Here is a 113,322-nt window from a genome sequence, read left to right as displayed (position 1 = left end):
GGATGAACTTCCAGGCGTTGTCCTTGTTCTCCGAGCTGTCGTTCACGCCGAGCGCCCAGGAGGGGATGTTGTACGGCTTCGATCCGGCCGGACCCGCCGGGAAGGCGGCGAAGCCGACGGTGTCGACGACCTTGGACTTGGTCGGGTCGGTGGCGTTCTTGTAGAGCGAGTTGGCCTCGGTGTAGAAGGCGGCCTTGCCCTGCGTGAAGATGGCCATGGCCTCGGACCAGCTCATGTCGGTGCTGATGTTCTCCGGGCCGTGGTCGCGCAGCAGCCCGCCGTAGTAGGCGTACGCCTGCTTGGCCTGTTCGGTGTTGACGGTGGCCTTGCCGCTGCCGTCGACGAAGTCGCCGCCGAAGCTGAAGAGGAAGCTGGAGAACTGCGTGACGGCGGCGGCCTTGCCGGTCCGGGCGACGAAGCCGGCGACGCCGGGGTTGTCGGCCTCGACCTTCGCCGCCTGCGCCTTGAGCTCGTCGAGGGTCTTCGGCGGCGCGGTGAAGCCGGACTTCGTCAGCAGGTCCTTGCGGTAGTAGAGGACCTCCTGCTCGGTGATGATCGGCACCCCGACCACCTTGTCCTCATAGGTCGTCGCCTGCATCGGCCCGGCCTGGAAGTCACCGAGCTCGAAGGCGCTGTCCGACTTGGCATTCTTGCCCAGGTCGGCGAGGTACTTGTTCTTGCCGAACAGCTTCCCCTCCTGCAACGGCCGGTACATCATCACGTCGAGGTCGGTGGAGCCGGCGTTGAGCTTGACGTTGTACTGGTCGGAGAGCTGGTCCTCGCCGAGCTGGGTGACCTCGACAGTGAGCCCGGTCTGCTTCTCGAACTCCGGCAGGGCCTTCTTGATGTTCTCGGTCCAGACGTGGTTGACCAGTGTCACGCGAACGGTCTTCGAGCCCTCGCCGCCGTCGTCGCCGCCACAGGCGGTCAGGCCCATGGCTGCGACCACGGCCAGAGAAGTGCCGATTATCGATCGACGTCGCACGCTTGTCTCGCCTTCTGTCGTGGTCACCGCCCCTAAGGGAGCCGCTACCTCGGTGTTACATCCGCTTAACATCGGGATGCTAGGCGCAAAAAGCAGACTATTTCAAGGGGTACATCTAACTGATACGATCTTTGCGTGGAACCGTCCTCACTAGAGGTTGCCGTCGTCCCTGCCGAGTCAGGGCTGCACGCCCGCGTCCTCGACCACCTCGGCACCGCGATCTGCGGCGGTGAGCTGGCACCCGGGGCGGTCCTCAACATCGACGAGCTGGTCGACAGGTACGCCGTCTCCCGCTCCGTCGTCCGCGAGGTGCTGCGGGTCCTGGCGTCCATCGGCTTCATCGAGGCCCGCCGCCGCGTCGGCGTGATGATCCTGCCGGCGAGCGCGTGGAACGTCTTCGACCCGCAGGTGATCCGGTGGCGTCTCGCGTCGGCCGGCCGGATGGCTCAGCTCCGGTCGATCACCGAGCTACGCACCGCCGTCGAGCCGCACGCGGCCCAACTGGCCGCGACGCGGATCGGCCACGACGAGGCGAGCGATCTGGTCGGGCTCGCCGCCAAGATGTGGGCGGCCGGCGAGGCCGGCGACGAGGAGCGCTTCCTCCACCTCGACATCGAGTTCCACCGGCGGGTGTTGCTCGCCTCCGGCAACGAGATGTTCGTACGGCTTCAGGATCTGGTCGCGGAGGTGCTGACCGGCCGACACAAACACCACCTCATGCCGCACCACCCGCACCAGCAAGCCCTCCAGATGCACGCGGACGTCGCCCAGGCGATCCAGCGGCGCGACGGCGACCGCGCCCGCCAGGCGATGGTGCGGTTGATGGAGCAGGCGTTCGACGAGATGAAGTCACTGTGGGAGCAGACCGTCGCCCCCGACGTCGACCTTGGCCGCGACCAGGCGCCTTGATCACCCCTGACGAGGACGGTCACCCGGAAACAGGGCACCGGCCCCTCCACGGATCCGATCTGGTGATCGATGCGTGGAGGGGCCGGTGCCCTTGTTCGGTGGATTCAGCGCCGCCGTTGGGCGACCGGATGGTCAGCCGAAGCAGTTCTCCACCGGAGGCGCGCTGGGCGTGCAGTTGGTGGGCCGGTTCTCGCTGACGACCGACTTCTCGTCCACTGTGACCTGGCCGCCCTCGTTGAAGATCCCGCCCGGCGCCAGGGCCGAGAGGTTCTCCGTGACCTTCGACTCGGTGATGGTGACAGTGCCGTTGTTGAAGATGCCGCCCGCCCGCGACTCCGGGCCCACGGCCTTGTTGCGGTTGACGTGCACCTTCCGCAGCACGACCTCACCGCTGCCGTTGTAGATGCCGCCGCCGTTCTCCACCGAGCTCCCGGTGCTGGCGGCGTTCTGGCTGATCTCGCTGTTCTCGACCACGACCCGGCCGATCTGGTTGAAGATCCCGCCGCCGCGCTGGCCGGCGTCGTTGCGGCTGATCTTGCTGTGCGTCAGGTGGAGGATGCCGTCGGTGAAGATCCCGCCGCCCTCACTGCGGGTGGTGTTCTCGGTGACCTCGATGTTCTGCGCCGTGGTGGTGGCGTTGATGCCGGTGCGGATACCACCGCCGCGGAAGCCCGCGCTGTTGTGGTGGACGCGGACGTTGTCGAGCGTGGCGACGCTGGAGTTCGACAGCCCGCCGCCCGCGCCGCCGATCGGCAGGATGATGACGGTGCCGATCGTGTGGTTGTCGTTGAGAGTGGTGTTCTTGACGGTGAGGTTGCCGTTGTTGAAGACACCCCCACCATCGAAGAGCGCGCTGTTGTCGCTGATCCGGCTCTCGCCGTACTCCCGCTTGTCCTGGCCCTTGCCGTCCTGGCCCTTGCCGTCGCGGCCCTTGCCCGCCTCGTGCTCGCCGCGGCCGACGATCCTGGTGTTGCCGAAGTTGGCGATCCCGCCGCCCGGCCCGTTGGTCTGGTTGTAGACCACGCTGGTGTCCTCGATGGTGGCCTGACCCCCGACGTCGATCCGGATGCCACCACCGCCGCCACCGAGCCCACTGGTGTCGTGGCCTCCCTTGATGGTGACGTCGCGGATCTTCAGGTCGCCGCCCGCTCCGACCTCGAGGATGCGGAACGGTGTGGCGCTGGCGGCGCGGACGATAGTGGCGCCGTTCCCGTCGATCGTGACCCGCTGAGTGATGATCGGCAGACCGACGGGGCCGAAGGGTACGGGTGGCGGTGGCGCCGACCGGGTGAGCGTGTAGGTGCACTTCTTGGCGAGCCGGAGCGTTGCCCCGTCGCCGGCGTTCGCCCGGACGATCGCTGCGATCAGCTCGTCGGCGCTACAGGGCACGTCCTTGGCGTCGCGTCCGCCGTCCCACTGGTCGCCCTTGTCGTGGTCCTTGCCGTCACGACCGTCCGAGTGCTGGCCTCGGTCGTCGTCGGCCAGGCGGGTGTTGCCGGTCAGGACCCGCTCTCCGGCAGCAAGCAGACCACTGCCGCCGAGCGCTCCCGGGGCGCTGACGGCCAGGCCAGCCACCCCGGTCAGCCCTGCCACTCCGGCGACGAACCAGCGAGCCCGCCGCTTCTTCGGCGGGCGTGGTTGGTCGACCGCCACGTCATCCACGTCCGGGTGTCGATGGTTGGACATCGAGCTACCTCGCTCTTCTCCGTACCCCGTGTCTCTGCACGCCAGAATCAGTGCAGAAAGCGACAAATCGGTTGCCGCACCCAGGGGGAACGTAGTCGAGCAACACTCGCGTTACGCCTTCTTATGCGAATAACTCCTACATTCGGTGCAGCGTTCCGCAAACGCCCCGATCAGCGGCAGCACGCTCCATCCTCGCTGACTGCCGGTCCGCCGCATCGAGACGCCTCGGCACTCACCGTGGCGAAAGCGTCGGCGTCGGCCTTGACGGTGTAGACCTCCCAGGGCTCACTGCCGGGGCCGCGCACCCACACCTTGCCCTGAAGGGCGTAGCAACATTCGGTGTCGCCCTCCCGCGTTGACGTCGTCGGTGGAGAACACCTCCACACCCAGGTGGTCCATGACCGTGGGCTGCCCGGCCTCACCCTCGATGAGGACGAGCTTCACTGGCGGGTGCTTTACGGCGAAGTTGGCGTAGCTGGGTCGACGCTTGGCCGGCTCGACGTCGAACAGGTTCGAGTAGAAGGCGACCGAACCTTCGAGGTCGGAGACGCGAAGGGCGAGCTGGACGCGGGACATGGGCTACCTCCTGTTGGCGGACGCTTCATCTCTGTCTAGATGGATTTCGAAGCAGCCTCACCGTCGCACCCTGTTGTGAAACAAGATGTGCCGCTCGCCTGCTGCACTCCGCTGGCGGTCCGCCCGAGGCTCAACCGGGACACCGCCGAGACCAGCGACGACATCCATGCCGGGTTCACGGCTCTCGTCGCCGCACTGGATGGACAGCCAACCGCGTAGGCCTCGCCGACGGCCGGGAGTGGTCGAGGTCGTGACTCGTTTACGGCATCAGGTCCATGGGACCCTCATGCGATGCCCGCTGCTGCCGGATCAGCCGATGATCAAGTGATGAAAAGTAGCTCAGCGAGTGCCCTAGAAGCTATTTTTCAACACTTGATCATGGGAACGTCAGGTCCCCGCGCTAGCGGCGGCAGGTTCTCGCCCTAGCGGCGGGAGTCGCCCCGGCGGCCCGGGCCGGCGCTGGAGGGGCGGTGGCCGATGCGGGGGGCCCGCACCGCCGACGAGGTGCCCGCACCCGGCCGGAAGTCCCGGGCGGCAGCGGCCACCATGTCGTCGGGATCGCGGGTGAGTGCCTCCCGGACATGCGGCGGGACGACCTCGGAGGTCGCCATCGCCAGTCGGACCTGCACCGCGCGGTCGTCGACCAGGCGTTCCAGGTCCGCCTCGTCCAACTCGAGGGTGCGGACCAGTGCGGCCCGGACGTCGACCACCGGGTCCGCGGCGAGCGCGCTGCGCTGGTCGGCGGTGGTCCGCGGGTTGCGGGCGAGCCCCTTGCGTACGCGGGCGGTGCGATCGGCCAGCAGGGCGGTGATCACATCGGGGTCGTGGGTGTGGGTGGCGAGCCGTTCGCGTACCTCGGGTGAGGCGTCGTCGATCAGCCGCGCGGCCAACTCGGGCTCCAGCTCGCGGCTCTCGGCGAGGAGTCCGCGTAGTTCCTTGTCCGAGGCCTCCGACATCACCCGTCGGATCGACTCGTCACAGGCCGGGTTGCCGGCCACCGCCCACCGGACCCACCGGTCGTCGTCCTTGACGAGGCGCATGAGGTTGCCGACCGAGGAGGACGGGTTCCTCGCCACCGCCTCGCGGACCTGACGATCGTGGTCCCTGGTCAGCGGTCGCAGAGCCTGCGCGGGGGCGTCGGGCCGAGCGGCGACCGTCTTACGGACCACTGCCGACGGGTCGGACGCCAGGTCGATCAGGGTCATCTGCGGCGTGGTGGGGTCCTGCGCGAGGGCGAGCCGAGCGTCAGCGTCGCCACCGATCGGACGGTGGTCGGTGGTGCCGGACGCGCTGTGCTGGTCGGCCGCGCCGACGTCCTGCTGTTTGCCCATCGCGCAATCATGTCACGCACCCGATCTGCCTCCGGCGGGCGCGGGTAGGCGCAGGCCGGACATGCCGCCGTCCACCGCCAGCGACGTGCCGGTCACCGAACCGGTTGCGGGCGACGCGAGGTAGACGACGGCGGCGGCGACCTCGTCGGCGGTCACCAGGCGGCCGGTCGGCTGGCGGGCGGCCAGTTGCCGCTTCTCCGCCGTCGGGTCGGCCGCCCCGGCGAGCAGGCGGGCCACCCACGGGGTGTCGACGGTGCCGGGGGCGACGCAGTTGACCCGGACTCCCTCGGTGACCAGGTCGGCGGCCATGGCGAGGGTGAGGGCGTGCACGGCGCCCTTCGACGCCGAATACAACGCGCGTCGGGGCAGGCCGACGGTCGCCGCGATCGAGGAGATGTTGACGATCGCGGCGGACGACGACCGGCGCAGGTACGGCAGGGCGACGGCGCTGGTGCGGGCCACGCCGGAGACGTTGACGTCGAGCACAGTGCTCCACTGCTCGTCGTCGTCCTCCTCCACGGTGCCCACCGCCGAGATGCCGGCGTTGTTCACCAGGATGTCGACGCCCCCGAACGCCTCGGCGACCGAGGCGACGGCCGCGCGCAGCGAGGACCGGTCGGCCACGTCGGCCCGTACGCCGTGGACGCGAGGGTCCTCGGGCAGGGCCGACACGTCCAGGTCGAGGACACCGACCCGGGCGCCGGCGGCTAGGAACGCCCGTACGCAGGCGTCTCCGATTCCCGAGCCACCGCCGGTCACCACCGCCACGAGGCCGTCACACCGCATGCTTCTCTCCCCTGCCATCAGGCGTTCGCGAGCGGGCTGCGCTGCCGGCCGAGGCCCTCGATCTCGACCTCCATCACGTCGGCGGCGGCCAGGTACGGGAACCGGCCGGAGAGCGCCACCCCCTCCGGGGTGCCGGTGTTGATGACGTCGCCCGGGTCCAGGACTGTGTACTGGGACAGGTGCCAGACCAGGTGAGCCACGTCGAAGATCATGTCTTTGGTGCTGGAATCCTGCCGGGGCTCGCCGTTGACCCAGGAGCGCAGCCGAAGCGCCTGCGGGTCGTCGATCTCGTCGGCGGTGACCAGCCAGGGCCCCAGCGGTTGGAACGTCTCGCAGGACTTACCCTTCGACCACTGGCCACCGGAGACGGCGAGTTGGAAGTCGCGCTCGGACACGTCGTTGGAGAGCGCGTACCCGGCGATGTGGTCGAGGGCGTCGGCCGGTGAGGCGAGGTAGCGGGCCCGACGCCCGATCACCACCGCCAGCTCCACCTCCCAGTCGGTCTTCGTGGAACCGCGCGGGATCAGGACCTCGTCATACGGCCCGACGACCGTGTTGGGTGCCTTGTAGAAGATGATCGGCGCGGTCGGTGGCTCGGCGCCAGACTCGGCGGCGTGCGCGGCGTAGTTCTGCCCGACGCAGAGCACCACCCCGGGCCGGGCGAGCGGCGCGCCGACCCGCTGGCCGGTCACATCGATCTCCGGCAGGTCGGTGGCCGCACGGACCCGTTGGACGCCGTCGCCGGCGAGGAACTCCCCGTCGATGTCGTCGGTGACCGATGAGAGGTCGAAGTGTCGACCGTCGACGTACAGCACGGGACGCTCCTGCCCGACGGGCCCGACGCGCATGAACTTCACGAACCAACCTCCAGAGCAGGTGCGCCTATTTCCTATAGGATGCTGCCTGTGCTGGTGTACCGGCTCACACGAGCGCAGTCAAGGGGTTGTTGAGGAGACGAGATGGCCCAGCAGGAAACTCGCGAGGGCCGACTCCGTCCCGCCCGTCGGCTCACCCTCGCCGATGACGTCTACGAGTCGATAAAGACCCTGGTCATGGACCACATCCTGCCACCGGGTGAGCGGGTCAACATCGACGCTCTCGCCCGGGAGCTGGACGTCTCCCCCACCCCGGTACGCGAGGCGCTCGCCCGGTTGGAAGCCGACGGACTGGTCCGCAAACGCCCGCTGTCCGGCTACACCACCACGCCGCTGCTGACCCGCGCCGAGTTCGACGACCTGTTCGAGGTCCGACTGCTGTTGGAGTGCGCCACCGCCGGCCGGGCCGCCGACCACGCCTCCGCCGAGGAGCGGCAGCGGATCAGCACCGAGGCGGCGGCCAGCATCGACGTGGAGGCCGGCGACGGATACCGCCGACACGCCGCGTTCACCGCGCTGGACGCCACGTTCCACGACCTGATCGCCGAGGTCGCCGGGAGTCCGCTGCTGCGCGACAGCATCACGCGGCTGCACTCCCACCTGCACCTGCACCGGCTGTACTTCCCGGTCACCGGCGCGCCGGACACCAACACCGAGCACCAGCGCATCGCCGCCGCCATCGCCGCCGGTGACTCCGACGCCGCCACCGAGGCGATGCGGGCCCACCTGATCGCCGCCCGGGAGCGCCACCTGCCCGCCTTCGACCAGCTTCCCGCACCCGGAGCACCGCGCGACCCGGCGTGAACCACCCCCGACCCGTCCGAGGAGCCGCCGTGCGCATAGCCCTCTTCATCACCTGCATCAACGACCTCGCGTACCCGGCCACCGGCATCGCGGTCACCCGCATCCTGCGGCGGCTCGGCCACACCGTCGAGTTCCCCGACCGGCAGACCTGTTGCGGGCAGATGCACGCCAACACCGGTTACCGGGCCGAGGCGATGCCGATGGTGCGCAACTACGTCGACGTCTTCGACGGCTACGACGCCGTCGTCGCGCCGTCCGGGTCGTGCACCGCGATGATCCGCGACCAGTACCCTCGCCTGCACCCGCCCGCCGCGTCGGTGGCCGCCCGCACCTACGAGCTGTCCGAACTGCTCGTCGACGTCCTCGGCGTCACCGACGTCGGTGCGGAGTTCCCGGAGACTGTCACCTACCACCCCACCTGCCACGGCCTGCGCATGCTGCGGTTGGGCGACCGGCCGCTGAAACTGCTGCGCCAGGTGCGCGGGATCGACCTCGTGGAGCTGGGTGACGCGGAGGAGTGCTGCGGCTTCGGCGGCACGTTCGCGGTGAAGAACCCGGACGTCTCCACCGCGATGCTCACCGACAAGTGCGCCCGGGTCGGTGAGACCGGAGCACGGGTGCTCGCCGCCGCCGACAACTCCTGCCTGGCCCACATCGGAGGCGGCCTGGACCGCCACCGCTCCGGCGTACGGGCCATGCACTACGCGGAGATCCTCGCCTCGACGGGGGCCACTCCGTGAACCCTCCGATCGCACCGGCCACCGGCAGCGGACGCATCCGCACGCCACTGCCCTTCCCCACCGCGGCCAGACCGGCCGTCGCCGACACACAACTGCGCGCCAACCTGCACCGGGCCACCCGCACCATCCGCGCCAAGCGCGCCCGCGTGGTGGACGAGGTACCCGACTGGGCGGCCCTGCGCGACGCCGGCTCCGCGATCAAGGCGGACGTCCAACGCCGGTTACCGGAGCTGCTGGAGCAGTTCGAGGCGTCCGCCACCGCCGCCGGTGCCACAGTGCACTGGGCCCGGGACGCGGCCGAGGCCTGCCGGATCGTGGTCGAGCTGACCCGGGCCGCCGGGGCCGACGAGGTCGTGAAGGTCAAGTCGATGGCGACCCAGGAGATCGAGCTGAACGAGGCCCTGGAGGCGGCCGGGATCGCCGCGTACGAGACCGACCTGGCAGAGCTGATCGTGCAGCTCGGCGACGACACCCCCTCGCACATCCTGGTGCCGGCGATCCACTACAACCGGACACAGATCCGGGAGATCTTCCAGCGTCGGATGCCGGACGTCCCGGCCGACCTGACCGACGAGCCTTCCGCGCTGGCCGAGGCGGCTCGCGTTCACCTGCGGCGACGTTTCCTCTCGGCCCGGGTCGCCGTGTCCGGCGCCAACTTCGCCATCGCCGACACCGGCACGCTCGTCGTGGTGGAGTCCGAGGGCAACGGGCGGATGTGCCTCACCCTCCCGGAGACGCTGATCAGCGTCGTCGGCGTCGAGAAGCTGCTGCCGACCTTCAGTGACCTGGAGGTCTTCCTGCAACTGCTGCCGCGATCCTCGACCGGCGAGCGGATGAACCCGTACACCTCGATGTGGACCGGCGTCACCCCCGGCGACGGTCCGCAGGACGTGCACGTCGTGCTCGTCGACAATGGCCGGTCCGCGGTGCTGGCCGACCCGGTCGGGCGGCCGGCGTTGTCCTGCATCCGCTGCTCCGCCTGCCTCAACGTGTGCCCGGTGTACGAGCGGGCCGGCGGGCACGCGTACGGTTCGGTGTACCCGGGGCCGATCGGCGCGATCCTGTCGCCGCAGCTGACCGGCGTGGCCGACAACGCCTCCCTGCCGTACGCGTCGACGCTCTGCGGCGCCTGCTACGACGTGTGCCCAGTGAAGATCAACATTCCGGAGATCCTGGTCCACCTCCGGCAGGAGGCACCGCACCCACCCGCGGAACGGGCCGCGATGCGCGTCCTGTCCTGGTTGATGCGCAGCCCTCGCCGCTGGGCCGCCGCCCTGCGTCTGGCCCGGACCGGCGCGGGACCGCTCGGCGCGTACCGCGAGCGTCGCACCGGTGCCCGTACGCTGCGTAAACTGCCCTGGCCCGCCTCGGCCTGGACCCGGTCACGGGACGTGCCGCTGCCCGCGCCGCAGACCTTCCGTGAATGGTGGAACCAGCAGTGACCGCACGCGACGAGATCCTGGCGCGACTGCGCACGGCCCTGGCCGACGACCCGCCGGCGGTGCCGGTGCCCCGCGGCTACCGGCGCGTCGACGACCGCTCCGACCTGGTCGCCGTCCTCGTGGACCGGTTGGAGGACTACCGGGCGGCCGTCCACCACGGCATCGACGCCCTGCCCGGGCTGCTGGCAACTGTGGACCGACTCGCCGTCCCCGCCGACGTTCCTCCGGAGTGGCTGGCCGGCTACGCCGGGCAGGTGTGCCGAGACGCTCCCCCGCTGTCACCTGCGGAGCTGGACGCGACGGACGCGGTCCTGACCGGCTGCGCCGTGGCGATCGCCGATACCGGCACCATCGTCCTCGACGCCGGCCCGGCGCAGGGCCGGCGGGCGCTCACCCTGGTGCCCGACCGGCACATCTGCGTCGTCCGCGCCGACCAGGTCGTCGGGTTGCTGCCGGAGGCGTTGACCCGGCTGGACGCGCGTTCGCCGCTCACCTGGATCTCCGGCCCGTCCGCTACCAGCGACATCGAACTCGACCGGGTCGAGGGCGTGCACGGCCCACGCCGGCTGGAGGTCGTGCTGGTCGGCTCAGGAGCCTGACGGCACCTGCTCGTCGTCGCAGGTCTCGCCCGGTGCGGCCGTCTCCCGCAGCGGGACGCCGCGCAGGTTGAGCAGCATCACGATGGCCACACCGACCACCAGCGCGATGTCGGCGACGTTGCCGACGAAGAACCCGGCGTAGTCGATGAAGTCCACCACGTGCCCGCGAGCGAAGCCCGGCTCGCGGAAGAGCCGGTCCAGCAGGTGCGTCGTCGCACCGCCGAGCACCAGCCCCAACGCCACGGCCCACGGACGCGACGTGACCCGCCGCGCCACGACCGTCACCGCGACCACGGCCGCCGCCGCGAAGACCGCGAAGATCCAGGTGTACGCGGACCCGATCGAGAAGGCGGCGCCCGGGTTGTAGACGAGCCGCAGGGACAGCAGGTCACCCACGATGGAGATGGTCTGCCCGTCCGACAACGCGGACTCGGCCCAGTACTTCGTGGCCTGATCCGAGGCGAGCACCACAGCAGCGATCAACACGACGGCGCGAAACACAGCGGAACCCTAGCCGGTCAACGGCGACCGCCACCACCGGCGGATGATCCGTCCGCCGTCGCTCAGGTCATGGTGACGAGGTGGATCGCGGCGACCGTGACGACGCCCGCGCCGAACAGCGTGATGCCGCTGGCGGCGAGGACGGGCGCCACCCGGGTGGCCAGGCCGAGAATCGCGCGGGACTGTGCTCCCCGGGTGACCAGTGAGCTACCGGCGACCGCGAGGACCCCGACGCCGAAGAGCACGACGGCCATGCCGAGGCCGAACGTCAGGACCAGCAGCAGGGCGAAGCCGGCCCGACCTATGAACAGCCCGGTCGCCAGCACGAGGAACGCGGCCGGGGACGGGGTCAGCCCGCCGGAGATACCCAGCAGGAACAGACCAGGGCGCTTCCCGTGCTCGTGGGTGTGGCTGTGGCTGTGGCTGTGGGCGTGATCGTGGCTGTGGCCGGCGGCGTGCAGGTGCCGGCGCACCATCCACAGACCGGTGGCCAGGACGATCAGACCGGCACCGAGTTGCAGCCAGCTCGTGAGTTCCTGCATCCGGATCACCTCGGACAGGGACAGGAACGTCCAGGCCACGCCGATCACCAGGACCGACAGCGTGTGCATGACCGCCACCGAACCGCCCAGCCAGGCGGCGTCCCGGATCCGGCCACGCGAGCCGGCGAGGTAGGCGGCAGCCAGGCTCTTACCGTGCCCGGGGGCCACCGCGTGCCCCGCACCGGCGGCGAAGGCCAGCACGAACGCGAGCGGGGGTACGCCCGGCGAGTGGACGATGTCCTGCAAGCGGTCCGAGAGGGATGCGGAGAGGACTGCGGTCGCGGTCATGCCACGGCTCGCCGTCGCCGCACCCGCCGGGACACGAGCAGCGCCCCGACCGCAACCAGCAGCGCACCACCGACGACGGCGGCGAGCTGGACGGCGGCGCTGCGGCCACGGCTGGGGCTGCCGACGGTCGGCGCGCCACCGGTGAGGGTCCAGTCGTGGGAGTCCTCGCCGGAGCCGTACACGGCGCGTTGCCCGCCGGGGCCGGTCGCCATCGCTCGGTAGGCGGGGTTGAGGTCGGTGAGCATCCGCACCGCGACGGTGACAGTGCCGACCGGCCCCGGGCAGGTGTAGTCGACGGTCGCGCCCGCCCGCGCCAGCGCCTTCAGTGGCGCGACAGCGCCGACGCACTGCCGCGCCCCGTCTGCCACGGTGATCTGCTTGAGCAGGTACGCGGGGAACTGCTCGGACGACGCGAGCACGGCGGGATCGGTCATCCGGTAGTCGACAGCGCCGTCGAGCAGCACGCGATCGGCCGGCAGCAGGCCGAGCGAGACGCCGAGCAGTGTCAGGTCGTCGGGCCCGCCGACGCGCCACCGCACCCGCACGATGTCGGGCCGCTGCTCGTCGGGCGTGATGGACACGGTCTGCGGGTCACCGAACGGGTGCGCCGCCGCCGGGGACGGCAGGGCCAGGACGGCCGCGGCGACGGCCAGCGCGAGGACGGTCACCGCGCTTCGTCGATGACGTCGGGGCACTGACAAGAAACGCTCCGGGCTTGGGGTTGCAGGATTCCTGGCCACCCTGCTGAGCACGCGCAAACGTGCAGGTGCAGGCGGGTGTTCGGCACCGGACCACGACGTGAACATTCCGTTGATCTTCACGCTGGACGCGAACCGCTGGTCTAGTTATTGCCCAGAGTTTGCAATAGCCTAAGGTTTGCGGGTGATCATGGGATGGTGCCGAACAAGGAGCAAGTCATGAAGCAGGGGGACGAGCGGCAAGGAGTGCGCACCGAGTCGCACGACGCCGAATTTCCGGAGGCGTTCCTGACGTTCATGCGGACCGGCTGGCGTGACGAGCCGCTCGACGTGCAGCGCCGACCGGAGGCCGGCCATCATGCGCGCCGCCGGGCGGCACTGTCAGAGGCGTTTCCCGGGGAGACGCTGGTGATCCCCACCGGTTCGCAGAAGGTGCGGGCGAACGACACGAGGTTCCCGTTCCGCCCTGGCAGCGACTTCGCCTACCTGACGGGTGACCACGACCCCGACGGTGTGCTGATCCTGTGGCCCAGTGGCGGCGGGCACGACGCCGTCCTCTACACACGGGCGCGTACGTCCCGGGAGAGCGACGAGTTCTTCCGCAGCCGCGACGGTGAGCTGTGGGTCGGCCGGCGGCAGTCGCACACCGAGAAGTCGACCGAACTGGGCATCGAGACTGCCGACCTCGCCGACCTGGATACCGCACTCGCCGCCTGCGCACCTGGCCGCACGCGGGTGCTGCGCGGGCTGGACCGGGGAGTCGACCACGCCGTGCGGCCGTACGAGCCGGAGCGGGCCGGCGCACGCGACCGGGAACTGGCCGCAGTGATATCGGAGGCCAAACTGGTCAAGGACGAGTGGGAGATCGCTCAACTCCACGACGCCGTCGACGCCACCGTCCGCGGATTCGAAGACGTCGCCCGGGTTCTACCAGCCGACCGCGGCGTCTCTGAACGGCTCATCGAAGGGGTCTTCGGCCTGCGCGCCCGGCACGACGGCAATCACGTCGGATACGGCTCCATCGTGTGCGCCGGCCCCAACGCCACCGTCCTGTGCTGGAAACACCACACCGGCACCACAGTGCCGGGCGAGCTGCTGCTGATGGACATGGGCGTGGAGAACCGGCACCTCTACACCGCCGACGTGACCCGCACCGTCCCGATCTCCGGCACCTTCACCCCGCTCCAGCGGCAGGTGTACGACATCGTGTACGCCGCGCAGCAGGCCGGCATCGACCTGATCAAGCCTGGAGTCAGGTTCGCTGAGGTCTCCGAGGTCTGCATGCGGACGCTTACCGAGGGCCTGGCGGCGCTGGGCGTGCTGCCGGTGAGCGTCGACGAGGCCATGGACAGCCGCTCCACCATCCACCGCCGATGGACGCTGCACGACTTCGGCCACATGCTCGGCATCGACGTCCACGACTGCGCCTCGGCTCGGCCCGAAAAATACCGCGACGGGGAGCTCGACGAGGGCTACGTGCTCACTGTGGAACCGGGCCTCTATTTCCAGCCCGACGACGACCTGGTCCCCGCCGAACTGCGTGGTCTCGGCATCCGCATCGAGGACGACATCCTGGTCACCGCCGGCGGCGCGGTGAATCTGTCGACGGGCTTGCCCAGCACGGCCGACGACGTCGAAACCTGGCTCGCCGTCCAGCGCGAAGCCGGCCCGCGGCTGCCCTGAGATGAGCGACACCGACGAGGTCGACCTGCTGTGCGCAGTGCTGTCCCACCTGACCGAGATCCACCACACCTACCGCAGGAGCGTTCTGTGACCCGGATCCGTCCGACCTTCCGACGCCTCGTGGCGTCGACCGTAGCGGCCGGGATGCTCGTCCTCGCCGGCTGCTCGGCCCCAACCAACCCCGACAGTGCAGCCGGCGGCGCGACACTGGTCGTGGCCACCTCCGACGAGCCCGACGCACTGAACCCGGTGCTCAACTTCGGCGTCGACGGCGCCGCGCTGATCTTCGACGGGCTCGTCTCCCGCGACGCTGACAACCGCCTCGTCCCCGGTCTTGCCGCGGCCCTGCCGACGGTGTCGCCCGACGGGCGCACCGTGACCGCCAAGCTGCGTGACGGCGTGCAGTTCCACGACGGCACCACACTGAGCGCACCGGACGTCGTCTTCACGTACCAGGCGGTGCTGGACCCGACTGTGGACTCCACGCTGCGCTCCGACCTCGACATGGTGGAGTCGGTGACCGCGCCCGACGCGTCCACGGTCGTGTTCGCGCTGCGCTACCCGTACGCGCCGTTCCTGCAGCGACTCACCCTCGGCATCGTGCCGTCGAAGCTGCTCAACGGTCAGGACATCAACACCACCGGGTTCAACCGGAAGCCGGTCGGCACCGGGCCGTACAGGGTCGAGTCCTGGACGCCTGGTGACCGGCTGGTGCTCACCGCCAACGAGCGCTACTTCGGTGGCCGGCCGGCGAACAACCGGATCGTGGTGGCGTTCGTCGCCGACGACAACGTCCGCGCCCAGCGGATGCGGGCCGGCGAGTTCGACGCCGCCGAGTTGCCACCGAAGCTCGCCAGCGGGTTCGACACCGACACCGCGTACCGGGTGCAGCGGGTGCCGACCGCCGACTACCGCGGCGTGATGCTGCCGATGGGCAACCCGGTCCTCGCCGACCCGGCGGTCCGCCGGGCGCTCAGTGTCGCCGTCGACCGTGCCGCGATGGTGTCCGGCATCCTCGGCGGCGCCGGCGAGCCGGCGTTCGGGCCGGTCCCCCCGACCTCCGAGTTCGCCGAGCCCTCGACCGTCGGCGCACCCACCGCCGACCCGACGGCGGCGGGCGCGCTGCTCGACGCGGCCGGCTGGAAGCCCGGCGCGGGTGGAGTACGGGCCAAGGACGGCCGCCCCGCCCGGTTCACGCTGATGTACCCGGCGACCGACACCCTGCGCAAGGACCTGGCCCTGGCGGTCACCGCCGACGCGAAGAAGATCGGCATCGAGGTCACCCCGGCCGGGCTCACCTGGGACGCCATCGACCCGCGGATGAAGTCCGACGCCCTGCTGATGGGCTACGGCACGCCGTACGACCCGGACTTCGTCTCGTACAAGCTTTTCGGCTCCCAGTTCGCGGGGCAGGGCTACTTCAACCCCGGTTCGTACCGCTCGGAGACCGTGGACCGCGCCCTGCAGGAGGGCCGCGACCAGATCGACCCGACCCGCCGCAAGGCCGCGTACGCGCAGTTCCAGAAGCAGCTCGCCGCTGACGCGCCGTGGCTGTTCCTCACCTACCTGCGGCACACCTACGTGTTGAAGTCCTCCGTGCAGGGCGTGACCCCCCGGGTCGAGGCGCACGAGCACGGGGTGGCGAACAGCATCTGGTGGAACATCGACACCTGGAAGCGCTCATGACCCGCCCGGGTCGACTGGCCGGGGCGGGGGCGGTGGTCCGACGCCGGCTCCTGGTCGCCGTTCCGGTACTCGCCGCGACCAGCATCGGAATGTTCGCCCTCGGCGCCGCCTCCCCGGTGGACCCGGCCAAGCAGTACGCCGGCGCGGCGGCCTTCACCGCCAGCGAGGAGAACCTGGCGCAGATCCGCGCCAACTGGGGTGTCGACGACCCGCTGCCGGTGCAGTACCTGCGCTGGATCGGCAACCTGGTCCAGGGCGACCTGGGCTGGTCGACGAGTCGACACGAACCGGTCGCCTCGGTGCTCTCCGCCCGGGCCGGCTGGACGCTGCTGCTGATCGGCGTGACCCTCGCCCTGGTCCTGGTCGGCAGTCTGCTGCTGGGTGCGCTGGCCGCGTACCGCCGGGGTGGGTTGTTCGACAGGGGTCTGCGGGCCGCCGCCTACGCGGTCGAGTCGATGCCGGTGTTCTGGCTGGGCCTGGCCGCGATCGCCGTGTTCGCGCTGGTGCTCGGGTGGTTGCCGGCCGGCGGGCTCACCGACGTCACCGCGACCAGCACGTCCTGGGCCGACGTGGCGCACCACCTGATCCTGCCGGTCGGAGTGCTGGCCGTGTCGCAGGCGCCGTGGTTCGTGCTGTTCGTCCGGGACGCGGTCGCGGAGAGCATGCGCGACGACCACGTGCTCGCCGCGCGGGCCCGGGGGTTGCCGGGGCGGACGGTGCTGTTCGGGCACGCGCTGCGGACCGCGCTGCTGCCGTTCCTCACGTTGGTCGGCACCCACCTGCCGGAGCTGGTCGGCGGTGCGGTGCTGGTCGAGACGGTCTTCTCACTGCCGGGTCTCGGCGCCGTCACGGTGGCTGCCGCGCTGGGCAGCGACTTCCCGCTGCTGGCGGCGATCACGCTGGTCACCACAGCTGTGGTGCTGGCCGCGAACCTCACGACCGACCTCGCGTACGCCGCCGCCGACCCGAGGGTGCGACTCGATGGCTGACCTTGCTACCCGACCGCCACTGCTCCGCGTGGCCCGGTCCCGACTGCGGCTGCGACCCGGCCAGACCGGTGTCGTCGTCGCCGGCCTCGTCCTCGTCGTCGCTGTCGTCGGTTCGCTCCTGGCCCCGCTCGTCTGGCCGCTCGACCAGAGCGCGGTGGCCCTCGACCAGACCCGGTTGGCGCCGTCCTGGACCCACCTCGCCGGCACCGACGACCTCGGCCGGGACGTGGCGCACCGTGCCGTCTACGGGCTGCGGGTGTCGCTGCTCGTCGGCGCGGTCGCCGCGCTCGTCGCCACCGTCCTCGGCGGCGTCATCGGCGGTATCGCCGGCACGCTCGGCGGCCCTGTGGACCGGATCCTGATGCGGATCGTGGACACCATCGCCGCGATGCCGCACCTGCTGCTGGGCATCTTCATCGTCGCCATGCTGCGTCCCAGCCTCGGCGCGGTGATCGCCTCCGTCGGGCTCACCCACTGGCTCTCCACAGCGCGCATCGTCCGGTCCGAGTTGCTCAGCCTTCGTACCCGGCCGTTCGTCGACGCCGCCATCAGCGGAGGGGCCGGCCGGGGTCGGGTCCTGACCCGACACCTGCTGCCCCACGTGCTGCCCCGGCTGGCGCTGGCCACCACCCTGATGATCCCGCACGCGGTGTGGCACGAGACGGCGCTGTCCTTCCTCGGTCTCGGCCTGCCGCCGCACCTCGCCTCACTCGGCAACATGATCAACGATGGTCAGGGGTCACTGCTGACCGGCGCCTGGTGGGCCAGCCTGGCACCGGGTGCGGTCATCGTCGTCGTCACCCTCGCCATCGCGGTCCTCGCCGCACGGTGGCGTGACCGCCTCGATCCCCGGATCCGAGCGGAGCTGCACCTGTGACCACCACCGAACACGCCGCTGCCGAGGCACCCGACCGCACCGCCGCGGGCCGCCCGCTGCTCGCCGTGGAGGGCCTCGGCGTCGAGTTCCGGCTGCGCGACACGACAGTGCGCGCCGTCACCGACCTCAACCTGACCGTACGGACCGGTGAACTGCTGGCCGTCGTCGGCGAGTCCGGCTGCGGCAAGTCCGTCCTGGCCCACGCGCTACTCGGCCTGTTGCCGGGCAACGCCACGATCACCGGCCACGCCGTCCTGCACCACCCGGACAGCGACCCGGTCGACCTGGTCACCTGCGGTCAGCGTCACCTGGCCCGCCGGGTACGCGGCCGTCGGGTCGGACTGGTCCCGCAGAGCCCAGCCACCGCGCTGAACCCGGTCCGCACCGGACGGCGACTGCTCACCGAGACGCTCCGGGCACACGGTCGGGACCGGGCGGACGCCGAGCAGCTCGCCCTCGACGTCGGGCTCGACCCGGCCGACCTGGACCGCTACCCGCACGAACTCTCCGGCGGCATGGCCCAACGGCTGGTCACCGCGCTCGCACTGGCACCGGACCCGTCGCTGCTCATCGCCGACGAGCCCACCACCGGCCTCGACCGGCCGCTGGTGGACCACACCCTCGACCTGCTACGCCGCCGCTGCGACAACGGCTCGGCCGTCGTCCTCATCACGCACGACCTGGCCGCCGCGCAACGGGTCGCCGACACCGTCGCCGTCATGTACGCCAGCCGGATCGTGGAACACACCGACGCCGACGATCTCTTCGCCGCGCCCACCCACCCGTACGCCGCGGCGCTCCTCGACGCCCTGCCGGACCGCGCCTTCCGGCCGGTGCCGGGCGAACCGCCGATGCTCACCGCACTGCCTCCGGGCTGCGCGTTCGCGCCCCGCTGCCCACACCGCACCGACACCTGCGCGAGCCAGCCGCCGCCGACGCCGATCGCCGGTGACGGCACTGTCGCCTGCCACCACCCGATCCGCACCGGAGCCGTCACGTGACCAGCCCGCAGCACCTGCTCGCCGACGAGGTCACCGTCGGGTACGGCCGTCGGGTCGTGCTCGACGGCGTCACAGTGCGGGTCGGTCGAAACGAGACGGTCGGACTCCGCGGCCCGTCCGGGTGTGGCAAGTCCACACTGGTCCGGGTTTTGGCCCTCCTGCACCGCCCGGACCACGGCCAGGTCAGCATCGACGGCACGCCGGTCCACGGAGTGCGGTACGCCGTGCCGGTCGACCTGCGGACCCGCGTCGCCGTGCTGTTCCAGAGCCCGCGCGCCGCCGCTGATCCCCGGCTGAGCCTGGACGACCTGATCGCCGAACCGCTCCGTGCCGTCCGAACGCCCGAGTCGACGGTCCGGGAACGGGTGGCCGAACTCGCCGACCTCGTCGGCCTCACCGCCGACCTGCGCGGCCGACGGCCACACGCGGTGTCCGACGGGCAACTACAACGCGCCTGCCTCGCTCGCGCCCTCGTACACCGGCCGGACTACCTGCTCTGCGACGAGGCCACGGCGATGCTGGACGCCTCGACCCAGGCGCACGTCGCCGCCGTCATCCGCGACTACCAGCGGACCCGGCGGGCCGGCGTCCTGGTCATCAGCCACGACCAGACCCTGATGGACCGCTGGACCGACCGGATCGTCGACCTGGACAGCAGGGCACCGGCGCGGACCTGACGTACCGGCCGGTCAGTCGGCGACGTCCACCACGACCTTGCCCTCGGCGATGCCGTCGGCGACCAGACGGTGGGCGTCCATGATGGTGTCGAGCGTGAAGCGACGCCGGTCCAGTCGCGGGCGCAGCGCGCCGCCATCGGCCAGCGTCGCGATCTCGCGCAGGATGTCGCCGTGGTGTTCGCGGCCCCGGCCGGTGAGCATCGGCAGCAGCGTGAAAACGCCGGAGTAGGTAGCGCCACGAAACGACAGCGGGGCGAGCGAGTGGGTGCCCCAGCCGAGCGCGCTGACGACGTGTCCGTGATAGGTGCGTACCGCCGCGAACGACGCGTCGAGCGTCGCGCCACCGACGTTGTCGACGACGATGTCGAACCCCTCGCCACCGGTGTGCCTCTCGACGTACTCCTCCACGCTCGTCGAGGTGTAGTCGATGGCCACGGCGCCCAGGCTCTCGATCACCCGTACGCTCGCCGGGCCTCCGGTGGCGTACACCTCGGCACCCTTTGCCTGGGCGAGTTGCAGGCCCACGTGACCGACACCGCCGGCACCGCCGTGCACCAGCACCTTCTGCCCGGCGCGGACCCCCGCGCGGTCGACAAGCCCCTCCCAGGAGGTGATCGCCGCCAGTGGCAACGCGGCGGCCTCGCGCATCGAGAGGCCGCCGGGCTTGCGGGCCAGTAACCGGGCGTCCACGGCGGCGTATCCGGCCAGCGAACCCTGTAGCCCACCCACTCCCCCGCACAGCCCGTACACCTCGTCTCCCGGTGCGAACCCCGTCACCTCCGCGCCGACCGCCGCGACGACCCCGGCAAGATCCAGTCCGAGCACCGCGGGCGGCTGGACCCGCGCGTGCGCGGCCTGTCCGGCCTGGATCTTCGTGTCGAGTGGATTGACCCCGCTGGCGACGATCCGCACCAGCACCTGCCCCGCCCCGGGAGCGGGCTGATCGATCTCCTCGACCGTCAGCGGACTGTCGAACTCCCGCAGCACCGCTGCACGCATGACGATTCACACCCTCCGTGATCGAGACATCACGTGGACGCTATCCAACTGGCTTGCCGCCCGGGCTACATCCGGGGTGACAGCCAGGACGACGATCCGGCGAGATACGCGCTGCACGTGGCGACGGACAGCCCGAACGCCCTCAGCCCTCGTCGACGCCGTCGAGCAGCGCCCGTCGCAGGGCCAACCGGTGCTCGCGGCGGATCTCCGCCTCGCGGTAGCGCCTCCGGTCGCCGTCGGTCTCGGGTAGCAACGGCGGCACCGTCCTCGGCTGGCCGTCGTCGTCGATGGCGACCATGACCAGGTGGGCCGTGGCCACGTCGGTGGGCGGCACGGCCCGGTCCCACCGGTCAGCGGTGACCTTGACCGCGACCTCCATCGAGCTGCGTCCGGCCCAGGTGATCCGGGCGTCGACGTGCACGACGTCGCCGACCCGCACCGCGCGCAGGAACGCGGTCTCGTCGATCGCGGCGGTCACCGCCGGCCCGTCGGAGTGCCGGGCGGCGACGACTCCGGCCACCGAGTCGATGAGGTTGAGGATCCGGCCGCCGTGCACCGTACCCATCAGGTTCGTGTGGTGCTGGTCCATGATCTGCGACAGGGTCAGGTGCGACGCCGACGGCGCTCGGCCGACGATCGTGGTGGTGTCGTGCACAGCGGTAGTCCGTCCCTCGGGAAACCACACCGCCGATACGCGGACACGCTGACGAGCACGCGCCGACGGACGGCACGTCACCCGCTCAGCCCACCCGCGAGGCCGACGGCGGCGCACACGGTCGTGTGCGCAGCGCAGGCAGGTCTTCGGACTCGCGGGCCTGACCGGTCGCGCCGGTCTCCTACCGGCCGTCGCTTCCCAGGCCGACGGCCCAGTGCTGATGACGGCGTTCGTTCCCACTCACCGCTGCGGGGCAGTCCCGGACTTCCACCGGGTTCCCTCTTACGACACCCCGACGGTCACGACGGGGCGAACCAGCGCCGCCCGCAGCATAGCTGGCCAGGGAAGTCGCGGCACCGGGGGCACAGCGCGGAGACCGCACCGCCCGTCGTCAGCTTTTGCCATGTGAGGAAAAAGATCGCCAGCTCTTGAAAAAAGCCTCACTCCGGTCAGGATATTCAGATGCGTCGTCTCCCACAGACTCCGGGGCGGGTGCTCTCGGGTGTCCTCGCGCTCCTCCTCGCCTCGGCGGTCGCCCTCCTCGCGTCCGCCCAACCCGCCTCGGCTCACGGGACTCTCGCCATGTCCACGCCAGCGAGTGGGGCCACGGTGAGCGAGCCGTTGACGGCGGTGCAGCTGTTCTTCACCGAGAAGGCCGCGCCCAACGCGTTCTTCACTGTCACCGCCCCGGGCGGCATCCGGGTCGACAACAGCTGGTCGTACGGGGAGCCGAAGCCGCTGGACAAGCCGGTACGGGAGTACTTCCTGGTCAACGGGCAGTTCGAGCCACGGGAGTACACGACCGGGTTCCCCGCGACGGTGGCCGTCACCCACCTGCCGGCCAAGGGCCAGTATTCGGTGAGCTACCTGTCGGTCGCCTCGGACGGCGACACCGTGCGGGGCACGCTGACGTTCCGCTACAACGGGCCGGTGACGGCGGCACCCAAGGGGTGGAGCCCGCCGACGACGCAGCCGGACCCGGCACTGGTGGCCGCCACCGAGCAGCACGGGTCATCCGGGCAGGCGTCGGCGGTGCCGACCGCCTCGGCCCAGCCGGTGACCCCGCCGTCGGGGGCTGCGGCGGTCCCGCCGACCGGGCCGGCCGAGGAGAGCGGTTCGGGAGCGCTGGCCTGGGCCGGATGGGCGGCGGCGATCGCGGCGGCCGTCGCGGCGGCCGGACTTGTCGTCTGGCGTCGCCGGACGGCGTCCACCGGCAAACCCACCGGCCGGGGCCGTACCGCACCGGGGACCTCAGGTCGACGCGGCGGCGGTGCCCGTACCACGAGCCGGCCCTCCGCCGGCAAGACCAGCGGAGGCAGGGCCGCCGCTGGAAAGACGGCCGCTGCCAAGTCCTCCGCGGGCAAGGCCGGCGCGGTGAGCGGTGTCGGTGCGCAGCCCACTGGTGGTAAGCGGCGACCGGCCACAGTGCCGGCAGCGCGTACCGGCGACGCGGTCGTCACGGCCCGCACGGGCGTCGCTGTCGACCCGACGCCCACCAACCAGCAGGCGAAGGCCCTCGCCACCGCCGACCATGAGGCGAAGGCCCTCGCCAGCACCGACGACGAGTCGACAGTCGAGGCCGGACCCCGGCCGGACACGGACCTCGCCGCCGTGACGCCCGGGTCCCGGCTGAGCAACGGCCACCTGGCGCTGCTCGTCGGCGGGCTGGTGATCGCCCTGCTGGCCGGGTTCGGGCTGGCTCGCATCGGCCCCGGCGACCAGAGCCCGGCGGGCAACACCCGGCAGCCGGCAGGCGGTCCACCCGCCTCCGGGCAGGCGATGTCCGCGACCGACGGGCACCAACACCCGGCGGGCACCGGCCCGCACACGCACCGGGGTGACGGCGCGACGGGCGAGACGCTGGCGACCGGAACGACGGTCAGCGCCGGCGGGTTCACCCTGCAACCGCTGGAGCGGTCCCAACCCGCCGGGGTACGCGCCGACTACCGCTTCCGGATCGTCGGGACCGACCGGCAGCCGGCGACCCGCTTCGCTGTCGTCCACGACAAGCCGTTGCACATGATCGTGGTGGGCCGTGACCTGACCGGCTACCAGCACGTACACCCGACGATGGCCCCCGACGGCACCTGGAGCGTCCCCCTCACGCTGGCCCAACCCGGCGGTTACCGCGTCTACGCCGACTTCTCCGTGACCGCTACCAACGGCGCGCAGGTGCCTCTCGTGCTGGGCGTCGACCACACGGTGCCGGGGGCGCACACCCCCGCCGCGCTGCCGCCGGCGCAGGCACAGGCGACGGCCGGGCCGTACGCGGTGGCGATGAGCGGCACCCCGACGGTGGGGGTGACGGCGCCGATGCAGTTCCAGGTCCAGCGCGCCGAGGCGGCCGCGCCCGTGCAGTTGGAGCGTTACCTGGGCGCATACGGGCACCTGGTGGTCGTCCGCGAGGGTGATCTCGGCTACGTGCACGTCCACCCGGAGCAGGAGCTGGTCGACGGCACTGTCCAGTTCTGGCTGACCGCGCCCAGCTCGGGCCGGTACCGGGCCTTCTTCGACTTCCAGGTGGAAGGGAAGGTGCACACCGCCGAGTACACGATCAACGTGCCCTGAGCCCGGAACTTTCTCCCAGCTGCGGCCGACCATCCAGCCAGCAGCAACCATCGGAGGAAGAACACATGCTCAGCACCAGCCCGCTCGGTCCGCGCCGCCGCTCGGCCGCCGTCCTCGCCGCCGCCGTCCTGGCGGTGGGCGCCGCCGGATGCGGATCGTCCGACTCCCCGTCGACCGGGCAGGCGAGTCCGTCCGCGTCGACCTCGGCCAACCCGGACGCCGGGGTGCTCGGCATTCGTGACCCGTGGGTGAAGGCCGCCGACAAGGGGATGACGGCGGCCTTCGGGACCCTGGTCAACGACGGCGACAGCGATGTCACGGTGACCGGCGCCGCGACCTCGGTGTCGCCGATGGAGCTGCACGAGATGACCATGAAGGACGGCAAGATGGTCATGCAGGCCAAGCAGGGCGGCGTCGTGATCAAGGCGAAGAGCACGCACGCGCTGGAACCCGGCGGTGACCACCTGATGCTGATGAACCTCGCCAAGCCCGTGCAGGCCGGCGACGAGTTGACGTTCACCCTGACGTTCGCCGACGGTAGGATCCAGCAGTTCACGGCCGTGGCCAAGCCGTTCACCGGCGCGCAGGAGAGCTACGCCCCAGGGCACGGCCAGCCGATGCCCGGGATGAGCGCCACGCCGGAGATGAGCATGAGCCCCGCATCGTGACCGACTCGCCACCCGCCCGACCGGTGAGCAGGCGCGGCCTGCTCACCGGCGGGGCCCTGGCCGCCGGCGGAGCCCTCGCCGGCGGTGCGGCCATCGCTGCGACCCGTACCAAAAGCGGGCAGTCACCAGCCGCTGCCGACACCACGCCGGTGGCGAGCGTCGGCGCTCTGGTCGAGCCGTTCCACGGCGCGCGACAGGCCGGCGTGACCACCGAACCGCAGGCGCACGCGGCATTCGTAGCGTTCACGCTGCGGGCCGGCACCGACCGGGCCGCGCTGGGTCGGATGCTGCGGCTGCTCACCGACGACGCCGCCCGCCTCACCCAGGGCAAGCCGGCGCTGGCCGACACCGAGGCCGAACTGGGGCTCCTGCCCGCCCGGCTGACAGTGACCTTCGGCTTCGGACCCGCCCTGTACCGGGCGGCGGGCGTCGACGACCGCCGGCCGGCCTCGGTCGCCGACCTGCCGCCGTTCCGCGTCGACCGGCTCCAGCCGGCCTGGACGGGCGGCGACCTGCTGCTGCAGATCTGCGCGGACGACCCGATCAGCGTCGCCCACGCCCAACGGGTGCTGATCAAGGACAGCCGGCCGTTCGCCACCGTCCGGTGGGTGCAGCAGGGCTTCCGGCGCAGCCCCGGCGTCGAGCCGGGCGGCCACACCCAACGCAACCTGTTCGGTCAGCTCGACGGCACCGCCAACCCCCGACCCGGGGTGCCGATGGACTCCGCCGTCTGGGTGCCGGACGGTCCGGCGTGGCTGCGCGACAGCACCACTCTCGTCGTACGGCGGATCAGCATGAACATGGAGACCTGGGACCTGCTCGGCCGCACCGACCGGGAACTCGCCGTCGGCCGGAGGCTCGACACCGGCGCCCCGCTCACCGGCAACGCCGAACACGACGAGCCCGACTTCGCCGCCACCGGCCCGGACGGGCTCACCGTCATCCCCGACTTCTCCCACCTGACCCGCGCGCACGTCACGGACGACCGGCTGAAGATCCTGCGCCGGCCCTACAACTACGACGGTGTGCCGACCGCCGAGGGCCACGCCGACAGCGGGTTGGTCTTCACCTCGTACCAGGCGGACGTCGCCCGACAGTTCGTGCCAATCCAACGCCGGCTGGCCGACCGGGACCTGCTCAACGAGTGGACCACCCCGATCGGTTCCGCCGTCTTCGCCATCCCACCCGGCTGCCAACCGGGCGGGTGGATCGGCGAGCAGGTGCTCGGATGAACCGGAGCCTCCGCATGCCCGTACCGCCGCTGCGTCGCAACGCCGTCCGTCTCGGCGCGGCGGCGCTCGCCGTCCTCGTCGCGCTGCTCGTTCCGGCCGGCCCGGCCTGGGCCCACAACTCGCTGCGGGCGGCCACGCCGGTGCAGCAGTCGACGGTGACCAGCGCACCAACGGAGATCGTGCTCGAATTCATGTCTCGGCTCGACCCCACGTTCACCACCATCGTGCTCACCGACGCCGCCAAGCGGAAGGTCGTCACGGGCGAGCCGGTGGTCGCCGGGGCGAAGAGCACGGTCCAGCTGACCGACACCCTGCCGAACGGCACGTACACGGTCGCCTACCGGGTCGTCTCCGCCGACGGGCACCCGGTGCAGGGGTCGTACCCCTTCACCGTGGCCGACCCCACGTCCAGCGCCGCGCCGGTCGTCGAGGCCGCCGTGTCGACCACGCCGTCCGCCGTCGCGGCGGTGCAGACCGACGAAGGCCGGGGTGCCGGCGTCCTCGTGGCGGGCGTGGCGCTCGTGGTCCTCGTCGCTGTGGCGGCGGTGCTGCTGTGGCGGCGGGCGTCCCGCCGCTGAACCGATCGGCTCGCAGGCCGAGCATCAGTGGGAACCAATCGGTCCGGCTGTCCGACTACCACGTCAGGGCCGGAACCGACGCGACACCACCACCGGGCGACCACGTCAGTACGGGAGACACCCTCGGGGGTATCCCGACTATCCCGATCGGATCACCATGTCTCTCACCGAGTTGTCCGGCGCGGCGACGCCGGAACCCTCCACCAGCGCCGAACCCCCGGCCCGACCGGCCCGGCGCGCGTCGCCGTTCGGCGCGCTGCTGCTGCGGCTGCACTTCTACGCCGGCATCCTTGTCGCACCGTTCCTGGTGACAGCCGCGCTGACCGGGCTGGCCTTCACCATCACCCCGCAGCTCGACCAGGTCCTCTACGGCGACCAGTTGACCGTCGCGCAGGTGGGTGACCGTCCCGTGTCCCTGGCCGAACAGGTCGGAGCCGCGCGCAACGCGCACCCCGAGGGCAGCATCACCGCCGTGCAGCCCGGCGAGGGTGACCAGACCACCCGGGTGACGTTCTCCCTGCCGGAACTCGGCGAGAACCAGCACACCGTCTACATCAACCCGTACACGGCCGAGTCGCAGGGGCAGCTCACCACCTGGTTCGGCTCCACCCCGGCCACCACCTGGCTCGACGACCTGCACCGCCACCTGCACCTCGGTGCGGTGGGCGAGAACTACTCCGAGCTGGCCGCGAGCTGGCTCTGGGTGCTCGCGCTCGGCGGGGTCGTCCTCTGGTGGCGCCGCCGCAGCGCCGCCCGCGCCACCGCCCGCCACCTGCTCGTGCCGGACCTGTCCGCCGGCAAGGGTGTGCGCCGCACCCGGGGATGGCACGCCACCACCGGCATCTGGCTCACCGTCGGCCTGCTCTTCCTCTCCGCCACCGGCCTGACCTGGTCCCGCTACGCCGGGGCGAACTTCAGCGCCGGCCTGGACGCGCTCAACGCCCGTACCCCGGTCATCTCCACCAGCCTCCTCGCCGATCCCGTCGTCCCCGACGAGACCGGCGGCGGCCACCACGGCGCTCCCGGGGCGGGCGGGGTGGTCGAGTCGGCAGCCTTCGACCGGGTGGCGACGGCTGCCCGTGGGGCCGGCCTCTCCGGCCCGGTCGAGATCGCCCCGGCCGCCGAGCCGGGCTCGGCGTGGACCGTCACGCAGGTCGACAACACCTGGCCGGTCGCCAAGGACCGGGTCGCCGTCGACCCGTCCGGCGGTGAGGTGACAGCCCGCAGCGACTTCGCCGACTGGCCCCTGCTGGCAAAACTCAGCGGCCTCGGCATCCAGGCCCACATGGGGATCCTCTTCGGACCGATCAACCAGATCCTGCTCGCCGCGATCACCCTCGGGCTGCTCTGCGTGATCGTCTGGGGTTACCGCATGTGGTGGCAACGCCGCCCCACCCGCACCGACCGACGGGCCCTCGCCGGCACCCCACCGGCCCGTGGTGGCGTCCGTGGTCTGCCGCACTGGGCACTGCTCATCGGTGTACCGGTGGTGCTTACGGTCGGCTGGGCGCTGCCGCTGTTCGGGCTCACCCTGCTTGCCTTCCTCGTCATCGACGTCGTCGTCGGCGCGGTGTCCCGACGCCGACGACCTGCCGAGGCGCCCACGTCTCCGGCGCCCGCCGGTTCCTGATCCACCGGTCCGGCCGCCCGTCCGACGACGGGCGGCCGGATGCCGTACCCGACCAGGCCGTCAGGGCCGGACGGGCGCTCGCGGTGACGGCCACGCGAGAGCCGGTCACCGTGGTCAGATCACCGTTTGCTTGGTAGCCGGCAGCGCGTCGACGATGGACTTTTGCACGTTGATCGTGTCCGCGATGACCTCGTGGGGCGTGTTGGCCATCCACTGCATCACCGAGATGTCCTCGAAGCGCGGGTGCCGGAACATCTCCAGGAAAACCAACGGCTCGTCGCCGGTGTTCTCGATGTAGTGGCCGTACGCGAAGGGCACGTAACCCACGTCGCCGGCCTGGAAGTCGAACGTCCGAGCGGCGGCCTGCGACGCGAAGACACCCATCCGTCCGGTGCCGGAGATGTAGTACTGCCACTCGTCGGTGGTGGGATGCCAGTGCAACTCGCGCATCCCGCCCGGCTCGACCTCCACCAGGGCGGCGGCGGTGGTCACCGACGCGGCGAAGTTGGTCGAGTCGGTGACCCGTACCGTCCCACCCCGGAAACGTTGCGGGGTCTGCGCGAGCATCCGGTGCTTGAAGCTTCGCGGGATGTCGCCGGTGGGGCTGACCACCCGGTCCTGTTGCAGCGGCGGCGGAACGTCGCCCTGGAAGATGTACTTCTCCCGTTCGGGCAGGTTCTCCATCTGCTCGGTCGTCCAGCCGAAGTTCTTGGCCAGCACGTGCCGGGGCGTGTGGGCGAAGAAGTCACTGAGCAGGAACGTGTTGTTCTCCGAGAACGCGCCGTCGTCGAAGACCAGCAGGAACTGGCAGCCGTCCGCCAGCGCCTGGATGTTGTGCGGGATGCCCTGCGGAAAGAACCACAGGTCACCCTCCTTGACGTCCTCGATGAAGTTGCGTCCCTCCTGGTCGACAGCGCTGATCCGGCAACTGCCGCTGAGCACGTACGCCCACTCCGACTGCTGATGCCAGTGGATCTCCCGGTACGCGCCCGGTTCCAGACCGAACTGGACACCGGACAGCTGGCTGGCGATCGGCAGGTCGCGGTTGGTGACCTCCCGGGTCCAGCCGCCCTTCTCCACCCGGGTGTGCGCCTGGGAGAACGAGAACTTCAGATTGGGCACCAACCGGCTGTCGGTCGTCGGTGGCACCAACAGGTCGGGGTTCTGCCGTTCGAGTTCGACGTTGCGGCCTGCGAAGGGAGGCGCGCCCTGGTCGCCGCGCCGCGGCTGGGGATCGCTGTTCGCCATGATCGCTGACTCCTCACTCGGGTTGGATCGGACGGGGCGCGGGAACGGATCCACCCCGCAGCCGTAGCCGGGACGACAGCCCCAGCAGGGCACGCACCCCGGCCCGGCCGTACTGGACAGCGATCGCGACCGGAATCGCCGCCGCGGTCGCCACCAGCACCAGGCGTGTCCACAGCGGGGCGTGGCCACCGGCCCCGGTGCTGGCGAGAAGAACGAACATCAGGAGTACGACGCGGAGCCGGTGCAGGCCGGGAAGTTCGGTCGAGTGCGCCATGCCTTCGATGATCGGCGGCCGGACGATGTCGTCGCATCACGTGATCGCGCCATTGCGGCACGGCGGATCCCGGACGCCGTGGGCGAATCGGCGCACTCCCGCCGCTTCGTCGATCTGGGCGCCCGCCCCTGCCATCGTGGCTAGGCTCGGTCGCAGGACGGCAATTCGACGCGCCGGGTAACAACCGGGGAGAACGCCATTGTCCGGATCATCCTTCGACGCCGGCACCTTCCCGGCCGACCACGACGACGCCGAGCGACGACGCCAGCGGGTGTCGGCCACGGCGGACCATCTGCGACGTGCCGGACGTGGGACGGCGGCACTCGCCGTCCTGGCGGCGGAGATCGCCGCGAACCGGCACGGCGAGCGCCACCGTACGCACCTGCTCGGTCACCTCACGCGGATCGCCGCACTGGAACAGCCCACTGTCGCCCTCGTCGGTCTGCGCACGGCGCTCGACCAGCGGCTGGACGCCCGCAGCCGAAGCGCTCTGCTCGCGCTGGTCGCCGGGACCGCCGCCCGCGTGGGTCATCCGGACACCGACGCGCTGCTCCGCGACGCGGGCATCGCGCACGCCGCGTCGGGGGACCATGCGTCCGCCCGTCACCTCGCCCTCGGCCGGGCCGCCCGCTCGCTGTCGCACGGCGACCTGCCGGGTGCTCACGCCGTGCTGGCGGCCCTGGACCCGGGTTCCCCGGCGGCACGAGCCGACGCTTCGTCCATCCGGGCCGAACAAATCCTCGTGCAGCTCGGCTTGGGCCAGCACCAGGACGCGCGGACCGCGACCCGCCCGACCTCGAACGAAACCGATCCCCTGTTCAGCAGCGCGCTGACCGCGCTGGACTGCCTGCGGATGGTCGCCGTGGGCGAACTACCCGAGGCCGCCGCCCTCGCGGTCACGACGCTCACCTCCAGCCCGGTGGACCTCAGCCCGGAGGTGCGTGCCCTGTTCGTCGCGGTGATCGGCGAGGTCCGCTACCGCCGTGGCGACCACGACGACGCGCGCGCGGTCCTCCGCCCGTGCCTCGCGGAGGTTCGCTGGCCCGACAGCACGTTGTTCACGCCCGCCTTCTGCGTCGCCGTTCGCGACAGTGCCCTCAGCGTGCCCGCGAACCTGCTCACCCGGGTCGTCGCCGACCTGCACCGATCGGTGCGGCCGCTCCTGCCCGTCCCGCAGTTCGGCCCCCGGCTGGTACGCGCCGCGATGGCCGCCGGTGACACCCCGGCCGCCCGCCGGGTCACCGAACTGGTCGAGTCGGTGGCCACGCGCACCCCTGTTCCGCTGTGGCGCGCGCTGGCCGACCAGACCAGGGGCCTGCGCGACAGCGACCCGGACGCGCTCCGGTCGGCGGTCGACGGTCTGCGTACCACCGCCGCGCGGCCGGCGCTCGCCGACGCGTTGCTCGACCTGGCGAACAGCCCGGGGGTGCGGCCCGTGCGGGCACGCGACGCCGCCCACGAGGCCGCTGCCCTCTACGCCCGGATCGGGGCCCCTGGCGACCAGGCGACTGCGGACCGTCGGTGCGCCGAGCTCGCCATCACACCGCGCCACCGGCCGGCGAGCGACGGGCCGGCGCGTACGGGCATCGAGGCGCTCACCCCGGCCGAGGAGCGGGTGGCCGAGATGCTCGCCTCGGGCGCCACGAAGAAGGAGGCGGCGAGGAGCCTCTTCGTCTCCTTCCACACCGTCGACACCCAGCTCCGGTCGATCTACCACAAGCTGGGGATCCACAACCGGATGCAGCTGGTGCGGGCCTGGGACAGCGCCAGACGATGATCAGTCGAGTTCACCGGCCGGTCGCTGTCACTTCTCGCTGTCGAGGAGGGACATCATCGGGGTCGCGTACCGCTGGCCGGAGGCCGCGCCGGCCGGTACGGCACGCTCGATCTCGTCCAACGTGTCCCGGTCCAGCACCACGTCGACAGCGCCCAGCGACTCGGTGAGCCGATCACGCCGCCGTGCCCCGACCAGCGGCACGATCTGCTCGCCCTGCGCCGCCACCCAGGCGATCGCGACCTGACCGGTGGTGGCCCCCAGTCGCTGCGCGACCCGGCCGAGCGCGTCGACCAGGCGCAGGTTCGCGCTCAGGTGCTCACCCTGGAACCGGGGACTGTTCGCCCGGAAGTCCGTGCCGGTCAACTCACGCTCGGCCGACCAGTGCCCGCTGAGCAGCCCTCGGGACAGCACCCCGTAGGCGGTCAACCCGATGCCCAACTCGCGCAGCGTCGGCAGGATCGTGGCCTCGGGGCCACGGGACAGCAGCGAGTACTCGATCTGGAGGTCGCTGATCGGTGCCACCGCCGCCGCTCGGCGGATGGTGTCCGCGCCCATCTCGGAGAGCCCGATGTGCCGGATGTAGCCGGCCTCCCGCATCTCGAGCAGCGCGCCCACGGTCTCCTCGATCGGCACCTGCGGGTTGAGCCGGGACGGCCGGTAGATGTCGATGTAGTCGGTGCCCAACCGGCGCAGCGAGTACGCCAGGCGGTCCTTCACCGCCGCCGCCGACACGTCGTACGGTGCCGCCTGGAAACCGCCGTCCGGTGTCCGGCGGGCGCCGAACTTCACGCTGAGCACCACCTCGTCGCGGCGACGTTCCCGCAGCACCCGGCCGATCAGCATCTCGTTGTGACCCGACCCGTAGAAGTCCGCTGTGTCGACGAGGTTCACACCGGCGTCGATGGCCGCGTGCAGTGTCGCGACGCTCTCCGCCTCGTCGGCCGGCCCGTACAGGTCCGACATGCCCATCGCGCCGAGCCCGATGATCGACACCTCCGGACCGGAGGCACCCAACTGTCGCCGTCGTAGACCCGCCATGTCGCTCGTCTCCTTCGGTTGTCGCCACACTGTGTACGCCGTGTCCATATAACCACCACGAAGACACCCTGTCCATATAATCGGACGCCCCTGAAGGGCGCGGCAGGCCACCCTGACTGCTTCCGTGGGCGCGTGACCGCTTCCGCGCCACCCCGACCGAGTAAGGGTGGCGCATTGACTGACAGGCACGGCAAGTCGAGTGAGACCATCGCTACCATCCGTCACTGGGCGGACACAGAACGTTGCCTAGCGGATGGTTTCGCCTGTTATGCCTGACCTGGATGAATCATCAACGCGGCCGTCGCTGGCGTGCCTCCTGTTGGCCTGCGCGGCGTTCGGTCCCTACCTGGCTGCTGGTGTGCGGACCGAGCAGGTGGCTGTGTATGGGATCGCACTACTGGTGCTGCTGTCGATGGCGTGGGTCACCCAACTACCACAGGCCACCGGCGCAGCCAAGTCCATCATGTCGTTGATGGTGGTGCAGGCTGCGGCGCTCGGCGTGGGGATGATCGGCGCCAGCCAGGTGCAGTACGTCAGAGCGCCGGGTTCCGCCGCCTCCGGGTTCGACAACCTGCTGCTGCCGTTCGCGGTGATCTTCACCGTCGTCACGCTCGTCAGTCCGGCGCGGCGACACGCGACACTGAACGCGGTGTGCACAGTCGTGGTGTTCGCGGCCTGCGCGAACGCGACGCTGGCGTGGTTGTCCACGACTACCGACGCGTCGGCGTGGCTCTCGCTGTGGTGGTCGCACGACGGCGGTCTCACTGACGGTGTCTGGGCGGAGCAGGTCGAGACGGGCCGGTACACCGGTGTGTTCGTGCAGCCAGCCGAGGCCGGTGAGTTCTACAGCGTCGCCGCCCTCGCCGCCGTGTACCGACTGCGTCACCGGCCGGTGCTCCTGATCGCCGCGATGGCCGCCATCACCGTTGGTGGACTGCTCAGCGTCTCGAAAGTGTTCCTGTTCGTTGGCATGCCCGTCGCGGTCATCCAGTTCTTCGTGATGCCGGGCCGTCGCGCCACCCGCTATTCGATCATGGTCGTCGTCTGCTACCTCGCGGCGGTCGCCGCGACGTGGGGGCACCTGGGCCGGCTGGGTATCACCCTGCCGACCCAGTTTGCCGGAGGCGGCGACCTCAACCTGTTCACGGGTGGCCGGTTCGGTGGTGCCGGTCCGGCGACCGTCGTCACCGGGTGGGAGCTGGTCATCACCTACTCACCGATCGTGGGATTCGGGGCTGCCGGGCTCTCGATTCCCTACGACAACGGCTGGTTGGAGGCCGCCGTCACCGGCGGGCTGATCGGGGTTATCGCCTACACGGCAGTGTTCGCCGCGTTGATCGCCGGCTGCTCGCGGCTGCGGCGAGCGGGAAATGCCGCCGACCTTGCCCTGGCCTACGGGTTGATCGCGGTCGCGCTCGGCACGTCCTTTGGTCTGCCCGGCACAACCGCCAACCGGGTTGCTACCGTGCTGTGGCTGCCGCTCGCGCTGCTGCTGTTCGTTCCCGCCGATCCCGCCCAGCGCAGTGCACCGCCGGGCCGCCACCGCCACGACGCCGCACAGACGCACCTGACCGTCTCCGTGCCGGCCCCGGGCAACCGAGGGCGGTGCGGTGGCCGCCCGGGTGACGAGCAAGCCAGAGGGAAGAGGGATGGTGATGCAGGACCCGCGACCGCACCGGTGGCGCATGCACGCAGGCAGGCAGGTTCGACCACCTGACTAACGAGCAGTCGTGGGTGGACTTAGGGGCGGCGTGGTGGCTGCCAGACCGACTGCGCAGACCATAATCACACGAGTGAGGTTGTGGCGATGGAGTGGAGAGGTCGAGCCCCTGGGCGCGCACCCGTCGGGCGACATCGGCGGGGACGCGCAGGCCAGCGACGCATGGAGTCGCCGGTTCGTCCTGCCGACGGGCGAGGACGCGCGGCTGATGCCCGACCGGCTCCCCCGGCCGGGGCTGGGTGACTGGACCGGGTGGCGGGCGCACGGGCGCGAGGCACTGACGTGAGCGCCCGTCTCGGCGGCGGAGCGGTATCACATAACGAGCGGCCGGACGCGCGAGAGCTTCGACGGATACAGGCCTCGCGAGTACGGATGGAAGTGCACCTGCGACGACCGCTCGGAGGACCAGTGGCCCAGCTCACCCCGGACCCCCACACGTCACCCCGCCGGGGCCGTGGTCGCCGGCCCGCCGACCAGGTGCGGGCCGAGATCCTCACGGCCGCGGGTGGTCTCCTGCTGGCCGAGGGCATGGCGGGCTTCACCATCGAGAAGGTCGCGGCGCTCGCCGGGGCCAGCCGGATGACGATCTACAAGTGGTGGCCCTCCAAGGGCGCGCTCGCCCTGGACGGCTACTTCACCGTCGTCGCACCCACGTTGGCGTTCCCGGACACCGGCGACATCGTGGCCGACCTGACCGACCAGCTCGTCGCCTTCGTCCACCTCGTCCGGGACACCTCCGCCGGGCGGGTCATCAGTCAACTCATCGGGCAGGCGCAGACCGACCCGGAGTTGGCCGCCGCCTACCGGGAGCGCTACTCCGGGCCCCGGCGGGCCCTGGCCGTCGACACCCTCACCCGGGCCATGACCCGTGGGCAGCTACGGGCCGACATCGACCCGGAATCCGTTGTGGACCAGCTCTGGGGCGCCTGCTACCACCGGCTGCTCATCGCCGACCTCCCGCTCACCGAGGACTTCGCGCGCACCCTGGTCGACAACCTCGTCCGTGGGCTGCGCTGACGCAGCCAACAGTCCGGCCATCCTCACTCGGGCAGCTTGGCCCCCGACTGTTCGCTGACCATGTACGTCGCGTACCAGTCGGGCCAGTTCTCATCCCGCTGGCCGGTGCGCTCCTCGTGCTCGCCGTGCGCGGCGGCCGCACGCCGCAGGGCACTCGCCAGGTCGCTCGCCGAGCCGAACGACGTCAGCCCACCCTCGATGCGCCCGGGCAGCCTGGTCGTGATCTCCTGCATGAGCCAGGTGTTGCCGTCCGGGTCGCGGAACGTGGCGCGCGAGACGTAGCTGCGCCGCTCCGGGTCCAGCCCGTCGACCGGGCCGTCCGGGCTGACGTGGAAGAGCCCGCCCACCTCGACACCGGCGGCGACCAGGGCGTTGCGGGCCGCCTCGACGTCGGACACGACCAGGTACGCCATGGCCGAACCGGGCGCCGCCGGGGTGAGCCCCGGACCGAACTGGACGGAGCATCCGGAGCCGTGCGGCGTCAACTGGACAATGCCGGGCGGCGTCTGGTCGAGCCGCCACCCGAGGCGCACGTAGAACTCCTTCGCGCGGTCGACATCCGACACCGGGATGACGATCACCTCGAGTTTGACGTCGACACTCTCGATGCTCGCGTCGCTCTGGGCGCCCTTCGGGCTCATCGCGTTCCCCTCCCGATCGCTGTGTTGCTGGTTAGGTGGTCCTCGTGGCTCGGCGCACCCCGAACAGGGCGACCAGGGCGAGCAGGATGACGGCGACGGAGTACTCGTCGGCGGTCTGCGGCAGGCCGCCCGCGTACACGACGAGGAAGCCGGCAATCACCGTCGGGAGGCCGAACCCGACGTAGCAGACGATGTAGAGCAGTGACAGCACGCTGGCGCGTTCGTGTGCCTCCACCAGTGGTGTGATCGTCTTGAGGCTGCCCTGGAATCCCCCGCCGAAGCCGACGCCGCCGAGCGCGAGGCCGACGAAGAACCCCGGGACGGACTCCGCCATGACCGACACCAACGTGACGATCATGCCCAGGACGAGGGCGACGATCCCGATCAGGATCACGGTCCGGGCGGCGCTGTTGCGCATCAGCAGGACGGCGATCGACCCGAAGAGGGCGAAGACGAAGAGGACCAGGCCGCCAACCACGATCGACGTGTTCATGAGGCTGCGTACCAGCGCCGGGCCGAGCGCCCCGAAGAAGCCGGCCAACGCCCAGACCGCGAACAGCACCGGGACGACGACCAGCAGCGGTTCGCGTACGGCGCGTGGCAGTTTGATCTCGGGTCGCAGGCTGCGTCGCGCTCCCGCCATCGGCGTGACCGTCTCCGGCATCAGCGCGATACCGACGAGCTGGATCAGGAGGACCACGAAGAGGACGACGTACACCAGCCGCGTCGGCGCGGGCAGGAAGTCGATGAGCAGCGCCGAGAGCAGGGCCCCACTCCCGGTGCCGATGCCGGGGGCGATGGAGTTCGCGAGCGTGCCGCGGGCGCGGTCGATGTCGAGCATCCCGGCCCCGACGGCACCGGTGGCGGCACCGGCGGCGAGCCCCTGGAGCAGGCGGGCGACCAGCAGTGTGGGTACGCCGTTGGCGAAGATGAAGACGACGAGCGAGAGCATCTGCACCACGATCGCCACCGCCAGGACCGGTCGGCGACCCACGTGGTCCGACAACTTGCCGAACGTGAGCAGCGACGCCAGCACCGCGAGCGCGTAGACGGCGAACACCACGGTGGTCGTGACCGGTGAGAAGTGCCAACGCTCCTGGTAGGTGCCGTAGAGCGGGGTCGGGGCGGCCGACGCGGCCAGGAACGACACGAGGATCGACGCCAGGAGCAGCAGGGAGACTCTCGGCGAGAGTCGGGCCCTCCCGGCGATCGGCATGTCGGTGCTCCTCGGGCTGCGCTGACGGCGGTGGAACCCGGAGGTCCCGCTGGTGAGCGACGGCCGGGTACCCGCTCTGCGCCGTCACATGCGGGCGAGGCGGGCCACCCCCGTCTCAGCCCTCGGTGTCGTGACCGGTTGCCGGGAGGGCCGCCACGCCACGGCCCAGTGCGCCCCGGAAGGTCTGGTACTGCTCGGCACCGAGTGTGTCGGAGAGTTTCTGCTCGATCTGGTCGACGATGCCGTCGGTGAGTTCCATGAATTCGCGACCCCGGTCCGTCGGCACGATCAGCTTCGCCCGGCGGTCGGCCGGGTCGGGCGTACGCCGGACGTAGCCCAGCCGTTCCAGCTCGTCGAGGATCGCTCCCATCGTCTGTTTGTTGCGTCCGGCCAGCCGGGCCAGTTCGCCGGGGCGGGTGCCCTCGACGTCCAGGTAGGCGAGGACCGCCCCGTGTCGGGGCCGTACGTCGCCGAACCCGTGCTCCGCCGACCGTCGGAAGATCTCCCGCTGAACACGCGCGGAGAGCTGCACGGCCAGGATGCCGAGGTCCGGGTCCTGCTCCTTGAGTGTGCTGCGCTTCATAAAGTAGTCCAATCATTGGACGGTACAAGTTTTGGACTATAACGTGGCGGGCGTCGACCAGCGGCCAGCCCGACCGCTGTCCACCCGACCGGAGGACAACAATGACCATTCTGATCACCGGAGCCAACGGCACCGTGTCGAGGGAGGTGCTGCGCGAACTCGCCGGTCAGCAGTCGGTGCGCGCCCTCGTGCGGGACGCCGCACGCGCCCCCCAGCTCGACGGCGTCGACGTCGTCGTCGGCGACCTCGACCGCCCCCGCACCCTCACCCCGGCGTTCGAGGGCGTGACGACGCTCTGGCTGCTGACCCCGATGGGCCCGACGGCGCCGAGCCAGAGCATGAACGCGGTGTGGGCCGCCCGGCAGGCCGGGGTACGGCACATCGTCCGGCTCTCGGCGATCGGCGCCGCGCACGACGCGCCCACCCGCAACGGCCGCCTGCACGCGCTCTCCGACGCCGAGGTGCAGGAGTCCGGCATCCGCTGGACGATCCTGCGCCCGAGTCACTTCATGCAGAACCTGCTCGCCGCCAAGGCCGGTGAACACCTCTACGGGCTCTTCGGCGAGGCCAAGGTCGGTCTGATCGACGCCCGGGACATCGCCGCGGCCGGGGCGGCGATCCTCGCCGCACCCGAGCGGCACGAGGGCAGGATCTACACGCCCACCGGTCCGGAGAGCATCACCCTGCACCAGGCCGCCGAGGACATCGCCCGCGCGACCCAGAAGCCGGTGCGGTACGCGCCGCAGAGCCCGGACGAGGTACGCGACAGCCTGCTCCAGGCGGGCCTCGACGAGTGGTCAGCGGAGGTCCTCGCCGAGTACCGGGCGGCCTACGGCTCCGGCTGGGGCGACTTCACCAACGACCACGTCGAGCAGGTCGTCGGCCGGGCACCGCGGAGCTTCGCCGAGTTCGCCAACGACCACCGCGAGCACTTCGCCAACCTCTGACGGGTGGCGTTCGGGGAAGGGCCCCCGTCAGGGCCCTTCCCCGTACCGGCTACCGCCGCACCGACCTCATCTCGGCCTGGCCGGAACCCGGCCGTTCCGCCGCCCCTCGTACGGGAGGGGACCGACGTCCGAGTGGCGACCGGGGCGCATCGCCGCGTGCCGCTGCCCGGGCCCGGCGCCGTCGCGGGCGGCGAGCGCGTCGGCCACCGCTCCGGTGGCGAACGCGTAGATGGACTTGTGCAGCACGTCGATGGCGAGTTCCGAGCGGGGCCAGGTCAGTGGGGGCGCCCCCACCCCCGTGGCGTTCTCCAGGATCTGGTCGTTGGCCAGTCGGAGCGCCGTGAACACGCTGGAGGCCCAGACGTCCCGCAGCCCGGCCTGGGCCATGACACTGCGCAGCACGCCGACCACCGCGCCCTGACCGTAGTGCATCGCCAGGTTCTGCCAGCGGGGCTGCTGCCCGGAGGACTCCGGCAGGCCGGCCAGCCGTGCCAGCACCTGGGCCGGCACGTACGAGTCGGGCCGGCGGGTCACCCGTTGCTCCACCTTCTCCGCGGCCGTCATCACCGCCGCCCCGACCAGCCCCGCCGCCAACCCCTGCCACACCGCTCGTTTCAGCATGGTGGGGCCGTACCCCTCGGGCCGGCACCCATTCCCGGGCCCGTCACCCAACGACCTGGTTTGCGGCAGTCTGCGGCGGGTAGGGTGACTCGCCGTCCGGCAGCGGCGCAGTGACCGCCGGCGGTCGCGGTAGCTTGCACTTCATGGCCACGAGCGTCGCCGTCCGGCGAGATCTCGCCAGCCTCGCCGACCCACGTCGCGCCGAGGCGTCGAGCCGGTTCCTGCAGATGGTCCCCGGAGGCTACGGCGAGGGCGACCGGGCCATCGGCGTCTCCGTGCCCGACCAGCGCCGGGTTGCCGCCCGGTACTGGCGCGACCTCTCCCTGGTGGAGACGACGGACCTGTTGCACGGCGAGGTGCACGAGGAGCGGCTGACATCGTTGCTCATCCTGGTGCGGAAGTTCGCCAAGGGCGACGAGCAGGAACGGGGCGAGATCTACCGCCTCGTCCTGGCCAACACCGGCCGGCTCAACAACTGGGACCTGGTGGACTCGTCCGCGCCGTACATCGTCGGCCCCTGGCTCGTCGACAAGGAGCGCGGCGTCCTGGATCGGCTGGCCGGGTCTGACCTGGTGTGGGACCGGCGCATCGCCGTCATGGCGACCTTCGCCTTCATCAGGGCCGACGACTTCCACTGGACCTTCCGACTTAGCGACAAGCTCCTGCGCGACCCGCACGACCTCGTCCGCAAGGCGGTGGGCTGGATGCTGCGCGAGGTGGGCAACCGTGACCGAGCGGCGGAGGAGGAGTTCCTGCTCCGCCGCTACCGCGTCATGCCCCGGGTGATGCTGCGGTACGCGATCGAGAAGTTCGAACCGCAGCGACGTCGGGACTACCTGTCGGGCATGCTCTAGCCGGCCGGGGGGATCGGGAAGTTCCGGTTGAAGACGTTGTCCGGGTCGTAGGTGGCCTTGATGGCGCGCAGTCGGCTCAGCGTGGGCTCGGGCCAGGCATCCAGGAGTCGCGCCGGGTCGGTGTCGGACTCGAAGCTGAGATACAGGCCGTCGAGGTGCGGGTACAGCTCGGCCCACAGCTTGTCGAGCTGGCGCCTCCGGTCCTCGACCGTGGCGGCGAGCACCGAGAAGTTCTGGTCCCGGTGCGGGTACGCGGTCGCGTCGCGTGCCACGTCGTTGACCGCCGCGCCGACGGACCGGAACTGCATGATCATCACGTCGCCGGAGTTGATCATGTTTGCCATCAGGTCGGCCGCCTCCGGGGTGATGTGGTGCGCCAGGCCGCTGCGGGTGTCGCGCAGTCCCTGACCTCGATGCTGGTTGCCGGGCGGGGCGACGATCGCCGGGTACGGCGCGAGCTGCGCCTGTTGATCGAGGATCGGTCCGATCTCCAGGAACGGGCTCAGGGCGGACTGGGCCGCCTCGACGTCGTCACCGGCGTAGACCAGGGTGACCTGAGCCATCGGCGGATTGCCCCGACGGCCCGGGAAGAGAGACAGGAAACTCGTCAGCTCCCGGGGCGCGTCCTCGACGAGTTGACCCCAGCGGCGGAGCAGCTGGGCGGCGTCGGTCGCGTCGACGACGAGTTGAGCGAAGACCACCCTGTCGACCTCGTACGCCTCCAGTTCGAGGGCGGTGACGACGCCGAAGTTGCCGCCGGCGCCACGGATGGCCCAGAACAGGTCGGGGTGATGCTCGTCGTCCACGCGGAGCAGGCGACCGTCCGCGGTGACGATCTCGGCGGCGACGACGTGGTCGATGGTCAGACCGTGCTTACGCACCAGATATCCGACGCCCGCGGTGGTGGCGAGTCCACCGACGCCCACGTCGCCGTAGTCACCCGAGCTCATCGCCAGGCCGTACGGGGCGAGTGCCTGGGCCACCTGCCCCCACCGGGCGCCCGGTTCCAGCCGGATCCGACGACTCGCCCGGTCGAGCACCTCGACACTGTTCATCCTCGACATGTCGATGATGATTCCGCCGTCGTTCGTCGACCTGCCGCTGATGCCGTGCCCGCCACTGCGCACCGACAACGGGACGTCCTGGGTCCGCGCGTACGACACGGCCTCGGCGACCTCGGCGGCGGTCTCCGGACGGATCACCAGTGCTGGTGCCCCCTTCCAGCTGTAGGTGTGCCGCACACCCTCGTACTCCCGGTCACCGGGTTGGACGGCCCGGGCGGCGAGCGACGCCGGCAGCGTCTCGCGGTCCAGACCCGGGCCACGTGCGGACCGGGCGGCGAGCGCGCCGGGCCGGCTGGCGTCCGGCACGTTCGCCGCGCGCTCCCTGGCGACCGCCTCGCGTAGCGCCGGGGCGATCTCCTGCCCGAAGGTCTGGATCAGTCGCGGGTCGTCGCGGCCAATCAGGAAGGTGCTGAATCCCTCCTCGACGACCAGCGGGAGGAGTTGCTCGACCCACTGCTCCGGTGGCCCCTGGAGGAAACCGCGACTGCGCGACGAGACGTCGACGGTGAACAGGTTGAGCAGCCGCCGGATCTGCCGCGGGTCGCGTCCCGCCGCGACCGCCGCCTCGTCGATGAGTCGGTTGGCCGTCACCCGGTCCGGGGACCGCAGGTACTCCAGCGTCGGCAGCCAGCCGTTCGCCTTCTGCCCGGTCAACGCCAGCATCTTCGGCTGGTACGCGCCGAGCCAGATGTCGATGTCGTGCGCCGGCGCGGGGCCGCGCTGCATGCCGGGGATCGGGTAGTACTTCCCGTCGTGGCGCAGCGGCCCGGGTGCGGCGTCGTCCCAGACACCGCGCAGGACGTCGATCGCTTCGCGCAACGCCTCGACGCCCTGCCCCGCCGTCAGCCGGCGAGCCCCCATGCCCTCGACACCGTCCCAGAACGCGCCCGCGCCGAGGCCCAGCTCGAACCGGCCGTGGGACAACCGGTCCAGGCTCGCCGCAGCCCTGGCCAGGACGGCCGGCGGGCGCAGCGGAAGGCTGAGGACGTTTCCCGAGATCCGCAACCGTTCCGTGCGGGCGGCGACCCAGCTCAGCAGGGTCCAGGTGTCGAGGTAGTCAGCGTTGTACGGGTGGTCCTGGAAGGTGGTGAGGTCCAGGCCGGCCGCCTCGGTCAGCTCGGCGAGCGCCACCACGTGGTCCGGGTCCTGAGCGCTCGGTGTCAGGAACGTCCCGAACAGGATTTCGTGACCGTAATCAGGCATCGCGTCAGCATCTCCGTATCATGTTGCCAGACGATCATCTGTCCAGCAGATCGTATGCCCCACAACGCAGTTGTCTGCCCACGCATTCCAGGCGGCTCGGAACGTCGTTTCGGTCGACACATCGCCTGTTAGCGTCCCGTTCATGGCCGCCACCGACCCGTGCGAGCTGCCGGCCGACCGCAGGCGCGGCTCGACCTTCGGCTGGTCCCTGGGCGTGGTGCTGCGCCGCTGGCACGAGTACGTCGAGGAGATGCTGAACGACCTGCCGCACGGCAGCAGGGGCTACCACATCCTGGCCGTCGTCGTACACGAGGACGTGCCCACGCAGGGCGCCCTGGCGACCCGCCTGGCCATCGACCGCAGCGTCCTGACGTACGTCATCGACGACCTGGAGACCGCCGGTCTCATCGAACGGAAGCTCGACCCCCAGGATCGTCGCGCCCGCCGGGTGGTGGCCACCGACCGTGGGCGTGCGGCGCTCGCCGAGGCCGAGCGGCGGGTCGCCCACGCCGAGGACCACGTGCTGGGCGGGCTACCCGAGGATCAACGCGACACCTTCCGCGACGTCGCAGCCCGCGCCGCCGAGGCGATCCACGCCGCCGCGCCCGCGACGGACCCCTGTGTCGCGGTACGCAGCGTCCTGCCGCCCGAGCAGTAGGCCGACAGCTCAGACCCGTTGCCCGGCACGGCTTGACCTGGCTCGGCATGCTGGAGCCAGAAGCCCGCCGTCCGTAGCCATGAGGTCGAGCCATGCGCAAGCCAGCCAAGACCGCAGCCCTCCTCTTCGGACTGGGCGTCGGTGCGGCCGTCGGGCCGTCTCTCGGGACCGCCGCCCTGTGGTCCGGAGTCGCGGTGGCCGCGCTCGGGATCGGCCTCGCCCTGCTCGGCGAGAGCGAGCCCGATCTGATGGCCGACGGCATGGTGGACCGCGACGGGAACAGCGCGAGCGCGGACACCTCGTACGACGAGTGGAGAGAGCGGCACGAACGACCCACTCTCAGCGGCCTCGGCACTCGGGTGGAACAGATCCTCAAGCTCGCCGAGAATCAGGCCAACGACCACCGCAACGAAGCGAGGCGCGAATCCGAGGAACTCGTGGCCGCCGCCCGCCAGGAGGCGGAGATGATAGTGAGCCGGGCCCACGACCAGGCCGCCGGGATCACCGGCAGAGACCGGGGCCCGGATTCGGGGTCGCCCGCCTGAGGTTCGCCACTCCCCCGCGCGAGGGACCGCCGTCCCCTGCGGCCGGTGACGGGTCTTCCCGGAACAGGTGGACCAGCCTCCTGCCCGCGCAGGCAACGCATTGACAGAAGTCGTTGGATGAAATAGCTTCCTGGCATCGCCAGCCTGGGAGCGCTCCCAATTCCTGACCGACGAGCGACCGCAACTCGCCGGATGGCGAGCCCTCCGAAGGCGTGGACACCACCACCGTTCAGGAGGAGCTTCATGAGAAGACCAAGAAGGACCAACGCGGTCCTGGTGTCGGCCGGCGCCGTCCTGCTGGCGTCGACGGCGGTCGCCCTGGCGACGCCGGCCGGGGCGGCGGCCGCCGGTTGTTCGGTGAACTACGGTGTGTCGTCGCAGTGGCAGAACGGCTTCGGGGCCAACGTGAGCATCACCAACCTCGGTGACGCGGTGTCGAGTTGGACGCTGACCTGGTCCTACGGTGCAGGTCAGACGGTGACCCAGGCGTGGAACGCGACGGTGACCCAGAGCGGCGCGGCGGTGACCGCGAAGAACGTCAGCTACAACGGGGGCATCGCGACCAACGGGACGGTCTCGTTCGGCTTCAACGGCTCGTGGAGCGGCAGCAACCCCGCTCCGACGAGCTTCACGTTGAACGGGGTGGCCTGCACCGGCGACACGACGCCGACCACACCCCCGCCGACGACTCCCCCGCCGACCACTACTCCCCCGCCGAACGGGCCGGCGGACATCACGGTGAACAGCGCGACCAGGTACCAGACCGTCGACGGGTTCGGGGCCGCGCAGTCCATCTGGGGCAGCGCGTGGTCGACGGCCGAGACGCAGACCCTGGTCGGGATGGGCGCCAACCAGTTGGGTCTGTCCATCGTGCGGACCGGCCTGTCGCCGGTGTCGAGCGAGTGGGCGACGCACGTGAACTCGTTGAAGACGGCGAAGTCCTCTGGTTCGAACGTGAAGATCCTCGCGTCGCCGTGGACCGCGCCGGCGGCGTGGAAGACCAACAACAGCCGGGTCAACGGCGGGAAGCTGCGGACCGACTACTACGACGACTACGCCAACCACCTGAACAGCTACGTGCAGTACATGCGCGGCCAGGGTGTGACCATCGACGTGACCTCGGTGCAGAACGAGCCGGACTGGCACCCGGACTACGACTCGATGGACTGGAGCGGCACCGAGCTGCGCACCTTCGTCCGTGACCAGGGCACGAAGGTGCAGAACACCAAGCTGATGGTCGCCGAGGCGGTGAACCTGAACTACAACTTCACCGACCCGACCCTGAACGACTCGACCGCCCGCAACAACATCGGCTACATCGGCGGGCACCTCTACGGCACCGAGGACTCCGGCCGGCTACGGCCCTACAACCTGGCCGAACAGCACAACAAGCCGGTGTGGATGACCGAGTGGAACCTGCACGCCGCCGACGGCGGAGGCTCCAACATCTGGGGCAACCCTGCCAACACGGCGGTCTGGAACGAAACCCTCGACGACATCATGCGCACCGTGCACAAGTCGATGGAGGCCAACTGGAGCGCCTACATCTGGTGGTACGGCAAGCGCTACTACTCCTTCATCGGCGACGGCGAATCCGCGTACGGCACGGTCGCGGGTGCCCCGCTCAAGCGCGGGTACGCCTTCTCCCAGTACGCCAAGTACGTCCGCCCCGGCTACCAGCGCGTCGCCCTGACGAAGAGTTCCAAGGCCTCCCCGCTGGAGGTCACCGCCTACCAGGGCGACGGGAAGATCACCCTGGTCATCCTCAACCGCTCGAACAGCGCGGTCAACAACGCCGTCATCCAGGCCCCGCAGAACGTCACCCGGGCCGAGCACTACCTCACCTCGCAGAACGCCAACGCGGCCAGCCAACCGACAAGCGTCAACGGAGGACAAGCCACCATCAACGTGGGCGCGCGCAGCATCTCCACGCTCGTGTTCACCCTCTGAGCCGAGGTGCCCGCCGACCGATGGTCGGCGGGCACCGTCCTTTCTGCCCGGCTCACCGGCAGCGCCACACCAGGGGCCGGTACGCCTCGTTCTCGTGGACGGCACCCACCACCGTCATGGCGTCGTCGCTGATCCCACGGGCCGAGTAGGTGCCCGCCTCGGTCGCCCGGACCTCAGGCCTGCCCGGCAACCGGCGGGACGTGCCGTCCGGGGCGACGAGCAGCGGCGAGCCGTCGTCGACCAGCACCTCACCATTGCCGGCGACGGCGCTGATACTCGGGAACGGCATCAGGCTCACCGCACCCGTGGTGAGGTTCCACAGCACCGGGAGCATCCGCACGGAAGAGCCCTGCCGCTCACCGGGAGCCATCCCGACCGCCCACTCGCCACGCGCCGCCTCCACCGAGGCGCGCGGGAAACCGTCGGGCACCGGCAGCGCGATTTCGGTGCCCTCCGGTGTCCACCGGTAGGGCAGATCACCCATCGCGCCGACGACGGAACCGTCCTCGGTGATCGCTGTCGCGGCGGATCCGGGCCGCCCGACCAGCCGGTACTCCTGCGGCCGGTCCGCCGACCACAGGACCGCCTGGTGCGAGTCGCGGGCCCCGCGGGCGGTGCCGACGATGTCACCCCGGCCGTTGACCGCGTGCACGAGAACCGCCTGGTAGCCGGGCGGGGTCACCAGGAAGCGCAGCTTTCCGGACCGGTAGACCCAGCCGATGCCGTTGCCGCCGGTGCCGACGACGTCGCCCCGGGCGTTGACCGCCGCCGCGTGGCGCGCCCCGGCGGGCAGGACCGTCGCCTTGCCGTCGGTCCAGAGCACGATCCTCCCGTCCTCATTCCCGGTGCCGATGTCGCCGACGATGTACCGCCCGGTGGGGTCCACGCCTCCCGCCACCGCGACCGGACCCCCGAGCGGCTGCGGCAGCCACGACGCCTCGCAGGTGACCGGTGGGGTCGCCGCTGTCGACGCGACGGCGGTCGGCGCCGCCACCACGGTCGGCGTGTCCGGGGCCTGCGGCCGGCCGGCACCACCGAACCCGACGGCACCCACGACGACGAGCCCGGTCAGCACCGTCACCGCGGCGACGCCGCCGGTGCGGCGACGGCGACGGCGACGGCGACCGTCGCTGATCGCCCGTGCGACGTCGACCCGTGGCTCGGGAACCGGCGCCGACTGCAGCAGCGCGGCGATCCGCTGCTCGTCCACCGTCATCTCGTACTCCTCCCGGACATCTCGGCGACGTCGAGCACCTGGCGGACCGCCGCCAGCGCCCGAGCCGTCTGCGCCTTCACATTGCCTTCGGAGCACCCCATGGCCGCGGCCGTCTCGGCCAGCGACAGGTCGCACAGGAACCGCAGGACCAGCACGGTGCGCTGGCCGCGGGACAGACGGGCCAGCGCGCTGACCACGCTGTCCCGCTCGGCCACCTCGTCGTGTGGTGTGACCGGCGTACGCGATGGCTCCGGCACCGAACCGAACAGCCGGACCTTCGCCCAGCTCAACCGCTTCTCGTCGACGAGCTTGTGGACCAGCATCCGGTGCACGTACGCGTCGACGTTGTCTACCCGGCTGACCCGACGCCAGTTCACGTACAACGCCGTTATCGTCTGCTGCACCACGTCGTCGGCCAGATGGGCGTCTCCGCACATCAGGAACGCGGTCCGATGCAGACTCGGCAGTCGCGCGGAGACGTACTCCACGAACTCACCCTCGGCATCCGCCATCGAGGCTCCCTCCTCCGCACCCTCGACGGGTCGCGACGACCGCCAGGTTGCGTCGCGCCGGAAAAGGTTTCAACGACGTACGGCCCCTGCCGCTGCGGGAATCGCGGCTGGGGCCGTACGTCGCTGGTCGTCGGTGGGTTCACGCGCCATTCTGCCCGGGCCGCGGACCGGTCACGCCGGTGCTATCCAGCCCCGACGCCCCGTACCGCCTCGATGATGGACTCGGCGACCTCGCCGGGCTGGGACATCGTCATCGCGTGGGAGGCGCCGGCGACCTCGCGGGTGCCCCGGGCGCCGGCGCGTTCGGCCATGAAGCGGTGCGCGGCGACCGGGATGTTGCGGTCCGCGTCGCCGAAGACGAACCAACTGGGCAACGACTTCCACGGCGGCTCGGACGTCGAGAGCGCTTCGCCGAGCGCCTGCTCGGTGATCGGCCGCTGGGTCCGCGCCATCAACGCCGCCGTGTCCTCGGAGACGTCCGCGACGAACTGTTGGCGGAAGGCGTCCTGCGCGATGGCCACCTCGTTTCCGCCACTGGCCACCGGGTAGGAGACCAGGGTGTCGGCGAGCGTGCTGCCGGGAAACTTGCCGGACAGCGCTATCGCCGACTCACTCGTCTCCGGGGCGAACGCGTTGACGTAGACCAGGCCGCGCACCATCGGCTCGCCCGCTGCCGCCTCGGTGATGACCATGCCGCCGTACGAGTGGCCGGCGAGCACGACCGGTCCGCCGACCCCCCGCACCACGTCCCGGACGTAGGCGGCGTCTCCGGCGAGGCTGCGGAGCGGGTTGGCGGCGGCCACCACGGAGTAGCCGGCACCGAGCCGCTCGATCACACCGTTCCAACTCGCCGATTCGGCGAACGCGCCGTGAACGAGGACAACGGTGATGTTCTGATCTGACACGGCCATCGGCTCCTTCGCGTGAGGGGTGTGCACCCCGTACGACTGGGTGGGCGCGGCTGATTACCCACCGTGCGCCCCGGAAACGTCGGGGCGCGGGCGGCCCTGTTTCTTCACCCCGATGTCACCGACCGATCCCGTCGGCGACGTGTTGCTGTTCGTCCGCACGGGTTGGCTCCGACTCGTCGCACTTGTCCTGACCAGGAGCTGATCACGTGCCTTCCTCTCGTCGTACCTTCCTCGCTGGTGGCGCCGCCGCCGGTGTGGGCCTCGCCGTCGCCGGCGGTCTGCCGTCGCTGGCGCAGGCCAGCCCGGGCCGCCCGCACCCGCCGGTCACGTCCGGCCACGTGCCGTTCCCGCCGCTCGTGGACGACCCGAAGGGCGTCCTCGCCCTGCCCAAGGGCTTCAGCTACACGGTGGTCACCCGGACCGGCGTCACCCGGCTGGACCGCGGCCAGGGCATGACCCCGGCCGACCACGACGGCATGGCCGTCTACGACGCCGGCCACGGTCGGTACACCCTGATCCAGAACCACGAGATCGACCCGGGCGCCGAGTTCGGCGTACCGCACGTCAAGGGGACGGTGTACGACCCGGGCGCCGTCGACGCCGGCGGTTGCACCGTCATCAAGACCGACCGCGCGGGCCGGAACCTGGGTGAGTTCGTCGCCCTCTCCGGCACCATCTCCAACTGCGCCGGCGGACCGACGCCCTGGGGGACCTGGCTGACCTGCGAGGAGACCGAGGACCGCGCCGGCGACCAGTGGGAAGAGGGCGGCCGGACCGGCACCTACCAGAAGGACCACGGCTACGTCTTCGAGGTCTGGGCCGACGGCAGCGCGGACCCGCGGCCGATCAAGTGCCTGGGCCGCTACTCCCACGAGGCCCTGGCGATCGACAAGGACCGCACCCACATCTACCTGTCCGAGGACGCCGACGAGCCCAACGGCCTCTTCTACCGCTGGTCGGCGCCGCGCGGCGTCAAGGTCGGCCCCGGCGTGCTGACCCGCCTCGCGCCGAACGCGGGCGTCCTCGCCGCCATGCAGATCATCATGGACGACGGTTCGGTGCTGCCGGACGTCGCCTACCTGACCTCCGCTCAGTTGGGCCGCCCCTTCCCGGTCCGGTGGATCGAGGTGCCGGACCGCGACGCGCGGCACACGTCGGTACGCGAGCAGTTCACCGACGGCCAGGTCACCCGCGGACGCAAGTTCGAGGGCGTGTGGAGCACCGACGAAGGTGTGTACGTGGTGAACTCGTACGCCTGGGACGAGGGTGACCTGCCCTCCGACGCGGCGCCGCACGACGGCATGGTCTGGTTCTACAACTTCAAGGACGAGACCATCCAGCTGGTGACGTACTTCCCGCACCAGACCTCCGCCGAGGAGGGGACGCCGGTCAAGTACACCGACATCACCTTCGACGGCCCGGACAACGTGACAGTCACCCCGTGGGGAAGTCTGGTCCTCGCCGAGGACGGCAAGGGCGCCTCCCACGTGCTCAGCACGATCCCGGGCGGCCCGACGTACGCGATCGCCCGCAACATGCTCAACGACTCGGAGTTCTGCGGGCCGACCTTCAGCGCCGACGGCCAGGTGCTCTTCGTCAACATGCAGGACCCGGGCCTCACCCTGGCCATCACCGGCCCGTGGGAGAAGTACCTGGGCTGACCAGGGTCGGGCGGTGGGGTCGGGCGGTCCGCCCGGTCCTACCGCCCGCCGGGCTCGTCCTCCGTACGCATTCCGTGCAGGTCGTAGCTGAACTCGCCGGCTTCCAGCCGGGCCCGCAGTCCGCTCTCCCTGGCCGTCCGGCTCCTCGTCGCGGCGGCCACGGCGTCCGCGCTCGTCCGCCGCACCACCACGGCCCCGTCGGCGTCGAGCACCATGATGTCCCCCGGCTCGACTGTCGCACCGCCGACCGGCACCGGCACGTCGAGCGAACCCCTGTGGCGTTTGGTGGCTCCGCGCACCCGACACCAGCGGGCCCAGACCGGCAGGCCGAGCGTCCGAAGTTCGTCCACGTCCCGTACCGCGGCGTCGACCAGCACGCCGGCCGCGCCGGCGACCTTGGCCTGCGTGGCCAGCAGCTCGCCGATCAGCGCGACGGGGGCCGGTTCGGGCATGGTGAGCACGAGCACCTCGCCGGGGCGGACGAGCGTCATGGCCTCGTGCACTGCCCGGTTGTCGCCCTGGCCGCAGACGACGGTCCGGGCGACGCCGGCGACCTGGGAACCCGGCACCACCTGCACGAGGTCCACGTCGATCAGGCCACGCCGGCCGGCGGCTTCGTACACGGTTGCCACCCCGGCAGCGGCCAGTGTCTCGATCACCGCGGGGTCGACGTCCGCCGCGTCGTGGGCGGCGTTCACAGTGCCACCACGACGTTCGGGATCAACCGTTGGAACGCCTCCGCCTGCCGGATGGTCGCGTCACCGGTCACCCGGCGGGCGTGGTTGCCACGATGGTCGGCACGCTGGGTGTAGTACTCGCGCAGGTAGCCCTGAGCCGCCATCGCCGCCATCGCCTCCCGCTTGGCCGGCATCGCCTCGGTGATGTCGACGAACACGGTGGGGACGAAACCGCAGAGTTCGGGCTGGTGGGGTTCGAAGGCCAGGAACTCCGAGGGCGGGGCGGTTCGGAAGCCGCTGGACACTCCGGCGTCCGCGGTGAGCTGCCGGGCCGTCACCACCGCGGCGTGCGCCGTCGGGTGGTCCGGGTTGAACGGGTCGCGCTCGGGGTGGGTGAGCACCACGTGCGGCGCGTACTCGCGCATCAGCGTCGCCAGCCGGTCGATGTCCTCGTCCCGGATCCGAAGCGGGTAGTCGCCCAGGTCGAACGCCTCGAACCGGGCGCCGACCGCGGCGGCGGACCGTTCCGCCTCGGCGTGCCGCAGTCGTTTGACGTTCTCCACCGTCTGCTGCGGGTCCTTCCACAGCTCGCCGGACTCGCCCCGCTCGCCGTAGGAGAGCGCCAACACGACGGCCTCGCCGCCGGCCCGCGTGTGCATGGCGATGGCTCCGGCGGCCCGCCAGACGAAGTCGGCCGAGTGGGCGCCCACCACCAGCATCCGCCGCCCGCTCATGCCGGCGTCGTTCCTGCCGGCGTCACCAGACGGCGCGAGTTGACCACCGCCATGACGTGGACCTCCTCGTCGGTGAAGCCGGCGTCGAACAGGCGGTCGGCGAAGAGCGCCAGACCGTCCTCCACCGGCGGGTTGAACGGTTGCCCCAGGTCGCTGGAGAGGACGGAGTGCGCCACACCTACCGACCGGATGGTGGCGAACAGGTCCGCCCAGTCGACCTTGCCCGAGTGCGGAGTCGTGAAGCAGCGCTCCAACAGGGCGCCCGCCTCGGCCAGCTCGCGCTGCCGCGCGGGCGTCAGTCGCTGCGAGGTGAACTCGGGATGGGTGACCACGATGCGGCGTACCCCCTCCTGCGTCGCGGCCCGGACCACGGCGGCGATCTCGGCGCCGCTCAGGTGGCCGGTGGCGAGCGTGATGTCGTGCCGGGCGATCACCCGCAGCACCTGGCGTACGCGGTCGAGGACCCGCCCCTCGTCGTCGACGACCTCGACCGGATCCGGCACGATGCCCTGGCTGTGCAGGTCGGATTGGAAGGCGCCCCACATCGCCGGTGTGGCGCCCGGCAGATCGGTGGCGGTGCTGCGCCGCTGATTTCCGGAGTCCACTGTCGGCATCCAGACGATCCGGGCACCCTGGCGCGCGGCGACCTCAACCGCGACCGGGTTGATGCCGCCCATCGCGCCGTTGAGGGTGACGGCACCGAGGACGTCGACGCCGGGCACCACCTTGCGGACCACCGCTGCCCGCTCGGCAGTCGCCACGTAGTGGGACTTGAGGACGAAACCGGCCAGCCCGACCTCGGCGCAACGGTGCGCCAGATCGACGTCGTCGATGCGTCGGGCCATCACGTCGGGGGCCACGTGGACGTGGGTGTCGTAGGCACCGCGGACCACGGCGCGGGCACGGGCGGAGGGAACCAGAGGGTCAGGCATCGCGCTCCTCGGTGAGCCCTGAGAGCGGGGTCGTGCGGGTGCGCTCGGTCGAGCGCGCGGCGGTCACGAGCCGGGAGCCGCCGAGCGCAAGCATATCGGTGATCATGCCTATTTCAAGGTGCAGTCAGGCTCAGCATCCACTGTGGATGCACAGGAACCGTTGCCCGTCAACCTCATTGCCGGCTCGGGACAGACGAGCACCACCTGCCTGATCTAAAATCGTCTATCGATGCCGACCTCGCGTCGTCCCGCCGATCCCCTCGACAGGGTCGGCCACGCGTCGCGAGCCCGGAGGCTGGAGGCACCGCATGGGTAAGCGCTTCTCCACGCTCGTCGCGGCCTGGTTGGCCGTGGCTCTCGCGGCCGGTGGCTGCGGCGACACCGGTGACAGCGGCGGCGACCCGCCCGGCGGTGAGATCGACAAGGTCGCCTACATCACCGCGTTCGGTGCGGTGGGCCGCGACGCCTTCGCGTGGGTGGCCAAGGAGAAGGGCTACTTCGCCGAGGTCGGCATCGAGGTCGACATCAAGGAGGGCGCCGGCAACCAGCAGAACCTGACCGCGCTCAAGTCGGGGCAGGTGCAGTTCGGCGCTCTCGACTTCACCGGTGCCGTCATCCAGGCGGGCAAGGGCGAGTTCACCGACTGGCGGGCGATCGCCGCCGTGCACCAGCAGACTTTGATCTCGGTGATGACCACCAAGGACACCAACATCACCACCCCGAAGGACCTCCGGGGCAAGACGATCGCCACCGGCAGCGGCTCCGTGACGGAGTTGCTCTTCCCGGCGTACGCGCGGCTGGCCGGGCTCGACCCGGCGACGGTGAAGATCGAGGGCGTGCAACCCACAGCCCTCAACGGCCTCATGGCGAGCCGGCGGGTCGACGCGCTGGGCACGTTCCTGCTCAGCCGCGGCGCCCTGCAGACCGCCGCCCGGAAGGACGTCGTGGTCCTGCCCTACAGCGACTACCTGCCGGACCTGTTCGGCAACGCGATCATCACCACCCCGTCGCTCATCAGCAAGGACCCCGACCTCGTGCAGCGGTTCACCAAGGCCGCGCTCAAGGGCCTGGCGTACAGCATCGAGCACCCGGACGAGGCGGCGACGATCCTCAACAAGGCGAAACCCACCTACACGGTGGCGGCGGGCAAGGGTGAGATCGACGCGATGGCCCCGCACGTCCGTCCCGACGGCGGCGCCCCGATCGGGTTCCTGGACGAGTCGCGGGTGGCGCAGACCATCGCCGTCCTCGAACGCGCCAACCTGATTCCGTCGGGCCTGACGCCGGCGGCCGTCGTGGACCCGACCTTCGTCAAGAAGTCGTGACCGGCGACTCCCGGGCAGAACGACGCCGGCACACCCTCGGGCTCCCGGCCCTGGGCGCGGTGGTCGCGACCGGGCTCTGGTGGCTGTCCACCTGGGCCTTCGACATCGAACCGTTCTTCCTGCCAGCGCCCCCGGACGTGGTCGACGCGTTCCTGCGGCTCCCCGGTCACCTGGCTCAGCAGACCTGGATCACCTTCCTGGAGACGATCATCGGATTCGGGATCGCGGCGGTGGGCGGGCTTCTGCTCGCCGTCCTGCTCGCCGCGTCGCGGACCGTCGAGCGGATGGTCCTACCGATGATCGCCGGCATCAACGCGGTGCCGAAGGTGGCGCTCGCGCCACTGCTCCTGGTCTGGATCGGCTTCGGCTACGAAGCCAAGATCGTGATGGTCGTGCTGCTCTGCTTCTTCCCGATCCTGATCTCGACAATGGCGGGCCTGACCTCGACACCGAACGACCTCGGCGAGCTGGCCCGCTCCCTCTCCGCCTCGTGGTGGCAGACCTTCCTCAAGGTCCGACTTCCGTGGGCCCTGCCGCAGATCTTCGTCGGCCTGAAGGTGGCGACCTCACTCGCCATCATCGGCGCGATCATCGGCGAAGTGATCAACCCGCAGGCCGGGCTCGGCGCGGTGATCGCCAGTTCCGGTCAGTCCGCGGACACCCCGCTCGCGTTCGCGGCGCTGATCCTGCTCGCGCTCATGGGCGCACTGCTCTTCTACCTGATGGCCGGCCTCGAACGCCTCCTCGTGCCGTGGGCGCGCGCGATCTCCTCCTGAGGCGGCAACCGCGGGACCTCACCCCCGCGGGCCGTCCCACCTCCCCTGCGAACGGTTCCTCGTGGCTTCGTGCGTCGCGGCGTGGTCAGTGCGAGTGCCGAGGCACGTCGCTGCCGCTGCCGCCGACGAGGAAGTCCAGGTCGGCGCCCTGGTCGGCCTGGAGGACGTGCTCGCTGTACAGCCGCACCCATCCCCGGTCGGCGACCGGCGGTGGTGGCTGCCAGGCGGCACGGCGCTGGGCGAGTTCCGCGTCGTCGACGAGCAGGTCCAGCGATCGCGTCGCCACGTCGACGCGGACCAGGTCGCCGGTGCGCACCAACGCGAGCGGGCCGCCCACCGACGCCTCCGGGGCCACGTGCAGGACGCAGGTGCCGTACCCGGTGCCGCTCATCCGGGCGTCGGAGATCCGCACCATGTCCGTGATGCCGTCGGCGAGCAGCCGTCGTGGCATGGGCACGTTGCCCACCTCCGGGAACCCCGGATAGCCGCGTGGCCCGGCGTTGCGGACCACGATCACCGTGTCGGGGGTGACGTCGAGGTCCAGGTCGTCGGCCGCGACGACGTACTCCTCGATCCGGTCGAAGACGAGCGCCGGCCCGGTGTGGCTGAGGAGGTGGGCAGAGGCCGCGGAGACCTTCAGCACGGCCCCGGACGGCGCAAGCGATCCGCGGAGCACCACGGTGCCCGAGCCGGCGGGTTGGAAGGGCTCCGCCATGGTGGCGATGACGTCCCGGTTCCAGCACTTCACGCCGTCGATGTTGTCGGCCACGCTCTTTCCGCTGACGGTGACGTGGTCCATGTGCAGCAGCGTGGCGATCTCCGCCATCACGGCCGGGACACCGCCCGCGTAGGCGAAGTCCTCCATCAGGTACGCCCCGGACGGCATGAGGTTGACCAGCATGGGCACGTCGGCGGTGAGGGCGTCGAAGTCCTCCAGCGACAGCGGAACACCGAGGCGTCCGGCAACCGCGAGCAGGTGTACGACGGCGTTCGTCGAACCGCCGATCGCGGCGTTGACCCGGACCGCGTTCTCGAACGCCTGCCTGGTGAGCACAGTGGACAGCCGTTGATCCTGCTCGACCATGGCGACGATCCGGCGTCCGGCGGCGTGGGCGAGGGCGTACCGCCGGGAGTCGACGGCCGGCACGGCGGCGGCCCCCGGGAGCTGTACGCCGAGCGCCTCGGTCACGCAGGCCATCGTGGAGGCGGTCCCCATGGTCATGCAGTGCCCCCGACTGCGGGACATGCCGACCTCCGCCTCCGCGCAGTCGGCCGCGCTCATCCGGCCCGCCCGCATCTCCTCGGTGAAGCGCCAGACGACGGTGCCCGAGCCGATGTCCTGGCCGCGGAACTTGCCGTTGAGCATCGGGCCGCCGGTCAGCATCAGCGTCGGCAGGTCGACGCTCGCCGCCCCCATCAGCAGGCCGGGGGTGGTCTTGTCGCAGCCGGAGAGCAGGACAACCCCGTCGAGCGGGTTGGCCCGTACCGACTCCTCCAACTCCATCGCCAGCAGGTTGCGGTAGAGCATGGTCGTGGGTCGCATGAGGGGTTCACCCAGGCTCATCGCCGGGAACTCCAGCGGCAGGCCGCCGCTCTCCCACACCCCCCGCTTCACCGACTCGGCCAGGTCACGCAGGTGGGCGTTGCAGGGGGTCAGCTCCGACCAGGTGGTGGCGATGCCGATCACCGGGCGGCCGTCGAAGACGTCGTCCGCGAACCCCTGGTTGCGCATCCAGGACCGGTGGATGAAACCGTTGCGGCCCTCCGCACCGAACCACTGCGCGCTGCGCAGCTGTCGATTCGTCGTCGACATCAGCAGACTCCTCTGTCATCCGTCCGCGCCGCGGGGGTTCGCGGCGATCCTTGAGCGGGTGGTGCACTGGCTGGTGGCGCGGGTGCGGCCTACCGGAGGCCTCCGACGGACAGCCCGCCGCGCCAGTGTCGTTGCAGGCTGAAGAACGCGATGATCAGCGGAATCACTGACACGAGCGAGCCCAGGATGATGAGGCTCCACAGCGAGGTGCCTCCCGCGTTGTTCGCCGACGCGATCCCCTGCCACAGGCCGAGACCGACGGTGACGGGGAAGAGCCGGTTGTCGGAGAGCATCGCCAGCGGCAGGAAGTAGTTGTTCCAGGACGCCACCGCGGACAGGAGCAGCACGGTGACCACCGCGGGGCGCATCATCGGTAGGGCGATCTGCAGGAACGTGCGCACCTCTCCCGCGCCGTCGACCCGCGCCGCGTCCAGGAGTTCGTCGGGCACCGCGTCGCGCGCGTACACGTGCATCAGGTAGACGCCGAACGGGTTGAGTAGCGACGGGAGGATCACCGCCCAGACCGTGTTCGTCAGGCCGAGCTGGGAGAACATGATGAAGGTCGGGATGACCAGCGCGGTGGCCGGGACCATCAACGCGCCGAGCACGACGGCGAAGCTGAACCGCCGGGCCGCGAACCGGTACTTGGCGAACCCGTACCCGGCCATCACCGCCAGGATCGTGGCACCGACACCACCGGCGATGGCGTAGAGCGTGGAGTTGAGGATCCACCGCAGGTAGATGCCCCCGTCGTGGGTGAACAGCTGCTTCAGGTTGCCGAGGTAGTCGACCTGGTCGGTGAACCACAGGGTGTTGTCGCCGCCGAACAGGCCGGCCGCGTCCTTGGAGCTGTTGACGATGAGCCACCAGAACGGCACGAGGAAATAGATCACCAGGAAGCCGAGGAGGATCTGCATGGGGAGATAGCGCTGCGGCCGGCGGGGGCCGGAGCGGGCGCTCGTGGGGGCGGTCATCAGAGGAAGCTCCTCCGCTTGCGGGTGAAGAACAGGAAGACGTACACGCAGATGAAGACGATGCCGCCGAGGGCGAACGAGATCGCCGACCCGTAGTTGAAGTTGGCCAGCGAGAACGCCTGCTCGTACGCGTACATGTTGGGGGTGAAGTCCGTCCTGATCGTGCCCGCGGCGAGGTATCGCAGGATCTGCGGTTCGTTGAAGAACTGCAGGGTGCCGATGAGCGAGAAGACCAGGATCAGGATCAGCGCGGGCGCGATCAGCGGGATCTTGATCCGCGTCGCGATCTGCCACCGCCCGGCGCCGTCCATCCGGGCGGCCTCGTAGAGGGTGGGGTCGACGCCCTGCAACGCCGCGTACAGGATGATCATGTAATAGCCGGCCCACTGCCAGGTGACGACGTTGAGCAGGCCATAGAAGATCAGGTCACTGCTCAGGAAGTCCGGTGCGGTGGCGCCGAACAGGCCGAAGATGTCGGTGAGCGGGCCGAAGCCCTTGCTGTAGAGGAACCCCCACATCACGGCTCCGATGACCGTCGGAATCGCGTACGGCAGGAAGATCATCAGGCGGGAGAAGCGAGCGAACAGCGTGGTCACCGCGTCCAGGATGAGCGCCATCGCGAGCGCGAGGACGATCTGGATCGGGATGGACACGAGCGAGAAGCGGATGACGAACCACGCCCCGGAGAGGAAGCTCGGGTCGGTGAACGCCTTCACGTAGTTGTCGAAGAGGACGAAGCTGGTGCCGCCGATCAGCTTCTTCTGGAAGAGGCTGAGATACAGCGCGTACGCCAGCGGCGCGATGAGGAACGCCAGGAAGACGATCCCGAACGGCCCGACGAAGAGCCAGCCCATGAGGTGCTCGCGGAGGTGTACCTTGCCACGGATCTTGCGTGTCTCGTTACGAGCACGCGGTGCGCTCTTCTCGGTCAGGAGTGTCATTGTGGTCTCCGGGACGTGGACGCCGAGGGTCGAGGGTGGGCCGCCCGCCCGTTGACGGCGCGGCCCACCCGTCAGGTCACTGAACGGTGAAGCCTTGTTCCTTGGCGTACTTCGCCACGTCCTCCTGGATCCGGTCGGCAGCCTGCGAACCGGTGATGGACCCCTTGATGACCTCGCTGACCTGCTTCGTCATGGCGTCGAGGTAGTACTGGCCGAAGGGGGCGTACGCGACGCCCTTGTAGGCGTCCGCGGCGGGGACGTAGACCTCCTTGTTCGCCTGCTGGCCGTCGAAGAACGGCACCTTCAGGTCGATGAACGCGGGGTCCTTGAGAGCCGTGAGGTTGAGCGGGAAGATGATCTGGTTGGTCCAGCCGTCGGTGAGCGACTCCTTGTCGGCGTAGAGCCCGTAGGCGGCCTTCGCCGCCAACTCCGGCTTCTTGGACTGTTTGGTCACCGAGAACGCCGACCCGCCCCAGTTCACCTGCACCGGGTTGGCCTCGTCCCACTGCGGCAGCGGCGCCACCGCGAACTTGCCGGTGTCCTGGCCCTTGCCGACGCCCGCGCCGGTCAGATAGCCCGGCGCCCACGCCGCCGAGATGTACGTCGCGTAGTTACCGTTGATCACGCCGGAGATGTACTCCGGAGTGAACTGGTCCTGCGTCCCGACCAGGCCCTTCTTGGCGAGGCCGCCCCAGTAGTCCAGCACGTCCTTGGACGCCTGGTCGTTGAGCTTCACACCGATCGACTTCGGCTGCGCCGGGTCGACGGTGAAAGGCGCGGCGCCCTTCTGGATCTGGAGCGCCATCAGGACCGCCGGGACGTTCGCGCCGAGGTCCCCGAACAGCGGGCCACCGGCATCCTTGACCTTCTGCGCGGTCTGCTCGTACTCCGCCCAGGTCTTCGGTGGGGTGATCTTGTACTTGTCGAAGATGTCCTTGCGGTAGATCATGCCCATCGGGCCACCGTCGACCGGGACGCCGTAGACCGCGTCGCCGACCGACACGTCCTTCCAGGCACCCTCGCTGTAGTTGGCCTTCACCGCGTCGTAGCCGTACTTCTTGATGTCGACGAGCGCGCCCTGGATCTGGAAGGTCGGGATCCGGTCCGCCTCGACCATGATCACGTCGGGTGCGCCGGTGCCCGCCGAGATGGCCGTCTGGAACTTGTCGTACTCGTCGCCGCCCTGCCCGACGTTGGTCCAGCAGACCTGCACCTCGTTGTTCTGCTTGTTGAAGTTGTCGACGACGAGTTGGGTGTTCGGGTACCACCCCCACATCGTCACGACCGGCAGGTCCTTCTTCGTGATGGTGTTCGTGCAGTTGCTCGCATCATTTCCGCCCTCGTCGCCGGAGCAGGCGACGAGGCCGGTGCCGACCGCGAGCATGGCAACCGTGGCGAGTATCCGTCTTCTCTTCATTGAGGTGGTTCCCTTCGGGGTGGCGGTGCGGAGGCATCCGGGCGCTGGCGGGCGCCACCGGGGGCGGGAAACCCGCTCCCGGTGGCGTCGCCTGGAACGGCTCCTAGCGCTTGAACAGACGAGGCGCCAGGTCGATGAGGTTCTTCTGCCACACGTCCCAACCGTGTGGCCCGGGGGTCACCCCGTCGAACTCGTAGCGGATACCGAGGGTGTCCAACGTGGTCAGCGACGCCATGAAGCTCGGGTACACGAAGTCGGTCTGGTCACCCACGTACAGGCGCAGCATCCTGGTGCCGTTGTTGATCGCCTCCACGTCGACGCCGGTGCCGCTGCCGAACCCGGCCGAGAAGGCCGCGACGTAGGCGAACTGCCCGGGGTACGCCCGCAGCACGCCGAACGCCTGACCGCCGCCCATCGACAGACCGGCGAGCGCCTGCTGGGACGGGTCGCTGGAGACGTGGTAGCGGGCACGGGCCGTGGGAACGATGTTCTCCAACAGCTCCCGGTTGAAGTTGGACGAGTTGCCGTTGCCCATCACGACCACCATGGGCACCAGGTCACCGTCGAGGAACTGGTGGTCGAGGATCTGCTTGGCGCGTCCCATCTCGACCCAGTCCGTGTAGTTCTGCCCACCGCCGTGCTGGAGGTAGAGGACTGGGTACGGCTCGGCACGACCCGGGTCGTACCCGGGTGGGGTCCACACCAGCGCCGTGCGGTCCTGGCCTGCCACGGTGCTGGTGTAGGTCATGCTCTCGACCTTCCCGCCCTGGCCGGCGGGGACGTCCGACAGCAGGCGGGCCCCCGGCCCCGGGATGAAGAACGTGCTCCACATCGGTTCGGTGGTCACCTTGGTCGGGTTCGAGGTGTCCTTGAACGGAACCCGGTCCACGATCAGCCGGTAGTAGTAGAACCAGGGCTGGAGAGGACCCACTGTCGCCCGCCACCGGTCACCGTCACGGGCCAGTGGCACACGCAGCCAACTGCCGCCCGGAGCGATGTTCGCCCACACCGTGACGTGCTGGGCGTCGGCGAAGGCGGTGGTGGTCTCGAAGGTGACGAAGCCGTCCTCGCTGACGAAGGGCGTCGGGGTGGTGCCCGCCGGCGGCGGGTTGAACTCCCCCTTCAGCTGCCCGTGACCGGGGCTCGGCCCGTGGTCCGACACGTGCCGGAACAGCCTCGGCACGAAGTCGACCAGATTCTCCTGCCAGGTGTCCCAGTTCGCGCCACCGTCCGGGTTGACTCCGTCCGACTCGAACCTGACATCGGCCCGACCCAACGCCTTCGCCAGCCGGTAGGTGGCGTTGTGCGCCGGATCGGTCACGTTGCCCGTGTAGAGACGCAGCAGCTTGACGGTGCGGTTGACCGTCTTGGCGTCCTTCCGGTCGACGTCCGGGACAGAGCGACCCGAGAACCAGCCGACGTAGCCGAACTGAGCCGGCTTGGCCAACGCGGCCTTCACCGCCACCGTCGCGCCGTCGGACACTCCGGCAATCGCCTGGTGTGCCGGATCGCGGAGGACCCGGTAGTTGTCGGCGACCGCCTTGCGTAGGTCCTTCAGCTCCTTGTCGCCCGAGTCGTCGGTGATCACGACCACCATCGGCCGTATGGTGCCCGCAGCCGAGAGGTTGTCGAGGATCTGCCTGGTCCGTCCGAGATCGAGCCAGTCGGTGGCGGCCACGCCGTCACCCGACTGCAGGTAGAGCGCCGGGTAGGCCTTCGGGCCCTTGGCCGCGTACTCCGGTGGTGTCCAGACCAGGGCGGACCGTTGCCCGGCCCTGGTCCGGTAGGTCAGCGTCCCGACCTCACCGCCGGTGCCGGGTGGCGCGTCGACCAACCACCGTGCCGAGTCACCCGCGACGAAGAAGGTGCTCAGCAGCGGGTCGGACGCCACACTCGTGTCGTTCGTCGGGTCCTTGATGCTCTTGGTGTCGTCGGCGGTGAACTGGTAGTGGTACAGCCCCGGCTCGAGTGCGCCGAGAACGCCGGACCACACGTCACCACGGCGGGTCAACCCGAACTCCGCCGTGGCCGAGGACGGGCCGAAGTTGCCCTCCACCACGACCTGCGACACCGTGCCCAGCTGCTCCTGGACGTAGGCGGCCGGGACGGTGAACGACGCGTAGCGATCCGGGGAGACGGTCAGCCACGGGGTGTCGGCCGCCGCCGCCGGTTGCGGTGCGAGCAGTACCGCTGCGACGGCGATGACTCCGGCGGTGAGGGCCGCCGAGAGCCGACGCCCACCCAGCCGGCGTAAGCGCCCATGGTACGGTTCGGTTGTCACGCTCCACTCCTCTCTGCGCCGGCAGCGGATGCGACCCGACTGGCCGGCTCGATTCACTGGTGGATCTAGCCGTGGTTCTGCGTTGACACCTCCTTCACCGTCATGCCAAGGTGCTCTTCGGTGGCGCGGTCGAGCTGCGGACCACGAGGCTGGTCGGAAGCACTATCCGGTGCGGCCCCTCCCACTCGCCGGTCACCAGGGACTTCAGCATCCGCGCGGCTTCGTATCCCAGCTGGTACATCGACTGGTCCACAGTGGTCAGTCCTGGTGCCGTCGACGCCGACTCCGGGATGTTGTCGAACCCGACGACGGACAGGTCCGCGGGGACGGAGACTCCCAACTCCCTGGCGACCTCCAGGGCCTTGAGGGCCATCCCGTCGCTCGCCGCGAAGATCGCTGTTGGCGGCTCCGCCTGTTGCAGGAGAGCCCGCGCCAGCGGAACCGCCGACTCGGGGTTGAAGTCACCTCGGCCGATCAACGTCGGATCGACCGGGACGCCGGCGGCGGTCAGCGCGGCGCGGTAGCCCTCCTCACGGGACCAGGCCGCCTCCAGGCTGGACCGACCCGCGATGAAGCCGATGCGCCGGTGGCCCAGAGCGAGCAGGTGCTCGACGGCCGTGGTGGCGCCCGCTAGGTTGTCGGCCATCACCGAGGGACCCGTCGTGCCCCTCGCCGGGTCGATGGCCACCACTGGCGTGCGGCTCTGCACCTCGCCCCAGGGCGTGACCACGATGCACCCGTCGGTCAGGGTGCCCGAGAGGCGGGTCAGGTGCCGCCGCTCCCAGCCCTCCGAGTAGGACCCATAAAGGTCGCTGTTGGCGTAGACGATCAGGTCGAAGCCCGAGCGGCTCAGCGCCTTCATCGCCCCCTTGAGCACCTCGGCGGTGTACGACTGGAAGCTGTGCGTCACGAGGCCGAGGACATTCGTGCGGCTGCGCCGGAGGCTCGTGGCGACCAGGCTCGACTCGTAACCGAGTTGCTCGATGGTCGAGCGGACGTGGGCCACCGTGTTGGCGCTGACGCCGTAATGGCCGTTGACCACCCGCGAAACAGTCGCTGTGGAAACGCCGGCAACCCGAGCAACATCACTCATTGTCACGGGCGCATTGACCTCGGTCATGCCGCTCCCTCTGGACTGCAATCGTTATCGGTTACGTTTCCAGGGTGTTGCCAACGTAACGGACAAGTATTACGAACACAAGGCCTCTTCACCCTCGCGCCGACCGTCCTACCAGGACGACTACACGGTCATGGACACGCGTTCGCCAAGACCGTGGGCACGCTAACAACTATTGCCTCCGGCGACCGGCGACTGCGTCGTCGGGCACCGTGGTTCGACCCCGTCGACATCGAGACGCCACCTCCCCGTCGGGACCATTCCGCAGCGGCGGCGAGGCGGAAACGACGAGATTGCGGCATCGACGATCGACCGGCGCGCACTGACACCAGACGCCCGACCCGGGCCGGGGCGCCGTGGGGCGGACCGCCGGCGCAGATATTGATCATGGACATCGGATTCCTTACTGTAAACGTGATCGGTAACGTTTACATAGATCAAGAACGTAATCGGCGATCATCATGTTGTCCAGAGCTCGCACTGACCCCACCACCCCCGGGTCCGCGTCGCGACGTCCACGTCACGGCGGGATCCCGCACGAAGGGAGCCAGCCCTGAACACCCACCTCGACGGAGCGCCGGAACCACCGTCCGGCACCGACAGTCCACTCCCCTACCGTCTGAGCCTCGACCCGCGCCGACGCGTCGCGCCGGTGCCACGGCGGCTCTTCGGCTCGTTCGTGGAGCACCTGGGACGCTGCGTCTACACCGGCCTCTACGAGCCGGGGCATCCGACGGCCGACGCGGACGGCTTCCGGCACGACGTCCTCGCGCTCGTTCGGGAACTGGGCGTCACCACGGTCCGCTATCCGGGCGGCAACTTCGTCTCCTCCTACCGCTGGGAGGACGGCGTCGGCCCGGTCGACCAACGGCCCGCCAGGCTGGACCTCGCCTGGCACAGCCTGGAGACCAACGAGTTCGGGCTGGACGAGTTCATGCGCTGGGTCGGCAAGGCGGACGTCGACCCGATCATGGCGGTCAACCTCGGCACCCGAGGCACCGCCGAGGCCGTCGACCTGCTCGAGTACGCCAACCACCGCGGCGGCAGTCACCTCGCCGACCAGCGGCGGAACAACGGCACCACCGATCCGTACGGGATCAAGCTGTGGTGCCTCGGCAACGAGATGGACGGCCCGTGGCAGGTGGGTCAGCGAAGCGCCACCGAGTACGGGCGGCTCGCGTCGCAGACCGCGAAGGCCATGCGCCGCTTCGATCCCGACCTCGAACTCGTCGCCTGCGGCTCGTCACACCTCGGCATGCCGACGTTCGGCGCCTGGGAGCGTGACGTGCTCACCGAGGCGTACGACGACGTCGACCTGATCTCGTTGCACGCCTACTACCAGCCGGTCGACGACGACCTGGCCAGTTTCCTCGCCTCCGCCGAGGACATGGACCGGTACATCGACGCCGTCACCGCCATCGCCGACTCCGTCGGGGCGATCCGCAGGTCGACCAAGAAGATCATGATCGCCTTCGACGAGTGGAACGTCTGGTACCAGTCCGCCGCTCCCTCCAACCCGCCGAGCGGCGAGGACTGGCCGGTCGCCCCACCCCTGCTGGAGGACCACTACAGCGTGGCCGACGCGGTGGTCGTCGGCGGGCTGCTGATCAGCCTGCTCCGGCACAGCGACCGGGTGACCGCAGCCTGCCAGGCTCAACTGGTCAACGTGATCGCACCGATCATGACCGAACCGGGCGGTCCGGCCTGGCGACAGACCATCTTCCACCCCTTCGCCCGGACCGCCCGGCACGCCCAGGGAGCCGTGCTCGACGTGCTCCGCGACGGCAGTACGACGTCCACCGACCGCTTCGGCGAGATCGACGCTGTCGACGCGGTCTCCACCTGGGACGACAACACCGGTGAGATGACCGTGTTCCTGGTCAACCGCGTCGTCACCACCCCGGCCGAGGTGACAGTGGATGTCACCGGCGCCCGGCTGGCCGGCATCATCGAGTGCGTCACCGTCGGCGGCACCGACCTGCACGCCAAGAACACGGCCGACGGTCCGGACCACGCCGAGCCGCGCCCCAACGGCACGGCCCGCAGCGCCGACACGGGCGTCCAGCTGACCCTCCCGCCCGCGTCCTGGACGATGCTGCGGCTTCGGGCCACCGACGTGACCACCTGATCGGCTGACGAACCACCCCGGCCGCGTACACCCTGGGTTCACCAGGGGGTACACGGCCGGGGCTTCCCCACCACAGGGAGTTCGCCGTCGAGCCGGGGTTACCGGGCGTCGACCGGGGAGCTGTGGGAACCGTTGAAGAGCTTGTCGCCGCGGTATCGAGCGACCACCGGGGCATCGAGTTCGCCATGGAGGGTCTTCCTCAGCCGTGCGACACCGTTGTGCACCGGGGCCGACCCGAGGTGCGTGTCGCCGACGGAGAAGTCGACAGTGCCGGAGGGCGCGGAGGTGCTGGTGCTGACGGCATCGACCGTCGCGGTGGCGGTGACAGTGGTGTGGTGCGAGGCGCCCACGGGTGCCGCCGTGACGTCGAGGCTCGTCGTCGTGGCGCGGAACGTCAGGGTACGCAGGTAGTGATTGAGCAGCGGGCGCCAGACGTGCCAGGTGTGCACGCCCGGCACGTTGTACTCGTCCAGCTCGACACCGGCGGCCCGCAGGGCGGCGGCGTTGCGCTGCGAGTTCTCGGCGATGTTGCCCAGACGGTCCTGGAGCCCGGTGCCGATCATGATCCCGCCGGTCACCGCCTTCATGCCGTCGATCTGCGTCGGGGTGGCGGCCGGGCCGCCCGCGCTCCAGGCGGCGTGGTAGCCGAACAGGTCGGTGTGGTTGTACATGATGGTGTACGCCCGACTGCCGCCGGCTGAGAAGCCACCGAACGCCCGGTCCTGCGCGCGGGTGGAAACGTGGTAGTTCTGCTCGACGAACGGGAAGATGTTGTTCCGCAGCTCGTCGACGTAGCCCTCGTTGCCGCCGGGCAGGCCGTTGAAGTCGGTGGAGACGATCACCATCGGCTGCGCCGCCCGATCCTTGATCGCGTTCTCCAGGATGAGGTGGGCGACGCCCTGCATCGTCCAGGCCGTGGAGTGGTCACCACTGCCGTGGCTCAGGTAGAGGGTCGGGTACGGCTCGGCCCGGTCGGGGTCGTAGCCGTGCGGCGTGTAGACGACGATGTCGTGCGCTCCGGCCGGGTTGGTGGACAGCGGCGAGGTGTACCGCCGGGACTCCAACCGGCCGATCCGGGCGACCGGCGCCTGGTAACCGGTGTCGTAGGTCGGAAACTTCCTGCTGGTCGGCACGTAGATCGTGCTGCGTACCGCGCCGGGCGCTCCCGGGTACTGCGGCTGGATCTGCCACCGGTTCGCCGGGTCGTCGTGCAGGGTGCAGCCGGTGCCGAGTTCATTGGCGCAGTCGTGGGTGAACGCGTAGCGGAAGGTGCCCGCCGGCAGCGGCGTGGTGAACGTCCACACCCCGTCGGGGCCCTTCCGCATGGGCAGGATGTGCCACGGGGTGGCCGCAACGTCGCCAGGCTGCCACTCGGTGGGCGGCCGGGCGTCGCCGCAGTCCTGACACGGGATGTTCTCCGGTCGGGAGAAGAACCAGTCGCCGTACACGTGGACCTGCTGGACGTCGTCGGGCGCCCGGTACCGGAAGGTCACCGCGTACCCGGTCGGCGGTTTGTCGGTGCGGGTGACGGTCGGGCCCAGCGGCGCCGGCGGTGCGGCCGACGCCGCGGGAACCGCTACCGTTCCGGCCGCGACGGTGGCGGCGGCGAGCAGTGCGATCGCCAGCCGACGGCTCGGCGTCGACGTCGGGGGACGGGATGTGGCGACGGACATGTTTCCTGCTCCCTCTTCGGCGTGTGGTCAGACCGCACCGAGCAGTCGACCAACCATTCGATGGTGAGGTGAACGGATACCAGGAACGGGCGATGTCGCTATGCGAGCGCTAACATCTGGCCCTGTCCAGAACAAAACCACGAAATACGATGACGGTCAATGACACTTTTTGCCTTGCGCAACGAAGGAAATTGAGGGCACAGTTCAGCGACACCAGGGCGACCGGCACGAATCCATCCGGGATCAATTCGTGGAACTGCTCGCCGGCCGACCTGGCGCCACCGAAGAACCGTGCGGGAACGACCTACCTCGCGACTATTCCCCCTTCGATTCCAGCCTCCCGTCCACTCGACGTGGAATGGCGGCGTACTCGTCTCGAAGCTCCTCGGGGAGGATCCACTCCGGGGCGTCCTGCCATGCCAGTGGGCGCAGGAACCGCCGGATCGCCGTGGCCCCCACCGAGGTGTGTACGGCGTTGGTCGACGGCCAGGGTCCGCCGTGGTGCTGGGCCCAGGAGACCCGGACACCGGTGGGGTACCCGTCGAAGACGATGCGGCCGGCGCGCGCGGCGAACACGTCGACGAGCCGGCGTACCACAGCGGTCTCGTCGGCGGGTCCACTGTGGATCGCGCCGGTCAGCGACGGTGGGACGGTCGCCAGGGCGGCGTCGAGTTCGGTGACGTCGCGATACCGGACCACGATCAGCAGCGGGCCGAAGCACTCGTCGGCGATCTCGGTCGTCAGGTCCGGCAGACCGACCTCCAGCAGCGTCGGCGCGACGGTGAAGCCCTCGCCTGGCTCGACCTGGGGTCGCGCCGCGACCCGAGCGCCGGCGCGTTCGAACGCCGCCGCCTGCTTCTCGTAGGCGTCCCGGATGCGCTCGTTCAACAGAACCGCGCCCACCGCCGAGGCGACCCGCTCCCGCAGCGCGTCGACCAACTGGTCACCGGCCGGGTCGGACGGGACGAACGCCAGGCCGGGCTTGGTGCACAGCTGACCGCCCGACGCCGTGAAGGAGGTGAACAGGCCCTCGGCGATCCGGTCGCTCCGGTCCCCGGCCGCCCCGGGCAGGACGACGATCGGGTTCACGCTGCTCAGCTCGGCGTAGAGGGGAATCGGATCGGGCCGTTCGTCGATGGCCGCCTGGATGGCACGGGCGGCCCCGACGGAGCCCGTCAGGGCGGCCGCGCGGATCGCCGGGTGACGCACCAACGACCGGCCCGCCTGCTCCCCGTACACGATGCCAATCACGCCGTCGGGGCCACCCAGGTCGCGGATGGCCGACTCGATCGCGTCGGCGGAGGCGTGCGACGTCAGCGGGTGCGACGGGTGGGCCTTCAGGACGGTGGGGCACCCCGCGGCGAGCGCGGCGGCGGTGTCGCCCCCAGCGACCGAGAAGGCGAACGGGAAGTTGCTGGCCCCGAACACGGCAACCGGTCCGAGGGGTACGAGCATCCGTCGCAGGTCCGGACCGGGCCCGATGGGGGTGTCGGCGGCGTGGTCGATGGCCGCCTCAAGGTACGCCCCGTCGCGCAACACGTCGCCGAACATCCGGAACTGCCACACCGCCCGGGTGAGTTCCCCGTCGAGCCGCGCGGTGCTGAGCCCGGTCTCGGCCTCGGCGGCCGCGACCAGGTCTGCGCGCCGGGACTCCAGGGACGCGGCGACGCGATCGAGCATGTCCGCCCTGCCGAGTCTCCCCAGCCCGGACAGCCACTGCGCAGCTCGGGACGCCTGGTCGGCGATGGCCTCCAGCCGAGACTCGTCCGTCTCGCTGAGATCCGTCGAGCGCCGCCGGCCGTCGCGTGGGTCGACAGTGATGACCACGTTCACAGCAGTCCTCTCCTCACCAGATTGCCCATCAGATCGCGGACGCCGAAGTGCCAGGGCTCGCACTCCTCCGCGTGCCACACCCGGTTGACCAGGGTGCCGAGCGCCGGGCAGCTGATCCGCACCACGTCGTCCACCTTGTGGGTGAAGCCCTCACCGGGGCGGTCCCGGTCCTGGATCGGCGCGAACATGGTGCCGAGCATCAGGGCGGCCCCGTCCGGATACTGGTGGTGCGGGCCGATCAACTGCCGCACCAGTTCCTCCGGGTCACGCGACATCCGCGTCATCTCCGAGACCGCCTCCAGCAGGAAGCCGTCCACGCCGCTGACCTCCACGCTGACCTCAAGTTCGCGCACCTGGGCCATCCCGAACCGCTCGTCGAAGAGCCGGATCAGGGGACCGAGGGCGCAGGAGGCGTTGTTGTCCTTCGCCAGCGGAAGCAGCAGGGCCGAGCGGCCCTCCACGTCCCGCAGGTTCACGTCGTTGCCGAGGGTGGCGCCGACGATCCGCCCGGTGGACGCGACGATGAGGGTGACCTCGGGTTCCGGGTTGTTCCAGGTCGACGCGGCGAGCACCCCGACCGGAACGGCGGTGCCGACGGCGGAGAGGACCTGCCCCTTGGTGAAGATCTCGGCGTCCGGGCCGATCCCCACCTCCAGGTACTGACTCCACATACCCTCGGCGACCAGCAGGCTCTTGAGCCGGTCCGCCTCCACCGAACCCGGCGCCAGGCTGTGCAGGTCGACGCCGACGTCGGCGAGCATCCGGTGGCGGATGTCCGCGGCGAGGGCCAGATCTCCGCGCGCACGCTCCTCGATGACGCGTTCGATCATCGAGATGGGGAAGGTGACCCCGGCGGCCTTGAGCACCTGAAGGTCGACCGGGGCCAGCAACCAGGGCCGGGTACGGTCCCGGGTCGCGGCCTCCGTGTTGGCCAGGATCTCCCCGAAGTCGCCGACCGTCGGCCCGTCGAGCCCGGCGACCACCGCGGCGGGATCGGGCAGTTCGCAGATGTCCCGGACGGTCGGGAACCGACGACTGACGTCGATGACCATGCCGTCGCGGACGGTCACCGGAGTCGGACCGTCGACGGACGGATCCCAGATGCGGCCGACGAGCACACTGGTGTCGGCATCGTCCGGCAGCGCCTCGGCGGCCGTACCGGACCACCCCGCGTCCAGGGCCGCCCCCCGGGGCCGTGGCACCGTCATGAGCCGCTCTCCAGGTTGAAGAAGGACCGCTCGTCCCGAGGGCGGATGTCGTAGACGGCGTCCTCGAACATCCGCAGCGGATGCGGTGTGAACGGATGCTGCTCGATCGCGGCGAGGTCCAGCTCGATGCCCAGTCCGACCCCGGTCGGGATCAACACGTCTCCGTCGGCGGTCAGCACCAGCCGCTCGTTGGTGATGTCGGGACGCCAGGGGACGTCCGTCGCCATGATCTCCAGATACCTGAAGTTCGGCAGTGTCGCCCCGAGTTGCAGCGTCGCGGCCGTGCTGAGCGGGCCGCTGGGGTTGTGCGGCGCGAACCCGACGTAGCTGGTCGCGGCGAGCGTCGAGATGAAGGCCAGCTCGGCGATCCCGCCGGCGTGCGTCACATCGGGTTGGACGAAGTCGACAGCCTGACGGGCCAGCGCCGGCGCGAAGCCCTGCCGGCCGTACCACCGCTCCCCCGCCGCGATCGGCACGGGCGACGACCGGCGGATGTCGACAAGCGCGTCGAGGTTGTCCGGTGGGCAGGGCTCCTCGAACCACACCGGGTCGAACTGGGCGATCTCCGTCGCCACCTTGATGGCGTGCCGGACGTCGAAGCGACCGTGCCCCTCGACGAACAGTTCGACGTCACGGCCCACCGCGCCACGCACCGCGTCGATCTGGGCGAGCACCCGGTCCAGCTGCTGGGTGGAGATGGTGAGGTCGTAGTTCTCGAACGGGTCCCACTTGAGGCCGCGGAAGCCGGACTCAACGGTGCTGCGCGCCGCCGCCGCGTAGTCCTCGGGCGTGACGGCGCCGGAGAACCAACCGTTCGCGTACGCCCGCACCCGGTCCCTTGTCGCGCCGCCGAGGAGTCGGGAGACCGGAACGCCGAGGTCCCGCGCCGAGATGTCCCACAGGGCCATCTCGAACGAACTCAGCGCGGTCATGACGACCGGTCCGCCGCGCCAGTACCAGTTGCGGGCCAGCTCGTAGAGGGTCTTCGAGATGCTGGTGGGGTCCAGGCCGACTACGGCCTCGGCCAGCTCCGCGATCGCGCCCTGGACGGCCCGTTCCTTGCCTTCCAAGGTGGCCTCACCGAGCCCGACGATCCCCTCGTCGGTGTGCACGCGCACGATGACGAGATTCGTACGGTAGAAGTCGACGACCACCGTGTCGACGGAGACGATCTTCATTTTTCGGCTCAACCCTTCACCGCACCGGCGGTCATGCCGGACACCACGTACTTCTGGACCAGGAGGTAGAAGGCGACGGCCGGCAGCGTGAACAGGAAGGCGACGGCCATCACCGTCTGGATCGGCGTACCCAGTTCGCCGATGAAGTTCGCGATGCCGACGGACGCCGGTTGCAGGTCCGGGTTGAAGATGAACGTCACCGCGAACACGTACTCGTTCCAGGCGTGGAAGAAGGCGATGACCGCTGTCGCCGCGATCGACGGGGCGATCAACGGCACGTTGATGCGGGTCAGTGTGGTGAAGGGTCGGGCGCCGTCGGCGCGGGCCGCCTCCTCCAACTCCTTCGGGATGCCGTCGATCGCACCCTTGAGGATCAACGCGACGATCGGCAGGACGAAGGCCGAGTTCACCAGGACGAGGCCGGTCAGCGAGTCGAGCAGGTCGAAGCGGCGGAACAGTGCGAACAGCGGCACGACCATGAGCGCCTCGGGAAGCATCTGCGTGAACAGCAGCACGACGGTCAGCACGGCCTTGCCCCAGAACGAGAACCGGGACAGCGCGTAACCGAGCGGGATACCGAGGCCGACGGAGAGGACCATCGTGCCCACTGCGATGACCAGGCTGTTGAGCAACCACCCGGCCGCCTTGCCCTCGGCCAGCGCGTCGACGAACACCCCGAACTGACCGAGGTCCGGCGTGAGCCGGGGCCGATCGGCGAAGAGGTCGCCGTTGCTCGACAGCGCGGTGACGAACATCCAGTACAGCGGGAACACCGCGATGCCCAGCACGACGAGTACGGCCACGATCCGCGCGGTGATCCCGAACCGGAAGCGCCTCATCGGACGTCCCCCTTCTCCACAGCACGCGCGACCAGTCGGCTGCCGATGATGACGATGAGCGAGATGACGACGCCGACCATCCCGATGGCCGCCGCCGATCCGAGTTCCTTCGAGTCGAACGCCTGCGAGTAGAGGTCGATGACGAGCGTCTCGGTGGCGCCGACCGGTCCACCCTTGGTCATCAGCCAGATGAGTTCGAACCGGCGCAGCGACCAGATCGTCATCAGCAGGGCCAGCAGGCCCACGGTCGGCTTGATGACCTGCCAGGTGACGGCGCGGAAGGTCGCCCAACGCCCGGCGCCGTCGACGCTGGCGGCCTCGTTGAGCTCCTGGGGTACGGACTGCAGTGCGGAGAGCAGCACCACGGACGTGAACGGGAACAGCTGCCAGATGGTCGTCGCGAGCACCGCCGGGAGCGCGTAGCGGGGGCTGTCCAGGATGGCGCCACCCGGCACGCCGAGGCCCACCGCGTCGAGGAAGCGGTTCACGATCCCGTACTGCGCGTTGAGCATCCAGGTGGCGATGAGCGCGACGGCGATGCCCGGAGCAGCCCAGGGAACGGTCACCAGCGCCCGTGCCACACCACGGCCCCGGAAGTTCCTGTTGAGCAGGAGCGCGACGCCGAGCCCGGCGCCGATCGCGCCGACGACGCAGGCGACGACGTAGACGAAGGTGATCAGCAGGGTGCGGTGGAAGTCGGGGTCACCGAAGATGCGGTTGAAGTTCTCCAGCCCGACCCACTCGCTGCGGGTGGGGTTGAGCAGCCGCGTCCTGGTGAAGCTGAGGTACACCTCCTGGGCGAGTGGTACCGCCTGGAAGACGAATATGAACAGCGCGGCGGGAGCCAGGAACAGGTACGGCGTCCACCTGCTGCCCAGTGGGCTGGGTCCACGTCGCCCTCTGGGCCGGCGGGATGTCTCTGGTGCCCCGGTCTGCTCGAGCACAGTCATCGGATTCGATCCTTCTGGGAGAGGACGCTGCCGGCGCGAAGGGCCGCGCGCCGGCAGCGTCGCCTGGTCGACCGGTCAGCGGACCAGATCGGTCGCCTGCTGCTGGGCGCGGTCCAGCGCCGACTTCAGGTCGGCCTTGCCCTGCAACGCCGCGATCACGTTCTGCACGACCACCTTGCGGATGTCCGGCGTCTTGGCCTCGAACCCAAGGACGATCTGCGGCAGGCTGGTGTCGGTGAGACCGTCGAAGACGGGGAGGAACGGGGTCGCCTTGAGCGATTCGGCGCTGCGCTGCGTGGTGGTGGCGACGCTGCTCGCGCCGAGGATCTCCTGCAGCTTCACCTGGTTCTGCGGCTCCAGCGCCCACTTGATGAAGGTGGCCGCCTCGTCCTTGCCCTCGCTCGCCTCGTTGATCACGATCGGCGCCAGGATCGCGCCCTGCTTGCGCACCGGGAACGGAATCGGCGCGACGGTGAAGTTCAGCTTCGCGTTCTGCCCACGCGTCGCGGTCACGTATCCACCGTTGTTGAGCTCCATCCCGACCTTGCCCTCGGCGAACATCCGCCGGAACGTCGCGGCGTCGGCACCACGCGGGATGACGTTGGCGTCGTACAGGTCCTTGTACGCCTGCAGGCCCTTGAGGTTCTCCGCTGAGTTGATCGTCAGGTTCTTGCCGTCGGACCACGCGCCGCCGAAGCCGTAGACGTAGTTGAAGATGTCCTGCCACACGCCGGCCTCTTCGGCCTCCGTCTGGCGGAACGCCAGGCCGTAGACGTCACCCTTGGTCAGCGACTTCGCGGTGGAGGTGAACTGCTCGTAGGTGGTCGGCGGCGTCGGGATCAGGTCCGCGTTGTAGAACATCGCGTAGTTCGACGCCTCGAAAATGAAACCGTGCCGGACACCGTCGTGGACCATGAACTGGTCCGGCTGCTTGAGCAGGTCGTACTTGCCGGCGTCGATCATCTTGTCGAGCGGTGCGACGAGACCGGCGTCCGAGGCGGCCTCGAACTCGGGCATGTCGAAGCGGACCAGGTCGGGGCCCTTGCCGCTGCCCATCTGGGTGAGCACCGTCTGACCGAAGGTCGGGTACGGCACCGCGGCGGCGGAGACCTGGACCTTGTCCTGACTGCTGTTGAACTCGTCGAGCCACTTCGTCAACTGGGGCCCACGGCCGGGGTCGCCGAAAGTCGAGGCGGCGAAGGTCAGTTTGGTGACGCCGTCACTTGAGCCACCGTCGGAGCCGCAGCCGGTCAGGAGCGCGGCAACCATTCCGAGGGCACATGTCGCACCGGTAATGCCGAAACGAGCGCGTCGATTACCCATAGTTACTCCACTGTTACGAGTCAGCGTCGTACCGATTAAATTGCAACGATCGTAGCGTCATGTGCAACGGTGTCAAGTAGCGATTGCGCATCGCGTGAACTATATTGCGTAATACGCAATGGCAGCGGCGGCATCAGACCGGCGCAGCGAGGGGAGACAGGGCCTTGGCGCAATCGATTCGCCGCGCGATCGACCTCATCCGTCGATCGGCGGAGCACCCGCTGTCGCTCACCGAGGCGGCGGACGTGCTCGGCGTCCACAAGTCCACGGCCCTGCGGATTCTGCAGACACTGGAGGCCGCCCGCTTCGTACGCCGCACCGGCGCGGGCACCTATGTGCTCGGTAGCGGAGTCATCGAACTGTCCGAACTCGCGCTCGGCTCGATGGACCTGCGCCAGTTCGCAGCAGCGCACCTGCGGTCGCTGCAACGGGAGACCAGCCACACCGTGCACCTGGCGCAACTGACCGGTGACGAGATCATCTATATCGACAAGGTGGACAGCCCGGCGTTCGACGCCGTAAAGCTGCCGTCCCGGGTGGGACGCGCGGTGTCGATCTACGCGAGCGCCGTCGGTAAGACGATCCTGGCCTATCTGCCCTCGGCAGAGCGCGACCGTCTTCTCTCCCACGTCGTGTTCGAGAGGTTCACCGACACCACCTTCGCCGACCAGGAGTCCCTCGAAGCCGAACTCGCCCGCATCCGCGAGCAGGGCTGGGCCACCGACAACGGCGAACACGACGCCTACGTCAGGTGTATCGCCGCACCCGTCAGGGACTCACGGGGGCAGGTCATCGCCGCCGCATCGATGACGGCCATCGAGGTCATCGCCAGCCTCGACACGTTGAAGCAGGCACTTCCGCTCCTGCTGGAGACCGCGAACCAGATCTCGTCCGAGTGGGGATACACACCTCCGCCATCCGCCAGCGCGGACGACTCGGGTGACGGCGACCGATTGCTCAGCTCACCGCGCTGACCCGCCACCCACCCACCATCCGCCCCCACGAAGGTCACCGACGGGCGCCGACGTCCACGTCCCACCTCGCAATCGGGTTGTTCCGACCGGGTGCACGGGTGACCATGGTCGGCATGGCGGGAACCCGGGTGTGAGGTCACCACTTCAGGGCGGGATGCCGCTCAGGGACGCGGTGGTCGGCGCCGTCGTGGAGATCGCCTGCGACGAGTCCGGGTTCTCCGGCACCAACCTGCTGCGATCCACCGCTCCGGTGATCACGCACGCGAGTGTCGACCTGACCGTCGACGAAGCCGTCGCGCTCATCACCACGCTGCGGTCGGGCTTCCGGTTCTCACCACACGAACTCAAGTCGGGGCGGTTCCTGCGCGGCTCGGGTGCGGACGAGGCCCTGGGGTGGCTCCGGACCGAGTTGACCGGGCGTGCGAACGTCCACGTGATCGACAAGGAGTTCTTTCTCGTCACCCGGATCGTCGACCTCCTGCTGGTCGCGCCGTCGTACGCGGCGGGCACCCGCCTGGCGAGTGAACACCTTCCGGCCGCCATCGCCCTGCACGCCGCCAGACACTCGGCCGGAAATGACTGGGACGCCTTCCTGACCGCGTTCGTCGATTGTGTCCGGATGAAGCGGCGGCTACCGGTCCACCAGACGGTGCAGCGGTTCTTCGAGGCCCGCGACGCGCTGCTCCGACACCGCCTCGGCCCAGCGGCCGACGAGATCCTCGACAAGCTCAACCAGGACCACGTGCGGACCGTTCTGGCCAGGCTCGACAACGACGACCGGTCGGTCCCCCCACCGCTGGAACCGCTGCTGCCGGCGCTGGCGGAGACGGTCCTGTCCTGGAGCGGCGGACGGCGGCAGGTCCTGGTGACTCACGACGAGCAGAGCGCCCTGACAGCCGATCGGTTGACCCGCCTTCAGCGGGTGCTGGCCGACGGCAGCAGGTGGGCGGCGGGCACCGAACCGGCCGGGGCGTTGCCGGTGGGTGTGTCACCGCTCGCCGGGCTGGTGATGGTCGACTCCCGCGACGACCCGCGCGTCCAGGTCGCCGACCTCCTCGCCGGGGTGGCCCGACGGATGCCGGGGATCATCGACGACGCCCTCCGGCAGCCGCCCCCGACGCCATCACGCACCGCGCCTTGGTGATCTGGACCTGCTCGGCCGTCGCCATCAACCCACCACAGAGGAGTCCTTCCTCGTTCCTGGGCCGGTCACATATCGATGGGAGGTGTAGTCCGCGTCTTCCGGGGGCAAGAACCCGCGCATGGAACGAACGGCGGGAGGCAAGGGGCGACTGCTCGGCCAGCGACACCGGACCGGAATACCGGCCCGAACGGAGTTGGCGACGCGACGTCCCGCAGCCCTCGCCCGATGCGTCTGACGCACAGTCTGCCCGCGGTGGCGCTCGGCGCGGCGGCAATCGGCGCGGCCCTGGGCGCCGACCCCGCCCACGCGCACCAGTCGACACCGTTGCCGTCGCCGACCGACCTGCGCCCGGCGCACGCCCCCACCTCGCCGAATATCGTCGAGGAGTTGTTGCCCCGCGTGGTCGAGTCACCCCTGGCCATCGCCCTACCGCTGCCGTCGGCCGTTCCTCTGCCGCTGCCCTCCGCCGTTCCCCTGCCGCTGCCGTCGTCCGTCCCGCGGCCGGCAGTCCCTCTGCCCTCGACGTCGGTGAAACCTCCCACCGCCATTCCTGACCTGCCCCGTACACCTCGCACGTCGCCGTCACCCACCTCCCGCGTCGCGTCCCCCGCCGCCTCCCCGGCTGCCCGCCCTGCCGCGCCGCCGCAGCCGTCGTCGGCGGCCGCGACGGTGACGGTGACGGTGTCCCGTGGCGACGTCCACAGCGCCGCCGGCGGCCGGACCCGGTCGGCCGACCCGCCGCCGGCGACGGTGGCCGCGGCAGCAGCGCCGACTCCGGGCCCGCCCGTCCGCCCCGACTCCGGTCCACCGGCGTTCGTGCTGGCGCTGGCCACCGCACCCAGCGGGTTCGGTGCCAGCGGTGTCGACGCGCCCACCTCGGCTGCCGAGCGTCCGCCACCCATCTCGCCGCCGTCCCGAGGGCTCACCGTGGCTGCCGTCGACATGCGGGCCACCAGCAGGCCCGTGGAGCGGGGCCCCCCACCGCCACAGCAACTCCTGATCACCCAGCCGCGTCCACGACGTTGATCAGGAGAGATCATGGAGATAGCTGTCATCTGGATCCCCGCCGACATCGAACCGTCGGAGCCTGCCGTCGCAGTGTGCCTGTCGCACCTTCGGCACCACGACTACCGGTTGAAGGGAATCGTCCGGGCACCCTGGGAGACCGTCGAACAGAGAATGATCGATGGTGAAGTGGACGTGGTCGTGATCGCCGACCTCGCCCACCTTCCGCCGGACCGGTCGCCCCGGATCGAGGTAGCCAGCGCTCCGGCGTCGACGAGCGGCGAGGACGGATCGGCCGCCGACTCGCAGTCCGACTGACACGACCAAGCGCCCCGTCCACAGCGGACGGGGCGCTTCGTGCGGAGCAGCCGGTGTCCCGCCATCCGCAAAGTCCGGCGACATCGGCGACCATCGCCGCCAGGATGGCCGGTATGGACGAGGTCGAAGTCGTCGTCGCCCACCGGCAGCGCGCGACGCTACGCGTGGGCGACGTGTTCCTCAAGGTCGACGGAGATCTGGCGCACGCCGACGTCGAGGTACGGGCCATGGCCCTGGCACCGATACCGACCCCGGCGATCCTCTGGCACGAGCCGCCCGTGCTCGCGATCGCCGTCGTGCCCGGCAGGGCTCTCGGCCTCCTCGGCGAACCGTCTGCCGCGTCGCCGGAGGCGTGGGCCGCGGCAGGCGCGGCCATCCGCAGGCTGCACGACGCGCCGTTGCCGCCGTGGCCGGGGCGCAGGCTCGACGACGTGGCGGCGGAGCTCGACGGCGAGTGCGCGTGGCTGCTCGCCAACGCCGTTCTGCCTGCCGAGGTGATCCACCGCAATCGCGAGATCGCCGGAGCCGCGCTCCGGCCGTGGAAACCGGTGTTCATCCACGGCGACCTGCAGATCACCCACGTGTTCGTGGACGGCGACGAGGTCACCGGCGTCATCGACTGGTCCGAGGCCGCGCCCGGCGACGCCATGTTCGACCTCGCCATCGTGACGCTGGGGCACGAGGAACGCCTGGAAGACCTGCTTGCCGGCTACGGCACCGACGTGGACCGGGACGTGATCCGCGCCTGGTGGTCACTGCGCAGCCTGGTGGCCTCGCACTGGCTGATCGAGCACGGCTTCGATCCGGACGCGCCGGGATGCGAGTTCGACGTGCTCAGATCCCGGATGCGGGAGCCGTAGGCCACCTGGCGAGTCGCTCGGTGTTCCCCGAGGGCCGTCACCTCGCGCGCCCGAAGCCCCGTTGGCGGGGTCACCTGGACCCGCGTCAACCACAATGGTCAGTTCCATTATGAGACTTACTCCTTTCTGGCGCTGGTGGGGTGCCAGCACGACGAGTCACCTCGGCTCGGCGGTCGGCGGGGTGGCCCTGCCACTGACCGCACTGACCGTCCTCGACGCGTCAGCCTTCGACATGGGTCTGATCACGGCAGCCGGCTATCTCGCGTACCTCCTGATCAGCCTGCCGGCCGGGGTGGTCGTGCAGCGGGTGCCGCTGCGCGGCATGCAGGTGACCCTGGACCTGATCCGGGCCCTGGCCATCGCGTCCGTCCCCCTGGCCTGGTGGTTCGACGCCCTGACGGTGGCCCAACTGGTCGGGGTCGCACTGGTCGTGAGCTTCGCCAACGTGCTGTTCGACGTGGCCAACCAGACCTTCCTGCCGGAGATCGTGCCCGCCACGCAGTTGCAGGCGCGCAACAGCCTCAACTCCGGCACCCACGCCGTCACCCAGTTGGGCGGGCCCTCCCTGGGCGGCCTCGCGGTGCAGGTGCTGGGTGCCGTGCCGACGCTGTTCGTGGACACCGTCAGCTATCTGGTCTCCGCCATGCTGCTGCGCACCCTCCCGGCCCGGCGGGTGCAGCGGCCGACCGAACGGCCACCGATGGTCACCATGATCCGGGAAGGCTGGCACTTCGTGCTCCGCCACCCGATCATCGGCCCGGCCATGTGGGACGCCACAGCGACGAACTTCGTCAGCGGCGCGATGCTCGCTCTCTTCCCGTTCTACCTGGTGCGTGAGCTGCACGCGCCGCCGGTCATGGTCGGCCTGCTGCTCGCCGCCGACGGCCTCGGCGCCCTCATCGGCGCCGCGCTCACCACCCGGTTCACCGATCGGTTCGGCACCGCACGCGGCCTGATCATCGCGGCCTTCGCCAGCGTGCCCGGCGCGCTCATCATCCCGCTCGGCACCGGTGCCGCCGGCTACCTCGCCTTCGCCGCCGGCAACGTCATCCTCGCCGTCTCCTCGGTGGTGCTCAGCGTGACCACCCGCACCTACCGGATGCTCGCCAGCCCGACGGAGCTCCTGTCCCGCGTGATCGCCACGGTCAAGTTCGTCTCCTGGGGCGCCATCCCGCTCGGCGGGCTGCTGGCCGGCGTCCTGGCCGGGCCACTGGGCGCGCGTACCACCCTGCTGCTCTTCGGGGCGCTCACCGTCCTGTCCCCGATCATCTATCTGTCGACCCCGATCCGTCGGATGCGCGACCTGCCGCTCGACACGGCGCTGAAACCTGTCGACGCCCGGGTGTGAACGGCGCGCGGACGCCGCGCTGCGGTGTCTGGTCCGCCGACCGACTGTGCCCGCGACGCACATCGGCCCCCTCGTTTGTCGATCGGGAGTCGGGTTGACTCGTCGGTGAGGTAGGCGGGCCCGGCCGGGCTCCACACGATGGGATGCGACATGGCGAAGTACCTGATCCTCATCCACGGCGACGAGCGGCAGTGGGCCGCGATGTCGCCGCAGGAGATGCAGGAGCGCGACGAGGCCCACGGCGCCTTCTGCGCCGCAGCCGGTTCGGCCGTCCTCGACGGCCAGCAGTTGGAGCCGGCAGCCGTCGCGACCAGCCTGCGCAGCGACGCACACGGTCGGCTGGCCATCACCGACGGGCCGTTCCTGGAGACCAAGGAGGCGGTGGGCGGTTACTACCTGGTCGAAGCCTCCGACCTCGACGAGGTGATCGGTCTCGCTTCGCGGCTGTACGAGGTCTCCGCCGGGCACAGCGGGGTGGAGATCCGTCCGGTGGTCGATCACGGATGAGTGCCGAGGTCGTCGCGGCGGTCGCGCAGGCGCACCTCCGCGACTGGGCCCAGTTGCTGGCCGCTACGGCGCGGCTGACCCGGGACCTCGATCTCGCCGAGGAGTGCACCCAGGACGCCTACGCGCAGGCGCTGCGGGTCTGGCCGCAGATCGGCATCCCGGATCGCCCCGGCGCGTGGCTGACAACGACCGCCCGCAACCGCGCGTTGGATGTGCTGCGCCGCGAGTCGGTGTTGCGTCGGGCCCTACCGCTGCTGGTGACCGACCAGTCGGTGCCCGGCCCGGAGGACGGCCTCGACGACGACCGGCTCCGGCTGGTCTTCACCTGCTGTCATCCGGCCCTGTCCCGCGACGCTCAGGTCGCGCTGACGCTGCGGCTGGTGTGCGGTCTGTCCACGGCGGAGGTGGCCCGCGCTTTCCTGGTGCCGGAACCCACGATGGCCGCCCGGATCACACGGGCCAAGAAGAAGATCAGCGCCGCCCGCATCCCGTACCGGGTGCCGTCGCCCGACCACCTGGCCGAACGCGTCAGCGCCGTCCTCGACGTCCTCTATCTGATCTTCACCACCGGCCACACGGCGCCGAGCGGCGCGCACCTCGTCCGCCGTGACCTGGTCGACAGCGCCCTCAACCTCGCCCGCATGCTGCACCTGCTCATGCCGACCGACACCGAGATCAGCGGCCTGCTCGCGCTGCTGCTGCTCATCCACGCGCGTGACGACAGCCGGCTGTCTCCCAGCGGGCGGCTGCGACTGCTCTCGGAACAGGACCGCGGGCGTTGGGACAGGCGGCTCATCGGCGAAGGCGTCGCCCTGGTGACCGACGCGCTGAGCCGCAGGCCGCCGACCCGGTACGCCGTGGAGGCCGCCATCGCCGCCGTGCACGCCGAGGCACCGACCTGGCAGGACACCGACTGGGCGGAGATCGTCGGGTTGTACGACGTCCTGCTCCAGCTCTGGCCCTCTCCGGTGGTAGAGCTCAACCGGGCCGTGGCCGTCGGTCTGCGCGACGGTCCGCAGGCCGGTCTCGACGCGCTGGCACCACTGCTCGCCGAACCGGTCCTAGCCACCTACGGCTACCTGAGCGCCGCCCGTGGTGAGTTCCTGCGCCAACTCGACAGATGGGCAGCGGCGGCGGACGCCTACCGGGAGGCGCTGGCTCAATCCCACAACACGGTCGAGCGGGCCTTCCTGACCGACCGGCTCGACGACCTCCGCCGACATGCGTCGACCGATCTGGAGGAGGCGTACCGATGACGAGTGGTCAGATCGAACCCGTCGCGGTGTCGCGGCGGATCGCCGCACCGGCGGCCGACATCTTCCGGATCCTCGCGGACCCGCGCCGACACACCGAACTCGACGGCTCCGGGATGCTGCGCGGTGCCGTGTCGGACCGGCCGATCGGCGCGGTCGGCGACGTCTTCGTGATGCGGATGTACTACTCGCCCTACGGCGACTACGAGATGAACAACCACGTCGTCGAGTACGAGGTGAACCGGCGCATCGGCTGGACGCCGGAACCGGGCCGAGGTCACCCGGACACCGCACCCGGTGCCACCCCGCTGCGGCGGTGGGGACACCGGTGGGCCTTCGAGCTGATCCCCGACGGCCCGGCCGCGACGATCGTGACCGAAACCTACGACTGCTCCCCACTGCCTGCCGACGAGCGAGCGGCGATGGACGACGGCCGCAGTTGGATCACGAGCATGACCGCGACGCTGGAACGGCTGGAGGCCTCCTGCCTCACCGTGCGCCACTGAGGTGGCGGTTGCCGCGGGTGCCCTAGGTTGTCACGAGTTCGAAGACCACCCTCCCTGTGGGGACGATGACCGAGCGCCAGCCGGATCCCGAAGCCGGCGAGGCGGCGGGCTTGCCACCGAAGCGTACGAGGCTCAGCCCTGGGTGGTGGAAGGTGACAGTGATGTCGCGACCCGTCGTGTTCAGCAGCTGACCACCACGGCCCTTTGCCAGGATGCTGACGTACGAATCGGTCTCGAAGCCGTACTCACGCCACCGCAGCGTGCGCCCCTTGCGGACGAGGTAATTGGTCACGTCAACCGTGTCGGCGGCTGCCCCGCCCGTGGTGCGATACCAGGCAGCCCACCCCTGCCACGTCACGTTGCCGATGGTGATCTCGGGAGAGCCATTCGACTCGATCGCGTAGTCGGTGTGGCCACTGGTGTGCGTGATGGACGCACCCGAGTAGCCGGTTCCGCCAACCCTGCTCATCGCAGCCTTCGGGTGTACGTCGTCAGAGGGGAAGAGCACGGTAACGGCGTTCTTGCGGGCGGCGGCGTCCAGTGGGTAGGTGACGTAGAGGTACCTCCCGAGGTGCCCGTCGGTCCAGTCGGCCAGTGGCCCACTCTTGACGTGGACCTGGGATGGGGGTGTGGCGAGGAACGCGGTGAGCTTCACCCCGGTGTCGGTGCACGGGTCCACATCGACAGGGAAGGTGTAGTCCGCCATCGCTGGGTCCGCGGCCGGGTCGCTGGCCGAGTTGGGATGCCAGGCCAGCCCCACCGGACCCGCGCCACTCACCTCCGTGAACTCGTCGAAGACCGTCCAGTAGCCCTGAGTGCCGGTGTTCGGATGAACGAACACCAGGCTGCGCCGGTGCCGGCCGTTGGGCAGCGCGCCGCCGGAGTCGCCGGTGGCGTAGTCGATGCCACCCCACATGAGGTCCTCGACGATGCCAGCGCCGTACGTCCTCACGTGATTGTTGAGACTCGGCGGGGCGAAATCGGCGAACGACGGCTCATAACCGATGAGCCCGGTGTTGCTGAGCACGGCCAGGTCCCTGATCTGGGCGTAGGTGAAGCCGACAGCCGGATGGGGGTAGCCGTTGTAACCAGAGTTGCGCAACACATGCTCGCCGTAGGCGGCCAGGTGCAGCGAGTTCGTGTCCCGATGCTGGTGGCCGCCGTCCTTGACGGCGTTCCACAGCGCACCGGCGAGCGCCCGCTGGTCGTGACTGTTCTGCAAGAACCACGCACCCGCGTCGGGAAAGACCCGGCTCGGCACGGCGACGGTGGGCGATGGCGCTTGAGCCGTCAGGGCATACGTCGTCATCATCGGAAGCGGCGCGATGGTGACCCGGTTCAGGCTCCAGGCCGCGTTTGAACCCGCCGCCGTGCTGAACCTGTACGCGCTGTAGGTACGGGCGGAGCGCGACACCGCGCCGCCGATCGTCGCGCTGTCACCGAAGGTGTACTCGTCGCGGGCGACGACATCGGTGGTGGTGTTGACCAGAAGTCTGGGTACCGAATTGGCTTCGTCGGGGGTGTTCGGCTGCCGCGAGAAGAGCTGGGCGAACCGCTCGGCACCAGCGACTGTGGATCGGATGCCGACGGAGAACTTCCGGGAGCCGGTCGTCAGCGCGTCCCGGACAGCCGTCGTCACGTCCAACTCCGCCACAAACCTGGTGCGGGGAATCCATGTGCCCAGCAACGCCTTGGCGGCCGGCCGACCGCTCCAGCTCACGTTCTCCGGCCACACGTCGCCCACCTGCGAGACCTCCAACCGGCAACCGTCGGCGCCAACCTCTTTCACGTAGAGCCGGAGCCGCACTGTGACGACCTGGTCAGCGGTCAGGTCACCGAGATCGAAGCGCAGGTAGCACTCTCGGGTGAAGTCGGGCTCGTCCACCTTCGCGTGCAGCAGCCCACCAGACTCGCCTGGATCTCCGGCGTATTTCCCACCGCGCACCGTGACGTTGGCTTCGGCGGTCAGTCTCCGACGAGGCAGCCGACGGGTCACCGGCGTGGTGAGGTAGCCGGCATAGAACTCGATCGCCTTCTGGTAGTGCGGGTCCTGGTAGTAGTTGCGATATCCGGGCACGCCGGAGTAGAGCGTTGGCTCCCTGCTCAGGACATCGACGAAGTAGGACTTCGGGTCCCGGTCGCCCGGCGAACCCAGGCGATGGCCGACGTACGTGGGTGCGGCCAGGTACGCGCCGCTCTTGCCCATGACGGATTGGAGGTGCTTTTCGAGCTCGCCGATGGTCCTGCCGAGCGCCGCCAGGTCCGCGGTGTCCCCGCCGCCCGTCACCCGATAGGCGAGCCAGGTGCCGTACGCGCCGATCGGCGCTGCCGTCCAACTCGGGAAGGAGGCAAAGTCAGCGAAGATTGCGGCGATCTCTCCCAGTTGGGTCTCCGCGGTAGCTCGCTCGCTCGACGTCAGTGCGGCGTAGACGACATCCAGCCCGAGCACCAGGTGGAACAGGGCGTTGGCCTGTGGGACGGTGCCGCCCCACTGCGTCTTGTTGATCACGCCGGGGGTGGAGATCTCCTGGCGGAGGCGGCCCACCATCTGGAGGACTTTCTGGGCGTGGACCGGGGCGTTCTCGCCCGCGTCCAGGATGTACGCCAGGGACGAGTAGCTGGCGATCTCGGCAATGCGCTTGGAGCGGGCGCTGGCGTCCGGGTTCGCTACATACTCCCAGCCGGCCCGGCTGATCGCTGCGCTCCTCCAACTTTTCCAGGGCTCAGTCGCGGCTCGGCCACGCAGCTTGTCGAAGTCAGTGCCGGAGACGAGCAAACACGGGCGGGTTTCCACGGCCAGGGCGGGACTCGCCGTCAAGATCGGCAAAGCACCGGCGGCCCCGGCCAGCAGCGGCCATTGCAGGATCGTACGACGGCGCATGGCTCTCCCCCGATGACATGTAATCGCCGGAGGATGCTAGCCATGATCGCTGCTTCTTGCTGCCCCCTCAGCGGCTCACTGTTCGATCGAGCCGTCCGGAGGGTTGGCCGGCTGCTGGCCCGGCCAGAACGGCCATTCCTCGAACGACCGGCACCGCCCGTCGTCGGCGAATCGCATGATCCACAGATCGCGGTACTCCTGCTCGACCGGCTCGCCGTAGCGGACCTCCTGACGCGACACCGCGGTGTCGCCCTCGACCGCGACGATCTCGCTGGTCATCTGGAACACCTCGTCGGGACCCTTGCGCTGCTTCTCCCACATCTGTGCGATGGCCGGCAGGCCGACGACGGGCGTCCAGTACGGCCCCTGCTGGTAGCTCGCGTCCTCGGTGAAGAGGGTGACCAGGTCGTTGGTGCCCGGCGTCCGCCACACCCGCTCGTAGGCGGCGAGCCAGTCGTTGACGTGCTTCCTGTCCATGGACTTCACTGTGCCATTCGGCCGGCGGCGGGCAGCCGGAACCGACAAGCCGCAGGTCACCAACGGCCGACGCCGTCGTAAGGTGCATGTCACACCCGAGGAGTTGGAGGCTCTGGTGACCGCGACGACGCCCACCGACACGGTGGTGGCCGAGGTGATGGCCGAACTGGCCGCACTGGAGGACCCCCGCACGCGCGAGGTGAACGCGAAACACGGTGACGATCACGGTGTGCACCTCGGCAAGCTTCGGGCGCTCGCGAAGCGGCTGAAGACACAGCAGGAACTCGCGTGCCAGCTCTGGACGACCGACGACACCGCGGCGAGACTGCTGTCGATCCTGATCTGCCGCCCCAGGGCGTTCGGGCGTGCCGAGCTGGACACGATGCTGCGCGAGGCACGCGCGCCCAAGGTGCACGACTGGCTCGTGAACTACGTGGTGAAGAAGAACCCGCACTCCGAGGAGCTGCGCCTGGCCTGGTGCGCTGATCCGGATCCGGTGGTCGCGAGTGCCGGCTGGGCGCTGACCACGGAGCGCGTGACGAAGAAGCCCGAGAGCCTCGACCTCCCGAGACTGCTCGACGTCATCGAAAGCGAGATGAGGGACGCGCCGGATCGCCTCCAGTGGGCGATGAACCACTGCCTGGCCCAGATCGGAATCGAGCACGCCGCGCACCGGGCTCGCGCGATCGGCATCGGCGAACGGCTGGCGGTGCTCAAGGACTACCCGACCTCCCCGGGGTGCACATCTCCGTACGCGCCTGTCTGGATCAACGAGATGGTGCGCCGAGCGCATGCCTGAACAGGGATTCGACCGGGCGAATGGTGGCGGCGGCGCGGGGAGCGCCCGGACCTCCCCGCGCCGCCCCGTCGTCAGCCCTTGAGCACCCGGTCCCAGTCGACCGTCTTGGCCCAATCGGCGTAGCTGTGCCAGGTCACACCCGGGTACTGCGCCCGCAGAGCGACCACGTCGACGAAGTCGGTGTTGTCCTCGAAACGCTGGAACATGTCCGCGATCTCGTCGCCCGCCCACTGCCGGACCTGGGCGAGGGGCATCTGCCGGTACGGGATCTCCCGGCCGATCGCCGCACTGAGGATCCGGGCCGCCTCCTCGCCGGTCACACTGTCGGAGGCCACGTCGATCCGCTTACCCACCAGCTCGTCCGGGTGCTCGATGGCGTACACCGCCAGGCCGGCGATGTCGAGCACGGTGACCTGGTCCAGCTTCTTGCCCGGCGACAGGGGGTTGGAGAGGACGCCGTCGCCCAGGCGGCTGAAGTTCAGGTTGAGCACGTTCTCGATGAAGTAGACCGGTCCGAGCACTGTGGCGCGCACGTCCTGCCCGCGCAGGTACGTCTCGACCACCTGCTTGCTGTCGGCATGGTCGATGTCGCTGTCCTCCAAGCGGTCCGCGCCACGGACCGACGAGTAGACCAGGTGGGCGCCGACGCGAGTCGCGGTGTCGACGATCAGGCGTCCCTGGGCGATCTCCTCCTCCTTGCCACCATCACCGAAGGGCACCGAGAGTCCGAAGACCGCATCGACGCCGGTGGCGGCTCGGCCGAGCGCCTCGGAGTCGGCGAGGTTGCCGGGGGCGAGCTGCACACCACGGGCGGCAAGCGCCTGGGCGGCGGGTGACTCGGGCGCGCGGACGTACGCGACGACCTCGTGGCCATGGTCGAGGAGGAGGTCGCTGACCGCTCCTCCCTGGTTGCCGGTGGCACCGATGACGAGAACCTTGGTCATGGCTGCGTGTCTCCTTGCGTTGGAGGTGCGGGGCAGGGCGGCGGGGTCAGAGCGGCTGCGGGGGTCAGGGAGTGCCGAAAGGTCGTCGCCGCGCCGACGACCAGGCCAGGACAGGGACAAGGACGGCGGCCACAGCGAGGTGCAGCAGCACGAGGGAGGGGTGGTCGCCCTCGGTGCGGAAGGTGCCACCCCAGGGCATGGTGACCAGCAGCAGCACCAGGGCGGCGGCCGTCCAGATCAGCGTGGCCCGCCGTGGGACGAGCCGTTCGAGTACGGCGAGCAGCCCCCACCCGGCCAGGGAGGGCAGTAGGGCGACGGCGATGGTCTCGACGGCGCCGATGTCCTGCGGCGCGTCCGAGCCGAGCGCCGGGGCGTACAGGTCGTGGCCGGCGACCGGCTCGATGAGCACCCAGGTGAGCAGAGCGGCGAGGACCGCCCCGGCGACCCCGGCGAGACGGATCGGCCAGAGTCGGGTGCGGGAGGCCGACGGTGTGGGCGCGAGGTCGGTGGCCATGGCGAGTCTCCTTGGGCAGGGCGGACGGTCTGGGCGGGCAGGGCAGGCGGGTCAGTGCGTCTCGGACTCGTCTCGCGCCCGACGCGGCAACAGAAAGGCGAGCACGAAGGAGAGCGCGAGGAGCACGATCACCACGGTGAGGCCACGCAGGATCCCGTCGGTGAAGGCCTCGCGGGAGGCCTGCACCGAGGCGGCGTGCCTGCTGACGACGCCGAAGACGATGGTGCCAATGAGGGCCACGCCGATGCCGAAGCCGAGCTGCTGCACAGCGGTCAGGACCCCACCGCCGGTGCCGGACTCCTCCGGTTCCACGTCGGCCAGCGAGATGTCGAACAGGAGACCGATCATGATGCCCATCCCGAGACCGGAGATCGCGATCGACGGGACGAGATCCCAGCTGGTCAGGTCGGTCGAGTGGCGGCCGATGGTGAACCGGATGAACAGCACGCCCACGATCATCACCAGCAGACCGAGGTGCAGCGCCGTGCGACCGAGCTTGGCACCGAGGACGGCGCCGGTCAGGATGGCGCCGACGACCAGGAAGAGCGCCCAGGGCATCATCGTCGCGGCCGTCCGGGTGGGGCTCCAGCCCAGACCCGCCTGGAGGTAGACGCCGAGCGTCAGGGACATCCCGGCGGTGCCGGCGAAGAAGACCAGCGCCACGAGCAGACCCGCCAGGAATCGGGGCTTACGCATCAGGCTCAGTTCGATGACGGCGGCCTGGCCGCTGCGCTCGCGGCGCAACTCGTACCAGGCGAAGGCGGCGAGGACCAGCACGGAGGCGGCCATCGTCACGAACGTCCACGCCGGCCAGTCGAGTTCGTGCCCCTGCACCAGCGGCAGGATGAGCAGGAGCAGACCGGTGGTGACCAGGGCGATGCCGCCCAGGTCGAACCTCGGGCGGGTGGCGACCCGAGACTCGGGCAGAAACCTGGCCGCAGCGTAGAGAGTCGCGATGCCGATCGGCAGGTTGATCAGGAAGACCATCCGCCAGCCGGTGTCGAACAGGTTGCTGTCGATGAGGAAGCCCGCCAGGATCGGCCCGCCGACCGCCGAGAGGCCCATCACCGGCCCGAACGCACCGAAGGCCGCGGCCTGCTCTCGGCGGGGGAACATCTGCTTGATCAGCCCCAGGCCCTGCGGGATCATCAGCGCGCCGAGGCCGCCCTGGAGGGCGCGGGCTGCGATCAGCTGCCACGGATCCTGCACCACGGCGCAGAGCAGTGACGCCAGGGCGAAGCCGGCCGCGCCGACGAGAAACATCCGTTTGCGGCCGAACATGTCGCCCAGCCGGCCACCGACGATCAGTAGGACCGCGAAGGGCAGCGTGTAACCGGCGGTCATCCACTGGATCGCCGTGAAGCCGCCGCCGAGATCCTCCCGGATGGTCGGCGCTGCGACGTTCATGATCGTGCCGTCCAAGAGGTCCATGACCTCCGCACCGAGGATCGCCGCCAGGGCGATCCACCGGTGCCGGTACGGCTGCGGTGTCTCGTCGGACGGCGCCTCGGGCGCTGCCTGCTCGGTCAGGGGATTCATCTCGACCTCTCCACGACGGTCAGCGTACGCTGTTCCACGCACGAACACCGTTCTAACAGCAAACACCGAATGCCGTCAACTACGATGTGTCGACCGGAGACGAGCGAGCATGGAGGCCCGCGTGACCCAGGCGATCCCCACGCCGCCATGGCAGACGCCCCCGAAACCCCCACCTCGGCAGCCGTTGAGCCAGGAGCTGATCGTCACCACGGCGCTGCGGGTCCTGGACGCCGAAGGGCTGGACGCACTGAGCATGCGTCGCGTCGCCCAGGAGCTCCAGACCGGACCGGCGTCGCTCTACGCCCACGTTGCCAACAAGGACGAACTGCTGGACCTGGTGTACGACCGGGTGCTCGCCGAGGTCGACATCCCCGAACCCGACCCGGCACGCTGGGCCGAGCAGGTCAAGGAGATGCTGCGCTCGTTGCGCCAGGTCTTCCGGTCGCACCGCGACCTGGCTCGCGTGTCGCTGTCGCGGATCCCGTTGGGCACCAACGGCGTGGCCGGAATGGAACGCACCATGGCGCTGCTGCGCGCCGGTGGCCTCCCCGACGACATCGCCGCCTACGCCGGCGACCTGGTGACCTCCTTCGTCACCACCGAGACGCTCGACGATGCCTTCCCGGGCGACGGCGTGGACACCAGCGCCGTTCAGGCATACGTGGCGCAGATCCACGACTACCTGACCTCACTGCCCCCGGACCGGTTCCCCAACCTCACGCAGATGGCGGGGCCGATCACGTCCCTGGACTCGGAGCGGCGCTTCGAGTTGGGCATGGAGATCATCGTGCGAGGCCTGTCGACGTACGCCGAACCAGCCTGAGCCGCCCCGCACGCGACCGGTCGACGCGCGGGACGGCCCGTCAGGCCAGGCAGGTCAGCGGTCGCCCTCCGTTGTACTCGATCATCTCGGCCAGCACCGCGGCCACCGGTAGCGGCGCCCCCGACGGAACACCGGCCAGCTCGGCGTACGCCCGGTGCAGGTTCCCCACCACCCGCTCCGGGTCGAGCAGGTGCGCGAACTCCGACCAGTCCGACTCACGGGCCGCCTCCAGCGGACTGCGCCCCTGCGGGTACGCCTCGGCCGCCACCTCGACGATCCGCCGCAGGTAACGCTCGGTGGCGTCGAGGATCTCCGGACCGGTCACCGGACCGTGCCCGCAGACCACCGTCCGAGGCCGTAGCGCCCGCAACCGCGCCACCGCGTCGAGGGCCCCGGTGACCGAACCGAACAGCAGGAACGGCGTACAAGCGGACATCAGCACGTCCCCGGCGAACAGCACCCGCTCACGCGGCAGCCACACCACGACGTCGTTGGTGGAATGCGCCGGACCGACGTACAGCAGCTCGGCACGGCGCTCCCCGACATGCACCGTCAACTCCTGCGCGAACGTGACATCGGGCAGCACCACCTGGATGTCGCCCCACCGCACGTCCGGCCAGAGCCCGGTCAGCGCAAGCCCGGTCTCGGCCATCTCCTGGCGGGCCCGCTCGTGGGCGATGACGGTCGCCGAGGGGGTGAAGACCCCGTTTCCGAAGGTGTGGTCGCCGTGATGATGCGTGTTGACCAACGTGCGGACCGGGCCGGCCCGCAGCCCGCTGATCCGGTCGGCGAGGGCGCGGGCCCGCCGCTCGGTCGCCGCCGTGTCGACCAGCAGGATCCCTTCGGGCCCGGTGACAATGCCGGCGTTGCTCAAGCACCAGCCACCGTTGGGCTGGGTGTACGCGAACACCCCGTCAGCGACCTCGGTCAACTCCGCCGTCACCGCCGGCCCCGTCACGGTCATCGTCGGGCAGCAGCGTACGAGCCGGCGTGTGCCAGCGTCGTACGGCTGTTGCCGCCCAGCGCGGAGCGGACGAAGTCACGTGCGTCGGCGAGCGTGGCGCCCGCGCCGAGCACCTCCCGCACCCGGTCCGGATCGATGGCCACGGTGTGCTCCGCGGTGACCGTGGCACCGTCACCGTCGTCGGTGAAGAGCCACCGTCCGCTGTGACCCAGCAACAGGCGCGGTGGGACCAGTTGCTTGTAGACGATCCGCTCGACCGCTGTGCAGATCCGCACCGACCGGGTGGTGTGCGTCGAGCCGTCCTCGGTGACGGTGTCCATCTCCATGTCCTGCGTTCCCGGGCTCACCTCGCGCAGCACCACCCGGGCCACGTGCGGCAGCCGCTGTGGCCACTGATCGGAGCGGTTCACGAACTCGTACGCGTCGGCCACCGCGCCGTCCACCGGCACCCGGTCGGCGAAGGTGAACACGACGTCCTCGACGGGATGCCCGGTGGTGCCGATGCGAGCCAGGGCAGCCAGCTCCACAGGGCTGTTACGGTCCAGTGCCTCGGTGATCCAGCGGACCGACTCGGGGTCGTCACCGACGGCGGTGAACTCGTGCACCAGCACGATCTCGGTCCCGCCGCCGGCGGCAGCGCGGAAAATCCACTCACCACTCATCGAGGCGATCGGCGCCTGACTGCGTTCCTGGGTGAAGCCGATCCGCAGCCCTGCCGCGTCCAGGCTGCGACGGGACGTCCAGGTGGCCACCTCGCCGCCGACCAGCGCCCAGAGCTGGAACCGCTCGGCGGACTCCGAGCGCTCCAGGTGGTGCACGTACACCGTCGGGGCGAAGATGGCCGGCCAGCGGGTGACATCCGCGGCCAGGTCGTAGAGCACGCGGGGTGGCGCCGCGACGGTCAGCGTGTGTTCGGTCCGGTGCGACACGGCTCAGCTCGCCGCGGCCAGGCTGTGCCGGATCTCGTCGAGCATGGCCCGCGGCGTGGGCAGGCCGGCGATCTTCTCGTCCGGGATCGTGACCTTGTAGTCGCGTTCCAGGATCGCGGCCGTCTCCATCACGGCCAGCGAGTCGTAGCCCAGATCCTCGAACGGCACGTCGATGATGTCGCCGTCGAGGTCGACGCTCTCGTCCGCGCCCGCGCAGGCGGCCATGACGCGCCGGAGGTCGTCGAGGGTGATGTCGGTCATCTACCTGGTCCTCTCGATCATTGCTGATGTCCGGTCGTGGCCTGACCGACCACGACCGCGGAGTTGAAGCCGCCCTTGCCACGGGCCAGGACGAGCGCGTACGACAGGGGGGCCTGCCGGGCCTCGCCGTACACGAGATCGAGGCCGTAGTCGTCCGGGACGTCGACGGCGCGCGGCACCGGCGGAATGACGCCGTCCCGGATCGCCAGCAGGGCGGTGACGACGTCCAGCGCTCCCCCACCGGCGAAGAGCCGCCCGACCAGCGCCTTCGGCGCGGCGACCGGCACGCCGCGCGGTCCGAAGATCCCGCGCAGCGCCTCCGCCTCGGCCCGGTCGAGCTCCGCGACGCCGGCCGCGTCGGCGAAGACCACACCCACGTCGGCGGGTCCGATGCCGGCATCGGCGAGGGCGGCCTCGGCCGCGCGGCGCAGCGCCGGCGGGCGCGGTGAACCAGGTGGGGGATCGAAGGTCGCGGCGTACCCGACGACCCGGCCGTAGCCGGGGCCGGCACCGCGACGTCGCGCCGCGGCCTCGTCCTCCAGCACCAGGATGGCCCCGCCCTCGCCGGGCACGTAGCCGGTGGCGTCCGCGGCGAACGGCCGGTACGCCCGGTCGGCCGACTCGACGAGGCTGACGCGGCCGCTGGACAGGTGCGACGCCCAGCCCCACGGGTCGAGCGCAGAGTCGACCCCACCGGTGAGCATCAGTGGGGTACCCAGTCGGATCGAGCGCCGTGCGTGCCCGATCGCGTCGAGCCCGCCGGCCTGCTCGGTGACGACGGCACTGCTGGGCCCACGCATACCGTTGCGGATGGAGATCTGGCCGGTGTTGACCGCGTAGAACCAGGCGAAGGACTCGTAGACGCTGACGTACTCCGGCCCCTGCGACCAGAGCTTGTGGAACTCGCGGTGAGTGAAGGCGAAGCCGCCGAGGGCGTTGGCCGTCACCACCCCCATGTCGTAGTCGGGTAGCGCGTCGGTGCGCACCTGAGCGTCGGCCAGCGCCAGGTCCGCCGCCGCCAACGCGTACCGGGTGGAGACGTCGGTCTGCGGCAGCAGTCGGCCGGGGATGTGGTCGCGGGCGTCGAAGTCGCGTATCTGCCCGGCGAGCCGGGCCGGATACCGGGACGTGTCGAACCCGGTCAGTGGTGCGATGCCGCTGACCCCGTCCAGCGTCGCCTTCCAGTACGAGTCCACCCCGAGCCCGTTCGGGGCGACGACACCAACCCCGGTGACCACCGTCGTCATCGCGTTCCCCCCGCCCGCGTGAGCACCATCGCGCTCTGGAAACCACCGAACCCGCTGCCCACCGTCAGCACGGCGTCGAGCCGGCGCTCCCGCGCCACGACCGGCACGTAGTCCAGGTCGCATTCCGGGTCGGCGTCGTGCAGGTTCGCGGTGGGCGGCACCACGTTGTGCTTGATGGCCAACGCGCACGCGGCGATCTCGATGGAGCCGATCGCGCCCAGCGAGTGCCCGACCATCGACTTGATCGAGCTGACCGGCGTCCGGTACGCGTGCTCACCCAGACTCCGCTTGAACGCCGCCGTCTCGTGACGGTCGTTCTGCTTGGTGCCCGAGCCGTGCGCGTTGATGTAGTCGATCGCCTCCGGGTCGAGCCGCGACTCGGCCAGCGCGGCCCGGATCGCCTCGGCCATCTCCCGACCGTCCGTCTTCAGGCCGGTCATGTGGTACGCGTTGCTGCGCGCCCCGTAGCCGCTCACCTCGGCGTAGATGTGCGCGCCGCGTGCCACCGCCCGCTCGTGGGTCTCCAGCACGAACATCGCTGCGCCCTCGGCCAGGACGAAGCCGTTGCGGGAGCCGTCGAACGGTCGGGAAGCGCGGGCCGGCTCGTCGTTGCGCGGGGTGGTCGCCTTGATGGCGTCGAAGCAGGCGACGACGATCGGGGTGATCGGGGTGTCCGTCGCGCCGGTGATCATGACGTCGGCGCTGCCCTCCCGGATGAGCTGCGCGGCCTGCCCCACCGCGTCCAGCCCCGAGGTGCAGCCGTTGGAGACCAGTGCCACCGGCCCCTCCGCCCCCACCGTCCAGGCCACGTCCGCCGCCATCGCGCCCGGGGTCAGGTAGTCGAACATGTACGGCGACAGGTGCGTCGGGTCGACCTCCCACTCCCGCCCCCGGTCGGACAGGACGAGGTACTCGTTCTCCAAACTCGTCGCAGCGGCGACCGCGCTGCCCAGGCTCACCCCGATCCGGTGCGGTTCCACGCCGTCGAGGTCGAGACCGCTGTCGGCCACCGCCTCGCGGGTGCACACCACGGCGAACTGGGTGGCCCGGTCCATCCGGCGGATCTCACGTGGGGTGAAGCCCTCGGCCTCGGCGTCGAAGTCGCACTCGCCGGCCACCTGGGAGCGGTAGGGCGCGGGGTCGAAGAAGCTGATCCGGCGGGTGGCCGTGCGGCCGGCGGTGAGCAGATCCCAGAACTGGTCGGCGCCCGACCCACCCGGGGTCCGTACCCCGATCCCGGTGAGAACGACCCGGCGGCTCACGGGGACGTCTCCTCGACCGGCGCCGGCAGGATGCTGGCGGCGAGCGTGCAGAAGACCGAGCGCGGCGGCCCGGTGAGGCCCGGCAGCGCGCTGAGTGACGCTCGCACCTCGGCCGACCTGGGGTTGTTCGTGAAGGACTCGCGGTAGGCCGCCTCGCTGCTCCACTGGGCGTAGTTGACGACCTGGGTGCCGTCGGAGCTGATGTGGTAGTTGGCGGAGAGGAACCCGGGCACCGCCCGGATCCACTCCTGTACTCCCCCGGTCGCCAGCTCGACCAGCTCGCGTGCCGTCTCCGGGCCGTCGGTGGGGAAGGTGACGATCGCGACGAAACCCGCGTCCGTCCTGGTCGGATCCACTGTTTGCCTCCGAAAGTGTGGTGTCGTCAGCGACCGGCGAGCAGCCGGCCGGCGTAGGCGCTGGCAGCGGTGCCGAACTGCAGGCCGATGTGGCTGGCCGCCGCGTGCGCGTCCCGCCAGAACCGCTGCAGCGGGTTGTTCTCGGCCTGGGCTCGTGTGCCCGCTGTGGTGAAGAGTCGGTCGGTCGCCGCGACCAGGGTCTCGGCGGCGAGGGCGCAGTCGCGGGAGCCACGGGTCACCGCCAGTGGGGTCACGCCGCCCGCGTCCGCCACCCGCGCCACCCGTTCCAGGAGGAGCTGCGCCGCGTCGATCTCGCCGTGCGCCCGCGCCAGGGTCTGCTCGTACGCTCCCCGGTCCAGGGCCGAGATCGCGTTCGAGCCGCCACCGAGCTTCTCGGCGACCCACGGGGTCCAGGCCGCCGCCGCGCCTCGCGCCGCGCCCAGGACCGGCACGGCGAAGGCCAGGCCGTTGACGGCGCGCATCGGCACGGTGTGGCAGATCGCCTCGGCGGCCACCGCGTCGCCGGCGGCGATGCTCTCGCGGCTGCACCCGCGCTCGCTCGGGACGAAGACGTCGTCCAGGATCAACGTGTTGCTGCCGGTGCCCCGCATCCCCATGGTGTGCCAGGTGTCGGCGATCCGGTAGGTGTCGCGCGGCACCGCGAAGAACCACGGCTGCGGGCGGTCCGCACCGGGCGCCATCGCGCAGACCAGCGCCCAGTCGGAGTACTCGACGATGCTGACGAACGGCCAACTGCCGGACAGGCGCCAGCCTCCCTCGGTGGGCTCGGCCCGGCCCAGTGGCATCAGCGCCCCGACGACCAACGCGTCCGGCCCGTCCGACCAGACCTCGGCCTGGCCCTCGACAGGCAGATACGCTGTCATCCGGCCCAGCGCCGCGGTGAGCGAGGCGCACCAGGCGGTCGACACGCACGCCTCGCCCAACACGGCCACCGGCTCGACCAGACCGGTGAACGTCGAGGCCCGGCCGCCGAACCGGGTCGGCACGAAGTGTCGGGCGAACCCGGCCGCAACGACTCCCCGGACCACCTCCGGGTCCAGTCTGCGGTTGGTTTCCGCGTCGGCGGCGTTCTTCGCCGCGAGCTCGACGACGTCACGTGTCGCCGCCAACAGATCCGGCATCTCGGCCCCCTCATCGATTCGGTTCAACCATGGCGTCGCGCGCTCGTACGCGACTCGTGTCGCGGTGGGTCGGTCACTCGGTCGACGCGGGTGGCAGCGGCTGCCAGTTGGTCTTCGCCAGCCACTGGTCGAGGGTGAGCAGCCCGGGGAACTGGGCCCGCAGCGCGGGAATGTCGGCGTGGTAGCCGATGCCGTTGAGCCAGCGGTAGGAGATGGACTGCCAGACCAGACCCTCCTCGTGCAGCTGGTCCAGCGGCACCGACTCGAACCTGGCCGGCAGGCCGGTGTGTCGGCCGAACGCGGCGGCGAGTTCGTCGCCGGTCACCTCGTCACCAGCGAGTTCGATCTTTGCCCCGATGTGCCGCTTCGGGTTGTCGAAGGCATCGGCCGCGAAGTAACCGATGTCCGGTCCGCTGATCATCTGGAGGGTGTTGGTCGGGCCCAGCCCGCGCCGGAACACCAACTCGCCGTCAACCAGGACGAGCGGTGACATGTCGTGGTTGAGGTTCTCCATGAAGTACGAGGGGCGTAGGAAGGTGAACGGCAGCCCGTTTTCGACGATCCGCTGTTCGATGGCGAGCTTGGACAACCGCCAGTTGATGCCCTCGGGCCGCTCGGCGCCGCCCACGGAGCTGTGCACGTAGTGCTGGACGCCGAACTCCTTCGCCGCGTCCGCGCAGGTCTTGCCGTGCCGCTCCTCACCCTCCACACCGTGCTCGCTCATCGGGGTCTGGATGCTGAACACCCCGTACGCGTCCTTCATCGCCTGCCGTACCGACTCGGCGTCTTCCAGGTCACCGACCGCAAGGGTCGCGCCCAGGTCGGCCAACGCCCTGGCCTTCGCGGCGTTCGGGTCGCGGACGAACGCGCGGACCGACCAGCCCCGCCGCAGAAGGTGTCGGGCGGTCGATCCACCCTGCTTACCGGTGGCACCGAGCACGAGCACGGTCTTGTCGGAAGAAGACACGGTTGACCTCCAGAGGTGACGAAAGAAGAGGTGGCGGGTGGCGTCAGGGACGCGGAACAGCGGTGACCCGCAGCCGGCCGGCGGACAGCTCGACGCCCTGGCCGTACATGCGGTCGGCGAACAGGCCGAGGCCGTAGCTGAGCTGGCCGGGCAGCACCGACTCCTCGACGCCGCCGTTGTCGCGCTTGAGGTACGCCGCGTCGAGGCAGCGCGTGCCGACCCGGTCGACCGACAGCACCTCGGCCCCGTCGACCCGCCACCGGGCCGTGCCGGTAGCCCGCTCGAAGGAGACCTCCAGCCGGTGCACCTGCTCAGGCCGGCGGTCAGCCACCGGCACCGCATAGGTGAACGCCGCGAAGCGTGCATCCGGACGCAGCGCCAGCCGCTCGTACACCGCGTAGAGGCGGTGGTGCGTGAGGAAGAAGTCGAACACGACGCCGGATTCCAGGTCGACGGAGATGAGGCCCCCGGCGCCGAGCCGGATGTCGACAGTGGCGTCGGTGACGTCGTCGTACGGGTGGGTGTCCAGTCCGAACCCACGCAGTGCCACGTCGGCCGACACTGTCAGCAGTTGCCCGTCGACGGTCTCGAAACCCGGGCGGCCGGACGGGGACACGTGCGTGGTGAACGCCGCCCACCGCAGGTGCTGCACCGGCGTCGCCGGCTGCGCAAAGGCCGGCGCGCCGGAACGGGCGTCGACCCCGGTCGGTACGACCACCAGGCCGTTGGGGGTGGTACGGACGACGCCGTCACCGGTCGGCAGGGCGTCGACGGGGCGGAGCCGCCAGGGCGCCCCCGCTCCGCTGCGTACGCCGTCGGTGAAGTCGTCCTCGAAGAGTTGCTGCGCTGTCGGTGCCGTCATCTGCGCCCCTCCCGGCTGTCCCGCGGTTGCAGGTCAACGGTGTCAGGGCGGGCTCGCGGCCCACTCGAAGAGCGCTATGTCGGCCGGTCGGTCACGGCTCGACGTCGCGGCCGGCCATCGGCGCGTCGTCGATCCCCCAGGTGATGATGCGACGCGGCCGAATTCGGATCATCGCCGATCCGAAGTAGGGGTGCGGCGGCTCCACGTCCACCAGCGCTTCGGCGTGGCCCCGGATCTCGACGCCCCGGGCCTTCCACGGGTTGGTCGAGGCCAGGTCGTCGACGACGAACGCCACCCGTGGGTCGGCCTTGATGTTGCGGAACTTACGGCTGGAGGTCAGGTTGTGACCGCCGATGTCGATCGTGCCGGTGGCCGGGTTGTAGGTGAAGGCGACCGGATTGTTCTGCGGGGCGCCGCTGGGCGCGACCGACGCCAATCGGCCCAGTCGCTGCGAGGTCAGGTACTCGATCTCCGCATCGGTGAAAGACATCGGCTCATCCTAAGGCTTCGGTGACGATTCGACTGCGTAGCGCTGCGGCCGGCCGGGTATCGCCGCGGAGGGCCGGTCCTGGGTCGGCAGCTTCCGAGGCAGCCAGCGCAGGGTGACCGCCGCCCCGGCCAGCGCCAACAGCGCCGCGAGCACTGCGGTGAGGTGCATCGCGTCGATGAACGCCGCGCGGGCCGCCGCGACCAGGGCAGAGGTGTCGCCGCCCCGCGCGAGCGCGGCGGCCAGCGTCGCGTCGAGCGACTCTCCCGCGTCGTGCCGCGCCGCAGCAGGCAGCACCGTCAACTCGTCGGAGACGCCGGCGCGATAGGTCGACGCGAGCACCGAACCGAGCACCGCCACCCCGAGCACGTTGCCCACCTGCCGGACGGTGTTGTTCATCGCCGAACTGACCCCGGCCTTCTCCCGGGGAATGGCGGTCATGATGGACATCGACGCCGCCGGCAGCACGGCGGCCATTCCACCGCCCAGCAGGGCGAACATCGGCACCAGCGCCCACGGTGGCGTGTGCTGGCGCACCAGGGCCACCCCGAGCAACGCGGCGCCCACCGACAGCAGCCCGGCGGTACAGACCGCCCTCGGCCCGTGACGGCGGACCGCCACCGCGCTGAGCGGGCCGACCAGGACGTTGGCGGCGGCCAGCGCCAGCGTGAAGGAACCCGCGCGCAGCGGGCTGTAGCCGCGCACACTCTGCAGGTAGAACGCGCTGAAGAACAGGAAACCCAGCATCGCGAAGGAGACGAAACCGACGGCCACCAGCGCGGCGGAGAAGGCCGGATCGCGCAGGAAGGACAGCTCGAAGGCGGGCTGGGCGGCACGCCGCTCGTGGCGGACGAACAGCCACAGCGCGGCCACGCCGACCAGGATCGGCGCCCATACCCGCACGTCGGTCACGGTGCCCAGTCGACCTCCGGCGATCACCCCGTACACCAGCGCGGCGAGACCGGCGACCGACAGCCCCACGCCCGGCAGGTCCAGGCCCCGGTCGGGGTGTCCCCGACTCTCCGGCACCACCAGCAGCACCGCGACGACGCAGCCGAGCACCAGCGGCACATTGACCAGGAAGATCGAGCCCCACCAGAACCGGGACAGCAGGAGCCCTCCGGTGATCGGCCCGATGGCCAGGGCGAAGCCCACCGCCCCGGCCCAGACGCCGATCGCCCGGGGCCGCTCGCGCATCGGGAAGACCGCCGCGATCACGGCCAGCGTGGACGGCATGACCGCGGCGGCGCCGACGCCCATCACGGCCCGGGTGATGATCAAGGTCAGAGGGCTGTCGGCGTACGCCGAGGCCAGCGAGGCCAGCCCGAACACCACCAACCCGAACAGCAGCAGCCGGCGACGGCCGAAGCGGTCGGCCGCCGCGCCGCAGGCGAAGAGCAACGCCGCGAAGACCAACGTGTACGAGCTGAGGATCCACTCCAACTGACTGTGCGTCGCGCCGAGACCGTGCCGAGGATCGGTGAGGGTCCGTAGCGCGACGTTCAGCACGGTGTTGTCCAGGATGATCGACAGTAGGCAGCACACCAGCACCGCGAGGATCCGCCAGCGTCGAGGGTGTCCGGAGTCGAGGGGCGGCGGCACGGTGTCCTCCAGGTGGAGCCGTCAGACGACGAGGGCGAGCTTCCCGCGTACGTGCCCGGCCTCGGCCTCGCGGTGGGCGTCGGCGGCCTGCCGCAGCGGGTAGGTGCGCTGCACGTGCAGCCGCAGACCGCCCTCGTCGTACAGCTGGGTCAACGCGGCCAGGGTCTCCACTGACCGCTCGCCGCGCAGCATGGTGATGCCGTGCTGGCCAGCGGCGCGGAAGTTCGCGATGGTGCCGATGCTCGTGCGGTCCGGCACCAACGCCAGCGACACGTCCAACGCCTCCTGGCCGCCATGGGCGTCGAGCGCGACGTCCACACCCGCCGGGGCCAACGCCCGAACACGGTCGGCGAGCCCGGGGCCGTAGGCGACCGGCTCGGCTCCGAGCGACCGCAGGTAGTCGTGGTTACCCGGGCTGGCGGTGCCGATGACTGTCGTCGCGCCGAAGGCCCGGGCCAGTTGCACCGCGATGGTGCCGACACCGCCGGCGGCGGCGTGCACCAGCACGGTCTGCCCGGTGGTGACCCGCAGAGCACGCAGCGCGTTGTACGCCGTCTGGCCCACTGCGGAGAGCGAGCCGGCGGCCTCCCACGACAGGTCGGCGGGCTTGGCGACGACCTGGTCGACCCCGACCACGAGCACCTCGGTGTACGACTGCAGGAAGGCGAAGCCCAGCACCTCGTCGCCGACCGCGAAGCCCGTCACGTCCGGCCCGGTCTGGTCGACCACACCGGCGAACTCGTTGCCGAGCACCTGCGGGAAGGTCGCCGGGTAGATGGACTGCATGAACCCGGACCGGATCCGACAGTCGATCAGGTTGACGCCGGCGGCCCGCACGCGCACGCGGAGCTGGCTGGGCCCGGCGGACGGCTCGGGCACCTCCAACGGTCGCAGAACGTCAGCGTCGCCGAACTCAGTGATCGCCATCGCGAGCGGCATGAGGGTTCCTTTCAGTGCTTTTGGTAAGTGGAGTCCCATTGTCGCGGAGAGGGGCGGGCCCCGGTGTCCCGACGCCCGCCCCGTACGTCACTTGGTGACGGTCACCCGCGCCAGCTCCACCGGCGGCAGGGCCGGGTCGGGGAAGCACTGGAACGGACCCCACTCGTTCAGGATCGGCTGGTACCGGAACCAGCCGAAGCCCGGCTCCACGTAGCTGCGGCCACCGGGGGCGAACACGACGGCACCCGCCTTCTTTCCGGCCTTCAGGTGCACCGCCAGCGAGGGCAGGTCGAACTCGACGCCACCCGTGAACGGGCCGCTGCTGCGCACCACCAGCGCGCCGTCGCGCTCCTCGACCCAGGTGAACGCCGCACCCAGACCGGAGCCGCCGACCAGCGAGTAGCTCTTGACCTTGGCGTCGCGCGGGATGGCGTACGCCACCTGGACGTCGGTCACGGTCTGGTTGTACTCCGCGTACGCGGTGATCGGCGTCGGGTCCAGCGTCACGTCGAACTCGGCCCCGGCGGCGACCGAGGCCGGTGCCGTGACGTCGAAGTCACGGCTGTAGACGACCGGGTGGAAGCCCTGCTGCACTGTGGTGCGGCAGTCGTAGGCGACGGTGCTGTGGGTGGTCACCGGCGCCGGCGGTGTGGCGGCACCGGCACTGGTGTTCGCGACACCCACCGACGCGAGCACCCCGCTGAGCGCCACGGCGCCCATGCCAAACCGGCCCATCCATCTCCTGTTACCTGCCATCTCATCTCCTTGTGAGGTACCGAAACGAACCACGATGGACGCTACGGACGGTTACCTGAACCTGGCTCGAAGCTCAGTCCAGCCCCGGTACAAGCACCACCCGACCGGGGTGGGCCCGGCTCTCCACCAGCTCGTGGGCCCGTGCGGCAGCGGTCAGCGGCAGTCGCGCGTGCACGGACGAGCGGAGCCGCCCGTCGAGCAGACGGGAGGTCAGTTCGTCGAGGACCTCGCGATACTCGTCGGGTCGACCGCCCCGCCACGCCGACAGGGCGAACCCGGTGACGTAGCGCAGACCGATCAGCTTCATCAGCGGCACCGTGGGCACGGCCAGCTCGGCCGCCGAGGAGCCGAAGAAGACCAGGCGACCGCCGGGCGCGAGCAGGTCCAGGCCCTGCTCGACGACATCCCCACCGATGCTCTCCAGGACGACGTCGACGCCACGGCCACCGGTGGCGGAGCGCACCTCGGCCGCCCAGTCGGCCCGCGTGTAGTCCACCGCCACGTCCGCGCCGAGCGAGAGGGCGAAGTCGCGCTTCGACGCCGAGCCGGCGGTCGCCACGACCAGGCTCGCGCCCGCCGCCTTCGCCAGTTGCACGGCCAGGTGGCCGATGCCGCCGGCGGCGGCATGCACCAGAACGGCGTCCCCCTTACGCAGCAACGCGGTACGCAGCACACCACCGGCGATCAGACCGGTGCCCGGCAGCACCGCCGCCTCGGCCGCGTCCAACGACTCCGGCACCGGCACGAGAGTGGCAGCGTCTACCACGACCTCCTCGGCGTATGCGCCGTACAGGGTGAATGCGCCGACCCGGTCGCCGACACAGACACCTGTCACGTCGTCGCCGACCCCGGTGATCCGCCCGACCACATCACCACCCAACACCACCGGGAACACCGGTCTCCACATCGGCGCCGGGAAGACGTCGCGCCGCATCTGCGTCTGCGCGTAGCCCACGCTGATCGCCTCGGCCCGGATCCGCACCTGGCCTGGACCGGGCTGCGGCAGGGCGACGTCGGCGGCGACGAGCACCTCCGGCCCGCCGTAACTGTCGAACTGCATCACTCGCATCTGTGCGCGCTCCAATCAGGAAGGTTCGGCCCGGGCACGGGCGAGGGCGTCGAGCACCGCCAGGTGCATCCGGTCGCGTTCGGCTGCCAACTCGGCGTAGGTGCGGTCGCCGTACGCCTGCTCGGTCTGCGTGACCAGCAGCTCCCGGGTGTGGTCGGTCAGGGCCGGGGTGCCCAGCTGGGCCCAGCCCCGTTCCAGGCCGGAACCCAGGTGGGACAACCACCCGCGCAGGCCGCCTTCCCCGCCGCCCAGGTGGAACGCCTGGAACGGGCCCATGGTCGACCAGCGCAGGCCGATCGAGTTGGTGACGAGGTCGTCGAGTTCCGGCACCGTCAGCACCCCCTCCACGACGAGGTGGATGCACTCGCGCAGCAACGCCGACTGGAGCCGGTTGGCGGCGAACGCCGGGAGGGCGCGGCGGAGCAGCACCGGCTGCCGGCCCACCGATCGCAGGAACACCATCACCTTGTCGACGGCCGTCGCTGCGGTGGCGTTGCCGGCGACGACCTCCACCAGCGGCACCAGGTGTGGCGGGTTGAAGGGGTGGGCCACGACGAGTCGGGCGGGGTCCCGCATCCGGGCCCCGAGATCGTCGGGCACCAGCTTCGACGTCGACGACAGCAGCAGCGCCTCGGTGCCGGTCCGCTCGATGCTGGCGAACAGCCGCTGTTTCAGTTCCAGGTCGTCGGGCACGTTCTCGGAGACGATCTCGGCGTCGGCGACCGCGCGGGCCAGGTCCGGCTCGAACTCGATCCGGTTCAGCAGCGCCGCCGGGTCCGGCGCCCCCGGCAACGCGGGCGCGAACAGCTCCAGCCCGGCTCGCACCACCTTCTCGGCGTCCGGCCGGCGGCTGTTCACCCGCACCGGCAACCCGTGCGCGGTGAACAGCGCGATCCAGCCGCTCCCGATGGTGCCGGCGCCGATGACGACGACCGCACCCATGTCAGCGTTCCTGGTCGTGGTCGACGCGACGCGACGCGAGCCGCAGGTCGCCGTCGACCCGGACCAGCACGTCACGTACCACGCAGCTCGGCCCGATCTCGGGCTGCTTCTCCCCCGGGTGCACGGTGAGCACCAGGGCGTAGCTCGTCGAGTCGATTCCGCCGTCCAGGCGGTGGTCCAACACGACGTGGTTGAACCAGTGCCGCCGCTGCACCGGCGTACCGGAGAAACGCCGACGGTGGAACTCGGTCAATTCGGCGGCGATGCCGGCGCGGGTCCGGGCCGGCGGCAGACCGGGCGAGTGGATGAACTCGCCGTCGTCGGTGAAGCTGTCGGCGTACGCCTGGAAGTCACCGCCATCGAGCGCCTGCATCTGCCGGGCGTAGAACTGCAGCACCTCGGCGTAGAGGTCGGTCGAGACACCGGTCGTGATCATGGTTTCTCCTCGATTCTGGGCGGCGGTTCAATCCGCCTCGGCCGCGGACAGGGCGACGAGCGGTGTGTCGTACTCGACCGCCGCGCCGTCGGCGACCAGGACGTCAAGAACGGCTCCCGGCGCGTCCACGGTGACGGGGATCATGAGCTTCATCGCCTCGACGATGCCGATCTGCTGACCGGCGGCGACCTGGTCGCCCACCTGCACGAACGGCGGGCTGCCCGGTTGTGGGGCACGGTAGAAGACCCCCACGGTCGGGGCCCGGACGAGCAGCCGGTCGTCGGCGGGGGTGTCCGACACGTTCGTCGCCGCACGCGCCGGTGCCACCGGTACGGTGCCGCCGACACCCTCGCCGGCCGCCCATTCGGCGGTCACCGTGACCGCTCCCGCGGTGATCTCCAGTCGGGCCGGTGGGTCACGGAAGCCGGACAGCAGCCGTAGCACGCTGTGCTCGACGGTTTCCAGAAGGTGCTGGTCGTCCCTGGTCTCTGCCTGCGTCACGGCCGGCCCCTAGTAGTTTCCGAGCCCGCCGCAGACGTTCAACGCCTGCGCGGTGACCGCGTCCGCAGCCGGGTGCACCAGGTAGCCGACCATCGCCGCCACCTCGTCGGGCTGGACGTAACGGCCGATCGGCACCCGGGCGTTGACCCGTTCGAGCACCTCGTCGGCGGGCACCTGCCAGAGACCGGAGTAGACCTCCCGGACGCGCTGCGCCATCGGCGTCTCCACGAACCCGGGACAGACCGCGTTGACGGTGACGCCGGTCTTGGCCAGCTCCAGCCCGAGGGCCTTGGTCAGCCCGACGACCCCGTGCTTCGACGCCGAGTACGGCGCCCCGTGCAGCACCCCCTGTTTGCCACCGGTGGAGGCGATGTTGATGATCCGTCCCCGACCTCGGCCGAGAATGCCGCCGTTGTTCAACACCTCCTTGGTGACCAGGAAGACACTGTTGAGGTTCGTGTTGATCACGTCGAACCAGAGTTCGTCCGGAATCTCGGCGGTGACACCTCCACCGGAGCGGCCGGCGTTGTTGACGAGGATGTCGATCGGCCCGAACCGCTCGACGGCGGCCCGGACGAACGCCTGCACCTCCGTCGGCGACGTCACGTCGCAGGTGCTCCCGTCCACCTGCAACCCCTCGTCGCCGAGGGACTTGACGGTCTCTGCGAGGGTCTGCTCGCTCCGACCACAGAGGTAGACCGACACGCCGTCGCGGGCGAGATGACGGGCGATCGCCAACCCGATGCCGCTCGTCGCGCCGGTGACCAGCGCGACCCGTTTGTCCTGCGTCATTGTTCCTCCGTTGCGAGTTGGTGTGCCGGACGGCCGCACGCGCCGGGCGACGTGTCCAGGCTGTCGGCCGGTGCTCGAAGCCCGGTCGAGTACGTCTGGAGTGGCTCTCAGCGCAGTTGGTCGACGAGCGCGGTGCTGTGTGTCGCGGTGCGGAACGCGTCCGTGGCGAGCACGTCGACGAGGAAGTCGGTGGTGGTGCTGACCCGTTCACCTGCGACGTGGAACTCGCCCAACGCGCGGATCATCCGGGCGATCGCCTGGTCCCGCTGTGGCGCCCAGACCACCAGCTTGGCCAGCAACGAGTCGTAGTTGGGCGGGACGACGTACCCCTGGTACGCGTGGGTGTCCACCCGGACGAAGGGCCCGCCGGCCGGGATGAACTCGGTCAACCGCCCGGGGGTCGGCGCGAAGCCGTGCCGTGGGTCCTCGGCGTTGATCCGGCACTCGATCGCCACCCCGGAGAGCCGCACGTCCTCCTGGGTAAGGCGTAACGGCTGGCCGGCGGCGATCCGGATTTGCTCCGCCACCAGGTCCACCCCGGTCACCATCTCGGTGACCGGATGCTCCACCTGGATCCGGCAGTTGACCTCCATGAAGTAGAAGCCGCCGGACCGGTCGACCAGGAACTCGAAGGTGCCCGCGCCGACGTACCCGGCCGCGAGCGCTCCGGCGACCGCGGCCTTGCCCATCTGCTCCGCGAGACCGTCCGGCAGGTTCGGCGCCGGGGTTTCCTCGATCAGCTTCTGGTGCCGGCGCTGCACGCTGCAGTCCCGCTCCCCCAGGTGGACCGCGTGCCCGTGCCCGTCGCACAGCACCTGGATCTCCACGTGCCGGGCTTCGGCGAGGTACCGCTCCACGTACACCTCGCCGTTGCCGAAGAGCATCCGGGCGGTCGCCTGGGTGCGCCGGTAGGCGTCCGGGAATTCGGCCGAGGAGCCCACGACCTGCATGCCCCGACCGCCACCGCCGGCGGTGGCCTTCACGATCACCGGATAGCCGATCCGGTCGGCGAGCCGATGGGCCTCCTCGGCGGAGAGCGGGTCCAGGCTGCCGGGCAGCAGCGGCAGACCAGCCTCGGACATCAACGTGCGGGCCGACGCCTTGTCGCCGAGCTGCGTCATCACCGCGGCCGGCGGACCGATCAGCGTGATGCCCTCGGCGGCGCAGGCGTCGGCGAAGTCGGGGTCCTCGGAGAGGAAGCCGTAGCCGGGGTGGATGGCGTCGGCGCCGGTCATCCGGGCCGCCTCCAGCACGGCGGCGGCATTGAGGTAGCTCAGCTTCGGCGGTGCCGGACCGAGTTGCACGGCCTCGTCGGCCAGGCGGACGACCCGTGACTCCCGATCAACAGTGGAGTGCACAGCGACGCTTGCGACGCCCAGCTCCCGGCACGCCCGGACGACCCGCACCGCGATCTCGCCCCGGTTGGCGATAAGGACCTTGTGGAAGAGTCGGGCCGTCACGAGACCTCCTCCCGCAGCGGCCGCAGCCCGGTCTCGACGGTGAGCGCCGTTCCGAAGGCGTTGAAGCGTTCCCGCCGGTCGGCGACGAGAGCCTGCGGTGTCATGTCCGACAGTTCGCCGATGAGCGGAACCAGTGCCGCCCGCAACCGGTCGGCCGCGCGCAGTGGGTCCTCGCCCGTGCCACCGTCGGGCTCGGGGATGACGCCGTCGACGATCCCGAGCCGTAGCAGGTCCCGGGCGGAGCCGCCGAGCGCCGCGGCGGCCCGGGGAGCGGCGGCCGGGTCCTGCCACAGGATCGCCGCGCACCCCTCGGGGCTGATCACGGAGTAGACGCCGTTGCCGAAGATCAGCACCCGGTTCGCCACGGCCAGCGCCAGGGCGCCGCCGCTTCCGCCCTCGCCGATGATCACGGTGACGACGGGCACCCGCAGACCGGCCATCAGCCGCAGGTTCTCGGCGATGGCCACCGCCTGGCCGCGTTCCTCGGCGTCCGCGCCGGGATAGGCCCCCGGCGTGTCGACGAGGGTCACCACGGGCAGGCCCAGTTTGTCGGCCAGACGCATCAGGCGAGCAGCCTTGCGGTAGCCGTCCGGGCCGGGCATACCGAAGTTGCGTTGGTTCAGCTCGGCCGCCGTGTGTCCCTTCTGGTGGCCGATCACCATCACCGGTCGGCCGGCGAGCCGCGCCGTGCCGCCGACCACGGCGGGGCTGTCACCACCCGACCGGTCGCCGTGCAGTTCCTGGAAGTCGGTGAAGGCCATCGACAGGTAGTCCAGGGTGGTGGGTCGATCGAGCTTACGGGCGAGGCGTACCTGCTCCCACGGGTCTGACTCGGGGAGCAGACCGGGATCGCTGACCGTCGGCACCGGCCGGCCGTCGTGAGTCGCTCCACCAGGGGGTACGGCGACCGCCGCCAACAGCCGGGACAGCTCGGCACGCAGGCGGTCACGCGGGACGACCAGATCCACGAAGCCCCGCTCCAGCAGGAACTCCGCCGTCTGGAACCGTTGTGGGAGCACCTGGTGGATGGTCTGCTCGATGACCCGGCGGCCGGCGAACCCGAGCCGGGCGCCCGGCTCGGCGACAATGACGTCGGCCAGGGTCGCGAAGGAGGCGGCGACGCCACCGTAGGTCGGGTCGGTGATCAACGAGATGGTCAGGATGCCGGCGTCGTCGAGCTGCCCGAGCGCCGCGCTGGTGCGGGCCATCTGCATGAGCGCCAACGTCCCCTCCTGCATCCGGGCACCGCCCGAGGCGGTGGCGATGAGCAGCGGAATCCGCTCGACCAGCGCGGTCTCCGCGGCCATCGCGATCAGTTGACCGACACCGACACCGAGGCTGCCGCCCAGGAATCGGAAGTCCATCGCGGCGACGACGACCGGGTGGCCGTCGATGGCGGCCCGGGCGCACACGACGGCCTCGTCCAGACCGGTCCGGGCCCGCGCGTCGGCCAGCCGGCGAGGGTACGCGACGGTGTCGACGAAACCGAGGATGTCCTCGGTCACGGCGGGGAACGGCAGCGGTTCGAGCGTGCCGGGATCGACGAGTTGGTCGAGCCGTTCCGGCGCGGTGAGCCGTGCGTGGTACCCGCACTCGGGGCAGACCTTCCGGCCACGCGTCCACCGCTTGCGGTACAACGGTGTCGTACAGCCCTGGCAGAGCACCCACTGCGCCTCCTCGGCGCCACGGGTCGTCAATAGGGTCATCCGTCCTCCTCGGCAGACACGTCGTTCGTGCGGACGCGGCTGGTCACCAACGATGCGGTCCGCCGCTCGAACATCGGCCGGATTCGGATCGGGCCGCGTCGGTGGGAGTCGAGGCGGCATCGAGTGGTCTTCGAGGACGTGGGGGCACCGTGGACGGTGTTGACTCGCCGACGAAGGGCCGTGCCGTGACGCCAGTGCATTCCTCGGACCTGGATGAGACCACGCGGCGCGACCTCGACCGGTCGACCTTTACGGCGGCCATGTCGCGGTTCGCCTCGGGGGTGACCATCGTGACCACCGTCGACTCCGCAGGTGTCGCGCACGGCTTCACGGCCAGTTCCTTCTGTTCGGTCTCCCTGGAGCCGCCGCTGGTACTGGTCTGCCTGGCCCGCTCGGCGAACTCGTTCCCCGCCTTCGCCGACTGCGACCGGTTCGCCGTGAGCGTGCTGCGCGCCGAGCAGGCTGACCTCGCGATGCGGTTCGCTCGCAAGGGTGCCGACAAGTTCGCCCAGGGGCGGTTCGTGCTCGGAGCCGGCGGTGTGACAGTGGTGGACGGGGCGCTCGCGCTGCTGGAGTGCACCACCGAGCGCATCGACGAGGCTGGGGACCACGTCATCCTGCTGGGCCGGGTACGGCAGGCCCGGGTGGACGACGGCAAGCCGGCCATCTACTTCAACCGAGCCTTTGGCACCCTCGTCAACCCCTAGGCGATCCTCGACAGTGGCGATCGAGTCGAACCGGGTCCAGCGACGGCTGGCGTCAAGGCGTTTACCGCACCCGATCGGGTGGGTCGTACCTCTCGTGCTGTCGGATCGACGGCGTCGCGCTCCGGCGAGCCGGGGTGGTCAGGTGTGGTCCCGGGCCGTTGCCGCCCTGTTCAAGGCCGCTTTCGAGGCCGACTTCGGACCCTTGCGCCGCCACTGCCCACAATATTGTTACCGGCGCAATAATTGCCGGTAATAGCTGTTGCCCGACGACAAAGAGGGTCATCGCACCTAAACGGACATTGAGAGGTAACGAACTGTGTCGGGGCTCACAACTATCCCGCGATGGTCATTCGAAAACCAATCACCAACTGCCGGCTGTCCGATTGAAGGCACCAACAGAACCATTGACAGCGGTAGGTAGTAGTGATTGTGTACGCACGGTGAGCGCCGACGTCGATGGGGGGCCATCAGCGTCGATCGAGCACGGGAAGCATCTCCCGTCAGCCACGGGGCGGGGGCACGAATGACGAGTGCGATCTCGCACTACCGAGAGGACAAGCGACGGCAACAGGTCGAAAGGCCGACCGAGGGAAATCAGCGGCACTGACGCGCGTTGAATCCCGACACGACGGTCAAGTAACAGTTCATCGGGGGGAAGAATGGAATTCCTTGTTCTCGGATCACTGGAGATAATCACCGACGGCGGCAAGACCATACTGCTCGGAGTATCCAAGATCAGTCAGGTCCTCGCCCTTCTCGTCGCCCGGGCCGGCGAGGTCGTCAGCGTCGACACGCTGGTGGAGGAACTGTGGGGGGATCGCCCGCCGAAGAGTGCCCTGACCACCCTCCAGACGTACGTCTACCACGCGCGCCGGATGTTCGCGCAGAACCAACTCACCGAGCCGGAACGCAACGTCCTGCTCACCCGACCACCCGGCTACCTCCTCGACGCCAGCGTCGACGAGACGGACGCCAGCCAGTTCCAACGACTGCTGCGCCAAGGCTCGGAGAGCTTCCAGGCCGAGCGGTGGGAAGAGGCGAGCGATCAGTTGCGCGCCGCCCTGGCCCTGTTCCGTGGCCCGGCATTCGCGAGCGTGAACCAGGGCGCGGTCCTGGCGGCACACGCAGCCAATCTCGAGGAATTGCGGACCAGGGCGATCGAGCTGCGTATCGAGGCGCAGGCACGGCTGGGACGCCACCGCGAGATGGTTCCCGAGCTGCAGTCGCTGGTGATCGCCCGCCCACTCAACGAATGGTTCTACGGTCAGCTCATGGTGGCGCTGCACCGCTGCGGTCGACGCGCCGAGGCACTGGAGGTCTACCAGCGGCTCCGTCGGGTGGTACGGGACGAGCTGGGCGTCGAGCCGACCGCCGAGATCCAACGGTTGCACCGGGTCATGCTGGAGCCGGTCCCGCAGCGCGGTCCGGAGGCGGCCGACGACTTCCGCGAACTGCGGATCGCGTACGGACTGGAGGACAGGCTGGTGGAGTTGGGCGCCGCCCCCCGGTGACGCGCTCGGCCGGGCGCCAATGACCCCGCTGGCCATCCCCGCGACGATGCCGACGTGGCGGGGATGCCGGCGGTCCGCTATTCGTCGAGCATGATCACCAAAGGGGCGCCGCAGGACCGCCAGACCTTGACATGCATCGATGTTAACGCGAACATTGTTTCGCCACCTCGACGTAACGCCACCGTCATGTCTCCCCTGCCCGCTCACGCTTCTTCCCGGCGGGATGCCGTAGGTCGACCGTCCCCGGGTGGCGTCGTCTGGACGCTCACCAACCGCACGGAGGACAGATGTCGCTGCCACTCCCCCGCACCGGTCCGGTCATCTGCCCAGCAGTCGGTTCCGCGCCAACCGGCCCCCGACGCCTACGGTCGGCAGTGGCAGCCGCGTTGGTGGTGCTCGCCGTGTCGGCCGGGCTGCCCGTGGCCGGGCCGGCGCAGGCCGCACCAGCCGTGAACTACACCAACCCGCTGGTCAACCAGCGGGCCGATCCGCACATCGTCCGGCACACCGACGGCTACTACTACATGACCGCGACGGTGCCGCAGTACGACCGGATCGTGCTGCGACGCGCGACCACCCTGCAAGGGCTGGCGACGGCGGCGGAGACGACGATCTGGAACCGACACACCAGCGGAGAGATGGGCGCCCACATCTGGGCACCGGAGATCCACTTCATCAACAACCGGTGGTACGTCTACTTCGCCGCCGGCCGGACCGACGACGTGTGGCGGATCCGGATGTACGTGCTGGAGAACGCCAACGCGAACCCGCTGAGCGGTTCATGGACCGAACGCGGCCGGATCACGACACCCTGGGACACCTTCAGTCTCGACGCCTCGACCTTCGTCGCCAACGGGGTGCGCTATCTGACCTGGGCACAGCAGGAACCGAGCATGCCCAACAACTCCAACGTCTACCTCGCCCGGATGGGCGCCAACCCCTGGCAGATCACAGGCACGGTGACCCGCCTCGTGGTGCCGACGTACGACTGGGAAACCCGCGGCTACCGGGTCGCCGAGGGACCGGCGGTGATACAGCGCAACGGTCGCATCTTCCTGACCTACTCGGCCAGCGCCACCGACGCCAACTACTGCCTCGGAATGCTGACCGCCTCCGCCAGCGCGAACCTGCTCGACGCCGCCTCCTGGAGCAAGAGCCCCACCCCGGTGTTCGCCAGCAACGCGGCCACCGGCCAGTACGGCCCCGGCCACAACTCCTTCACCGTCTCCGAGGACGGACAGAGCGACATCCTCGTCTACCACGACCGCAACTACCGCGACATCAGCGGCGATCCGCTCAACGATCCGAACCGGCGGACCAGGCTCCAGAAGCTGTACTGGAACGCCGACGGCACCCCGAACTTCGGCATTCCGGTGCCCGACGGGGCCACCCCGGTCCGGCTGCGGGCGCATGACCTGAGCGGCAGCTACGTACGGCACTACGACTACCGGGCCCGGATCGAGCCGAACGTGACCAACCTGGCCGACTCCCAGTTCCGCATCGTCAACGGCCTCGCCGGCGGCGGATCGGTGTCGCTGGAGTCGACCAACTTCCCCGGCTACTACCTGCGGCACCGCGGCTATGCGCTGTACGTCGAGAAAAACGACGGGTCGTCCCTCTTCGGCAACGACGCGAGCTTCCAACGCCGAGCCGGCCTCGCCGACAGCGCCGGGCTCTCGCTGGAATCGCAGAACTTCCCCGGACGGTACGTGCGCCACCGCGACGGGCTGCTCTACATCGAGGCCGTCAGTTCGACCGCCGAGCGCGGCTCCGCCACCTTCCACAGCGAATAGCCGCCCACCCCCAGACAGGAGGACTCATGCCTCTCACCACCAGAAGGCCGTCCAGCGCCGAGCCGGTCCGCCGTGCGGGGCGTACCGGCCTGGTGCTGGCCATGATCACCACGCTGGTCGGCGCGGCCGGTGCCGTACTGGTCGGCGCACCGCCGGCAGCTGCGGCGAGCATCGACACCAACGCCTCCTACGTCCTGGTCAACCGGCACAGCGGCAAGGTCCTCGACGTCCGGGACACCTCGACGGCAGACGGCGCGGTGATCCAGCAGTGGTCCCGTAACGACGGCGCGTGGCAACAGTTCCAGTTCGTCTCCTCCGGGAGTGGCTACTACCGCCTGAAGGCCCGGCACAGCGGCAAGGTCGTCGACCTCTGGGAGTGGAACACGGCCGACGGCGCCGAGTACCGCCAGTGGTCCGATCTCAACGGCACCAACCAGCAGTTCCAGGTCCTCGACTCGGACGGCGGCTACGTCCGGCTGATCAACCGCCACTCCGCGAAGGCACTTGAGGTCTGGGAGCGGTCCACGGCCGACGGCGGCCGGATCAGTCAGTACGCCGACCTCAACGGCCCGAACCAGCAGTGGCAGCTGGTCGCGGTGGGCGGCGGCAGCACGCCACCGACCACCGGCTGCGGCAGCGGGTCGACGAACGCCGAGGCCGTCCTGAGCGGGAGCACCTGGACGGCCCGCAACGGCTCCTCGACTGTCTACTCGGGCGGGGACATGGTGTCGGCGATGCAGGCGGCGGTCAACTCACTGTCCGCCGGTCGGACGTCCAAGCAGCGCGTGGTGGTGCGCGGCTCCGGGTCGATGAGCGCGGGTTCGCGGTTGTCGCTGCCGTCGTACACGACGCTGGCGGTGTGCGGCACGATCAACGTGACCGGGTCGGGTTCGGGCGACCAGGCGCCGGTGTACTCGCGCGGCACCACTGACGTCGAGGTGCAGAACCTGACGCTGACC

At 70.2% G+C, this 113,322-nt stretch carries 105 protein-coding genes, 2 pseudogenes and 1 riboswitch (2 of these 108 only partly in view); of the genes and pseudogenes, 44 read left to right on the top strand and 63 right to left on the bottom strand.

The genetic code is table 11. The features are described from left to right. Window positions 1-937, bottom strand: partial view of an ABC transporter substrate-binding protein gene (locus tag FHU34_RS13515; RefSeq protein ID WP_244311658.1) — the 5' portion only. It extends 302 nt beyond the left edge of the window; the window shows 937 of its 1,239 coding nt (coding positions 1-937); it begins with the start codon at window positions 935-937; its stop codon lies off the left edge, out of view. Between the two features lie 183 nt (window positions 938-1,120). On the opposite strand from FHU34_RS13515, the gene FHU34_RS13510 reads away from it, so the two are divergent. Then, the gene (locus FHU34_RS13510; protein ID WP_145780345.1) at window positions 1,121-1,894 is read left to right on the top strand and encodes a FadR/GntR family transcriptional regulator; all 774 of its coding nucleotides are present in this window, start codon (window positions 1,121-1,123) and stop codon (window positions 1,892-1,894) included. A 132-nt stretch (window positions 1,895-2,026) separates the two neighbouring features. Here FHU34_RS13510 and FHU34_RS13505 read toward each other — a convergent pair whose 3' ends face one another. From FHU34_RS13505 to FHU34_RS13485, 5 genes and pseudogenes are all read right to left on the bottom strand, one after another. After that, window positions 2,027-3,580: a right-handed parallel beta-helix repeat-containing protein gene (locus tag FHU34_RS13505; RefSeq protein ID WP_145780344.1), complete on the bottom strand. Its 1,554-nt coding sequence runs from the start codon at window positions 3,578-3,580 to the stop codon at window positions 2,027-2,029. 170 nt (window positions 3,581-3,750) lie between these two features. Further along, a pseudogene (locus tag FHU34_RS13500) lies at window positions 3,751-4,156 on the bottom strand (ArsI/CadI family heavy metal resistance metalloenzyme). A 422-nt stretch (window positions 4,157-4,578) separates the two neighbouring features. Then, a complete protein-coding gene (locus FHU34_RS13495; protein WP_145780343.1) occupies window positions 4,579-5,487 on the bottom strand; it encodes a hypothetical protein in 909 nt (302 codons plus the stop codon). 12 nt (window positions 5,488-5,499) lie between these two features. Beyond that, a complete protein-coding gene (locus FHU34_RS13490) occupies window positions 5,500-6,273 on the bottom strand; it encodes an SDR family NAD(P)-dependent oxidoreductase (RefSeq protein WP_145780342.1) in 774 nt (257 codons plus the stop codon). A 17-nt stretch (window positions 6,274-6,290) separates the two neighbouring features. After that, entirely contained in the window at window positions 6,291-7,130 is an 840-nt protein-coding gene (locus FHU34_RS13485; protein ID WP_145780341.1) for a fumarylacetoacetate hydrolase family protein, read from the bottom strand. Between the two features lie 102 nt (window positions 7,131-7,232). Between FHU34_RS13485 and FHU34_RS13480 the strand changes: the two genes are divergently transcribed. The 4 genes from FHU34_RS13480 to FHU34_RS13465 are packed head-to-tail and all read left to right on the top strand — an operon-like array spanning window position 7,233 to window position 10,733. Then, entirely contained in the window at window positions 7,233-7,952 is a 720-nt protein-coding gene (locus FHU34_RS13480) for a GntR family transcriptional regulator (protein WP_145780340.1), read from the top strand. Window positions 7,953-7,981: 29 nt separating this feature from the next. Continuing rightward, window positions 7,982-8,692, top strand: coding sequence for a (Fe-S)-binding protein (locus tag FHU34_RS13475; protein WP_145780339.1), 711 nt, complete (start codon window positions 7,982-7,984; stop codon window positions 8,690-8,692). Further along, complete coding sequence (locus tag FHU34_RS13470; protein WP_145780338.1) at window positions 8,689-10,134, top strand: LutB/LldF family L-lactate oxidation iron-sulfur protein; 1,446 nt, start codon at window positions 8,689-8,691, stop codon at window positions 10,132-10,134. The genes FHU34_RS13475 and FHU34_RS13470 overlap by 4 nt, the downstream gene beginning before the upstream one ends. Next, window positions 10,131-10,733, top strand: coding sequence for a LutC/YkgG family protein (locus tag FHU34_RS13465; RefSeq protein WP_244311657.1), 603 nt, complete (start codon window positions 10,131-10,133; stop codon window positions 10,731-10,733). The genes FHU34_RS13470 and FHU34_RS13465 overlap by 4 nt, the downstream gene beginning before the upstream one ends. Here FHU34_RS13465 and FHU34_RS13460 read toward each other — a convergent pair. The 3 genes from FHU34_RS13460 to FHU34_RS13450 all read right to left on the bottom strand — a co-directional run bounded on the left by FHU34_RS13460 (window position 10,722) and on the right by FHU34_RS13450 (window position 12,732). Next, window positions 10,722-11,234, bottom strand: coding sequence for a signal peptidase II (locus FHU34_RS13460; RefSeq protein WP_145780337.1), 513 nt, complete (start codon window positions 11,232-11,234; stop codon window positions 10,722-10,724). The two genes, FHU34_RS13465 and FHU34_RS13460, sit on opposite strands and share 12 nt — an antisense overlap. A 62-nt stretch (window positions 11,235-11,296) precedes the next feature. Beyond that, window positions 11,297-12,064 (bottom strand): HoxN/HupN/NixA family nickel/cobalt transporter, encoded by a 768-nt coding sequence (locus tag FHU34_RS13455; protein WP_145780336.1) that lies wholly within the window; start codon window positions 12,062-12,064, stop codon window positions 11,297-11,299. Then, window positions 12,061-12,732, bottom strand: coding sequence for a hypothetical protein (locus FHU34_RS13450; RefSeq protein WP_145780335.1), 672 nt, complete (start codon window positions 12,730-12,732; stop codon window positions 12,061-12,063). The genes FHU34_RS13455 and FHU34_RS13450 overlap by 4 nt, the downstream gene beginning before the upstream one ends. Window positions 12,733-12,957: 225 nt before the next feature. Here FHU34_RS13450 and FHU34_RS13445 point away from each other — a divergent pair, with 225 nt between their 5' ends. The 6 genes from FHU34_RS13445 (at window position 12,958) to FHU34_RS13420 (ending at window position 19,675) form a co-directional block, all read left to right on the top strand. Beyond that, window positions 12,958-14,445, top strand: a complete 1,488-nt coding sequence (locus FHU34_RS13445) for an aminopeptidase P family protein (protein ID WP_425280525.1) — start codon at window positions 12,958-12,960, stop codon at window positions 14,443-14,445. 87 nt (window positions 14,446-14,532) lie between these two features. Then, window positions 14,533-16,131, top strand: a complete 1,599-nt coding sequence (locus FHU34_RS13440; protein WP_244311656.1) for an ABC transporter substrate-binding protein — start codon at window positions 14,533-14,535, stop codon at window positions 16,129-16,131. Continuing rightward, window positions 16,128-17,120, top strand: a complete 993-nt coding sequence (locus tag FHU34_RS13435) for an ABC transporter permease (RefSeq protein WP_145780333.1) — start codon at window positions 16,128-16,130, stop codon at window positions 17,118-17,120. The genes FHU34_RS13440 and FHU34_RS13435 overlap by 4 nt, the downstream gene beginning before the upstream one ends. Beyond that, window positions 17,113-17,997 carry an ABC transporter permease gene (locus FHU34_RS13430; protein WP_145780332.1) on the top strand — a complete coding sequence of 295 codons (885 nt, stop codon included), beginning with the start codon at window positions 17,113-17,115 and terminating at the stop codon, window positions 17,995-17,997. The genes FHU34_RS13435 and FHU34_RS13430 overlap by 8 nt, the downstream gene beginning before the upstream one ends. Next, entirely contained in the window at window positions 17,994-18,998 is a 1,005-nt protein-coding gene (locus FHU34_RS13425) for an ABC transporter ATP-binding protein (RefSeq protein WP_208744985.1), read from the top strand. The genes FHU34_RS13430 and FHU34_RS13425 overlap by 4 nt, the downstream gene beginning before the upstream one ends. After that, the gene (locus FHU34_RS13420) at window positions 18,995-19,675 is read left to right on the top strand and encodes an ABC transporter ATP-binding protein (protein ID WP_244311655.1); all 681 of its coding nucleotides are present in this window, start codon (window positions 18,995-18,997) and stop codon (window positions 19,673-19,675) included. Before FHU34_RS13425 ends, FHU34_RS13420 begins: the two co-directional genes overlap by 4 nt. A 12-nt stretch (window positions 19,676-19,687) precedes the next feature. On the opposite strand, the gene FHU34_RS13415 is transcribed toward FHU34_RS13420, so the two are convergent. Beyond that, entirely contained in the window at window positions 19,688-20,674 is a 987-nt protein-coding gene (locus FHU34_RS13415; RefSeq protein WP_145780330.1) for a zinc-dependent alcohol dehydrogenase family protein, read from the bottom strand. A 142-nt stretch (window positions 20,675-20,816) separates the two neighbouring features. Beyond that, window positions 20,817-21,263, bottom strand: coding sequence for an acyl-CoA thioesterase (locus tag FHU34_RS13410; protein ID WP_425280572.1), 447 nt, complete (start codon window positions 21,261-21,263; stop codon window positions 20,817-20,819). 186 nt (window positions 21,264-21,449) lie between these two features. Continuing rightward, a riboswitch (cobalamin riboswitch) is annotated at window positions 21,450-21,663 on the bottom strand. Between the two features lie 128 nt (window positions 21,664-21,791). On the opposite strand from FHU34_RS13410, the gene FHU34_RS13405 reads away from it, so the two are divergent. The 5 genes from FHU34_RS13405 to FHU34_RS13385 all read left to right on the top strand — a co-directional run bounded on the left by FHU34_RS13405 (window position 21,792) and on the right by FHU34_RS13385 (window position 28,005). Next, entirely contained in the window at window positions 21,792-23,897 is a 2,106-nt protein-coding gene (locus FHU34_RS13405; protein ID WP_145780328.1) for a copper resistance CopC family protein, read from the top strand. A gap of 65 nt (window positions 23,898-23,962) precedes the next feature. After that, window positions 23,963-24,565: a copper chaperone PCu(A)C gene (locus FHU34_RS13400; protein WP_145780327.1), complete on the top strand. Its 603-nt coding sequence runs from the start codon at window positions 23,963-23,965 to the stop codon at window positions 24,563-24,565. A gap of 23 nt (window positions 24,566-24,588) precedes the next feature. Next, on the top strand, window positions 24,589-25,797 hold the full coding sequence (locus FHU34_RS13395) for a Dyp-type peroxidase (protein ID WP_208745150.1): 1,209 nt from the start codon (window positions 24,589-24,591) through the stop codon (window positions 25,795-25,797). Further along, window positions 25,794-26,375, top strand: a complete 582-nt coding sequence (locus FHU34_RS13390; RefSeq protein ID WP_425280524.1) for a copper resistance CopC family protein — start codon at window positions 25,794-25,796, stop codon at window positions 26,373-26,375. Before FHU34_RS13395 ends, FHU34_RS13390 begins: the two co-directional genes overlap by 4 nt. A gap of 157 nt (window positions 26,376-26,532) precedes the next feature. Continuing rightward, window positions 26,533-28,005: a PepSY-associated TM helix domain-containing protein gene (locus tag FHU34_RS13385; protein ID WP_145780325.1), complete on the top strand. Its 1,473-nt coding sequence runs from the start codon at window positions 26,533-26,535 to the stop codon at window positions 28,003-28,005. Between the two features lie 114 nt (window positions 28,006-28,119). Here the strand turns inward: FHU34_RS13385 and FHU34_RS13380 are convergent, their stop codons facing one another. Together FHU34_RS13380 and FHU34_RS13375 are read right to left on the bottom strand one after the other, a co-directional pair. Next, entirely contained in the window at window positions 28,120-29,253 is a 1,134-nt protein-coding gene (locus tag FHU34_RS13380; RefSeq protein WP_145780324.1) for an oxalate decarboxylase family bicupin, read from the bottom strand. 13 nt (window positions 29,254-29,266) lie between these two features. Then, a complete protein-coding gene (locus FHU34_RS13375; RefSeq protein WP_145780323.1) occupies window positions 29,267-29,527 on the bottom strand; it encodes a hypothetical protein in 261 nt (86 codons plus the stop codon). A 199-nt stretch (window positions 29,528-29,726) separates the two neighbouring features. Between FHU34_RS13375 and FHU34_RS13370 the strand changes: the two genes are divergently transcribed. Next, window positions 29,727-31,304 carry a helix-turn-helix transcriptional regulator gene (locus FHU34_RS13370; RefSeq protein WP_145780322.1) on the top strand — a complete coding sequence of 526 codons (1,578 nt, stop codon included), beginning with the start codon at window positions 29,727-29,729 and terminating at the stop codon, window positions 31,302-31,304. A gap of 27 nt (window positions 31,305-31,331) precedes the next feature. Here the strand turns inward: FHU34_RS13370 and FHU34_RS13365 are convergent, their stop codons facing one another. Continuing rightward, window positions 31,332-32,342, bottom strand: coding sequence for an aldo/keto reductase (locus FHU34_RS13365; RefSeq protein WP_145780321.1), 1,011 nt, complete (start codon window positions 32,340-32,342; stop codon window positions 31,332-31,334). A 373-nt stretch (window positions 32,343-32,715) separates the two neighbouring features. Here FHU34_RS13365 and FHU34_RS13360 point away from each other — a divergent pair, with 373 nt between their 5' ends. The 3 genes from FHU34_RS13360 (at window position 32,716) to FHU34_RS13350 (ending at window position 35,079) form a co-directional block, all read left to right on the top strand. Beyond that, window positions 32,716-34,059, top strand: coding sequence for a hypothetical protein (locus tag FHU34_RS13360; protein WP_145780320.1), 1,344 nt, complete (start codon window positions 32,716-32,718; stop codon window positions 34,057-34,059). 76 nt (window positions 34,060-34,135) lie between these two features. Continuing rightward, window positions 34,136-34,348 (top strand): hypothetical protein, encoded by a 213-nt coding sequence (locus FHU34_RS13355; RefSeq protein WP_145780319.1) that lies wholly within the window; start codon window positions 34,136-34,138, stop codon window positions 34,346-34,348. Window positions 34,349-34,470: 122 nt separating this feature from the next. Continuing rightward, complete coding sequence (locus FHU34_RS13350; protein WP_244311654.1) at window positions 34,471-35,079, top strand: TetR/AcrR family transcriptional regulator; 609 nt, start codon at window positions 34,471-34,473, stop codon at window positions 35,077-35,079. A 23-nt stretch (window positions 35,080-35,102) separates the two neighbouring features. Here the strand turns inward: FHU34_RS13350 and FHU34_RS13345 are convergent, their stop codons facing one another. The 3 genes from FHU34_RS13345 to FHU34_RS13335 all read right to left on the bottom strand — a co-directional run bounded on the left by FHU34_RS13345 (window position 35,103) and on the right by FHU34_RS13335 (window position 37,519). Further along, on the bottom strand, window positions 35,103-35,720 hold the full coding sequence (locus FHU34_RS13345; protein WP_145780317.1) for a VOC family protein: 618 nt from the start codon (window positions 35,718-35,720) through the stop codon (window positions 35,103-35,105). 31 nt (window positions 35,721-35,751) lie between these two features. Further along, the gene (locus FHU34_RS13340; RefSeq protein WP_145780316.1) at window positions 35,752-36,936 is read right to left on the bottom strand and encodes an MFS transporter; all 1,185 of its coding nucleotides are present in this window, start codon (window positions 36,934-36,936) and stop codon (window positions 35,752-35,754) included. A 115-nt stretch (window positions 36,937-37,051) separates the two neighbouring features. Beyond that, on the bottom strand, window positions 37,052-37,519 hold the full coding sequence (locus tag FHU34_RS13335) for a MarR family winged helix-turn-helix transcriptional regulator (RefSeq protein WP_145780315.1): 468 nt from the start codon (window positions 37,517-37,519) through the stop codon (window positions 37,052-37,054). Window positions 37,520-37,620: 101 nt separating this feature from the next. On the opposite strand from FHU34_RS13335, the gene FHU34_RS13330 reads away from it, so the two are divergent. Next, window positions 37,621-38,466: an NAD(P)H-binding protein gene (locus FHU34_RS13330; protein WP_145780314.1), complete on the top strand. Its 846-nt coding sequence runs from the start codon at window positions 37,621-37,623 to the stop codon at window positions 38,464-38,466. A gap of 66 nt (window positions 38,467-38,532) precedes the next feature. Here FHU34_RS13330 and FHU34_RS13325 read toward each other — a convergent pair whose 3' ends face one another. Beyond that, window positions 38,533-39,087, bottom strand: coding sequence for a hypothetical protein (locus tag FHU34_RS13325; RefSeq protein ID WP_145780313.1), 555 nt, complete (start codon window positions 39,085-39,087; stop codon window positions 38,533-38,535). 143 nt (window positions 39,088-39,230) lie between these two features. Here FHU34_RS13325 and FHU34_RS13320 point away from each other — a divergent pair, with 143 nt between their 5' ends. Further along, on the top strand, window positions 39,231-39,941 hold the full coding sequence (locus FHU34_RS13320) for a DNA alkylation repair protein (RefSeq protein ID WP_145780312.1): 711 nt from the start codon (window positions 39,231-39,233) through the stop codon (window positions 39,939-39,941). Here FHU34_RS13320 and FHU34_RS13315 read toward each other — a convergent pair. Next, entirely contained in the window at window positions 39,938-42,208 is a 2,271-nt protein-coding gene (locus FHU34_RS13315) for an LLM class flavin-dependent oxidoreductase (protein ID WP_145780311.1), read from the bottom strand. The two genes, FHU34_RS13320 and FHU34_RS13315, sit on opposite strands and share 4 nt — an antisense overlap. A 142-nt stretch (window positions 42,209-42,350) precedes the next feature. Between FHU34_RS13315 and FHU34_RS13310 the strand changes: the two genes are divergently transcribed. The 3 genes and pseudogenes from FHU34_RS13310 to FHU34_RS13300 all read left to right on the top strand — a co-directional run bounded on the left by FHU34_RS13310 (window position 42,351) and on the right by FHU34_RS13300 (window position 45,361). Next, window positions 42,351-42,866 carry a MarR family winged helix-turn-helix transcriptional regulator gene (locus FHU34_RS13310; protein WP_145780310.1) on the top strand — a complete coding sequence of 172 codons (516 nt, stop codon included), beginning with the start codon at window positions 42,351-42,353 and terminating at the stop codon, window positions 42,864-42,866. Window positions 42,867-43,183: 317 nt separating this feature from the next. After that, window positions 43,184-43,369 (top strand): annotated as a pseudogene (locus FHU34_RS13305) (cell division protein DivIVA); the annotation flags it as partial. A 285-nt stretch (window positions 43,370-43,654) separates the two neighbouring features. Then, window positions 43,655-45,361 carry a cellulose binding domain-containing protein gene (locus tag FHU34_RS13300; RefSeq protein ID WP_145780309.1) on the top strand — a complete coding sequence of 569 codons (1,707 nt, stop codon included), beginning with the start codon at window positions 43,655-43,657 and terminating at the stop codon, window positions 45,359-45,361. 52 nt (window positions 45,362-45,413) lie between these two features. Here FHU34_RS13300 and FHU34_RS13295 read toward each other — a convergent pair whose 3' ends face one another. The 3 genes from FHU34_RS13295 to FHU34_RS13285 form a co-directional block, all read right to left on the bottom strand. Next, window positions 45,414-46,577: a hypothetical protein gene (locus tag FHU34_RS13295; RefSeq protein WP_145780308.1), complete on the bottom strand. Its 1,164-nt coding sequence runs from the start codon at window positions 46,575-46,577 to the stop codon at window positions 45,414-45,416. Next, window positions 46,574-47,089, bottom strand: a complete 516-nt coding sequence (locus FHU34_RS13290) for a SigE family RNA polymerase sigma factor (RefSeq protein WP_145780307.1) — start codon at window positions 47,087-47,089, stop codon at window positions 46,574-46,576. The genes FHU34_RS13295 and FHU34_RS13290 overlap by 4 nt, the downstream gene beginning before the upstream one ends. A 182-nt stretch (window positions 47,090-47,271) precedes the next feature. Beyond that, window positions 47,272-48,000, bottom strand: a complete 729-nt coding sequence (locus FHU34_RS13285) for an alpha/beta fold hydrolase (protein ID WP_145780306.1) — start codon at window positions 47,998-48,000, stop codon at window positions 47,272-47,274. A 206-nt stretch (window positions 48,001-48,206) separates the two neighbouring features. Between FHU34_RS13285 and FHU34_RS13280 the strand changes: the two genes are divergently transcribed. After that, window positions 48,207-49,661, top strand: a complete 1,455-nt coding sequence (locus tag FHU34_RS13280; protein WP_145780305.1) for an alkaline phosphatase PhoX — start codon at window positions 48,207-48,209, stop codon at window positions 49,659-49,661. Window positions 49,662-49,699: 38 nt separating this feature from the next. Here the strand turns inward: FHU34_RS13280 and FHU34_RS13275 are convergent, their stop codons facing one another. Genes FHU34_RS13275 through FHU34_RS13265 form a run of 3 tightly spaced genes read right to left on the bottom strand, consistent with a single transcriptional unit; the run spans window position 49,700 to window position 52,004 of the window. Further along, window positions 49,700-50,359: a 4-carboxy-4-hydroxy-2-oxoadipate aldolase/oxaloacetate decarboxylase gene (locus FHU34_RS13275; protein WP_145780304.1), complete on the bottom strand. Its 660-nt coding sequence runs from the start codon at window positions 50,357-50,359 to the stop codon at window positions 49,700-49,702. Then, a complete protein-coding gene (locus FHU34_RS13270; RefSeq protein WP_145780303.1) occupies window positions 50,356-51,072 on the bottom strand; it encodes a PIG-L deacetylase family protein in 717 nt (238 codons plus the stop codon). Before FHU34_RS13270 ends, FHU34_RS13275 begins: the two co-directional genes overlap by 4 nt. Further along, a complete protein-coding gene (locus FHU34_RS13265; RefSeq protein ID WP_145780302.1) occupies window positions 51,069-52,004 on the bottom strand; it encodes a DUF6282 family protein in 936 nt (311 codons plus the stop codon). The genes FHU34_RS13270 and FHU34_RS13265 overlap by 4 nt, the downstream gene beginning before the upstream one ends. Before the next feature lie 308 nt (window positions 52,005-52,312). Between FHU34_RS13265 and FHU34_RS13260 the strand changes: the two genes are divergently transcribed. Then, window positions 52,313-53,329: an ABC transporter substrate-binding protein gene (locus tag FHU34_RS13260; protein ID WP_145780301.1), complete on the top strand. Its 1,017-nt coding sequence runs from the start codon at window positions 52,313-52,315 to the stop codon at window positions 53,327-53,329. Then, the gene (locus FHU34_RS13255) at window positions 53,326-54,105 is read left to right on the top strand and encodes an ABC transporter permease (protein WP_145780300.1); all 780 of its coding nucleotides are present in this window, start codon (window positions 53,326-53,328) and stop codon (window positions 54,103-54,105) included. Before FHU34_RS13260 ends, FHU34_RS13255 begins: the two co-directional genes overlap by 4 nt. Window positions 54,106-54,190: 85 nt before the next feature. On the opposite strand, the gene FHU34_RS13250 is transcribed toward FHU34_RS13255, so the two are convergent. The 6 genes from FHU34_RS13250 to FHU34_RS13225 all read right to left on the bottom strand — a co-directional run bounded on the left by FHU34_RS13250 (window position 54,191) and on the right by FHU34_RS13225 (window position 62,624). Beyond that, the gene (locus FHU34_RS13250; protein ID WP_145780299.1) at window positions 54,191-55,918 is read right to left on the bottom strand and encodes an IlvD/Edd family dehydratase; all 1,728 of its coding nucleotides are present in this window, start codon (window positions 55,916-55,918) and stop codon (window positions 54,191-54,193) included. 89 nt (window positions 55,919-56,007) lie between these two features. Further along, on the bottom strand, window positions 56,008-56,892 hold the full coding sequence (locus FHU34_RS13245) for a carbohydrate ABC transporter permease (RefSeq protein WP_145780298.1): 885 nt from the start codon (window positions 56,890-56,892) through the stop codon (window positions 56,008-56,010). Then, window positions 56,892-57,833 carry a carbohydrate ABC transporter permease gene (locus tag FHU34_RS13240; RefSeq protein WP_145780297.1) on the bottom strand — a complete coding sequence of 314 codons (942 nt, stop codon included), beginning with the start codon at window positions 57,831-57,833 and terminating at the stop codon, window positions 56,892-56,894. Before FHU34_RS13240 ends, FHU34_RS13245 begins: the two co-directional genes overlap by 1 nt. A 76-nt stretch (window positions 57,834-57,909) precedes the next feature. Then, window positions 57,910-59,250 (bottom strand): ABC transporter substrate-binding protein, encoded by a 1,341-nt coding sequence (locus FHU34_RS13235; protein ID WP_145780296.1) that lies wholly within the window; start codon window positions 59,248-59,250, stop codon window positions 57,910-57,912. Between the two features lie 103 nt (window positions 59,251-59,353). Further along, on the bottom strand, window positions 59,354-61,531 hold the full coding sequence (locus FHU34_RS13230) for an alpha/beta hydrolase (RefSeq protein ID WP_145780295.1): 2,178 nt from the start codon (window positions 61,529-61,531) through the stop codon (window positions 59,354-59,356). A 100-nt stretch (window positions 61,532-61,631) separates the two neighbouring features. Beyond that, a complete protein-coding gene (locus FHU34_RS13225) occupies window positions 61,632-62,624 on the bottom strand; it encodes a LacI family DNA-binding transcriptional regulator (RefSeq protein ID WP_280116510.1) in 993 nt (330 codons plus the stop codon). Between the two features lie 643 nt (window positions 62,625-63,267). On the opposite strand from FHU34_RS13225, the gene arfA reads away from it, so the two are divergent. Continuing rightward, the gene (arfA, locus tag FHU34_RS13220) at window positions 63,268-64,776 is read left to right on the top strand and encodes an arabinosylfuranosidase ArfA (protein ID WP_145780293.1); all 1,509 of its coding nucleotides are present in this window, start codon (window positions 63,268-63,270) and stop codon (window positions 64,774-64,776) included. 98 nt (window positions 64,777-64,874) lie between these two features. Here arfA and FHU34_RS13215 read toward each other — a convergent pair whose 3' ends face one another. The 7 genes from FHU34_RS13215 to FHU34_RS13185 form a co-directional block, all read right to left on the bottom strand. Further along, window positions 64,875-66,449 (bottom strand): alpha/beta hydrolase-fold protein, encoded by a 1,575-nt coding sequence (locus tag FHU34_RS13215; RefSeq protein ID WP_145780292.1) that lies wholly within the window; start codon window positions 66,447-66,449, stop codon window positions 64,875-64,877. Between the two features lie 315 nt (window positions 66,450-66,764). Beyond that, window positions 66,765-68,282, bottom strand: a complete 1,518-nt coding sequence (locus FHU34_RS13210; protein ID WP_145780291.1) for an aldehyde dehydrogenase (NADP(+)) — start codon at window positions 68,280-68,282, stop codon at window positions 66,765-66,767. After that, on the bottom strand, window positions 68,279-69,490 hold the full coding sequence (locus tag FHU34_RS13205; RefSeq protein WP_145780290.1) for a fumarylacetoacetate hydrolase family protein: 1,212 nt from the start codon (window positions 69,488-69,490) through the stop codon (window positions 68,279-68,281). Before FHU34_RS13205 ends, FHU34_RS13210 begins: the two co-directional genes overlap by 4 nt. Then, the gene (locus tag FHU34_RS13200; RefSeq protein ID WP_145780289.1) at window positions 69,487-70,668 is read right to left on the bottom strand and encodes a mandelate racemase/muconate lactonizing enzyme family protein; all 1,182 of its coding nucleotides are present in this window, start codon (window positions 70,666-70,668) and stop codon (window positions 69,487-69,489) included. Before FHU34_RS13200 ends, FHU34_RS13205 begins: the two co-directional genes overlap by 4 nt. An 8-nt stretch (window positions 70,669-70,676) precedes the next feature. Continuing rightward, window positions 70,677-71,507, bottom strand: a complete 831-nt coding sequence (locus tag FHU34_RS13195) for a carbohydrate ABC transporter permease (RefSeq protein ID WP_145780288.1) — start codon at window positions 71,505-71,507, stop codon at window positions 70,677-70,679. Next, on the bottom strand, window positions 71,504-72,457 hold the full coding sequence (locus FHU34_RS13190; protein ID WP_145780287.1) for a carbohydrate ABC transporter permease: 954 nt from the start codon (window positions 72,455-72,457) through the stop codon (window positions 71,504-71,506). Before FHU34_RS13190 ends, FHU34_RS13195 begins: the two co-directional genes overlap by 4 nt. A 75-nt stretch (window positions 72,458-72,532) precedes the next feature. Beyond that, window positions 72,533-73,726, bottom strand: coding sequence for an ABC transporter substrate-binding protein (locus FHU34_RS13185; protein ID WP_167524819.1), 1,194 nt, complete (start codon window positions 73,724-73,726; stop codon window positions 72,533-72,535). A gap of 218 nt (window positions 73,727-73,944) precedes the next feature. Between FHU34_RS13185 and FHU34_RS13180 the strand changes: the two genes are divergently transcribed. From FHU34_RS13180 to FHU34_RS13140, 9 genes are all read left to right on the top strand, one after another. Then, window positions 73,945-74,754 carry an IclR family transcriptional regulator gene (locus FHU34_RS13180; protein ID WP_145780285.1) on the top strand — a complete coding sequence of 270 codons (810 nt, stop codon included), beginning with the start codon at window positions 73,945-73,947 and terminating at the stop codon, window positions 74,752-74,754. Window positions 74,755-74,884: 130 nt separating this feature from the next. Further along, window positions 74,885-75,898: a hypothetical protein gene (locus FHU34_RS13175; RefSeq protein WP_208744984.1), complete on the top strand. Its 1,014-nt coding sequence runs from the start codon at window positions 74,885-74,887 to the stop codon at window positions 75,896-75,898. A 225-nt stretch (window positions 75,899-76,123) separates the two neighbouring features. Beyond that, window positions 76,124-76,924, top strand: coding sequence for a hypothetical protein (locus tag FHU34_RS13170; protein WP_145780283.1), 801 nt, complete (start codon window positions 76,124-76,126; stop codon window positions 76,922-76,924). A 12-nt stretch (window positions 76,925-76,936) separates the two neighbouring features. Further along, a complete protein-coding gene (locus FHU34_RS13165; RefSeq protein WP_145780280.1) occupies window positions 76,937-77,221 on the top strand; it encodes a hypothetical protein in 285 nt (94 codons plus the stop codon). A 113-nt stretch (window positions 77,222-77,334) separates the two neighbouring features. Beyond that, window positions 77,335-78,081 (top strand): phosphotransferase family protein, encoded by a 747-nt coding sequence (locus tag FHU34_RS13160; protein WP_145780279.1) that lies wholly within the window; start codon window positions 77,335-77,337, stop codon window positions 78,079-78,081. Between the two features lie 109 nt (window positions 78,082-78,190). Continuing rightward, window positions 78,191-79,429, top strand: a complete 1,239-nt coding sequence (locus FHU34_RS13155) for an MFS transporter (RefSeq protein ID WP_145780277.1) — start codon at window positions 78,191-78,193, stop codon at window positions 79,427-79,429. 150 nt (window positions 79,430-79,579) lie between these two features. Beyond that, the gene (locus tag FHU34_RS13150) at window positions 79,580-79,936 is read left to right on the top strand and encodes a YciI family protein (RefSeq protein ID WP_145780275.1); all 357 of its coding nucleotides are present in this window, start codon (window positions 79,580-79,582) and stop codon (window positions 79,934-79,936) included. After that, a complete protein-coding gene (locus FHU34_RS13145) occupies window positions 79,933-81,192 on the top strand; it encodes an RNA polymerase sigma factor (RefSeq protein WP_145780273.1) in 1,260 nt (419 codons plus the stop codon). The genes FHU34_RS13150 and FHU34_RS13145 overlap by 4 nt, the downstream gene beginning before the upstream one ends. Continuing rightward, a complete protein-coding gene (locus FHU34_RS13140; RefSeq protein WP_145780272.1) occupies window positions 81,189-81,695 on the top strand; it encodes an SRPBCC family protein in 507 nt (168 codons plus the stop codon). The genes FHU34_RS13145 and FHU34_RS13140 overlap by 4 nt, the downstream gene beginning before the upstream one ends. Window positions 81,696-81,717: 22 nt before the next feature. Here FHU34_RS13140 and FHU34_RS13135 read toward each other — a convergent pair whose 3' ends face one another. Together FHU34_RS13135 and FHU34_RS13130 are read right to left on the bottom strand one after the other, a co-directional pair. After that, window positions 81,718-84,576 carry a CBM96 family carbohydrate-binding protein gene (locus FHU34_RS13135; protein ID WP_145780270.1) on the bottom strand — a complete coding sequence of 953 codons (2,859 nt, stop codon included), beginning with the start codon at window positions 84,574-84,576 and terminating at the stop codon, window positions 81,718-81,720. Window positions 84,577-84,651: 75 nt separating this feature from the next. Next, complete coding sequence (locus FHU34_RS13130; RefSeq protein WP_145780268.1) at window positions 84,652-85,053, bottom strand: nuclear transport factor 2 family protein; 402 nt, start codon at window positions 85,051-85,053, stop codon at window positions 84,652-84,654. Between the two features lie 157 nt (window positions 85,054-85,210). Between FHU34_RS13130 and FHU34_RS13125 the strand changes: the two genes are divergently transcribed. Next, window positions 85,211-85,852 carry a DNA alkylation repair protein gene (locus tag FHU34_RS13125; protein WP_208745149.1) on the top strand — a complete coding sequence of 214 codons (642 nt, stop codon included), beginning with the start codon at window positions 85,211-85,213 and terminating at the stop codon, window positions 85,850-85,852. 71 nt (window positions 85,853-85,923) lie between these two features. Here FHU34_RS13125 and FHU34_RS13120 read toward each other — a convergent pair whose 3' ends face one another. The 3 genes from FHU34_RS13120 to FHU34_RS13110 all read right to left on the bottom strand — a co-directional run bounded on the left by FHU34_RS13120 (window position 85,924) and on the right by FHU34_RS13110 (window position 88,849). Continuing rightward, on the bottom strand, window positions 85,924-86,796 hold the full coding sequence (locus tag FHU34_RS13120; protein ID WP_145780264.1) for an NmrA/HSCARG family protein: 873 nt from the start codon (window positions 86,794-86,796) through the stop codon (window positions 85,924-85,926). Between the two features lie 64 nt (window positions 86,797-86,860). Next, window positions 86,861-87,310, bottom strand: coding sequence for a DUF6069 family protein (locus tag FHU34_RS13115; RefSeq protein ID WP_145780263.1), 450 nt, complete (start codon window positions 87,308-87,310; stop codon window positions 86,861-86,863). A gap of 51 nt (window positions 87,311-87,361) precedes the next feature. After that, entirely contained in the window at window positions 87,362-88,849 is a 1,488-nt protein-coding gene (locus FHU34_RS13110; protein WP_145780261.1) for an MFS transporter, read from the bottom strand. A gap of 121 nt (window positions 88,850-88,970) precedes the next feature. Between FHU34_RS13110 and FHU34_RS13105 the strand changes: the two genes are divergently transcribed. Continuing rightward, window positions 88,971-89,672 (top strand): TetR/AcrR family transcriptional regulator, encoded by a 702-nt coding sequence (locus FHU34_RS13105; RefSeq protein WP_280116481.1) that lies wholly within the window; start codon window positions 88,971-88,973, stop codon window positions 89,670-89,672. A 40-nt stretch (window positions 89,673-89,712) separates the two neighbouring features. Here FHU34_RS13105 and FHU34_RS13100 read toward each other — a convergent pair whose 3' ends face one another. The 20 genes from FHU34_RS13100 to FHU34_RS13005 all read right to left on the bottom strand — a co-directional run bounded on the left by FHU34_RS13100 (window position 89,713) and on the right by FHU34_RS13005 (window position 108,352). Further along, window positions 89,713-90,636, bottom strand: a complete 924-nt coding sequence (locus FHU34_RS13100; protein ID WP_145780258.1) for an MBL fold metallo-hydrolase — start codon at window positions 90,634-90,636, stop codon at window positions 89,713-89,715. Beyond that, window positions 90,633-91,565, bottom strand: coding sequence for an aromatase/cyclase (locus FHU34_RS13095; protein WP_145780257.1), 933 nt, complete (start codon window positions 91,563-91,565; stop codon window positions 90,633-90,635). The genes FHU34_RS13100 and FHU34_RS13095 overlap by 4 nt, the downstream gene beginning before the upstream one ends. 3 nt (window positions 91,566-91,568) lie before the next feature. Further along, window positions 91,569-91,826 carry an acyl carrier protein gene (locus FHU34_RS13090; protein WP_145780255.1) on the bottom strand — a complete coding sequence of 86 codons (258 nt, stop codon included), beginning with the start codon at window positions 91,824-91,826 and terminating at the stop codon, window positions 91,569-91,571. 17 nt (window positions 91,827-91,843) lie between these two features. Further along, window positions 91,844-93,073 (bottom strand): ketosynthase chain-length factor, encoded by a 1,230-nt coding sequence (locus FHU34_RS13085; RefSeq protein ID WP_145780253.1) that lies wholly within the window; start codon window positions 93,071-93,073, stop codon window positions 91,844-91,846. Next, the gene (locus tag FHU34_RS13080; protein ID WP_145780252.1) at window positions 93,070-94,335 is read right to left on the bottom strand and encodes a beta-ketoacyl-[acyl-carrier-protein] synthase family protein; all 1,266 of its coding nucleotides are present in this window, start codon (window positions 94,333-94,335) and stop codon (window positions 93,070-93,072) included. The genes FHU34_RS13085 and FHU34_RS13080 overlap by 4 nt, the downstream gene beginning before the upstream one ends. Next, window positions 94,332-94,691: an antibiotic biosynthesis monooxygenase gene (locus FHU34_RS13075; protein ID WP_145780250.1), complete on the bottom strand. Its 360-nt coding sequence runs from the start codon at window positions 94,689-94,691 to the stop codon at window positions 94,332-94,334. Before FHU34_RS13075 ends, FHU34_RS13080 begins: the two co-directional genes overlap by 4 nt. Before the next feature lie 26 nt (window positions 94,692-94,717). Next, complete coding sequence (locus FHU34_RS13070; protein WP_145780248.1) at window positions 94,718-95,833, bottom strand: acyl-CoA dehydrogenase family protein; 1,116 nt, start codon at window positions 95,831-95,833, stop codon at window positions 94,718-94,720. A 73-nt stretch (window positions 95,834-95,906) separates the two neighbouring features. Next, window positions 95,907-96,800 (bottom strand): NmrA/HSCARG family protein, encoded by an 894-nt coding sequence (locus FHU34_RS13065; RefSeq protein ID WP_145780246.1) that lies wholly within the window; start codon window positions 96,798-96,800, stop codon window positions 95,907-95,909. Between the two features lie 43 nt (window positions 96,801-96,843). Continuing rightward, window positions 96,844-97,662 carry a DUF6081 family protein gene (locus FHU34_RS33645; protein WP_145780245.1) on the bottom strand — a complete coding sequence of 273 codons (819 nt, stop codon included), beginning with the start codon at window positions 97,660-97,662 and terminating at the stop codon, window positions 96,844-96,846. 91 nt (window positions 97,663-97,753) lie between these two features. Continuing rightward, window positions 97,754-98,152 carry a PPOX class F420-dependent oxidoreductase gene (locus FHU34_RS13055; RefSeq protein ID WP_145780243.1) on the bottom strand — a complete coding sequence of 133 codons (399 nt, stop codon included), beginning with the start codon at window positions 98,150-98,152 and terminating at the stop codon, window positions 97,754-97,756. A 9-nt stretch (window positions 98,153-98,161) separates the two neighbouring features. Then, the gene (locus FHU34_RS13050; protein WP_208744982.1) at window positions 98,162-99,751 is read right to left on the bottom strand and encodes an MFS transporter; all 1,590 of its coding nucleotides are present in this window, start codon (window positions 99,749-99,751) and stop codon (window positions 98,162-98,164) included. Between the two features lie 21 nt (window positions 99,752-99,772). Next, window positions 99,773-100,690 carry an NADP-dependent oxidoreductase gene (locus FHU34_RS13045; RefSeq protein WP_145780239.1) on the bottom strand — a complete coding sequence of 306 codons (918 nt, stop codon included), beginning with the start codon at window positions 100,688-100,690 and terminating at the stop codon, window positions 99,773-99,775. An 87-nt stretch (window positions 100,691-100,777) separates the two neighbouring features. Further along, window positions 100,778-101,425, bottom strand: a complete 648-nt coding sequence (locus tag FHU34_RS13040; protein WP_208744981.1) for a hypothetical protein — start codon at window positions 101,423-101,425, stop codon at window positions 100,778-100,780. Window positions 101,426-101,519: 94 nt separating this feature from the next. Further along, window positions 101,520-102,506, bottom strand: a complete 987-nt coding sequence (locus FHU34_RS13035) for a quinone oxidoreductase family protein (RefSeq protein ID WP_208744980.1) — start codon at window positions 102,504-102,506, stop codon at window positions 101,520-101,522. A 24-nt stretch (window positions 102,507-102,530) separates the two neighbouring features. Then, window positions 102,531-103,457, bottom strand: a complete 927-nt coding sequence (locus FHU34_RS13030) for a 3-hydroxyacyl-CoA dehydrogenase NAD-binding domain-containing protein (RefSeq protein WP_145780233.1) — start codon at window positions 103,455-103,457, stop codon at window positions 102,531-102,533. A gap of 1 nt (window position 103,458) precedes the next feature. After that, on the bottom strand, window positions 103,459-103,893 hold the full coding sequence (locus tag FHU34_RS13025; RefSeq protein WP_145780231.1) for an SgcJ/EcaC family oxidoreductase: 435 nt from the start codon (window positions 103,891-103,893) through the stop codon (window positions 103,459-103,461). 27 nt (window positions 103,894-103,920) lie between these two features. After that, window positions 103,921-104,394 (bottom strand): acetyl-CoA carboxylase biotin carboxyl carrier protein, encoded by a 474-nt coding sequence (locus FHU34_RS13020; RefSeq protein ID WP_145780230.1) that lies wholly within the window; start codon window positions 104,392-104,394, stop codon window positions 103,921-103,923. Between the two features lie 9 nt (window positions 104,395-104,403). Continuing rightward, complete coding sequence (locus tag FHU34_RS13015; RefSeq protein ID WP_145780228.1) at window positions 104,404-105,186, bottom strand: SDR family NAD(P)-dependent oxidoreductase; 783 nt, start codon at window positions 105,184-105,186, stop codon at window positions 104,404-104,406. Window positions 105,187-105,293: 107 nt separating this feature from the next. Beyond that, window positions 105,294-106,646, bottom strand: a complete 1,353-nt coding sequence (locus FHU34_RS13010; protein ID WP_145780225.1) for an acetyl-CoA carboxylase biotin carboxylase subunit — start codon at window positions 106,644-106,646, stop codon at window positions 105,294-105,296. Continuing rightward, on the bottom strand, window positions 106,643-108,352 hold the full coding sequence (locus tag FHU34_RS13005; RefSeq protein ID WP_145780223.1) for an acetyl-CoA carboxylase carboxyltransferase subunit alpha: 1,710 nt from the start codon (window positions 108,350-108,352) through the stop codon (window positions 106,643-106,645). The genes FHU34_RS13010 and FHU34_RS13005 overlap by 4 nt, the downstream gene beginning before the upstream one ends. A 260-nt stretch (window positions 108,353-108,612) precedes the next feature. On the opposite strand from FHU34_RS13005, the gene FHU34_RS13000 reads away from it, so the two are divergent. From FHU34_RS13000 to FHU34_RS12985, 4 genes are all read left to right on the top strand, one after another. Then, window positions 108,613-109,059, top strand: a complete 447-nt coding sequence (locus FHU34_RS13000) for a flavin reductase family protein (RefSeq protein ID WP_145785571.1) — start codon at window positions 108,613-108,615, stop codon at window positions 109,057-109,059. Window positions 109,060-109,718: 659 nt separating this feature from the next. Next, on the top strand, window positions 109,719-110,570 hold the full coding sequence (locus tag FHU34_RS12995) for an AfsR/SARP family transcriptional regulator (RefSeq protein WP_145780221.1): 852 nt from the start codon (window positions 109,719-109,721) through the stop codon (window positions 110,568-110,570). A 374-nt stretch (window positions 110,571-110,944) separates the two neighbouring features. Further along, window positions 110,945-112,363, top strand: a complete 1,419-nt coding sequence (locus FHU34_RS12990) for a family 43 glycosylhydrolase (protein ID WP_145780219.1) — start codon at window positions 110,945-110,947, stop codon at window positions 112,361-112,363. Window positions 112,364-112,389: 26 nt separating this feature from the next. After that, window positions 112,390-113,322, top strand: partial view of an RICIN domain-containing protein gene (locus tag FHU34_RS12985; protein WP_423437716.1) — the 5' portion only. 723 nt of this gene lie beyond the right edge of the window; only the first 933 of its 1,656 coding nucleotides appear in the window; the start codon lies at window positions 112,390-112,392; its stop codon lies off the right edge, out of view.

The organism is Micromonospora taraxaci, from assembly GCF_007830095.1.
Classification (GTDB): domain Bacteria; phylum Actinomycetota; class Actinomycetes; order Mycobacteriales; family Micromonosporaceae; genus Micromonospora; species Micromonospora taraxaci.
The sequence above is the reverse complement of the archived record's forward strand: the minus strand, read 5'-3'. Positions and strand labels throughout refer to the sequence as shown.

Bases quoted from the DNA above. Each gene is read 5' to 3' on its own strand.
- FHU34_RS33645 (WP_145780245.1), bottom strand. From the start codon at position 97,662: ATGACGGCACCGACAGCGCAGCAACTCTTCGAGGACGACTTCACCGAC.
- FHU34_RS13310 (WP_145780310.1), top strand. From the start codon at position 42,351: ATGGCCGCCACCGACCCGTGCGAGCTGCCGGCCGACCGCAGGCGCGGC.
- FHU34_RS13215 (WP_145780292.1), bottom strand. From the start codon at position 66,449: ATGTCCGTCGCCACATCCCGTCCCCCGACGTCGACGCCGAGCCGTCGG.
- FHU34_RS13120 (WP_145780264.1), bottom strand. From the start codon at position 86,796: ATGACCAAGGTTCTCGTCATCGGTGCCACCGGCAACCAGGGAGGAGCG.
- FHU34_RS13165 (WP_145780280.1), top strand. From the start codon at position 76,937: ATGGAGATAGCTGTCATCTGGATCCCCGCCGACATCGAACCGTCGGAG.
- FHU34_RS13405 (WP_145780328.1), top strand. From the start codon at position 21,792: ATGCGTCGTCTCCCACAGACTCCGGGGCGGGTGCTCTCGGGTGTCCTC.
- FHU34_RS13195 (WP_145780288.1), bottom strand. From the start codon at position 71,507: ATGAGGCGCTTCCGGTTCGGGATCACCGCGCGGATCGTGGCCGTACTC.
- FHU34_RS13415 (WP_145780330.1), bottom strand. From the start codon at position 20,674: ATGCGTGCAGCGGTGCTGCGGGAGTTCGACAGTCCGCTGACGGTCGAG.
- FHU34_RS13490 (WP_145780342.1), bottom strand. From the start codon at position 6,273: ATGCGGTGTGACGGCCTCGTGGCGGTGGTGACCGGCGGTGGCTCGGGA.
- FHU34_RS13090 (WP_145780255.1), bottom strand. From the start codon at position 91,826: ATGACCGACATCACCCTCGACGACCTCCGGCGCGTCATGGCCGCCTGC.
- FHU34_RS13225 (WP_280116510.1), bottom strand. From the start codon at position 62,624: ATGAGTGATGTTGCTCGGGTTGCCGGCGTTTCCACAGCGACTGTTTCG.
- FHU34_RS13245 (WP_145780298.1), bottom strand. From the start codon at position 56,892: ATGACCGCCCCCACGAGCGCCCGCTCCGGCCCCCGCCGGCCGCAGCGC.
- FHU34_RS13185 (WP_167524819.1), bottom strand. From the start codon at position 73,726: ATGGTTGCCGCGCTCCTGACCGGCTGCGGCTCCGACGGTGGCTCAAGT.
- FHU34_RS13375 (WP_145780323.1), bottom strand. From the start codon at position 29,527: ATGGCGCACTCGACCGAACTTCCCGGCCTGCACCGGCTCCGCGTCGTA.
- FHU34_RS13290 (WP_145780307.1), bottom strand. From the start codon at position 47,089: ATGGCGGATGCCGAGGGTGAGTTCGTGGAGTACGTCTCCGCGCGACTG.
- FHU34_RS13235 (WP_145780296.1), bottom strand. From the start codon at position 59,250: ATGAAGAGAAGACGGATACTCGCCACGGTTGCCATGCTCGCGGTCGGC.
- FHU34_RS13145 (WP_145780273.1), top strand. From the start codon at position 79,933: ATGAGTGCCGAGGTCGTCGCGGCGGTCGCGCAGGCGCACCTCCGCGAC.
- FHU34_RS13045 (WP_145780239.1), bottom strand. From the start codon at position 100,690: ATGCCGCTCGCGATGGCGATCACTGAGTTCGGCGACGCTGACGTTCTG.
- FHU34_RS13150 (WP_145780275.1), top strand. From the start codon at position 79,580: ATGGCGAAGTACCTGATCCTCATCCACGGCGACGAGCGGCAGTGGGCC.
- FHU34_RS13445 (WP_425280525.1), top strand. From the start codon at position 12,958: ATGGTGCCGAACAAGGAGCAAGTCATGAAGCAGGGGGACGAGCGGCAA.
- FHU34_RS13260 (WP_145780301.1), top strand. From the start codon at position 52,313: ATGGGTAAGCGCTTCTCCACGCTCGTCGCGGCCTGGTTGGCCGTGGCT.
- FHU34_RS13035 (WP_208744980.1), bottom strand. From the start codon at position 102,506: ATGCAGTTCGACAGTTACGGCGGGCCGGAGGTGCTCGTCGCCGCCGAC.
- FHU34_RS13005 (WP_145780223.1), bottom strand. From the start codon at position 108,352: ATGACCCTATTGACGACCCGTGGCGCCGAGGAGGCGCAGTGGGTGCTC.
- FHU34_RS13100 (WP_145780258.1), bottom strand. From the start codon at position 90,636: ATGACCGTGACGGGGCCGGCGGTGACGGCGGAGTTGACCGAGGTCGCT.
- FHU34_RS13155 (WP_145780277.1), top strand. From the start codon at position 78,191: ATGAGACTTACTCCTTTCTGGCGCTGGTGGGGTGCCAGCACGACGAGT.
- FHU34_RS13125 (WP_208745149.1), top strand. From the start codon at position 85,211: ATGGCCGAACTGGCCGCACTGGAGGACCCCCGCACGCGCGAGGTGAAC.
- FHU34_RS13160 (WP_145780279.1), top strand. From the start codon at position 77,335: ATGGACGAGGTCGAAGTCGTCGTCGCCCACCGGCAGCGCGCGACGCTA.
- FHU34_RS13380 (WP_145780324.1), bottom strand. From the start codon at position 29,253: ATGGCGAACAGCGATCCCCAGCCGCGGCGCGGCGACCAGGGCGCGCCT.
- FHU34_RS13390 (WP_425280524.1), top strand. From the start codon at position 25,794: ATGAACCGGAGCCTCCGCATGCCCGTACCGCCGCTGCGTCGCAACGCC.
- FHU34_RS13135 (WP_145780270.1), bottom strand. From the start codon at position 84,576: ATGCGCCGTCGTACGATCCTGCAATGGCCGCTGCTGGCCGGGGCCGCC.
- FHU34_RS13345 (WP_145780317.1), bottom strand. From the start codon at position 35,720: ATGAGCCCGAAGGGCGCCCAGAGCGACGCGAGCATCGAGAGTGTCGAC.
- FHU34_RS13285 (WP_145780306.1), bottom strand. From the start codon at position 48,000: ATGGCCGTGTCAGATCAGAACATCACCGTTGTCCTCGTTCACGGCGCG.
- FHU34_RS13205 (WP_145780290.1), bottom strand. From the start codon at position 69,490: ATGACGGTGCCACGGCCCCGGGGGGCGGCCCTGGACGCGGGGTGGTCC.
- FHU34_RS13270 (WP_145780303.1), bottom strand. From the start codon at position 51,072: ATGAGCGGGCGGCGGATGCTGGTGGTGGGCGCCCACTCGGCCGACTTC.
- FHU34_RS13320 (WP_145780312.1), top strand. From the start codon at position 39,231: ATGGCCACGAGCGTCGCCGTCCGGCGAGATCTCGCCAGCCTCGCCGAC.
- FHU34_RS13315 (WP_145780311.1), bottom strand. From the start codon at position 42,208: ATGCCTGATTACGGTCACGAAATCCTGTTCGGGACGTTCCTGACACCG.
- FHU34_RS13430 (WP_145780332.1), top strand. From the start codon at position 17,113: ATGGCTGACCTTGCTACCCGACCGCCACTGCTCCGCGTGGCCCGGTCC.
- FHU34_RS13130 (WP_145780268.1), bottom strand. From the start codon at position 85,053: ATGGACAGGAAGCACGTCAACGACTGGCTCGCCGCCTACGAGCGGGTG.
- FHU34_RS13340 (WP_145780316.1), bottom strand. From the start codon at position 36,936: ATGCCGATCGCCGGGAGGGCCCGACTCTCGCCGAGAGTCTCCCTGCTG.
- FHU34_RS13495 (WP_145780343.1), bottom strand. From the start codon at position 5,487: ATGGGCAAACAGCAGGACGTCGGCGCGGCCGACCAGCACAGCGCGTCC.
- FHU34_RS13480 (WP_145780340.1), top strand. From the start codon at position 7,233: ATGGCCCAGCAGGAAACTCGCGAGGGCCGACTCCGTCCCGCCCGTCGG.
- FHU34_RS13325 (WP_145780313.1), bottom strand. From the start codon at position 39,087: ATGCTGAAACGAGCGGTGTGGCAGGGGTTGGCGGCGGGGCTGGTCGGG.
- FHU34_RS13190 (WP_145780287.1), bottom strand. From the start codon at position 72,457: ATGACTGTGCTCGAGCAGACCGGGGCACCAGAGACATCCCGCCGGCCC.
- FHU34_RS13250 (WP_145780299.1), bottom strand. From the start codon at position 55,918: ATGTCGACGACGAATCGACAGCTGCGCAGCGCGCAGTGGTTCGGTGCG.
- FHU34_RS13170 (WP_145780283.1), top strand. From the start codon at position 76,124: ATGCGTCTGACGCACAGTCTGCCCGCGGTGGCGCTCGGCGCGGCGGCA.
- FHU34_RS13140 (WP_145780272.1), top strand. From the start codon at position 81,189: ATGACGAGTGGTCAGATCGAACCCGTCGCGGTGTCGCGGCGGATCGCC.
- FHU34_RS13115 (WP_145780263.1), bottom strand. From the start codon at position 87,310: ATGGCCACCGACCTCGCGCCCACACCGTCGGCCTCCCGCACCCGACTC.
- FHU34_RS13300 (WP_145780309.1), top strand. From the start codon at position 43,655: ATGAGAAGACCAAGAAGGACCAACGCGGTCCTGGTGTCGGCCGGCGCC.
- FHU34_RS13110 (WP_145780261.1), bottom strand. From the start codon at position 88,849: ATGAATCCCCTGACCGAGCAGGCAGCGCCCGAGGCGCCGTCCGACGAG.
- FHU34_RS13040 (WP_208744981.1), bottom strand. From the start codon at position 101,425: ATGGGCCGGTTTGGCATGGGCGCCGTGGCGCTCAGCGGGGTGCTCGCG.
- FHU34_RS13295 (WP_145780308.1), bottom strand. From the start codon at position 46,577: ATGACGGTGGACGAGCAGCGGATCGCCGCGCTGCTGCAGTCGGCGCCG.
- FHU34_RS13240 (WP_145780297.1), bottom strand. From the start codon at position 57,833: ATGACACTCCTGACCGAGAAGAGCGCACCGCGTGCTCGTAACGAGACA.
- FHU34_RS13200 (WP_145780289.1), bottom strand. From the start codon at position 70,668: ATGAAGATCGTCTCCGTCGACACGGTGGTCGTCGACTTCTACCGTACG.
- FHU34_RS13025 (WP_145780231.1), bottom strand. From the start codon at position 103,893: ATGATCACGACCGGTGTCTCGACCGACCTCTACGCCGAGGTGCTGCAG.
- FHU34_RS13000 (WP_145785571.1), top strand. From the start codon at position 108,613: ATGTCGCGGTTCGCCTCGGGGGTGACCATCGTGACCACCGTCGACTCC.
- FHU34_RS13030 (WP_145780233.1), bottom strand. From the start codon at position 103,457: ATGGGTGCGGTCGTCGTCATCGGCGCCGGCACCATCGGGAGCGGCTGG.
- FHU34_RS13385 (WP_145780325.1), top strand. From the start codon at position 26,533: ATGTCTCTCACCGAGTTGTCCGGCGCGGCGACGCCGGAACCCTCCACC.
- FHU34_RS12995 (WP_145780221.1), top strand. From the start codon at position 109,719: ATGGAATTCCTTGTTCTCGGATCACTGGAGATAATCACCGACGGCGGC.
- FHU34_RS13505 (WP_145780344.1), bottom strand. From the start codon at position 3,580: ATGTCCAACCATCGACACCCGGACGTGGATGACGTGGCGGTCGACCAA.
- FHU34_RS13410 (WP_425280572.1), bottom strand. From the start codon at position 21,263: ATGGACCAGCACCACACGAACCTGATGGGTACGGTGCACGGCGGCCGG.
- FHU34_RS13435 (WP_145780333.1), top strand. From the start codon at position 16,128: ATGACCCGCCCGGGTCGACTGGCCGGGGCGGGGGCGGTGGTCCGACGC.
- FHU34_RS13055 (WP_145780243.1), bottom strand. From the start codon at position 98,152: ATGTCTTTCACCGATGCGGAGATCGAGTACCTGACCTCGCAGCGACTG.
- FHU34_RS13070 (WP_145780248.1), bottom strand. From the start codon at position 95,833: ATGCCGGATCTGTTGGCGGCGACACGTGACGTCGTCGAGCTCGCGGCG.
- FHU34_RS13330 (WP_145780314.1), top strand. From the start codon at position 37,621: ATGACCATTCTGATCACCGGAGCCAACGGCACCGTGTCGAGGGAGGTG.
- FHU34_RS13085 (WP_145780253.1), bottom strand. From the start codon at position 93,073: ATGACGACGGTGGTCACCGGGGTTGGTGTCGTCGCCCCGAACGGGCTC.
- FHU34_RS13365 (WP_145780321.1), bottom strand. From the start codon at position 32,342: ATGGCGGGTCTACGACGGCGACAGTTGGGTGCCTCCGGTCCGGAGGTG.
- FHU34_RS13015 (WP_145780228.1), bottom strand. From the start codon at position 105,186: ATGACGCAGGACAAACGGGTCGCGCTGGTCACCGGCGCGACGAGCGGC.
- FHU34_RS13400 (WP_145780327.1), top strand. From the start codon at position 23,963: ATGCTCAGCACCAGCCCGCTCGGTCCGCGCCGCCGCTCGGCCGCCGTC.
- FHU34_RS13455 (WP_145780336.1), bottom strand. From the start codon at position 12,064: ATGACCGCGACCGCAGTCCTCTCCGCATCCCTCTCGGACCGCTTGCAG.
- FHU34_RS13335 (WP_145780315.1), bottom strand. From the start codon at position 37,519: ATGAAGCGCAGCACACTCAAGGAGCAGGACCCGGACCTCGGCATCCTG.
- FHU34_RS13265 (WP_145780302.1), bottom strand. From the start codon at position 52,004: ATGCCTGACCCTCTGGTTCCCTCCGCCCGTGCCCGCGCCGTGGTCCGC.